This is a genomic window from Pseudidiomarina aestuarii (genome assembly GCF_003987355.1).
In the GTDB taxonomy this organism is placed as follows: domain Bacteria; phylum Pseudomonadota; class Gammaproteobacteria; order Enterobacterales; family Alteromonadaceae; genus Pseudidiomarina; species Pseudidiomarina aestuarii.
This window is the reverse complement of the sequence record NZ_PIPR01000004.1, coordinates 1-108,790: the sequence shown is the minus strand read 5'-3', so window position 1 is coordinate 108,790 and position 108,790 is coordinate 1. Positions and strand designations below refer to the sequence as shown.

Sequence of the window (108,790 nt, the reverse complement as noted above, 5' to 3'; positions counted from 1 at the left end):
GCAAGGCCATCCGCCGTGCCACCATCGCTTAAGTTAAAGCTGAAAATGTCGACCGCTTCACCAACCGTATCAACAGTTGAAGCCAGCGACGTGTTGTAGCTTGGACCGGCGGTCAGATTGCCATCCGCATCCGCAGCGCTCGTAGTAAATTCAACAAGAGTCGGTGCGCTCTGGTAGTTGCGTGGTTCGGCAAAGTCAAATGCGGCAACATATAAGTCGTAAGCAGTTCCCAAGCTGAGGCCTGAAATCGGGAACGTACTATTCAAGTTTGGGGTAACGGACTGCTGGCCATTGATTGCTACCGGCGAACCTGACGCATCCTGCAAATTAAAGACTTGTGTGGCCGTTGGCGCAGTCGCACCGTCTGGCAAGACAACAAAGTAAAAGCGACTCAGCTCATCACCAATAATGTTCAGTGTTGCTGTAGATTGCCCGATATTGGTCATGTTTGGCGTGCCGCTAATAAAACTCGGTGCCACGTCATCCACCACGGTAATGGTGAATGCTTCTTCATAAGTGAGACTACCTGTGTCAGTTGTACGCACTCGAATCGAATAGGTTCCAGCACTAAGCGCCGCTGCATTGTTTGCAACCAACGAAGTTCCACTGATAGCAAAGGACGCATTGTCGGCACTACCAGTGCCACTGACTAACGTGTATGTGTGGTTTGCATGGTCGATGTCAGTGGTACTCAACGTACCCACCACCGCATTGGCACCGCCAGACTGGTTTACCGAAGCATTGCTCAGAGCAATATCTGTTGGCGCATCATTTACCGACAGAACGGTAACTGTAAAGGTATCTTCAACGAATAGACCACCTGCATCGGTGGCGCGAATCGTAATCGTGGCAGAGCCCGATGCATTCGCAGCATAACTTAACGTCAACACATCCGTGCTATTGTCGATCGACGCACCGACCAACGCTGTGTTGTTGTTGGCCTCGACACTATAAATCAGGCTAGACGCATCAGTCTCAGCATCCGTGAATCGATTGGCGAGCGTAAACGTCGAGTTCCCTGAATCTTCACCCACGGAGAAGTTGTCAGCAATTGGATTGGAGACCGTCGGTGCCGTATTCGCTACTGGAGGACCTACAACGAAGCTATTGTAACTATGATTCGTCAACGGTTGAGATTGATAGCCGCTCGAGGTGATGGTAACAACGACGCGATCGACATTGTTAAATGTTGATGGGAGTGTAACCGTAATAGGGTCATAGTTGGCGTCAAAACCATTAAACGGGTGAGTCGCGACTTGTACTCCATCACGATAGCCAAACGCAGTATTTCCGAACGAAAATGTCTCACCCCAGTTGTAATACACGAAACTTGTAAGTGTAAACTCACTCCCATCTGCCGTTGCAATACCGAAACCATTGGTTCCTGCATCGCCAGTTCCTGGGAACGTTAATGCGCTAAAGTTAGGGTCATTTGACGCTAAAAAGCTATTATCAACCCACTCCGCACTTGTTAATCGGTTTAGATTATTATCAGCGTAATCAGCTATTTCAAACTGAACACCGGTGATATCAACCGAACCACCTGAGCCATCTGTAAAAATACCAGGTGATGAAGGGGTATTATTCGTAAATGTGAGGGTTGGGTTGGTGCTCAGCGCAACACCGGCTGTTCCGGTAGTAAAATTCAAGGTGGTTTTATCGTCGATGCCTTGATAGGTCATGCCATCTGCATCAAACAACGCGCCCGCTTCCACTTGAACGTAATAGCCTGTACTCGCGAGTAGATCAGAGGTTGGGTTGACTGTGACCGTCGCCCCTGAAGTTGACACCCGGCTACTGTTATTGGCCGCGATAGATTCCACCAAGCTGTCGTTGGATTGACGATATATATTGATGCGCTTACTACCTACTGACGAAATAGTCTCGTCAAAGGTTAATGTGATATTCGCGCTCGGCGTTAAACCTGAACTGCCATCCGCAGGAGAACTTGAACTGAGTCGAGGAGGACGGTTGTTTGTCCCTCCGACCGTGCCATCATGACGGCGGTAGGTGCTGTTAGCACCTCCAGTTGAGAGAATAACGTCGTCGTCGCCATCATTATCGAGATCAGCAAACAAATGCCCGCTAAAACTGGGTAATCCAAAATTAGCCGTACTTTGCGTAAAGCTTCCGCTACCATTATTCAAATAAACAACATCGTAAGATGTGGTTCCATAGACGAAGAAGTCGAGATCACCATCTGCATCATAGTCTTGCTGGACAAAATCTACCGCAAATCCAGAACCGCCATTAAACGCAAGCGTCGCGCCAGCCGCTGCCACTGGGTGAGTCAATGAGGTAAAGGTACCGCTACCATTATTCTGAAAGTAGCTGACCGCTCCTGTCGTTGAATTCACGAAGGTGACATCATCGGCACCATCATTATTGACGTCGCCGACACGGAGACGAGATAACGTAGTTAAGCCACTTATACCGAGCGTCGTAGCCGAGTAGGAACCATTGCCACTATTCAGATAGAGGGTACTGTAGGTGTTGTTCCCCTCGTTAAAGGTAACCCAATCAATGGCACCATCATTATTTGCATCAATAGTAAAAGTGTCGATTGCGTTATTAAATTCTAATACACCACCGGCCGCGACAACAGGATGCGTGACTTCGGTAAAAGTACCGTTACCATTATTGCGATGATAGCGAACACCTCCTGAAATAATCTCAGTGATATCATCATCGCCATCATTATCGACGTCATTAACAAAAACTCGTGAAGCAAAATTAATAACGAAAGGAATGGTTGAAGCCGTGTAGCTGCCTGAGCCGTTATTCGTGAATAAACGCGTATAGTTCGATGCTGCGGTGTTGTACGCAATAAAATCGATCGCCCCATCATTATTGTAATCAATCGGAATTGGATCGATGCTGCCGTTGTCAGCTATTTCAGCCCCAGCGGTAATGAGTGGGTTGGTCGCTGTGACGTAACTGCTGCCGGCGAAGGCAGAGGCCGAAAGTAAGCTAAAAAGAGAGACAATGGTAAAGAGAGTAGGGACACCAGAGGCAAATACACGCATCGTAAATTTCCTTATTCACTTCGTCAGCCTGATACGTGATTACTACATGGTGATGGTGTAATTTGGCTCGAAAATGAACTTGATATTGTAATTATTGCGTAAAGGATTGCCTTGATTATTCATCAATTTCGGAAAAATACAAATAAGGGGTTGGGATAATTTAAAGTTTAACTACGTTTATCAGTAGTACATGTTTTTATTTTGTTACCCTAGGGTAACGACGCGATTACGACCAGACTCTTTCGCCTGATACAGAGCTTTGTCGGCGCGTTCAAGGGTGGTGTCGAACGATTCATCGGGTTGCCAGAGGGTAGCACCAATGCTCATCGTAACGGTGAATAACTCTTTATCACTATTGAACTGAAGTTGCTCCATGCGCTTGCGAATGCGATCACAAAGTTGCTCGGCTCCTTTAATATCGGTGTTTTCAAGGAGCAAGCTGAATTCTTCGCCGCCGGTGCGAGCTGCAATATCGATCTGTCGAACTGTCGCCCGCAGGAGTTCGCCAACGGCTTCAAGTACTTCATCACCGACTCCATGGCCGTAAGTGTCATTGACCCGTTTAAAATGATCGAGATCTAAAATCACTACAGCAAGCGGTGTGTCTAGACGTTTTGACCGTTCACACATATCACTGGAAGCCGCAAAGAAGGCACGGCGATTCCCGAGTCCGGTTAATGCATCAGTAGTTGCGAGTTGCTCTAAGCGTTGATTCGATTGGGTGAGCTGTGCGGTACGCGATTGAACTTCACGCTCCAATTGCTGATTAATGTTCGCTAAAGGTCGCGATATTTTTTCCGCAGTCATCCAGCCAATCACAGCAAAGACCAATACCACAGCGCCACCAATCCATGCGGCTTGGATCCGCAGCTCTCGTATGGGCTGATAAGCGATATCTAAGGGTTGCCGCACCATAACTTGCCATTGCGGGCCACGGTAATCACGATAATCCTTAGCAACTGCATAACCCATCAGATACTCATTACCATCCGACCAAGCCATAACACCATGACCATCACTCAACATGGTTGAGGACAACTGAATAGGATTGATCTGCTCGAGCAAATTGGCAGGCCCCAAGATAATCGAGTTTTCGGAACTGACAATCAGGATCTCTGCTGCTTCGTGGAGCTGTAAACTGCGCTGCATTGAGATTTGCAGTTCGGTCGCCCAGTCCCAGTTAAGATGAGCGCCGAGTACGCCAATGAACTCACCTTCTGTTGACACGATGGGGACTGCTACATCTACAAAACGTAAGGGTTGGTCACCATTAGGGTTTAACTTCTGTTCAAGCAATAAAGCCCCATGTACGTCGCCAATAAAGTAATCTTCTTGTGCTTCTATAAACCAAGGCCGCTGGCTGACATCTGCACCCTCAAGCAAGCCTTGAGTGCTCGCCAACACCTTACCATCGGCATCAGTAAGACCGATCCAAGCGTAGGCAGGGAAGCTTTGTTGTAATGTATCGAGGAGTCGACGGAAGCGCTCGAGCCTATCTTCACCGGTGGTCACCGAGCGCATCAATTGCGCGGATACCTGCATGTCTCGATAGCGCTCGAACATGCCGCGCTCTAGTTTGTCAGCGAGTTGAAATGCTACATCCCCCAACGACGATCCAACTTGCTCTTCAATTTGTTTGGTAGCTGCCTGAGTGACAATAGAGGTGAGAATGACCGAGAGCGCTAACCCAAAAAGGGCATAGATCAGAAACCAGCGTATCTTTAAATTTACTGGCACCAACATTTAGATGAGGTCCGGGCGCGGTAGCACATAGTAAAAAATGGAGAAGAAATGCAGGATGCTACCCGCCAACACAAATAAGTGCCAAATTGCATGATGGAAGCGCAGCGACTTCCACACGTAAAAAATCACGCCAAAGCTATACGCAAGTCCACCAGCTAACAACAACCAAAGACCGCCTGATTCGACATTGTCGAGCATCGGCTTGATGGCTACTACCGCCATCCACCCCAATCCCAAGTAGAGTGATAGCGACAGCCATTTCTTTCGTTGGCGCATTGAAATTTCGAGTACCACACCAATTATTGCAATACTCCACACCACGCCCAAGAGCGTCCATCCCCAGGCGCCGCGTAAATTGATTAAGGCAAATGGGGTATAGGTGCCGGCAATCAGAAAGTAAATTGCCGCATGGTCCATTTTCTGGAAAATCGCTTTCACGCGCGGCCAAGGAAAGGAATGATAAAGAGTCGAAGCGGTGTAGAGAAGAATTAGACTTGCGCCATAAATGGATGCACTCACTACATGCCAGGCATCACCGTATTGCAAAGCCCAAGCGACCATAAACACCAGCCCAACGATACTGGCGATAGCACCTATACCATGCGTCAGTGCATGAGCGATCTCTTCGGCAATACTATACGGCTTATGCTGTGTCATTCACCACGACCTGGTTTATGGTAATCCTTGCTGATTTGTTCCAGCTTACGCATAAACAAATCAAAGTCACGCTCGGAGTTATAATCCAGACGATATTTATTGTGAAACTCGAGTGTCATTTTGACGTTATGTCCCTCAAGAAAGACCGTATACCCATCGTGATCGGTATAGCCGGTAATACCATCTAAAGTGTGCTTACCTTGCTCTGATTTACCGTGTTCATGAATCTGTTCAAACGCGTCTAAAACGAGACGCTGGTCGATGTCGTTACGCATGGTCATACCTCCATAATGAGTGGGCATACTGTTTCCATTCATTCGATACGCCCACCAGAAGAGTTTAGCCCACTTTCATGAGTTACGTTGATTTGTCGGCTGATTCTTTGGATCTGCGGTCAATCAACCGATAAAACAAGGGAGGTGTCTTTACTCTGTTGACAGGTTAAAATCACATATACATACATACATGCATGTTTGATTAAGTTGCTGTATAATTCGGCTAGTTCTGAATAAAGAGGTTTAATCGTGGTTCGTCGAACGAAAGAAGATGCACTGAGCACCCGCCATGACTTGTTGGATGCAGCCGAACGCTTGTTTAGCGAACGCGGTGTTGCAACAACGTCAATGATGCAAGTAGCCGAGGCTGCAGGCGTCACCCGTGGTGCCATCTATCATCACTTTGACAACAAACTCGACCTTATTGATTCGCTCATGGACCGTGTCAAACTGCCGGTCGATGAAATGTTTGAGGAATTGGCAAAAGCAATTCCCGATGACCCGTTGGGCCAACTCAAGCATCGTTGTCTAAACATTGTGAAGCAAGTACAGGACGATCAACATACACAGGCGTTAATCAATATTCTCTTTCACAAATGCGAATATATTGACGATGTGTTACCCATCCATCAGCGTCACCTGCACGGGCGTAATGCCTGTATTGATGAGTGCGAAAAGCTAATTGAGCATGCGATTGAGAAAGGCCAAGTGTCGCGGAACGTAAAGCCGCGTGAAACAGTGATTGGCATGTTTAGCTTAATTGATGGGTTGATGTATAACTGGCTCCTTGATCGAGATTATTTCAATCTCGAACAAGTCGCCAAAACATCACTTGACCGATATTGCGCCAGCTTAGCCGACTAACAACTAGTCACCTTGCTGTAAGAAGTTTTTCAGGAAATCATCATCCATTTTCTGAATGGTTTCGTCATTCGCGTTCGGGCAACTGGCGAACATAGGTGCTACCCAAGCTTGCAAGTTCATCACGACCGCACGTAAATGATCCATTGCACGCATAGCGCCTAACCGACCTGGGGAAGCACCCGCAAGTAACACCGTCTTACCTTTCCACGGCTGCTGGTCTACCCGTGAACTCCAATCAATCGCATTTTTTAACAAAGGTGGCACTGAGCTATTGTACTCCGGTGTAACAATGACCACTTTCGAACAGTCACGAATGGCTGTAACCAGTTTTTGGATGCTTGCAGGAACACCATGTTCAGCCTCATAGTCACCTTGATACATTGGCGCATCGAGTTCTTCGGCTGGGTAAACGTGACAGGCAACATCAAGAGCCTTGGCTCTCTCAGCAATGCGCTGCTGTAACTTCTTGTTGAGCGACTCTTTACGACTACTTCCTGCTAAAATCAATATACTCATTCGGTACGACCCTCCTGCATTGCCTCAATAAAGGCATCTGATTCATTGATGGCTTGTTCCATTTCCTCGATCAAACTGCTGATATCGCTTTGCAATGTGCGATATTCGCCCCGAATAGCGTCTATTGCTGCCGCATTCAGGTTATGCTTTAAGTAGAGTACGTTGTCTTGGAGTTTTTCGAGCACCGGTGGCATGGTATCGGCGGCACGTTCCATACTCGACAATAAGCTATTGTAGCGCCGCTGGGTCTCACGAAGTGATCGCTCACTTTCTCTACGCATCGCTTCATTGCTATATTCATCAAGCTCGTCTTGCCATTCATCAAAGAGATCTTGAGCAACATCATCAATTGCATCAATACGCTCATAAACGCGCTCCGCAGCGGCTTTGCTGCTCTCATAATCATCATTCAACGCGCTGTATGTTGCTTCTAATTCACCGCCATCGAACTGCAACAATTCATTGAGGCGCTCGAGCGCAGATTTAAATTCTTGCTGCGCATCGGCTTGGGAATCACGTGCGTCATCAACGCGGTCGACCAAAATATCACGCTTGTGGATTCCAACTTTTTCCATTGCGCCATAGTAGGCACTCGAACATGCACCCAGCGCGAGGACCATCACACTTATCGACAATGTTTGTGCCCAAGTTTTCATGCATCGCCTCCAACTTGCTTGTTGCGCTTGTGGTAGCCGTCAATCACAAAAGCCGCGTGCATAATGCAAACTAACCATAGCCACGCAAGACCGAATACCGACACCAGCGTCAGTGTGATCACAACAGCGCATAGCACTGTGCTCAAAATGGCATGGAATATACGACCCGTCGTTAAAATGGCGAGCGGTGGCAAAAATATCGCAAGTAAGTAACGCATAACGGCTCCTTCGTTTTTTCTTACCTTACGCTATTTTATCCGCCAATTCATCAGTATGGCAGTTGCTTACCATCCCAATGAAAGAGTTGCCCGCTTTGCTCCGGTTCGAGGTTTTCGATGACCTGCCAAATACGCTCAGCCGATAACTCTGGTGTGTAGAGTTTGTCCGCCGGAAGTCGCCGCTGAAAAGGCTTAGATAGCTCGGTGTCGGTCGTGCCTGGATGAATAGCTGCAATAGTTAGCTGCTTGTGAGTACGCTTCAATTCGATAGCCGCGGTCTTCAGCAGCATATTTAGAGCAGCTTTGCTCGCTCTATAACTGTACCAACCACCGAGGTAGTTATCGGTTATACTGCCCACTTTTGCACTAAGCTGAACCCACACACAGGGCGAATTGGTCGGCAACTTTGACTTGAGTGCCTGTAATAGCAGCATCGGCAACACTGCGTTGACGTAGTAAGTTTGCTCCAACGCTTCTGCACTCAAGTCTTCAATCCGCTTTTCGGGCATAAAGTTATTGGTATGCAATATTCCCAGTGCGCTAATGACACCCGTTAGCGTTTGACCTTCGATAGCCTGCAGGACGGGCTGCATGTGCTCGGGTTCATAACCTTGCACTTGGATCCATTCGCCGGTGAATGCTTCAGGCCGACCCGACCGACTTACGGCAACAACAGTATCACCACGGGCGCTAGCGTGTTGCGCCAGTGCTAAACCAAGGCCACCGCTGGCACCAAAGATTAAGTACATACCACCCCCAAAAAATTCGCTTTTAGTTATTGGTTACTTGCTTCTCGAACAACCGGCAATGCGCGTTGCCACATCCGAGTATCAACCTTCGTCAGCATTTTGCGCTTTTTCGAATAACCAATAACGAGTAACCAATAACGGTTTTTGATTACTTGTTTACGTTTGCTTCGGTGTTTGGGATTATAGATTCCGTTTATTCTTTTACTGGAGCGCTCATGACCAGCACTCGTTCTGCCCGTTGGCTCGACTACATGCGTCTTGCATGGGGGTTCTTGCGTCATTTTGGGAAGCGTTGCTCTGAGGACAAAGTTTCGGTCATTGCTGGGCATTTGACCTTTGTCAGTTTGCTGGCACTGGTGCCGCTCATGGTCGTTATGTTCTCCATTTTTGCCGCGTTCCCCATGTTTGAGGACATTCGTGTACAGCTGCAGGAATTTCTGTTTGCGAATTTGTTGCCGACATCCGGTGAAGTTATTACCGAATATCTGAATACTTTTGTAACCAATGTCTCCAACATGACGACCATCGGGATTATTTTTGTCGTGATTGTAGCGGTGAATTTGATCTCGACTATTGAAGCGACCATGAATCGTATCTGGCGTAATCATAAGCGGAGACGATTGACGGTGGCTCTCGCCGTGTATTGGATGATCCTCACGCTAGGACCGATATTGATGGGCATTGGTATGGCGGTATCGTCCTATTTGATCTCATTGACCGCTTTTGCCGAGGATTATGTCAGTGGTTTTCGCGAGATACTATTGAGCACAGTGCCCATCATTACGTCAGTGATCGCCTTTTTACTGCTGTACGTGATGATGCCAAACCGTCTCGTTAAAGTGCGTCATGCCATTTGGGGCGCACTATTCGCGGCCATCTTATTTGAACTGGCGAAGAAAGGGTTTGCTGCTTATATCACAGCATTTCCATCCTACGAGGCGATTTATGGTGCGCTGGCAGCCATTCCCATTCTGCTGCTGTGGATTTTTGTATCGTGGAATATTGTCTTGATTGGTGCAGAGTTCACGGCGTCACTCGAAGAGTATATTGATGAGTTACAAGAATCCGATAAAAAAACAGAAACTCCAGCCGAAGAGAATGCATGAAAGCTTTATTGCAACGTGTCACCCATGCCAAAGTAACCGTTGAAGACCAAACTGTTGGTGAAATTCAGCACGGACTATTAGTGTTTTTAGGTGTAGAACTCAATGACACCGAGGCTCAGGCAAAGAAATTGGCACAACGAGTACTGGGCTATCGCATGTTTGCGGATAGCGATGATAAAACGAATTTGAGTGTGAGTGACATTCAAGGAGAAATCTTGGTAGTCTCTCAGTTCACTTTAGCGGCCGATACGAACAGTGGTCGCCGCCCCAGCTTCTCAACGGCCGCGCCACCCGCTCAAGCCCAAGCTTTATACGACTTTTTTGTCGATCAATTGCGGAGTAGTTCATTGACTATTGCGACCGGACAGTTCGGGGGTGCCATGCAAGTAAGCTTAACCAATGATGGCCCGATGACCTTTTTATTAACGGTTTAATGCGCCACTCAATAACCCACGGATGACATTGATGTACTCAGTCATAACACCGACAACACCAGCAGAATTTGAACGCTACTACGATTTACGCTGGCGAGTTTTACGTAAGCCTTTTCAACGTCCGCGTGGCTCCGAGCAAGATGAATACGATCAAGTCGGTATTCATCGTATGATTGTCGATGACAGTGGTGCGGCAATAGCTATTGGCCGCTTACATTTTAATTCGCCTGACGAAGGTCAAATTCGGTTTATGGCGTCAGCACCCGAGCATCGTGGCGGCGGACATGGTGTTGCCATTGTGTATGAATTAGAGAAGGTTGCGCGTGATGAGGGCGCCACACACGTCATTATCAATTCCCGTGATAATACTCTCGGCTTTTACATCAAATGCGGTTATGAGTTAGTGGAAGAGGCCGATACGCTCAAGAACCCGAGCGCCGAACATCAGTTACGCAAAACCCTAACGGAACAGAACCGGATTACCTATCGGCCTGATTGGTGCAAGGAATTGCAGGATACTTGGCACGAGGATATTCCCATTTCAGAAACTATGGGAATTCGTATTCAGCAGTACACCGGTCGCGCATTTACCACTCAAGCCATGCTGTCACGCAACATTAATGTGCATGGAACCATGTTTGCTGGCAGTATTTATTCGCTCGCGACCTTGACGTGTTGGGGGTTGCTGCATTTACAATTGCGCGAACGACAACTGCACGGGGCTATTGTGCTCGCTGATGGAGCCATTCATTATCATAAGCCCGTCACTCGTGAACCGATTGCTGTGGCACATGTAGTGGATATGATTGGTGATTTATCAGCACTTACCGAGGGCCGCAATGCTCGAGTCACGCTAAAGACCCAGATTTTTGATGGTGATAGACCAGTTGCAGAGTTCTCGGGGCAGTTCGTTGTCATTGCCAATAAAAAAGAAGCATAAGGATGCAAGCATGAGTGAATCATTAACCGCACAGCAGTTGTTGCGCATTCGGGGCAAATTAGAAGCGATTGTTGCTGACCAACCTGGCACCAAGCATGCCGACAGCGCAACTGCAGCCCTGCAGCGTATGCGAAGCGGTGAATATGGTTATTGTATTGAATGCGGCGACGAAATTTCAGCGGCACGTCTTGCGGCCAGGCCTGATGTCGCGCTTTGCGTCGACTGCCAAGCCCTCAAAGATGAAGAGGACGAGGACGCTTAAACGCGCCCTCGTTCATACCGATTTCAAGCGAGCAGTTGGCTTAATTCGCCCGCTGCTATCAACTCAGCAGCGGCCTGAATGTCAGGCGCAAAATACCTGTCTTGATCATAAAACGCGACTTTATGACGCAAGCATGCGTGTGCGGATTCGATAGCCTCAGCCGCCTTTAATGGACGTCGGAACTCCAGACCCTGTGCAGCCTCAAGCCATTCTATTGCGATAATATCAACCACATTGCGGGCAATATCAGTCAGTCGGCGTGCCGCAAATGTCGCCATCGAGACATGGTCTTCTTGGTTTGCTGAAGTCGGGATACTGTCGACCGAAGCAGGATGAGCCAAAGACTTGTTTTCCGATGCCAATGCAGCTGCTGTGACTTGCGCCAACATAAAGCCAGAATTGACCCCACCATCGGTCACCAAAAACGGCGGTAAGTTACTCAAATGGTGGTCGATCAGGAGCGCACTACGACGTTCGGATAGAGCTCCGATTTCACTGGCCGCGATGGCAAGAATATCTGCCGCCATAGCCACTGGCTCGGCATGGAAGTTACCGCCGGAGAGAATGTCTCCAGAGTCGGCAAACACTAACGGGTTATCAGTGACACCGTTAGCCTCACGCTCGAGTATGGCGCGAGCGTGAACCAACTGATCATACACTGCTCCCATCACCTGCGGCTGGCAACGCAACGAGTAGGGGTCTTGCACTTTTTCACAGTTCTCATGTGCCTTTGCAACTTCTGAAGTAGCGCCCAGTAGTTTGCGGAATTGCTTTGCGACTTCCATTTGACCGGGTTGCCCACGTACCGCATGAATACGCTCATCAAATGGTGAGCGCGAGCCCATTGCCGCCTCGACGGACATCGCACCAACCACCAAAGCAGCGTCAAATGCGCGTTGGATCTGAAAGTAGCCATGCAATGCCAGCGCTGTAGATGCTTGTGTACCATTCAACAACGCTAAGCCTTCTTTGGGTCCCAAAGCGATGGTTTCCATACCGGCTATTTTCATACCCTCGGCACCGCTGAGGATCTTCCCTTGATAACGCACTTGGCCTTCACCCAATAATGGCAGCACTAGGTGTGCTAATGGGGCTAAATCGCCCGAAGCTCCTACCGAACCCTTACTGGGGACGCATGGGTACACTTGGTGATTTAACAGGGCTTGCAGCGCCTCAATCACGACCGGGCGCACGCCAGAAAAACCCCTGCTCAATGAATTGATTTTCAACAACAACATTAAGCGAACTACATCATCCACCATGAACTCTTGCGTACCTGCCGCATGCGATAGCACTATGCGACGCTGCAAATCAGCCAGCTTTTCTGGGGGAATTCGAGTATTCGCGAGTAACCCGAAACCCGTATTGATGCCGTATACCACTTTACCCTTCGCCAAGACCGCAGATACCGTCGCGGCGGATGCTTCAATGGCTTTATAGGCAGAGTCCGCAAGCTTCAATTGCTGTGGTTGCTGCCACCAGCTTTGGATGTCGGCCAAGCTTAATTGGCCTGGTTGCAATTCAAATACTGTAGACATGCTTATTTCTCCACCATCGGCAAATCCAATCCTTGTTCGTGCGCGCAGCGCTTGGCAATGTCGTAGCCCGCATCGGCATGACGCATAACGCCGGTACCCGGATCATTCCATAATACCCGACCCAAGCGAGCTGCAGCCGCAGGCGTACCATCGGCGACTATCACTACCCCGGAATGCTGAGAGTAACCCATCCCGACACCACCACCATGATGAAGGCTCACCCAAGTGGCACCGCCAGCAGTATTCAGTAACGCATTCAACAAGGGCCAATCAGATACTGCATCGGAACCGTCCAACATGCTCTCGGTTTCACGGTTCGGACTTGCGACAGAACCAGAGTCGAGATGGTCGCGACCAATCACAATGGGCGCCTTGAGTTCGCCGCTAGCAACCATGTCGTTGAATGCCTGAGCGATGCGAGCACGATCTTTTAAACCTATCCAGCAAATACGTGCCGGTAGCCCCTGAAAGCTGATGCGCTCCCGCGCCATATCTAACCAGTTGTGTAGATGTGGATCGTCTGGAATGAGTTCTTTAACCTTGGCATCGGTTTTATAAATATCCTCAGGGTCACCAGACAGCGCGACCCATCGGAACGGCCCGATACCTTGGCAAAACAGTGGCCGAATGTAAGCAGGAACAAAACCTGGGAAATCGAAGGCATTCTCAACGCCAACATCTTTCGCCATTTGGCGAATGTTGTTGCCATAATCCAATGTTGCTGCACCGCGCTGCTGCAGCGCTAACATGGCACGCACTTGCGTCGCCATGGATTCTTTCGCAGCTTGCACCGTTTCACCCGGATGCTCGCCTTGCTCCTGCTGATAGCGTTGCAAGGTCCAACCTTTCGGCACATAACCATGCAGTGGGTCGTGTGCTGAGGTTTGATCGGTAACGACATCGGGTGTGATATTACGCTCGACTAACTCCGCGTATACATCTGCTGCATTGCCCAGTAAACCAACCGATATGGCGCGGCCTTGGTCAATGGCTTCATGAATTAAGTCCAATGCTTCATCTAGTGAGGTGGCTTTGTGGTCGACGTAGCGAGTGCGCAAACGGAAATCAATGCGTGATTCATCGACTTCTACCGCCAGCATGCAATAGCCAGCCATAGTGGCCGCAAGCGGCTGAGCGCCACCCATACCGCCGAGACCTCCGGTAAGGATCCACCGCCCTTTTGCTTGGCCGTTAAAATGCTGCTTCGCAACCGCGACAAAAGTTTCATAGGTGCCTTGGACAATGCCTTGCGAGCCAATGTAAATCCACGATCCGGCAGTCATCTGCCCGTACATCATGAGACCCTTTTTATCGAGCTCATTGAAATGCTCCCAAGTAGCCCATTCTGGCACTAAATTGGAGTTGGCAATTAGTACGCGTGGCGCATCTTCATGCGTTTGAAACACACCTACGGGTTTGCCCGATTGAACCAGTAGGGTTTCGTTTGGCTTTAACCGCTCTAATACTGAAATAATGGTGTCATACGCTTCCCAACTGCGCGCAGCGCGGCCAATACCGCCATACACCACAAGGGCATGGGGATGTTCAGCGACCTCGGCATCGAGGTTATTCATGAGCATGCGCTTGGCGGCTTCGACCTGCCAGTTGCAAGTAGTGAGTTCGGTGCCTCGCGGAGGAGTAATAGTTCGCGAGGTATCGAGACGAGTAAATGACATTGAAACTCCTTACAAAATGGCTATTTGTTAATAGCAATTGGCTACTAGAAAACAAAGATCTGGTTCTTTCTAGTAACTAATATCTAGTAACTATTCGTTCTTCACGCTTTTAGGTTTTTAGGTTTTTAGTTTTTTTTGAATGTTAAGTGTCCACCGAGGACGAAGCGTGAGCCTGGGTGTGTCAACAGCGCGTACGTCACCACTCCCGACTCGCTCCAAGTGCGTCGCTGAATGCGCAAGCATGGCTCCGGTTTCTCAAGTTTGAGCCAATGCATCACATGCTCCACCGGTGCAATCGCTTCAATTTGATGACTTGCTTCGGTAAGCGGTGCTACTGAGCTGAGGTATTCATGTGGCGTGACTTTGGTGAAGTCTTGGCTGGTATATTTCGGCACAATTTTTGGATTCACCCAACGCTCTTCGACTTGCACGGGGTCATGATTTTCGTAGTGAGTGATCACCGAATGATACACGGGTGTATTTGCCGGCAACTGCAAAAATTCGGCGACATTGGCAGTGGCTTGCTCCTGGCGCATAGTATGTACCACCGCATGATATTTATGACCGCGTTCGCGTACTTCGTCGGCGATGTTTCGAATCGCCATAAAGCTGGTTTGCGATTTGATCGGCGCAACATATGTGCCAGAGCCCTTGCTACGGATCACGAGCCCTTCGTCAGCTAGTTCTTGTAAAGCGCGACGAGCTGTCATGCGGCTTACGCTAAACTGCTGCGAGAGCGCGTTCTCTGAACTCACGGGGTGATGCTCGGGCCACTCGCCTGAGGCAATTTTGCGATATAAATGCTGTTTTATTGCAGAAAACTTTGCCATGTTCCATCCTCATGTCAGCAGTCTGCTGATTCTTGATGCCAATCTTGCGCCACGCAGGGCTAAGCATCATCCAAAAGCTGTGCTAAAGTGTAGTGAAGCTTAATTGTATATACAAGTTGTGTGAAAGGATTTTTTTGTGAGTGCATTCCGACTTGAAAATGTGCGTCTAGCGACCTGTTTAGGTGATGGGTACGGACTCATCGACGATGGTGTGATTGACGTTGCCGATGGTGTTATTCAGTTTGTGGGAGGTCGTGCTGAGGCGCCACCAACCAGCGCTGAGATCATTGATGGCCATGGCGGTGTGGTGACACCGGGTTTGATTGACTGCCATACGCATTTGGTTTGGGCTGGCGACCGCGCCAATGAGTTTGCCCAGCGATTGCATGGTGTGGCCTATGCGGATATCGCCACAGCAGGCGGCGGCATTGCGTCAACTGTGAGAGCGACCCGAGCTGCGACACAAGAACAATTGGTACAACAGACCATTCCGCGACTCTTAGCTTTGATTCGTGAAGGTGTCACAACCATCGAAATTAAATCGGGTTATGGACTCTCGTTGGAACATGAACGCAAGCAGTTGCGTGCAGCACGTCAATTATCACAGCAGTACCCAATTGATGTGGTCACTACTTTGCTGGCTGCTCACGCAATTCCGCCGGAATTTGCGGGCGATGCTGATGGCTATATTCAGGTTGTCACCGACACCATCATTCCTAAATTAGTCGCTGAAGGCTTAGTCGATGCCGTCGATGCATTTTGTGAAAAGGTCGGCTTTACGCCAGCCCAAACCAAGCGCGTATTTGAAGCGGCCAAAGCAGCACAAAAGCCCGTAAAATTGCATGCTGAACAGCTATCCAATCAACAGGGCAGTGCTCTAGCCGCGCGGTACCAAGCCTTATCGTGCGACCATTTAGAATACTTGGATGAGGACGGTGTGCGAGCGATGGCGGCGAGTGGCACGGTTGCGGTCTTGCTCCCCGGCGCCTTTTACTTCCTGCGCGAGACCAAATTACCACCCATAGATTTGCTGCGGCAGTACCAAGTACCGATTGCGGTCGCAACTGATGCCAACCCAGGTACATCGCCCATTATGAGTTTACAATTGATGTTGCAGATGGCTGCTACGCTGTTTCGTATGACTCCGGAAGAATGTCTACGCGGGGTAACCTGCCATGCAGCTCAAGCGCTGGGTTTATCCGATCGGGGTAAATTGGCGCCGGGTCTGCGTGCCGATTTATGCCTGTGGGATGTAACGGATCCAGCCATGTTGGCCTATCAGTTTGGCACCAATCCATTACATGCCTGTTGGATTCAAGGTCAGCGTCGCTAGCTTTGCGCGGCGCGGGCATTCAAATAAGCCAGTAGGCCTTCGATGATGATTTGACCGACCATTCGGTTTCCTGCTGCCAAACCGGCTGGATGCAAACAGGGTGCTGCTTCTGTGAGATGCAGATAACGTGCTTGTGGTAATTGCGCTAACCCAGCGATGTACGAGAATACTTGATCAGCATCGATCCCAGCGTAATTCATTGCACTGGCCGGCATGCCGGTTACGGCATCTAAGTCGACCTCAATTCCAAACGGAACTTGCCAAGCTGCTGCGCATTGTTGCCAGCTGACGGTTAAGGTATCCCATGCTTTCGTACGCAATATATCTAAATGCGTATAATTAAACCCGGCATCTGATAAAGCGCTGAGACTGTCTGCGTTATTCCTTGCTGGATGCAAGCCAACCACATGGTAATGCTGCAAGAAACCTTCACTGTAGGCATAGCGAAAGCCGTTGCCACTATGGCGACCTTCACAGCTGCGAAAGTCAGAATGCGGGTCAAGATTCATCGCACCGACCGGTGATTTACAGGCGCTCGCCAGTGACTTCAAGAGTGGGTAGGCATTGTTATGGCCGCCACCAATGAGAACAACATCAAAACCGAGTGTAAATAATGGCTGCAATACGGCAATTACGCGTGTATCAAGCTCTGCAACAAGATCACGAAGCTGATTTAATTGATTGGGATTGCTCAGGTCCAAAATTTCAGATTGAGCCTGCAAATCATCGCACTCAATGGCTCCCACCACCAATAGTGATGCTGGGTCACTCGCTGCATTGACTTGGAGATTGGCGAGTGCGGGTAACCAAGCAGTTAAGCTCGTCTCAGCGCCAGCACGACCTAAGTTCGCGCGTGCACCGAGACTCTCGGGAACGGCAACGATAGCAGTGCGATGGCCATCAGCCCAAGCTTGCTCAAGCACATCATTATATGTATTTGCAGATAAAGACGAGGGCAAGCACGTCAGTACTTGCCCCCATTTGATTTCGCCTGCACGCGGCGACGTAAAATCGTCGAATGAAATCGCGCGAAGCTGCATAACTTTATTCGATATCGAGCGGTTCAGGTGACAAGATCACTCCCGTACTATCAGCATACAGATGATCTTCAGGTAAGAAGGTTACACCCGCAAAATTGACGGGGACATCAACTTCGCCGACACCTTCGCTGATGGCGCCAACAGGAATAGACGTCATAGCCATAATACCGAAATCGACTTCTTCTAATGCGTCGACATCACGCACTGCACCGTAACACAAGATGCCTTCCCACTCGTTATCAAATGCTAACTCAGCAATGGCAATGTCAATGAGTGCGCGACGCGATGAACCACCGCCATCAATCAACAACACTTTGCCAGCACCATTCTGCTGCACCACCTCTTCGATAACACCTTTATCTTCAAAACATTTGATGGTGACGAGCTGACCACCGAACGATGACCGGCCACCATAATGAATGAACATGGGTTCGACGACATCGACCATGTCTGGGTATAAATCGCAAAGTTCTGACGTGTTGTATTCCATTGCAGTTCCCCTGCTGTGAGATTCGCTTCACAGTATAACCGCAAACCGCGTTCTACGACAGCAAAGGACTACAACAGATTCGACTTATAGAATAAAGCGGCTGAGGTCTTCGTCTTGCGCCAGCTTACCTAGATGTTTATCCACATAAGCACCATCAATTTCGATGCGTTCACCTTGTAAATCACTGGCTTTGAACGACACCTCTTCCATCAGGCGCTCAAGTACCGTATGCAACCGACGCGCACCAATATTTTCTGTGGTTTCGTTAACATGGAACGCGGTTTCTGCAATGCGTTGAATGCCGTCCTTCGTAAATTCAACCGTGACACCTTCGGTTGCCATTAACGCTTTGTATTGCGTGGTCAACGAGGCATTTGGTTCGGTCAGAATGCGAACGAAGTCATTGCTTGTTAGTGCATCCAGTTCAACGCGAATCGGCAGTCGACCTTGCAACTCCGGAATCAGATCGGAAGGCTTGGACATTTGAAACGCACCGGAGGCGATAAACAAAATATGGTCAGTTTTCACCATGCCATGCTTAGTGGATACCGTTGTCCCCTCGACCAATGGCAGTAAGTCACGCTGTACACCTTCACGCGACACATCCGGACCACTGACATCACCGCGCTTGCAAATTTTATCCACCTCATCCAAGAACACGATGCCATTTTGCTCGACACTTTGCAGGGCCTTTTCTTTCACATCTTCTGGATTCAGCATTTTCGCCGCTTCTTCTTCAACCAAGTGCTTGAATGCATCCTTGATCTTCAGCTTCTTCGGCTTTGACTTACCGCTACCCATGTTTTGGAACATGCTCTGCAGTTGCGATGTCATTTCTTCCATTCCCGGTGGGGCCATAATTTCGACCCCCATCGGTGATGCGCTCAATTCAATTTCAATTTCTTTGTCGTCGAGCTGACCTTCGCGGAGCTTCTTCCGAAATACTTGGCGTGTATTGCTCTGCTCGCGGTCTTCTGGCTTCTCGTCTGCCCAACCGGCAGTTTTCTTGGCCGGTGGCAACAAAGCATCCAAAATACGCTCTTCAGCTGCTTCCTCAGCACGGAAGCGAACCTTCTGCATCATCTGCTCGCGGGTCTGCTTCATTGCAGTGTCCATCAAGTCACGGATAATCGACTCAACTTCTTTACCGACATAGCCCACTTCAGTGAACTTGGTCGCCTCAATTTTGATGAAAGGGGCATTTGCTAATTTCGCTAAACGCCGTGCGATCTCTGTTTTACCGACACCGGTTGGGCCGATCATCAGAATATTTTTCGGTGTGACTTCGTGACGCAGTTCCTCATTTAACTGCATCCGGCGCCAGCGATTTCGGAGTGCCACTGCAACAGCCTTCTTGGCATTATCTTGGCCAATAATGTGACGATTCAATTCATCAACAATTTCACGTGGGGTCATATCAGACATTTACTACCGACTCCTGTTCTTCAATTGTTTGATTGCTATTGGTAAACACACAAATATCACCCGCAATCGTTAATGCTTTTTGCACAATGTCACGAGCACTCAAGTCGGTATTTTCTAATAACGCGGTTGCTGCGGCTTGCGCGAAGGGACCGCCCGAACCGATGGCGATCAGATCGTTCTCTGGCTGCACCACATCACCGTTCCCGGTAATAATCAATGACGTGTGTTTATCGGCTACGGCAAGGAGTGCTTCTAAACGCCGCAGCATGCGGTCGGTGCGCCAGTCTTTGGCGAGCTCCACCGCAGCGCGCATCAAGTTGCCTTGATGTTTCTCGAGTTTGGTTTCGAAGCGTTCGAATAGGGTAAAGGCGTCAGCGGTACCACCGGCAAAACCGGCGAGCACTTGATCATTGTAAAGGCGACGCACCTTGCGGGCGTTGCCTTTCATAACGGTATTACCGAGAGAAACTTGGCCATCACCACCAATGACAACCTTGTCACCGCGGCGGACTGATACGATTGTAGTCACAAATACTTCCTCATGTTGCTATGCAGCAGTTATGTGGGCGTATTTGTGATTTTCAAGCGAGACCCAGAATTACTAGAGGTTCCAGTTCCAAATCTGGCAATTAAATACCTGCACGCGCTGCAGTTTGTGACGGTCACGTTCGGCATCGCGCTTGGTTTCGTAGGGACCCAAGATCACACGGTACCAACGACCATTGCTGCCGTTACTTTCGCGGACTTGTGACTCTAATCCTGCCATGGCAATGCGCGCTTTCAGAGTATTTGCGTCATCTAACTGCCGGAACGAACCACATTGCATGAGTTTTGGCGGACCAATTTCGCGCTCTGGCACATCCACTTGAACTTCATGATTCTCAAGTTCTTCGATGTACTGCCAGCGCTCATCTGGCTTGTCTGGCAACGTCGATTCCGGCTGCGCTTGCGGCTGTTCAGCCGGTACCGGTAAAGCTTGCTCGGTGGTCACTGTAGGCTGCTCTGATTTACCTGAAATAGTAGCCAAGAACCAAACAAAACCCGCCACCACAACGCAGGCAATAATCAGCATTCCCCACGGAACGGGTTTGCCACCTTTCTTACCAGCAGGTTTACGGCCTTTTGGCGCAGATTTTTTGCCTTTCTTCTGTGGCGGACGCCCGCGGTTTGCGTAATCCATTCCTACAGCAACTCCATTACATCTTCTCGAGAGTTTGAATACCGAGTAACGCCAAACCCTGGCGCAACGTCTTCGCGGTCAACGCGGCTAACTTTAAGCGACTGGCTCGCACCGCAGCATCATCATGATTCAATATTGGGCACGCTTCGTAGAAGCTCGAGAAGGCTCCGGCTAGCTCAAATAGGTAGCCACAAAGAAAATGTGGCAACGCTTTATCAGCCACGCTATGCACCACCTCATTAAAGCGGATCAGCGTGTTGGCTAACTCCACTTCCTTCTCATCATTGAGTACAAAGTCACCCTGCACCGCATTCGCTTCAATGCCTGCCTTACTGAAAATACTATTTACCCGGGTGTACGCATACAGCAGATAAGGTGCTGTGTTTCCTTCGAAACTCAGCATGGTATCCCAGTCAAAGATGTAATCACTGTTACGATTCTTTGAGAGGTCAGCATATTTGACCGAGCTGATACCTACGACGCTGGCGATGTGAGCTTGTTCTTCGGCGGTAAGATCCGATTTCTTGCTCTGCAGAAGTTCAAGTGCGCGCTTTTCGGCTTCATCTAATAAGTCAGCGAGCTTGGTCACACCGCCGTCACGACTCTTATAGGGTCGACCATCTTTGCCCATCACAGTACCAAAACCGTAGTGATCCATCTGTAAATCTTGACGAGCAAATCCGGCTTTTTTCGCGAGCGTAAAAATTTGCTGAAAATGCAGACCTTGGCGCTGATCAACAAAATAAATCAGGTGATCGCCATGGAGCTTGTTCTGGCGATAACGAACCGCGGCAAGGTCGGTCGTGGCATACAAATAGCCACCGCCAGACTTCTGCACTATGACCGGCAATGACTCACCATCTTTGTTTTTAAACTCATCTAAAAACACACACATTGCGCCTTGGTCTTCGACCAATAGGTTCTGTGCTTTTAGATCTTCGACCACTTGCGCTAAATCATCGTTATAAGCGCTTTCCGCCATCACATCGTCACGCGTTAGACTGACACCAAGGCGGTCATACACTTCCTGACAATGGCTTAAGGAGATATCAATAAACTGCTGCCAGAGCGCGCGACATTTGGCATCGCCACCTTGTAACGACACCACCAGCTCGCGAGCACGATTAGCGAATTCTGGACTCTCGTCAAAACGTTTTTTGGCGGCTTTATAAAAGGTCTCAAGGTTACTGAGTTCGAGCTCCATAGCATTGTCATCGAGCTCTTCCATGTAAGCCAACAACATGCCGAATTGGGTTCCCCAATCACCAACATGGTTTTGCCGAATCACGGTATGGCCAATGAATTCTAGCGTGCGCACAACCGCATCACCGATAATGGCAGAGCGCAGGTGACCGACATGCATTTCTTTCGCTAGGTTTGGTGACGAATAGTCGACCACACAACGTTTGGTTTGCTCAGCTGGCTGTACCCCAACCTTTGCGTCTTGATAGGCGTGTTCGAGTTGCTGTAACAGTTGATCTTGGCTGATGGTGAAATTGATGAATCCTGGCCCGGCGATATCAGCTTTCGCAATCAAGCTGTTCGCTGGCAATGCACCCAGCAAAGCCTCAGCGAGCGCACGCGGATTCATTCCGGCAGGCTTGGCCAGCAGCAGTGCTAAATTGGTCGCAAAGTCACCGTGGCTCTTGTCGCGCGGACGGTCGAGTTGGATACGAGGCTCAAGCTCACTCGGCACAACGTTCTGCTGCTTGAGTGCGGTAACGGCATCAGCCAATAAAACTTCCAACTGCTCTTTCATCAATAAAACCCTTAAATACGCTAATCGTTAATAGCTACTGGTTACTAGCTCTTGCTAATAGCTATTATCGAGTAGCCATCAGCGGGTTCTTAGTTTACTACGTAAAGTCTTGCGGATCGACGTCTAGTGACCATCGTACGCGGCGTAATTCCGGCAACTGTTCCAGTTGTGGCAACACATGGCGAAGCAACTGCGTGCGCAGAGCACGTTGATGACATTGAACAATCAGTTGGTAACGATAACGGCCAGCGCGTTTTTCCATGATGGCTGGCAAAGGTCCTAACACGGTAACGTCATCACGCTCGGGAAAATGTCGAGCAATCGCCTGCAAAGCTGCCAGTGCTGCATCGGCTTGCGTATCATCGGCGCGGAATAGCGCCATTTGTCCATACGGCGGAAGCTGCGTCAGCTCTCGTTCGGTCAGTGCTGAGGCGGCAAAATGATGGTAACCGTTATTGACTAAATCTTGAATCAGTTCATGGTCGGGATGGTGTGTTTGTAAGACCACCGCGCCTGGCTTACTGGCGCGACCAGAACGCCCCGCTACCTGGGTAAAGAGTTGTCCCAGTCGTTCTGCTGCGCGGAAATCCGCACTAAATAAGGCTCCATCTACGTCTAGTAATGCCACTAATGTAACATTCGGAAAATGATGCCCTTTCGCGAGCATTTGGGTACCGACTAACAATGGATACTTGCTGTCTCGAGCATCCTCTAAATGTTGCTGCAAACTGCCCTTACGTCGGGTCGTATCACGGTCGATACGCAAAACTGGATATTCGGGGAACAGCTCGGCCAAGGTCGACTCTAGCTGTTCAGTACCCACCCCACGTCCGACCAACTGTGTTGAGCCGCAATCATGACACTGAGTTTGTACGCGTTGCTGAGAGCCACAGTGATGGCACTGCAACAGGCGGTTATGTTGATGCAAAGTATAGGGCGCATCACAGCGCTCGCAGGTGGCCAGCCAGCCACACTCATGGCATAACAGCGCTGGCGCATAGCCGCGCCGATTCAAAAACAGCAATACTTGATTCTGTTGTTCTAACTCAGCTTGAATAAGCTTTATCAGTGGCTGCGACAACCCTGCTTTCAGCGGTAGCGATTTGATATCGAGAATCACATGTTGTGCCTTTTTCGCGTTACCCGCGCGTTTGGTAAGCCGCAGCCAGGCATAGCGCTTTTGCATGGCATTATTCAGTGACTCCAGTGACGGCGTCGCACTACCGAGCAACACTGGCACTTGTTCTTCATGACCGCGCAATACGGCAAGGTCTCGCGCATGGTAGCGAAACCCCTCTTGTTGCTTGAGCGAATTATCGTGCTCTTCATCCACAATAATCATGCCGAGGCGCTGACAGGGCGTAAAAATTGCTGAGCGTGTGCCGATCACGATTGCCGCGTGGCCCTGCTTGGCATCTAACCAGGCGTCCAATCGCTCTCTATCGGTGAGCGCGGAGTGCAGCATGACGATCGGGACGTTAAAGCGCTTTTTAAAACGGCGCAGCGTCTGCGGAGTAAGTCCTATTTCTGGCACCAACACCAATACCTGCCGTCCGCGGCGCAGAACGTCGGCCATCGCTTGCAAATAAACCTCGGTTTTGCCGCTACCGGTAACGCCATCAATCAAATAAGTTTGTGCCTGTTTTGCCGCGCCAATAGCTGCCACTGCCATGGCCTGCTCTGGATTCAAAGTCAGCGGCTCCGCATCGATGGAAAATTGCCACTGTTGTAGGTCCGGCTGGTGCTCAACGGCAGCAACCAAGTCTTTATCCTGCAGTGCTTTTAGCGCACTCAAAGAGTAATCTTCGCTGACGATGTCACGACGCAGCAGCGACTGCCGACGCAGTGCCGCAAGCAGGCGTTGCTGTTGTGGAGCCCGCTTTAAACTATCCAGTTCAACCGTGCGACCTTCATCGGTCACCTCATAGTGTACGGTGGTTTGGTAACCCGCAGCATCACCTTGGCGTAACAAAGCTGGCAATGCGTGCTGCAAGACTTCGCCTGGCGGATGTTGATAATAATCTGCCGCCCACACCAGCAAACGCCACAGAGGCTCGGTCCAACAATTCGACTCATCCAGCACAGCGCTAATGGGCTTGCGCTTGATAGTTGGATCAGGACTTTCGTCCTTTCCCATACAAATGCCAATGAGCTGACGATTTCCGAACGGCACCCGCACGCGAGCCCCGACAGCTGGCAGGCTATCGCAGTCATAACTGTAGAGCCGAAACAGCGGTACCGGCAGGGCAACGCGAATGGCTACGGTGGAGGCGTTCAATTGAGTAGGCATAGGCCGTATTGTGCGGTGCGCGCTGACCTTACGCAAGTATGCTGACACCTTGTTGATCCGCTTGATCCTTGGCCGGAGTTGGCGTACAATCCGCGCCCTAATTGTTGGTATCTGCTCACTGAATGAGCGGAGCCGTTTAACTAAACCACGCATGGTGTTCGACTTCGGGTCGGATGGCGATGCGGCCTAACTTGAGGTCTCCCAGATGAAAGATGGTATTCACCCTAAGTATGTAGAGCTTAACGTTAGCTGCTCATGCGGTAACACGTTTGTAACGAATTCTACCAAAGGCGGCGACTTGCACTTGGACGTATGTTCAGAGTGTCACCCGTTCTACACTGGTAAGCAGCGTATTATGGATACTGGTGGTCGTATCGACAAATTCCAGAAACGCTTCAGCGTATTGGGCGGTAAGAAATCATCTTAAAATAGATGGTTATGTCCGAATATTTAAGAAAGGCGCCAAAAGGCGCCTTTTTTTATTGCCTAATTGCAGCAATGCCAGTGAACATGGGATTTTCTACTGAGCAATATTCGAGCATCAGGTAAGATTTGTTATTCACTCAATACCCTCTACAATGGCAGTCATACATTTTATTCTCGCTATCAGGATTGCAAAGAATGACTGACTTTCGGCAACAAGCCCTCGACTACCACGCCCTTCCAACGCCCGGTAAAATCAGTATCGAACTGACCAAGCCAGCCGAAACCAGTAAAGATTTGGCCTTGGCCTATAGCCCAGGCGTAGCCGAGCCGGTGCGAGCGATTGCTGAAAACCCTGAGGATGTCTACAAATACACCGCTAAGGGCAATATGGTCGCGGTCATTTCAAATGGTACCGCTATTCTTGGACTCGGCAATCTCGGACCGATGGCGGCGAAACCGGTCATGGAAGGTAAGGCGTTACTGTTTAAACGCTTTGCTGGCCTGGATTCGATTGATATTGAAGTCACCCACCGCACTACCCAAGACTTTATCAATACGGTTGCCAACATCGCCGATAGTTTTGGCGGTGTAAATCTCGAGGATATCAAGGCGCCGGAGTGTTTCGAGATTGAACAGGCGCTGATTGAGCGTTGTGATGTTCCGATTTTTCATGATGACCAACATGGCACCGCGATTGTCACCGCCGCGGGGTTATTAAATGCCCTAGAGATTCAAGGCAAAGAACTCAAGAAGGCTCAAATTGTCTGTTTGGGAGCCGGGGCCGCAGCAATTGCTTGTATGGAACTGCTGATTAAATGTGGCGCGCAACGTGAGCACATCTATATGTTGGACTCAAAAGGCGTTATCCATACCCGTCGTGAAGACTTAAATGAATATAAGGCATTGTTTGCCAACAATACGGACAAACGTACGTTAGAAGAAGTGATTACTGAAGCCGATGTCTTTATTGGTGTATCCGGACCTAATTTACTGAGCGTCGAAGCACTGCAGCTCATGGCTCCAAATCCGATTGTCTTTGCATGCTCGAACCCAGATCCAGAAATTAAGCCTGAACTCGCGATGAAGGCGCGTGATGATTTAATTATTGCGACCGGTCGCTCTGATTATCCGAATCAGGTGAATAACGTGCTTTGTTTCCCATTCATCTTCCGCGGTGCACTGGATGTTCGTGCGCGCATGATTAATGACGAAATGAAGATAGCCGCAGTAACCGCCATTCGCGAATTAGCCAAAGAGCCAGTTCCTGAGTCCGTTCGTAAAGCGGCTGGAATCGATCAGCTAGAATTTGGAAAAGATTACATTATTCCGAAGCCTATCGACCCACGTCTAAAAACTCGCGTATCTCGCGCTGTGGCGGAAGCTGCGGTAGCGTCTGGCGCTTCGCGTATCGACTTACCCAAGAATTACATGGCTGAGTAACCCAGCAAGCATGCACAAAAAAGGCGCCTCAAAGGCGCCTTTTCATTTTGCTCGAATACTTAGAATCGATAGCTCAGCGTCGCGTGTAAATCGTTAATAGACTCGTCTAATTGATAACTACGGTAACCCACACCAAGCGTCCAATGTTTGTTCAGTTTGAGTCCAGCCGCAAGACCAAAATACAGATCCGAACCGTCTTCTGAGCTCCGGAAAACTTGTGTGGCCGACTGACTTTCTAAATCGGACTCCCAAACAAACAAGCCACCATTCACACTCAGAATCCACTTTTCAGTGTCAATAAGTGCATAGCTCGCTCCGAGCGTGACCCCACTCGCAAGGATCGGCTGCAAGCCAACCAACTGCTGATAGACTTGTTCAGGATTAGTTGTAGTTGCTTGATAGGTTGCATAAGCTTCACCAAGATCAACATAGCCTAACTCAGCTGCAAATCGTTCTGTAAACGAGTAACCGATAGCAATCCCCATGGAGGTGTCACTATAATCACTATCCACCAGCGTCGCGTTGGCTGGTAATTGACTGATAAAGTCACCGTCACTGCCACCTGCTTCTGCTTGGCCAAACTGTACTCGAACCTGCCATGGATTTTGCTCATGGTGATTTGCTTGCTGATGATCACCATGTTGATGCGCCATTGCCGGTAAACTCAACAAAGCTGCAAAGCCAATTAAACTCAACTGCCGCGCTCTCACTAAACCGGTACGGACAGCTCCAAATAGAACCATTACCGCGATAATCCAAGCACTCATAGAACCGCCTTTCGAACTTGTATTGGTCACCACAATTGTCTCCACTACCTTGATTGTTATTCTCACTTCCGCTGTGGCGGTGCCACCGCGACCATCGTTTATGGTATAGCTCAGTATATCTTCACCAGCAAACTTCAATCGTGGTGTATAAGTAATTGTTTGATCTTCATTAATCTCAACCGAACCATAGTTTGCTGTAATGCTTTCTAAGGTTAGAGCATCTCCATCTGGATCGCTATCGTTACGCAAAATATTCACTTTAATAGCGGTGCGGTCATCGGTCGATGCACTGTCATCAACGGCTATAGGAGCTTGGTTCGCAACAATCTTCACAACAACCACTGCGCTTGCTACACCGCCGTTTCCATCTGAAATGCTGTAATCGATTTCAACTTCACCTGCATAGTTTTCTGGCGCAGTGTATTCAAGTTCCGAATCCGTAAGGATCGATACTTCGCCAACCGGTGCTGATGCTGAAGTGATTCGTAATGTATCCCCGTCGTCATCGCTATCATTACTGAGCGGCTCGATTTGAATCGAGCTATTCCAAGGCATCTCTACCGAATCGTTCTGAGCAATTGGCGGGTTATTCTGGGTCTTCTCGACAGCTACACCACCGACTAACAACGCAACTCGATTCGCCAACAAATCAGCATCTTCGGCGCTACCATCAGCCATTTGAACTTGTACACAATGGTGTCCTTCAGTCAGCCCTGGTTGCCACAACTCACTACCTGGAGGAGGACAGAAACCTGGCTCGCCGGCAGTACTAAACAGCGCATTAGTCTCAGTGACACTGAATGTTTGCCAACCGTTTACGGGCGATAACCAACGATAAACTGCACCGGCTGGAATTGGTTGCCGCTGTGGAATAGCAAGGCGCAATGTCTGCCCTGGCGTTTGTAATTCGGTAATCATCGCATCGAAGATACCGCCGACATTATCGTAGAACTCGTCTTCAGGGACTAATCCGTCAGCTAATTCGCGAACCATTGCCATGGCAGCGACGACATTCTCACCATCAGTGTCGTCCATAAAGACCTGCAACGCGCCCATCGCTACTTCCATCGCAATTGGACCCTTGCGAATACACAAGCTCGGCTCAGCCTCTATTGCGTACAATTCACCTTCGTTCAAACGCTCAGGAATGACATCACAAACACCGAATGGATCCAGATAATTCGGAATACCATTGTTATTGTCATCACCCCAACCATCTACGGAATCCGGCAGTAAGTTGCCGTTGGCATCACCGTCACCAAGCAGTGGTAGAGAATCACGAACATCTATGTAGATAAATTCACGACTGGAGAGTGAAGGGTCACCGTCGTCCGTGACAGTAACCGCAACCGTATAAATTCCTACCTCAATTGCTTCAGCATCGAACGTAAAGCTGTCATTGGTCACTGCAAATTCAGCTTCAAATGGAACTTCCCAATCGAGGCTCAGTCGGTCTTGCTTATTCTGATCACTCGGGAATGCAGTGACGGTTACTTGTCCTTCGTCGCGAGCAAGAACTGGACGCCGTTCACCACTTTGCACCACTGCTAGGTCAACTTCTGGCGCTATATTCCGGTCGGTAATCAGAATCGTTGAGCTACCATTTGGACCTAAGTTCATCGTCTCATCCAACTGGATGTTGAGCGTGAGGTCTTCTGTCAGTGGCTCACCTCTGTAAACTTCAAAGGTAATACTCGCCTGACGACCAGACTCAATAACAAACTCACCTTCACGTAAGCTGTGATGCCACTCTTCCGCAGTTCCGCTTAATGTGAATGGAATGACAACTGGATAGTCATGATGATCACCATTTAGATAGGCAGTAATCGTTACTTCGTCACCCGGTATGACCAACTGATCTTTACTGATTGAAATCAGTGGATTAACCCGTACACCTTGACTTGCATAACTGACATTACCGTCATAATCCTCTGCACGCCAGTACGCTAAATTGCTGCCAGGCGGGAACATGGACTCGCCATCGACCAGTGACACTGGTACCGGCCGACCGAGTCTATCGGTGGCAGATGCATTACCCAAGTTTACTCGAGTAAAAAGTGCCGTCGCATCAATGGTTTTATCTTCAGGAACCACGATAACCGGTAAGTCGTCATCTGGATTACCTTCGATAGTCAAACGAACTTGCGCGGTATCACCTTGATCACGGTCATTCTTGATGCCGTAGCCTAGATCAATAGTGCCTACGTAACCCTCAACTGCTTGGAAACGGAGATAATCATTGTTGTAGGTTGCATAACCAATGACCTGACCATTTTGAATAATTCCTTGTTCGCCCTCGCCATTTTCTATGGTGACCGTACCCAATGAGGCTGTCGCATGAGAAATAATAAGCGGACTACCGCTCGGATCTGAGTCATTCTCCATGACGTCAAATTCATAGACATCGTTAGGAGTTCGAGTGACCGTGTATTCATCATCTTCTGCAATAGGTCCAGCATCGACTGGTATCACTTCAATTTGAACCGTGTAGACGCGCGAGGTTAATTCGCTATCTGTCACGGTGTAGGTGAAACTATCCGGACCAACATAATCGAGATTTGGCTGATAATTGAAAGTCAATCCATCAACGGTGACTCGACCATTGGATGTTGCCGAAATCACTTCCAGTGATAATTCATAACCATCTTCGCCCATTACGCTCGGAACGATGTCGAGGGCAATATCTTGGTCCGTTTGAACAACTAGGTCTTGACCCACCGGAATAAAGCGATAGGTCGCGGTGACGGTCAAGTCTTCGGTGACATTATTAAATTCGACATTCCAGCCAGTATGCTTCCAGCCTTCAGGCGCTTCAACGTCCGGCGCAATTGCTGCATTGCCGTAAGCAACCGATTGAACCAATTCACCACCACCACTGCGCTCGCCACCATTTAACTCGAAGGTTACTGTGAGATTAACGGTCTCGCACTGAGCAACCACCTCAATGTCTTCGGTAATCACATCGAAGGTAGTATCCCATCCGGTAAAGGTGTGACTTGCGTGAGCGCCGTAGTCAGGTTCTGTGGCAGAACCACCATATTCAACCTGCTCTGTTGCAACCACGTCACCCTCATGACTAACGAACGTCACGGTATAGGAATTGATCTCATATTGGGCAATCACATCCATATCTTCGGTGATGTTACTAAAGTCTGTTGGTGACCATCCGGTGAAGGTGTAGCCTTCGCGCTCTGGTTCAGACGGTGCTGTTGCCGCTGCTCCATAAGTGACGGTCTCAGTTTTCAATACGGTTTCGTCATGGTCAAGGAAGCGCACCGTCAACTGAATATCATCGTATTGCGCGTCAACAGTGATATCTGCAGTGACATTAGTGAAATCCAGACTCCATTCAGTGAATACTTTACCCTCAGGAGAATCGAATTCTGGCGCAACAGCATCCGCACTATATTCAACCGTCTGAACCAGCTCGCCACCACCGGTACGCTCGCCACCATTCAAGTTGAACGTGACGGTATAGGTGTTGATCTCGTATTGAGCAACAATCGTGATATCAGCGGTTATCTCTGAATATTCAACTGACCAGCCAGTAAAGGTATACCCTTCACGAGTTGGTTCTTCTGGGGCTGACGCACCACTGCCATGTTCAACCGTTTCGACCTTGAGTTCAGTACCATCGTGATCTTCGAACGTGACGGTATAACTGTTAATACTGTACTGAGCACTGACATCGGTATCCGTGGTGATATTACTAAAATCAGCGGGTGACCAGCCAGTGAATGCATAACCGTTTCGTTCCGGGCTTGCTGGAGCTGTTGCTGCCGTCCCGTACAGAACTGTCTCTGTCTTCAATACCGCTTCGTCGTGATCGAGGAACCGAACGGTTAATCTGATATCGTCATACTGTGCCTCAATCGTCACATCGCCTGTGATGTTTGAGAATTCAATGCTCCATCCAGAGAATGTTTTACCTTCCGGAACTTCGAACTCTGGAGCTGTTGCACCTGAGCCATGCTCGATAGTCTGTGTCAGCTCGCCACCACCGGTGCGCGTGCCACCATTCAGGTTAAACGTCACGGTGTATTCGTTGATATCGTATTCAGCTGTGACTGTGAGGTCCGCAGTCACACTAGTGAATGTCGCATCCCAACCAGTGAAGGTATAACCGGTACGCGTCGGATCTGCTGGTGCTGTCGCGTCACTACCATGCGCAACCGTTTCGACTTTGAGCTCAGTTGCGTCGTGGTCGACAAACGTCACCGTATAGTCATTGATTTCATACTGCGCTGTAACATCGGTCGCAGTTGTGATGTTGCTAAAGTCTGCTGGTGACCAACCGGTGAAGGTGTAACCCGTGCGAGTTGGATCTGCTGGAGCGGTTGCGCCGGTTCCGTAAATCACCGTCTCGGTCTTCAGGACGTTTCCATCATGGTCCAAGAAGCGCACTGTATTCGTGATGTCGTCATAGAGGGCATCGACTATGAGATTGGATGTCACATTATCAAACGTGGTGCTCCAACCTGTGAAGGTCTCGCCCGCAGGCTCATCAAAGACCGGTACGGTAGCAGCAGCGCCATGGTTGACAGTCTGCGTCAGCTCGCCACCACCGGTGCGCGTGCCACCGTTCAAGTTAAACGTCACGGTGTATTCGTTGATGTCGTATTCAGCTGTGACTGTGAGATCCGCAGTCACATTGGTGAATGTGGTATCCCAGCCGATAAAGGTGTAACCGGTGCGAGTTGGATCCGTTGGCGCTGTTGCATCACTGCTATGCTCGACCGTTTCGACTTTCAGTTCAGTCGCATCATGGTCGACAAAGGTCACCGTATATTCGTTGATTTCATACTGCGCGGTGACATCCGTATCGCTAGTGATATTCGAGTAATCCGCAGGTGACCAACCAGTGAATGTGTAGCCCGTGCGCGTTGGATCCGTTGGAGCTGTCGCGCCACTACCGAACGTCACCGTCTCTGTCTTCAGCACGTCACCGTCGTGGTCGAGGAAGCGAACGGTATTCGTTACTTCGTCATAAAGCGCATTCACCGTTAAGTCTGAGGTCACGTTATCAAACGCGACCGACCAGGCCGTAAACGTCTCACCCGCAGGCTCATCGAATGTTGGTGCTATTGCCGCTGAACCATGATTGACGGTTTGCGTGAGATCACCACCACCAGTGCGCGTGCCACCATTTAGGTTGAACGTGACCTTGTAGGTATTGATCTCATATTCGGCGGTGACGGTGATATCTGATGTGACTGCCGTAAAGGTGACATCCCAACCGGTGAAGGTGTAGCCGGTACGTGTTGGATCTGCCGGAGCTGTCGCCGCCGTGTTGTAATCCACAGTATCAGTAGCTAATTCGCCACCATCGTAATCTTCGAAGGTCACCGTGTACTGGTTAATATCGTACTGCGCAGTGACATCCGTATCGGTGGTGATGTTGCTGTAATCCGCTGGCGTCCAGCCAGTGAACGTGTAGCCTGTGCGAGTCGGATCGGCGGGAGCTGTGGCACCACTGCCGAACGTCACCGTCTCTGTTTTCAGGACGCCGCCATCATAGTCGAGGAAGCGGACCGTATTGGTCACGTCGTCATAAAGGGCGTTGACGGTTAAATCTGAGGTCACGTTATCGAACGTGGTACTCCAACCAGTAAACGTCTCGCCCGCTGGCTCATCGAATGTCGGTGCTGTTGCCGCTGAGCCATGATTCACGGTCTGCGCGAGATCACCACCACCCGTGCGCGTGCCACCATTTAAGTTAAACGTCACGGTATAAGTGTTGATCTCATACTCAGCCGTCACGGTGATGTCGCCAGTTACATTCGTGAACGACGTATCCCAGCCAGTGAATGTGTAACCGGTACGCGTTGGATCCGCTGGCGCTGTTGCATCACTGCTATGCTCGACCGTTTCGACTTTCAGTTCAGTCGCATCATGGTCGACAAAGGTCACTGTATATTCGTTGATTTCATACTGCGCTGTAACATCAGTCGCGGTGGTGATGTTGCTGAAGTCCGCAGGTGACCAGCCGGTGAAGGTGTAACCTGTGCGTGATGGATCAGCAGGAGCTGTAGCGCCGCTGCCGTAAGTCACCGACTCGGTCTTCAATACCTCAGCATCATGGTCGAGAAAGCGAACGGTCAGCGTTACATCATCATAAAGCGCATTGACGGTCAGATCGGAAGTGACGTTATCAAATGTTGTGTTCCAACCGGTAAATGTCTCGCCCGCTGGCTCATCGAAAGTAGGCGCAGTCGCAGCAGAGCCATGATTGACGGTCTGTGTGAGATCACCACCACCTGTGCGCGTGCCTCCATTTAAGTTGAACGTCACGGTATAAGTGTTGATATCGTATTCAGCGGTGACCGTGATATCCGCAGTTACATTGGTGAACGACGTATCCCAACCCGTGAAAGTGTAACCGGTACGTGTCGGATCTGCAGGCGCCGTCGCCGCGGTATTGTAATCGACGGTATCGGTGCCCAGTTCGCTGCTATCGAAATCTTCGAAAGTGACCGTATATTGGTTAATTGAGTACTGTGCCGTCACGTCCGTATCGGTGGTGATATTCGAATAATCTGCCGGCGACCAGCCTGTGAAGGTATAGCCAGTGCGCGTCGGATCGGCTGGAGCTGTTGCGCCCGAACCATAAGTAACCGATTCAGTCTTCAGAACTTCTGCATCGTGATCCAGGAAGCGAACTGTCAGCGTTACATCGTCATAAAGTGCATTCACCGTAAGGTCGGAAGTCACGTTATCGAACGTGGTGCTCCAACTAGTAAACGTCTCGCCCGCTGGCTCATCAAAGACCGGTGCAGTCGCCGCCGAGCCATGATTCACGGTTTGAGTGAGCTCACCACCACCGGTTCGCGTGCCACCGTTTAAGTTGAACGTAACCGTATAGGTATTGATCTCGTACTCAGCCGTGACTGTGATATCGGCCGTCACATTCGTGAATGAGATATCCCAGCCCGTGAAGGTATAACCGGTCCGTGTTGGATCTGCCGGAGCCGTGGCTGCGGTATTGTAATCCACGGTATCGGTACCTAGCTCAGTACCATCGTAATCTTCGAAGGTGACCGTGTATTGATTGATTGAATACTGCGCAGTGACATCGGTATCCGTTGTGATGTTGCTGTAATCTGCCGGCGACCAATCGGTGAAGGTATAACCGGTCCGAATTGGATCGGCCGGAGCGGTTGCGCCGCTGCCGTAAGTCACCGTTTCTGTTTTCAAGACGTCGCCATCGTAGTCCAAGAAGCGAATGGTTAACGTCACATCATCGTAAAGCGCATTGACGGTTAAATCTGACGTCACGTTATTAAACGTCGTGCTCCAACCAGTAAAAGTCTCGCCCGCAGGCTCATCAAAGACTGGTGAGGTTGCCGCCGAGCCATGATTCACAGTCTGCGTGAGATCACCACCACCAGTGCGTGTGCCACCATTCAAGTTAAACGTCACGGTATAGGTGTTGATTTCATACTCAGCGGTGACGGTGATGTCGCCAGTTACATTTGTGAACGACGTATCCCAGCCCGTAAAGGTGTAGCCAGTACGTGTTGGATCTGCCGGTGCTGTCGCCGCGGTATTGTAATCGACGGTATCCGTACCGAGTTCGCTGCCATCAAAGTCTTCAAACGTGACGGTGTACTGATTGATATCGTACTGAGCGGTGACGTCCGTATCGGTCGTGATATTGCTGTAGTCTGATGGCGACCAGCCTGTGAAGGTATAGCCAGTGCGCGTCGGATCGGCTGGAGCGGTTGCGCCCGAACCATAAGTAACCGATTCAGTCTTCAGAACTTCAGCATCGTGACCCAGGAAACGGACAGTCAGCATGACATCATCATATTGGGCATTGACGGTTAAGTCTGACGTGACGTTATCAAACGTCGTGCTCCAACCGGTAAAGGTCTCGCCCGCAGGCCCATCAAAGACTGGTGCGGTTGCCGCCGAGCCATGATTCACCGTTTGTATCAGCTCACCACCCCCGGTACGCGTGCCACCGTTCAGATTGAACGTCACGGTATATGTGTTGATCTCGTACTCGGCAGTCACTGTGATATCAGCAGTCACATTGGTGAATGCGGTATCCCAGCCCGTAAAGGTATAACCGGTACGTGTGGGATCGGCCGGTGCTATCGCCGCAGTATTGTAATCAACCGTATCCGTTCCTAACTCCGAGCCATCAAAGTCTTCAAACGTGACCGTATACTGATTGATCGAATACTGCGCTGTGACATCGGTATCCGTGGTGATATTCGAATAATCTCCAGGCGACCAACCCGTGAACGTGTAACCTGTGCGAGTTGGATCGGCTGGAGCTGTCGCGCCCGTACCGTAAGTCACCGTCTCTGTTTTCAGAACATCGCCGTCGTGGTCGAGGAAGCGAACCGTCAGCGTCACATCGTCATATTGAGCATTGACGGTTAAGTCAGATGTCACGTTATCGAACGTGGTACTCCAACCCGTGAAGGTCTCGCCGGCTGGCTCATCAAAGACCGGTGCCGTAGCAGCAGCGCCATGATTGACGGTCTGCGTCAGCTCACCGCCACCGGTGCGCGTGCCGCCATTTAAGTTAAACGTCACGGTATAAGTGTTGATCTCATACTCAGCCGTGACGGTGATATTTGATGTGACTGCAGTGAAGGTGACGTCCCAACCGGTAAAGGTGTATCCCGTCCGTGTTGGATCAGCAGGCGCCGTCGCCGCAGTATTGTAATCGACGGTATCCGTGCCCAGTTCGCTGCCATCAAAGTCTTCAAACGTGACGGTGTACTGATTGATATCGTACTGTGCGGTGACATCCGTATCGGTGGTGATATTCGAATAATCTGACGGCGACCAACCCGTGAAGGTGTAGCCAGTGCGCGTCGGATCCGCCGGAGCGGTTACGCCCGAACCATAGGTGACCGACTCAGTCTTCAGAACTTCAGCATCGTGATCCAGGAAACGGACAGTCAGCGTGACATCGTCGTAAAGTGCGTTCACCGTAAGGTCGGACGTCACGTTATCGAACGTGGTACTCCAACCCGTGAAGGTTTCGCCCGCTGGCTCATCAAAATCTGGAGCCGTAGCAGCAGCGCCATGATTCACAGTTTGCGTGAGATCACCACCACCAGTGCGCGTGCCACCATTTAAGTTAAATGTCACAGAATAAGTGTTGATTTCATACTCAGCGGTGACGGTGATGTCGCCAGTTACATTTGTGAACGACGTATCCCAGCCCGTGAAGGTGTAACCGGTACGCGTTGGATCTGCTGGTGCTGTCGCCGCAGTATTGTAATCAACCGTATCCGTTCCTAACTCAGAGCCATCAAAGTCTTCGAAGGTAACTGTATACTGATTGATATCGTATTCGGCTGTGACCGTGATATCTGATGTGACTGCTGTAAAGGTGACATCCCAACCCGTAAAGGTATAACCGGTCCGTGTTGGATCCGCAGGAGCCGTAGCTGCGGTATTGTAATCGACGGTATCGGTGCCTAGCTCAGTACCGTCGTAATCTTCGAAAGTAACCGTGTATTGATTAATATCGTACTGCGCGGTGATATCCGTATCGGTGGTGATATTCGAGTAATCTGCAGGCGACCAACCGGTGAAGGTGTATCCAGTACGCGTCGGATCGGCTGGAGCGGTTGCACCCGAACCATAAGTAACCGATTCAGTCTTCAGAACTTCAGCATCATGATCTAGGAAGCGAACGGTCAGCGTCACATCGTCGTAAAGTGCGTTCACCGTCAGATCTGAAGTAACGTTCGTGAACGTCGCACTCCAACCGGTAAAGGTCTCGCCCGCAGGCTCATCAAAGACTGGTGCCGTAGCAGCAGCGCCATGATTCACCGTCTGCGTCAGCTCACCGCCACCGGTGCGCGTGCCACCGTTTAAGTTGAACGTAACCGTATAGGTATTGATCTCGTACTCAGCCGTGACTGTGATATCCCCAGTTACATTGGTAAACGAGGTATCCCAACCAGTGAAGGTGTAACCGGTCCGTGTTGGATCGGCCGGCGCCGTCGCCGCGGTATTGTAATCAACCGTATCGGTTCCTAACTCAGTACCATTGTAATCTTCGAAGGTGACCGTGTATTGATTGATATCGTACTGCGCGGTGACATCGGTATCGCTCGTGATATTCGAGTAATCCGCAGGTGACCAACCGGTGAAGGTGTATCCAGTACGCGTCGGATCGGCTGGAGCGGTTGCACCCGAACCATAAGTAACCGATTCAGTCTTCAGAACTTCAGCATCATGATCTAGGAAGCGAACGGTCAGCGTCACATCGTCGTAAAGTGCGTTCACCGTCAGATCTGAAGTAACGTTCGTGAACGTCGCACTCCAACCGGTAAAGGTCTCGCCCGCAGGCTCATCAAAGACTGGTGCCGTAGCAGCAGCGCCATGATTGACGGTCTGAGTCAGCTCACCACCACCGGTGCGTGTTCCACCATTGAGGTTAAACGTCACGGTGTATTCGTTAACATCATATTCGGCTGTGACCGTGATATCAGCAGTCACATTGGTGAATGCGGTATCCCAACCCGTGAAGGTGTAACCGGTTCGTGTTGGATCTGCAGGTGCTGTCGCATCACTACCATGCTCAACCGTCTCGACTTTGAGCTCAGTTGCGTCGTGATCGACGAAGGTCACTGTGTATTCATTGATCGAATACTGCGCGGTGATATCCGTATCGGTGGTGATATTCGAATAATCTGAAGGCGACCAACCCGCGAAGGTATAGCCAGTGCGCGTCGGATCGGCTGGAGCGGTTGCGCCCGAACCATAAGTAACCGATTCAGTCTTCAGAACTTCAGCATCGTGATCCAGGAAGCGAACGGTCAGCGTCACATCGTCGTAAAGTGCGTTCACCGTCAGATCTGAAGTCACGTTCGTGAACGTCGTGCTCCAACCAGTAAAGGTCTCGCCTGAAGGCTCATCAAAGACCGGTGCAGTCGCCGCCGAGCCATGATTGACAGTCTGCGTCAGCTCACCGCCACCCGTGCGTGTACCACCGTTCAGGTTGAACGTCACGGTATATTGTTTAATCGAGTACTCAGCCGTGACGGTAATGTCGGCCGTCACATTGGTGAATGTGACATCCCAACCGGTAAAGGTATAACCGATGCGCGTTGGATCAGCTGGAGCCGTTGCCGCGGAGTCGTAATCCACGGTATCAGTACCCAGTTCGCTACCATCGAAGTCTTCGAAAGTGACCGTGTATTGGTTAATTGAATACTGTGCGGTGACGTCCGTATCGGTGGTGATATTGCTGTAATCTGCAGGCGACCAGCCGCTGAATGTGTAGCCAGTTCGTGATGGATCAGTCGGAGCTGTGGCTCCGCTTCCATAAACGACCGATTCAGTCTTCAGAACTTCAGCATCGTGATCCAGGAAGCGAACGGTCAGCGTCACATCGTCGTAAAGTGCGTTCACCGTCAGATCTGAAGTCACGTTCGTGAACGTCGTGCTCCAACCAGTAAAGGTCTCGCCCGCAGGCTCATCAAAGACCGGTGCAGTCGCCGCCGAGCCATGATTGACAGTCTGCGTCAGCTCACCGCCACCGGTGCGTGTACCACCGTTCAGGTTGAACGTCACGGTATATTGTTTAATCGAGTACTCAGCCGTGACGGTGATATTAGACGTCACGTTGGTAAACGAGGTATCCCAGCCCGTGAAGGTGTAACCGGTACGTGATGGAGCCGAAGGAGCGGTGGCTGCGGTATTGTAATCAACGGTATCTGTACCTAGCGCTGAGCCATCAAAGTCTTCGAAAGCGACCGTGTATTGATTAATTGAATACTGCGCGGTGATATCTGTATTTTCAGTAATTGAGGAATAATCGGAGGGGTTCCATCCAGTAAAAGCGTAACCGGTGCGCGACGGAGAACCTGGCGCAGTTGCAGCGCCACCCCAATTCACGGTTTCTGATTTAAGTACCGTACCATCCCAATCAAGGAATCGAACCGTGTACTGAATTACCGCATACTGAGCCGTCACAGTAAGGTCAGAAGTCACATTGGTAAACCCAACGTCCCATCCTGAAAAAGTAGAGCCTGCTGGAGCGTTCACCGTGGGTGCCGTAGCATCTGAGCCGTGGTCAATCGTTTGAACTAACGCACCGCCACCCGTTCGCTCACCCGCACCAACATCGAATGTAACCGTATAAGTATTGAGCGTGTACGTCGCAGTTACGGTCAGATCACTAGTTACCGCAGAGAAATCGGTGTCCCAACCCGCAAAGGTATATCCCACTCGCGCCGGTGGAGTTGGTGCTGTCGCAGCGTCTCCATGATTCACTGTATCGTCAGCAATAAACTGATTCAGATGATCATTAAAGGTAACGGTGTAAGTGATAACTTCTTCGTCGTATCCCTTGGTATCGGTATAACTTCCGCCAGCGGCAACAGAAATCGGCTGGTCATTCGTACCGAAGACTAGGTTCCACGAATTATTTAAGTCACCCGTTCCTGGCACCGCTCGGACAAACCATTCACCTGTTGGAACGGTTATCTGATACTCGCCGTTATCGTCGGTGTAGGTGATTCGACAGTCGGTCGCATACACATTCGAACAGTCTGCACCGTCCTGATAAATTTCCATTTTTACGCTGGATAACAACGTATCCGTTTCTGCATCAAACGATGATGCCGTGCCGTTACGTTTATAAACAAATCCGCTAATTGAACCCTGATCAGCTCCTACTACGCTGACATCTTCAGTGGTTTTTGTGAGTCCATCGAAGTCTGTTAAACCGACACTTGACGGCACAGTTGTTTGAATTAAGTTCTGATAAGTTCCAGCACCGACATCACTCGATACCTCAACTGTAAATGCAATGACCAAGCTATCCGCAGCTGGAACCGTTAGCCCAGACCAGGAAGGGACATTGAAACTGGTATCGCTGCCATCGAAAGAAGGCTCACTAGCAACGCCATCAATTGTTGCCGAGCCTGCTTTATAGGAAAATCCTGATGCTAAAGTATCAACTACCGCGACAGATCCAACGGCGCTACCTAAACTGTTTGATAGAGTAATTTGGTAAGCAATTTCATCCCCAGCAAAAATTGGACTACCTGTTGAAGTTTTTTCTACTGTGATACCACCAAACGCTATAGTTGCTTGATCGGTCGCATCAGTAGCGGCCACTTCACTTAAGGTTACGTCTACGGTTTGTGCTCCAGAGGCGCCAGATGAGAAGAGAATTAGCTGAGCGGTTCCGCCTTCATCTGCCTCTAAAGTACCCAATGCCCAAGTAATTGAACCGGTATTATTTACTCCAGGATCAGAGGTTGCCGCAGGCGAGGCAGAATAGAAGGTTAACCCTACGGGTAAATCAACAACCAGCTCTGCACTCGTAGCTAATGTATTTCCCGTATTGCGATAATTCACATCCGCCGTAACAGCACCATAAATCTCTTCATCGGCTGTAACCGTCACCGAGCTATTTAAGGTGATTGAATTACTATTGAGCGCAACAATTCGACGAATTTCTCCTGAACCGGTGAACTTCACGTATTGGCCAATTAAGAAATGAACGGTGCGGTCAACGTTGATAACAGTTCCTGTGGTTGTCGACTTTACAATCGCCGCTGGCACTGCGGAAGATCCATCGAGCGCAATATCGACACCCAAAATGGGTGCTGCACTTGCGGTCACACTGTTAGTAGCTGTTTGCTGACCGGCATTCGCGGCACTAATTTTTGTATTGCTGGTAATCGTGGTCGTTCCAGCCGGAATCTCGCCGATGGTGGCTGAATAGCTCAAATTAATTGTTGCAGCAGGTTCCAAAGAGCTTGCGGTAACTATGATTCGATTATTGGCATAGTCGATCAAAGCGGTACCGCCTGATACGGTCAAATCGCTCGCCAATGACAGGTAATTTGCTAATGGAATCGTAGCTCGCACATCGGTAGCGGTCGCATTTCCGTCATTCTCAATAACCAGCGAATAGTTGACTGTGTCGCCGGGCTCTAGACCAGTGCTCGGGGTAGCAGTGAAGTCTGCTACCAAAGATGGATTGCCGCTAACGCTAAGTTGAATCGTGTTCGCCGCCGCTGTGATACTGCCATCGGCAGTAGCGTCTGCGGTATGGCTCAATAATGAAATGCCCGCCGGCAAATTAGTACCATTCAGCTCAGCGCTAAAGGTCAGATCTTGATCGGTACCCGCTGCTATTAAAGCGATAGTCCAAGACAGCTCATTCCCGCTAACGGAACAGCCTGTACAACTGACATAATCAAAATAATCTGCGACTGGTAATGTAGAGGTCACCACCACATTTTCTAATGTAGTATTCCCTGTATTCACAGCTTTAATCGTGTAATTGACAGTCTCTACTGGAACAATAAATGTCGAGCTAGCTGCAATGCTGAGTGATAGCTCTGGATTCGGTGTTTCCCCGCCGCCACCGCCAGCTGCAATCACTGAAGTTTGAGCAGTTGTTCCAATCGAAGGCGTGTCATCACTCACAATTGAGGCGGTGAAATCGAGCGTATCATTCTCCGCTGACCCTGATGGTGCAGAACCTCTCAGGTATAGGGTTCCGCTTGCACCCGAGCCTACCGTTGCAATCGTCGCAAATTGGTGTGAGGTTGCGCCTGAACATGCAGACCAAGTGGTTCCATCAGTTGACGCTTCGCAAGCCGTCATGCCGACCGGCAAACTAGCCGAGACAATGGCATTGGCAGCGGGATCATTACCGGTATTCGCATAATCGATCGAATAAGTCAGTGTTTCTGTTGAACCGGCCTCGATTTCATCGGGCTCGACGGCTGCGGAAATAATAAGTGAAGCTGGATTTTGTGTACAGATGACCGCATTCGAGTTGGTTGGTACACTCGCTACTAGACCGCCAAACTGCAGCGTTACATCGCGCGTTTGATTAGCATTACTAGAACGAGCCAAATAGACAAATTCGATGCGTGCATCTTTGGGTATCGTGAAAGCACCGCTAGCAAATGTTAGCGGTACGGTTACATCTGAAGAGTCACTTCCTTGGCGAGTCACTGTTCCGCTCGCCAACTCAGCACCGCGCGATGTCGTGTATAAATAGGCTTTCACAGTAACGATAACACCACCGCCACTCGGTCGCTGAATAGACATATTTGAATCAATAGTCCCGTTAATCTCTAACGAAGTAACTGCGGCGGGATCTTGCACATATGATGCGATTTCAGTATCCGTGCCACCAACTGTTATCGGAATCTCTGTAACGGTCCCATTTGGGGCAGCGGCAAGTGCTTCAGCAATATAAACATTGCCCGGATTCGCGTTAAATTTAGTGCCGGTATAGTGATAGGTATTACAGGTATTCCCTGTAACGCCGACAAAACTTGAATTAGAGCTAACTGGAGCCGCCGCGTTCGTCCAATCTATTGACGCGCTATTGACGAATGGGTTTGCGCCAACATAAGGATCAGGAGCGCTCACAGTAAGTGTCACAAACCCCGTTGCTCCAGCATTGACCGTACCAATGGACCACGTCACATCTCCACTACTAAATACCCCACTGGAAGAGGAACTTACGTAAGTCACACCAATTGGCAACGTGTCCGTGATGACGACGTTTTCAGCTGCAGCCGTCCCAACGTTCTCATACGCCAACGTGTAGGTCACTGTGCTACCCGGAGTCACGGTGACCGCGTTGGCGGTCTTAGTGACCCGCATATCCGGCTCACCCGCAATCTGGTAGCCCGATACCGACACTTTTCGTGAAGCTGACTTCGTAACCTCTGACGTATCCGGCGCAATAGCCGCGAGTTCCGCTGTTACATTTAGTGATGAGCTTGTCCACAACTCAGGAACGGTAATCACGACAATGACTGAACCCGAGTCATAACTACCCAAGTCTGGTAAACCGAACGTAACTGTATTGGAACTTTCCGAGCAGGCATCACCGCCTGAACAACTTACATAGGTGACACCTGCAGGCAATACAAATTCAAGCGTCGGATCTTGCAAAACCAATGAAGAGTCATTGCTGTACTGAATGGTGTAGGTCAGCTGTGACGAGCCATTCGCCACAATAGAGTACGAACTCGGCAATATGTCTAATGAGAGGCGCACACCATCCACATTCAGTGCGACAGGCTCACTTTCCAGCAGTCCAAAGCTGGACACGGTTGATACGCTCGAGTTGTACTGTCCAGCCGTTGATGTCGCTGAAGCACTGAAGTCAAGGGTAGCCGTTGTGCCAGCAGCCAACGACGAAGTATTTGCCCAAGTGAGTTGATTACCGACAACAGTCGGCTCAGTAGATGGTAGACCGCCGGTTCCGACTGATGATGCTGCGGTATAGGTGAAGCCTGGCGGTAATTCGACCACAATATCATCAAGGTCGACCGAGATATTGGTCGGGGGATTGGTAATTGTGACGGTGAAATCTGTACTTTCGCCTGCAGCGAGTTCACTTTTCGAGGTGCTATACTCTATTGCGGGTGACACACCACAAGCGTTGATAGCTGTACTTATTAAGAAAATTTGTTGTTCACTGACGGCGGGGTTGGCATACCAATTCTCAGATGCACTTGGCGTAATACCAGGCGAATGGTGAGGAAAAACGGCTTGTTGTCCAGTGACCCACGAACCATCAATATAGATTTTGTTTGCAGCATCACCCGTTAGATACGAAAAAGTTCGGTTATCGACACCGGACGGAGTCATGCCTGTATCGACGACGCTATTGTCATCGACCGCTTGCGCGCCAATTAAGTACCGACCTTTCGGGAGCGATGTTGAATCCCAACTCGCCTCCCATAAGTTCTGACTGCCTTCAGCTAGCGCTGCTGACTGTGGAACCTTTACCCACTCACCATCAGGTTCATCGGCTTCACCGTTCGAATTTTGATCATACCAATAATAAAAATCTACACCTTTAACCGATGGTACGACTTCGCCGTTCTGCAGTGCTAATGCGTCTTGAACAATAGCTTCAAGCTCGAAGCTTCCGGGACAGGTGAGCGGTGCATCTGCATTGAGACTTTTTATAATCGGTTGAGAGTAAGATTCTTCTTGGTTAAACGAGATATAGTCACCGAAAGGTGCTGGTTTCGCGCTATTTGCAGTCCAGTTATTGCTAATTGCGCAATCCTTTTGGAATGGGTTATTCAGACTATTTGCAGTACAAAACAGCATCGCGATTGGGGTTTCGCGAGTGATTTTTGGACCACCTTCAGCCGATGCATCTAACATTGATACCGGAATTTGGTAATCCACAAAGTACTCATTACACGAACTGGTACTAACTAACTTGGCGCGAGTAGAACCGTAGTCCCATTCGGTCTCGCCTGAGCCATTTGGCCAAGACTCGCTCGGAGTATTGTTTCCGTTAAAGTTCATGACCTTGCCGGTTGGCCCTACAAAGGCTGTAGGGTTGTGGGCGAGTTCGATGACGCTTGGGTCATTCACATAATCTAGGCTGTGGTTGTTGTTCTTACTCCAGATACCAACCAACTTGTCGATGGACGTGCTTGGAGAGCCAGACGAGCCATCTAAATGTGCAGCTAGTGAGGTGTAGCCGGTTCCATCTACATCAAACAGGACGCTCCAAAGCGCAGATGACCAAGGATCGCTCGATCCGTAACTTCCAGTATTGGGTCCTGTTGCATAAGTATTCGGTGCAGACTCGACACGCCAACGAAACATAACGACGTCTTGTTCAGGAGTCGGACCTTGGTGAAGGTAGTAATAAATACTCGGTAAATCACCATCTGAACAGGACGACGAGACGTTAACATAAGACTGCGGAGACGTGCCGCCATTGGAAGGATCCTTGTTTCGTAGATCGTTCATGCTGTTTTGGAAACGAGTATAAGGTTTCCAATCACCACAATTATCACCGCAACTTTGTGGATTGGCTGGCTCATCCGGCCATGCCACAGGACTGAAATGCACAGCAGCGCCCGAGCCATTATCCCAGTTCGGTGGGAATGGATCGGCGCTTACGTGAACGGTGGAACCAACAAGTGCGAGAGCAGCTGTTGTTTTTATTATTGTTTTCAGCACATTTCAGGATCTTTTTTGCTATACATTGTAAATACCGAGTAAAGATATCGGTGAGAAATTGACCCGTCAACGTTATACCTAAAGTTATGCTGTATATGACAATATATATTAATTGTTAATAGAAGTGTTGCTGCATATGCCAATTATCATTAATGATGCGCTAAAATACAATATTTATGCTTGTTTATTGAATTTATATTCATTAAAATCCACTCATATTGATTGATAAGGTGACGTGGTGACCAGTAGCAACCCACAGACAATTCCATGCGCAGTGTTCGGAGCCAGTGGCTATACCGGCATTGAATTGGTGTGGCTACTCCAACAGCATCCGCACTTTCACCTTGTTCACGCTTTTACATCCAGCGCGCGCACAGCAGAGTCAGCCGCAACTCTATATCCACAGTTACAGGGTCGGTTAGATTTAGTTCTGCAACCTTGGCACTCGGATCTGTTGGTTACCCTTGGTCAGCAGGTTCGAGTGGCTTTTTTAGCGCTCCCGCATGAGGCCAGCGCAGAAATTGCCCCGCAGTTGATTGAGCAAGGTATTACCGTGTTTGATTTATCAGGCGCGTTTAGGCTGCGCGATGAAACTCTGCACCAAGCAACTTATGGGTTCACGCGAGAACTTGCGGATACTCACTCCGTTCCATACGGCATAGCCGAATTTACTCAGCTAAAAGGTACCGAACCTCTGGTCGCAGTAGCCGGTTGTTATCCAACCGCAGCTGGACTTGGTTTGAAGCCGATCACGAAACTGTTACGAAAAGACTGCACACCATTTATTAGTGCAGTAAGTGGCGTTTCTGGAGCTGGACGGAAGGCTAATCTGACCACGCAATTTGCTGAGGTTAGTTTGCAAGCCTATGGCGTCACTACGCATCGTCATCAACCAGAAATTAGCCAATTTGTGGAACGTGATGTCGTGTTTGTTCCCCATCTGGGTAATTTCAAACGCGGTATTGTCGCGACTATCTATGCACAACTTGCCGACGATGCTTCGATTCAAGACGTCGAGTCAGCGTTTCTAGCAGCTTACGACTCACAGCCGCTTATCCGCATAGCGAAGCAGCCCCCAGCGCAGGCTCACATCGATCGCACGCCATTTGCCGATGTGTATTGGCAAGTACAGAACCATCACATTGTTATCTGTGTTGCCATTGATAATCTGCTCAAAGGCGCGGCATCTCAAGCGGTTCAACTTGCTAATCAATATTTTGGGCTCTGCACCGAAACTGGACTGATGCAGTCTTCGGGGGTGGTATGACAACGCCTCTGGTTATCAAACTTGGTGGACGTGCATTGCAAGATGCGACAGCGCTTGAGCATGTGCTCACCATATTGGTTCGTCTAGCGGCGATTCGCACGCTCGTCGTGGTTCATGGTGGCGGCGATCAGGTTCAAAAGCAGCTCGAACAGCTGGGTTTTCAGAGTGCCAAAGTAGCTGGTCAGCGCGTTACTTTGGAAAGCCACATGCCGATAGTGGCAGGTGTGCTTGCGGGCGATGTGAACTCTGCTTTGTGCGCGGTAGGGCAGAAGCTTGGATTAAATACCGTCGGCCTCACGCTATTTGCTGGTCACTCCATTCGTTGTTCGATCAATAGCGAGCTTGGTGCTGTTGGCAACCCCGAGCCGAACGATGCCACCCTATTGCAATTATTGCTCGACCAGAACTTCGTTCCGGTCATCAGTTCCATCGGTGTCAGCGTCGAAGGTCAACGCCTCAATGTAAACGCTGATCTAGCAGCCGCAGCCGTCGCACAATTGCTGCATGCCGATCTGATTTTACTGACCGACGTCCCCGGAATTCTTGACCAACAAGGACAACTCATCGACACCATTCGCGCCGATCAAGCCGAAGCCTTATTGGCCGATGGCACCATTCGTGACGGTATGGTGGTCAAACTCAATGCGGCGCTAGCCGCAGCTAAAGCCTCGCGACGAAGCATCGCGGTGGCCGGCTGGCAAGATGCCACAGCGCTAACCCGATTGGCAAAGGGTGAAGCAGCCGGAACCCGCATTCGCATCGACTAATGCCACTCATTAACTCTTGAATAAACCAATAGAAGTGAATCGAATACATGCATGATTTATTGCAACTGCGCGATTTAACCGCGCAACAAGCTGACGCATTACTGCAACTCAGCCATACCATCAAACAACGTCCAGCAGCGTGGAGCCAAGTTCTGCACGGCAAAAGTATTGCGCTCTTGTTTGAAAAGCCCTCATTACGCACGCGCGCCAGCTTTGCCGCTGGTATTAATCGCCTTGGCGGCCATAGTATTTATCTTGAAGCTGCGGGCCTTATGGGTGAACGCGAGCCGGCCAGCGATGTTGGCGCGAATTTGGCGCTGTGGCATGACGCTATTGTTGCGCGGGTCTATCAACAAACGACCTTGTCCGAGTTGGCCAAGGCTTCGCCTAAACCAGTGATTAATGCATTAAGCGACGAATGCCATCCCTGCCAAGCTCTCGCGGACTTACTCACATTGCAAGAACAGTGCGGTGATTTGAAGCAAACGCACCTGACTTGGATGGGCGATGGCAACAACGTTTGTCATGCCTTAATTGCTGGCGCTGCATTAACCGGGTTGTCACTGCAAATTGTGACTCCGGAAGGCTATGCGCCTGATGCGCAACGCATTACAGAGGCACAAAAGCTCGGTGCCAGCACCGGTGCGACGATTACAGTGACGCATGATTTAACGCAATTGAAAGAAACCGATGCTATTTATACAGATACATGGTTTTCGATGGGACAAAACCGAGATAACAACCAAGTCATGCACGACTTTGCACCTTATCAGGTCAACTCGGATTTAATGAAACGTTTGCGCGCAAAATTCTTTATGCATTGCTTGCCTGCGTACCGGGGTCGTGAAGTGACTGCCGAGGTGATCGATAGCGAGCAATCACTGGTTCTGCAGCAAGCCGAGAACCGTTTACATGCACAAAACGCCATATTAGTGACTTTATTTGAAGGATCTGCCACATGAATTCTAGTGTTAACAAAGTTGTTTTAGCCTACTCGGGCGGCTTGGATACCTCCGCTATTGTGCCTTGGCTGAAAGAAAATTATGACTGCGAAGTGGTCGCTTTTGTGGCGGATGTTGGCCAAGGTGATGAGGAACTAGAAGGCGTGGAGGCCAAAGCTATCGCGTCCGGAGCGAGTAGCTGTCATGTAGTGGATTTGAAAGAAAAGTTTGCTCGCGAGGTCATCTATCCAACGCTCAAAACTGGCGCCATCTATGAAGGTCAGTACTTGCTCGGTACAGCTTTAGCACGACCTATTATTGCCGAAGCTCAGGTCGCTATTGCTAAACAAGTGGGCGCTGATGCGCTGTGCCACGGCTGCACTGGTAAAGGCAACGACCAAGTTCGCTTCGAGTCGGCCTTTGCCGCCTTAGCACCTGAACTCAAAGTCATTGCACCGTGGCGTGAGTGGTCGATGCGCTCTCGTCCACAGTTGCTGGCATATTTAGCGGAACGGAATATCCCATGTAGTGCGTCGGCGACCAAAATCTATAGTCGTGACGCCAACCTCTGGCACATCTCAACCGAAGGTGGCGAGCTCGAAGATCCGTGGTGTGAGCCGAGCGAGCAAGTCTGGACCTGGACCGCTGCGCCGGAACAAGCACCCGACAAACCGCAATATATACAGTTGTCTTTCAACCAGGGCGAACTCTCACATATTGACGGTCAGGCATATAGTGCCGTTGACGCTATTCTGCACTTAAATAGTGTTGCTGGAGCGCACGGTGTAGGTCGTCTCGATATGGTCGAAAACCGTTTAGTGGGTATGAAGTCACGTGGCTGTTATGAAACTCCTGCAGGAGCTGTTCTGCGTGCCGCGTTGCTCGGATTGGAGTCGCTAGTTCTTGACCGCAGCGTGCTCGATTACCGTATTCGTTTGGGCAATGAATTCGCTCAACTCATGTATGACGGCCGCTGGTTTACTCCACTGCGCCACGCACTATTAGCCGCTGCCGAAACTATCGCCGAGCCATTAACTGGCGACGTTGTCGTGAAGCTCTACAAAGGCAACGTGACCGTGACTCAACGGCAGAGTCCAAATAGCCTGTATTCCAATGCGTTTGCTACCTTTGATGAAGACGAAGTCTATAATCAAAAGCATGCCGAAGGCTTTATTCGTCTCTATAGCCTGGCATCGCGTATACGGGCGCTACATGGCCAAGCCGAAGATGGGGATCAATCATCATGAGTTTGTGGGGTGGACGTTTCAGTGAGCCGAGTGCCGCTGAGTTCAAACAATTTAATGACTCACTAGCCTTTGACTATGTGCTAGCACCCTTTGATTTGCAGGCTTCACAGGCCTGGGCGCAAGCACTCCATGCTGCAGAATTGTTGACTGCCGATGAAAATGAGCAGTTACAAACGGCACTGCAAGACCTCGTCAAAGCGGTGACAAAAGACCCGCAGTTGCCTTTACAAACCGATGCCGAAGATATTCACAGCTGGGTGGAAGCCGAGCTTATTAATCGTATCGGTAGTACTGCGAAAAAGCTGCACACGGGTCGGAGTCGCAATGATTTAGTTGCAACCGACTTGCGATTGTTCTGCAAGCAGTTTGCGCAACAGCTCGTGAGTACCAACTTAGTCCTCATTCAAGCATTGCTGAACTTTGCGGAGCAATACAGCGATGCACTGTTGCCGGGCTATACGCATCTGCAACGAGCACAGCCTATTGTGGCTGGTCACTGGGCCATGGCTTACGTGCAAATGTTGCAGCGCGATGTTTCACGCCTTAAAGATGGCCTCAAACGCATGGACTTTTGTCCGCTGGGTAGTGGAGCACTTGCCGGCACCACAGCCCCTATTGATCGTAGTTTACTCGCGCAGGAGCTTGGTTTCCGTCAGGCTAATGAAAATAGTCTCGATGGTGTATCCGACCGTGACTTTGCACTGGATCTCTTGAACACTGCCAGTATCGGCATGATACACCTCTCACGCTTGGCTGAGGATGCCATCTTCTATTGCTCGGGTGAGTCAGGCTGCTTCAGCATGAGCGACAAAATTAGCAGTGGCTCCTCATTGATGCCACAGAAGAAAAACCCCGATTTGTTCGAGCTACTGCGTGGCAAAGCAGGTCGTGTTATCGGCCATCAAGTTGCGTTACAAACCACATTAAAAGGCTTGCCGCTCGCGTATAACAAAGACATGCAAGAGGACAAAGAAGGCCTATTTGCAGCGCTGCATACTTACTTGCAATGCCTACAAATGTGCACCTTTGCTATTCCGCATGTGCGCGTTAACGTTGAGCATGCTGAGCTTCAAGCAGCTCTCGGTTACAGCAACGCCACCGAGCTTGCCGATTATCTAGTGAGCAAAGGCGTACCCTTTCGAGATGCCCACCATTTGACCGGAAGCGCCGTGCAACTCGCACAGCAACACGGGGTCGCACTCGAGCAATTATCAGTTGAGCAGTTTAAGACCATTAGCGACTTAATCGAGGATGATGTCTACCCAATCCTCGACATTCGCTACGGATTGAATCAGCGCCGCGCCCTCGGTGGTACCGCGCCCAGTGCCGTCCGCCTAGCCATCAAACACGCCAGCGATTGGCTCCATGCCGCCGAAGCTGCGAGCAAACACGTGCGTCAAGCCCGCCTGAGCGATGTCGATAAAATCTGCGAACTGATCGCTTACTGGGCCGAACAGGGTGAGAACTTGCCACGTAGCAAAGCCGACATCATGCAAGCCATCCAGACTTTCGCTATTGCCGAGCTCAACGACGAAATTGTTGGCTGCGCTGCACTTTATGTGTACAGCACTGGCCTTGCCGAAATCCGCTCGCTAGGCCTCTTTCCCGTCGCTCAAGGTAAAGGACTTGGCGCCGAGCTCGTCGCCTTCCTGCTTTGGAAAGCTCGTGAACTGGGCATCACTCGCACCATCGTTCTCACGCGCGTTCCAGAGTTCTTCGGCAAGCTCAACTTCAAGCTGACCGTCAAAGAAAAGCTGCCGGAGAAAGTCATGAAGGATTGCGAGATCTGTCCGAAGAAACACGCCTGCGATGAAATCGCATTGGAGTACTTACTCTAGTAACGCTATTAGCTAGTAACTCTCGATTATCTATTCACAGTTCACTATTAACTGTAGGTTAGGTGTGTCGCGCATGGATGCGCGACGCAAGCCCCCATGGATGGGTTCGCGGCGTCCCTTGGTAAGCGAACACGATTTAAGCCGGAGCGGAGCAACAACCGGCCTCGCGCCCGGAGCGGGGCTAGTCTTCGTCGGGGATGGGGAGGCCGCGGCGCTCCAGTTCGGAGCGCACTTCAGCTGGAATTTTGTTGGGATTGTCTTTGCGAAGATCGTCGTCAGTAGGTAGCGGTTGGCCCGTAAAAGCATGTAAAAAGGCTTCGCACAGTAGTTCGCTGTTGGTGGCGTGGCGGAGGTTTTTGATTTGACGACGAGTTCGTTCGTCCGTCAGAACTTTCAGGACTCGCGTTGGAATCGATACCGTTATTTTTTTGACGTGTTCACTTTTATGACCGTGTTCCACGTATGGATAAATGTATTCGCCGTCCCACTTCATGCTCACCTCGTCGCATAACCCCAAGCTTTGTATTGAATTGTACTGCCCTCACCGCTACAGTCAACTTTTAGCTATCTATACGTCTTTTTGAGTAAAAACCAAGCAAGTCGCTTTATAGACTGGCATACCTTATCTATAATCAATGCTTTGCGCGCATGCATACAGGAGAACGCACACGCATCATGGTGGTTGGAACCAAGATTACAGAAGAACAGATACAAACCGTTGCAGACCAGGTACAAGTACACAAATTCGGTGGCAGCAGCCTTGCCGATGCCTATTGTTACCGCCGCGTCGCCCGCATCGTGACTGAGTACGCTGGAGCGAGCGACCTAGTGGTCGTCTCAGCCGCTGGCGATACGACCAACCGCATACTGGCCATTATTGATGCCAAGGAAGAGGCAGCGCATGACGAAGATAGCCTCGGCATCGCGCAAGTTCTACTGAACCAATTAAAAAAATATCAGCAAGGACTGATCAACGATCTTCTGTCCGGCAAGCATCAAGAACGCATTTTAGAGTTGTCTGAGCAAGATTTTGACCGTTGGCAGGGATGGCTCGATGGCGAAGAAGAAATCACTCGTCGCCCAGAACTGTTGTCCTACGGCGAGCTTTGGTCAGCGCGACTATTGTCTGCACTGCTGATTCAACAAGGCATTACTGCCGACTACATTGATGCGCGCACTTTTTTGGTTGCCGATGACGCACCTGAGCCATTTATTCGCGTTGAGCCTTCTCGTGAAGCACTCCTAGAGCGCATTGCTCCGCATCACGGCACTCGCTTTATCGTCACTGGCTTCATTTGCCGTGACCCTGAGGGCAATTCCCTTATTTTGGGTCGCAACGGCAGCGACTACTCCGCGACTTTGGTTGGTAGCCTTATTGATGCCAAACAAGTCACGATTTGGAAAGATGTCGCCGGTGTCTACTCAGCTGACCCCCGCAAGGTCGAGCGGGTTGTTAGCCTACCCATTTTAGATTGGCAAGAAGCCGAAGAGTTAGCGCGTTTGGGCAGTCCTGTATTGCATCCGCGCACCTTTCAACCCGTCAATCGTGAACGTATGGTCATTGCCGTTCGCTCCAGCTTAAAGGTTGAAAACCAGCAAACTCGTATCGGCCAATATGATGATACAGAGCCTCGCGGCAAAGTACTGACTGCACTGTCCGAAGTGGTTTTGTTCCGGGTTGATTTGAGTGATGCCAAGCTCGTACAACAGTTCGAAGATCTAGACCTGACACCGCTGATCAGCTGGAACGAAGTCAAACAACAACACGCTTATTATGCGTATCACCAGAACCATTTGGATTTCATGACGCATTGGCTTGAACAAGTTGATGTACACGACCACGTCACCCAAATGTCTGGCTACTCTATGATTGCGATGGTCGGTAATCGGATCCAGGAAACCGAAGAGTATCAAGTATTCAAGCGCGAATTGAGCGAGCAGAATTTACGCCGGTTGAGCTTTTCGCCAGACGCGAATGCCGTTATCGCCATTCTCGAGCAAAAACTCGACAACCGCTTGCTGAACCGAGTGCACAGTCAAATCTTTAACTATCGTCGCAGCCTTGGCGTACTGGTTGTCGGCCGTGGCAACATCGGTAGTGCTTGGTTGTCGCTGTATCGACGTTTACGCGAGCGTATTAATGAGCAAATGGATGTGCGGATTATCGGTATCGTCAACTCGACCCGTCTGTGGCTGGACTACAATGGCGTCGAGTTAACCGACTGGGAAGACAGCTTCGAGCAACTGGCGAAGCCTTATGAAATGAGTCAGTTGATCACAGAGCTACCCAATGCCCCGTATGATGAACTGGTGATGCTTGACCTCACTGACTCTATTGAAGTGGCGCAACAGTACCCCAGCTTCTTTGCGAACGGATTACACATTATTAGTGCCAACAAGCGCGCCGGCGCCTCTGGTGAGGCCCAGTATAATGAAATTCGTACGATTCAGCGCGAGTACAAACGTGAGTGGTACTACAACACCACCGTGGGGGCTGGCCTGCCACTGAATTATGCGCTCAATGATCTGCGCAATCAGGGCGATGAAATTCGGAGTATTTCTGGTATTTTCTCGGGCACTATGTCGTGGCTATTCGAAAACTTCAATGCTGATGTGAAGTTCAGTGACTTAGTTCGAGAGGCGAAGGTTCGCGGTCTAAGTGAACCCGATCCTCGAGAAGATTTAACTTGCCAAGATATTGTTCGAAAACTCCTGATTTTGGCTCGCGAAATCGGATTGAAACTCGACTGGCAAGATATTGATATCGATAGTTTGCTGCCAGAGCATCTCGAAGATATTTCGCTCGAAGAGTTTATGCAACGGTTGCCTGAGCTCGACGACTCCATGCAAGATCTTTACGCTGACGCTCAGAAAACCGGTAAAGTGCCACGCTTACTCGCAAGCTTTGCCCGTCAAGACGATGACTATGTGCGAGCGCGAGTCGGTATTGAGTACATTCCCGAGGGCGATATGCTTGCCAATTTAATACCGGGTGAGAATATCTTCGTTATTTACACCGATTGGTATTCAGAAATGCCGTTGGTTATCAGCGGACCCGGCGCCGGCAAAGAGGTCACTGCCGGCGGCGTGCAGTCTGATTTGAATCAGTTACTGAGTCGCCTCAGTAACCGAGCTGACGACTAACTTTCTCAGAAAATAGAGTCTTCATCGTCGAAAATATTCGACGATGAAGAACCTTCTTCCGCATATTCGGTGGGTGCAGTGCCCGGCAAAAAGTATTCAAACCCAGTGGTATAGTCGCTATTACGACTCAGTTTTCCGGTCGCCAAATCAATCCGTGCTGACACGAGGCCAGGTGGCACATCAAATGGCTCGGTTGAAACGTCCTGAACCGCTGTTTCCATAAACTCAATCCACATCGGCAAAGCGGTTTTCGCACCTGCCTCAACACCACTAATTTCTTGCTCAGAACTATCTAAATTTTCATTCATAGTGCTTGAGCCCAACGCGCGCTCAAGATTGTCGAAACCCACCCAGGCGGTCGTTACTAAACCACTGACATAGCCCGAGAACCAGGTGTCTTTAACGTCGTTGGTTGTACCCGTTTTACCCACAATATTGCGATCGGCTTTACGAACAATAGGTTGCGAGCGTTGAATGCGCCAAGCGGTACCATTCCAACCGGTTTTGTGCTGCCAACTTCCACCACCCCAAACTGCCGAGTTCATGGCTTGTGTAATCAAGAATGCGTTCTGCTCCGTGATCACTTGCGGAGCCTGAATTACTTCTCGCTCCGTTTCACACAACACACAAGCCACTGCAGGGCGAGCTTGGAAAATGGTTGTGTCACTGGCATCGGCAATTCGTTCAATAAAGTAAGGCGTGACCAAGAAGCCGCCATTCGCAAACACAGCGTAACCACGCGCAATCTCAAGCGGAGTCATCGACGCAGAGCCCAAACTCAACGATTCGTTGCGCGGTAACTCGTCAAAAGCAAAACCAAACCGCGTCAAATATTCAACCGTTGTATTTACACCCATGGAGCGCAGTAATCGAACCGACACCACGTTCTTTGATTTCGCTAAGGCTTCGCGAACTCGGATCGGTCCTTCGTATACATCCGGCGAGTTACGTGGGCGCCAGGCGATACCGCTACCTGGATTCCATTGGTTAATAGGTGCGTCGTTGACCAATGTTGCTAACGTAAATCCATTCTCTAATGCAGCCGAATAGATAAACGGCTTGATGTTAGACCCCGCTTGTCGCTCTGCTTGAGTCGCCCGATTGTATTGACTGATGCGGAAACTATAACCACCCACTGCGGCGGCAATGCCACCATCTTGAGGGCGCAAAGCAACAATAGCAGCGCCAGGCTCAGGCAACTGTGCCAAGCGCCAACCATTTTCAGTTAAACGGATCCGAATGAGATGTCCAGCTTTTAAGATTTCCGCTGCATTTTGTGGTGCAGCTCCCTGGCGTTCAGCATTCATGTAGGGACGTGCCCACTTCAGTCCATCCCACCTCAGGGTAACGGGCTCGCCACTGCCGCGCAGCACCATTGCTTGTTGGTCTTGTACACCCAGCACTACTGCAGGATAGGTCAAACCCAGTGCGTCAACGTCACGCAAATATTCGCGAATTTGCGTAGGCTGCCAAGCGTCCTCCTCCGCTTCCCACAATATCGCCTCAGGGCCACGATAACCGTGACGCTCGTCATAAGCGTGTAAATTGTTTTGCACCGCTAATTGTGCCGCGCGCTGCTGCTTTGCACTGGCCGTGGTGTAGACCTTAAAGCCACTGTTATACGCTAAATCCTCACCGTATCGCGTGACCATTTCGGCTCTCACCATTTCCGCGAGATAAGGCGCGCTCATCGTCACTTCTGGCCCGTGGAAACGGGTTTCAACCGGCTCTTTCACCGCGTTTTCATATTGATCACGAGTAATAACCTGTTCATCCAGCATCCGCCCCAACACCACTGCCCGACGCTCCCGGGCTCGTTCTGGGTTCGAAATGGGATTCATGGTTGAAGGGGCTTTTGGCAAACCTGCAATCATCGCCATTTGAGCAATCGTCAAGTCACCCACTTCTTTACCGTAGTAAACCTGCGCTGCGGCGCCGACACCATGTGCACGATGCCCAAACGTGATTTTATTTAAGTACAACTCCAGAATTTCATCCTTGCTGAGCTGACTCTCCATATGCAGGGAAATAAAGGCTTCTTTTATTTTTCGCGTCCATGTTTGTTCAAAGCTTAAATAGAAGTTACGCGCGAGCTGCTGCGTGATGGTACTCCCACCCCCCTGAATTTCACCGGTGACCATCAACTGGAAGAAGGCTCGAGCAACGCCAATCGGGTCAATACCAAAGTGATCGTAGAAGCGCGTATCTTCGGTCGCTAAAAAAGCTTCCTGCAAGGTTGCTGGAATTTCGTCCAAACGCAGAGGAATTCGCCGAATTTCACCGAATTGAGCGATGAGTTCGCCGTCAGAGGAATACACTTGCATAGGGGTTTGCAGACGTACTTCACGCAGCTCAGCGACACTTGGGAGGTCATCTTTCATGTACCAGTAGAGACCGCCGGTCATCAATGCGCCCAGCACGGTCAAGGCCGCAAATGTGATCAGAAACCACTTTAAAATCTTCAAAACTGCCCCTTACTGCTCTATTTTACTGCGAATTTTTTTGGCGAATTGAGCGTTGCCAATAGACTTAGACTATTATAGAAAGATTAAAAAATAACTATAAGTGTTATTTTTACCGTGCAAAGACCTTTGCACTATGCTTACCTTTAAGCGTAATATGATGTTCGGCATAGTACAATTTTAATAGAATGCCGAATTGAGAGTTTGGGAGAGCGCTATGGGGCTGTTTGGTCTGGGGAAGAAACCAGGTCTTGGCATCGACATCGCAACTGATGCAGTTAAGGCTGTGGAGTTGTTACCGCACGAAGATACCTATCAGGTCATCGGCGTCGCTGAGCATGCCTTGCCGAAAAGTGTGATCACCGAAGACGAAATTGTCGATATCGAGAAACTTGCCAAAATTGTGGTGCAAGCTCGGAAGAAGCTTTCGGGCAAGACCAAAGACGTCGTCTCAGCCGTGTCTGGTAACTTAGCGATATCGAAACAAATTGCCGTCAGCGCTGATTTAGACGATGAAGCTATTGCCGAAAAAATAGAGGCCGAGGCTGAAGCACTCATACCCTTCCCGCTGAACGAAGTGCGTTATGACTTCGAAAGTCTCGGTGATCATCCTACTATATTGGGCCAACAACGCGTGTTAGTCACCGCAACGCGAATGGTCTCTGTTGACACTCGAGTACAAGTTTTTGAAGACGCCGGTTTGAACGTCACTATTATGGACGTTGATAATCAGGCTATTCTGCGCGCCTGCAACTATTTACTGCCTCATCTACAACCAGAAGTGGCCAGTAGCAAGTTACCTATTTTGGTTCTTGATATCGGCATGCACACGACACAAACTATCGTGCTTAACCAGGGTGAAGTTTCGTTTAACCGTTTCCAAAGTGGCGGTATTGTAAGCATGTTAAGCTCACTCGACCAAAATGGTGCGGTCGAGCACGGTGAATTGCTCGCGAAATTACGGGCTAATGAACTCGAAGACTTATCCGATTTATTTATTCAAGATTACCTCGGGAATTTATGGTCGCAGACCAATCGCGGGGTACAGATGTACCAAAGCGGCGCCAGCGATAAGACCTTCGCAGCCTTAGTAGTCGTGAACATTGGCGCCATGATCCCGGTAGTGCTGGAATCGCTAAATCAGCAGGTCAGTTACCCCGTCATTGCGCTCAACCCGTTTGACCATTTCCCTCTGCCAGAAAAATTGCAGCATCTGCACGACCATGGCCCACGCTTTGTTGAAGCAGTGGGTCTCGCACTACGGAGCTTTACACCATGGCACACGTAAACCTCCTACCGTGGCGTGAAATTGCACGCCAGCGAGCCAAGAAAGAGTTTGGTATCCATGCAGGTATTGCGATTGTGGTTGCCAGTGTTGTAGTCGGTATCGCATTTCTTGTCATCGCCGACATGCAACAACGGCAACAGAGCAGAAATACCTTTCTCTTCGGCCAGATCCAAATTTTGGATGCGCAAATTGCGGAAATCCAAGATATCAATAAACAGAAAGATCAGATCATGAACCGCGTTCAGCTGATTAAATCGCTGCACGAAGACCGCAATACCGCCATCATGATTTTGAATGAGTTTTCAGAGCGCACGCCTGACGGTGTTTTCCTTACTGGAATAGAAAAGCGCGGACGCTCCTTAACCATCAGTGGGAATACAGTTTCCAATAATCGAGTGTCTGAGTTCTTACGCAACTTAAAAGAATCGCCTATTTTCGTAGACCCAGAAATTCGTCAGGTTGTCACTGACCGCACTGGCACTGTATCGGGCTCTGATTTTGCGGCCTTTAATTTGATCGTTCGAATTCGCTCCAATGACGCCAAAACTGAGGGAGCGCAGTTATGAATCAAAAAATGCCAAACCTCAAAGAATTAGATATCAATGACCTGCCTTATTGGCCCTGGCCATTCCGCTTGGCTGTGCTGGTGATTATTGGTATCGGCGTTATTGTCGGTGGCTATTATTTTGTCATCGCTGACAAATGGGCTGCGTATCAGAAAGACGAAGCTCGCGAAGTACAATTAAAAGAAGATTACCGTACTAAGTATCAAACCGCGGTGAATCTGCCTAAATATCAAGAGCAACTGCAAACTATGAATGCAGACCTCGAAACCTTATTGGCAATGCTACCGAATACAGATGAAACGCCTAAGTTATTGGACGATATCACCTTAGTAGGCACCAAGAGCGGACTGAGTTTTGACCGTATTGAGTGGTTGGCGCCCGTTGAGCGCGAGTTTTATACCGCGCTACCGATGCGTATTGAGCTCCGTGGTGAGTATCATCAAATTGGTGATTTCGTCGGCCAAGTTGCCGGCTTACACCGTATTATCAGCGTTAAAGATTTTACCTTGCGCCAGGATGATATTACCGATGCCTTGGTGCTGAATATCAATGCTGAAACCTATCAACAACAAACGTTGAGGGCCAAGCAATGAGACTAAAAACACTGCTTATTTTTTCAAGTTTGAGTGTTTTGACTGCTTGCAGTGGCGGCAGCCACAGTGACTTGGAAGCCTTTACCGAAGAAGTGCAGCGAATGCCAGCACCGCCTATCAAGCCAGCACCGGAACTACCGGAGTTAGCACGAGTGGCCTACACCGGCCGTGATGTTCGTGACCCCTTTGTTTCGGCGCCTGTGCAAGCTCGTGCGATAGACAATGTAGGTGGTGATTGTCCGCAACCCGATCTGAATCGTCGTCAAAGTGAGCTTGAGGGCGTGGCGCTCGATCAATTGACCTTATCAGGTACCCTCAAATCATCGAATAATTTATACAGTGCTTTACTTATTTCAAATACCGGTCGCCTCTATCGCGTTGAGCTGGGTGATTACGTTGGACTAAATCGCGGTGAAGTGATGCAAATTACGCCGCAACAAGTATTACTACGCGAGTGGATTTCGACAGGCGATGGCTGCTGGCAACGCCGTGATACCACTCTGCAATTGCTGAATTCGCAAGGGAGTTCCGACTCATGAAGCACCTCATCAAAATAATTGTTCTACTCGCTCTGTTGCCGTTGAGTGCAGGTGCCAATGAATTGCTTCGCGTGGAACAAATTCCACTCGGTTCCGAACGTTTTAATCTTGAGGCATTCTTTAGTGATCGCGTTGATTCGCCGATGGTACAGCGCAGTAAAGACCCGCTGACGCATGAATTCCTGCTCCTCGGCACCTCGACCGATTTACAACCAGGTCGTTTGAGTGTCGCCTCACACCCACTTCTCGAGAGTGTCGAGGTGGTTCAACAACGCAACGATTTATTACTGCGAGTCAATACCAAACAGCCGCTCGAGCATTTGATGAGTCGCTCGAAAGACGTCATGGTTTTAGTCTTTGTGGCTGCCAAAGATATTCCTGATAACAATGCCGCGCCAATGCGGCAAACTGCCATCGCTGAACCGGCTCGCGTCTCTGAACCTGCAGCACAAGCCGAAGTCCGCACTAGTGGTGCAGCGCGCTCCAATCAGCGTTCGGTCACCGATATTTACTTCACCCGTAAACATGGTGATGCGGGCGAACTTCATATTCTAGTGAACGAAGAGGTTGAGCACGAAGCTCGTGCATTCGGCAATAACCTAGATTTAGTTTTATTTGATACAGCACTTCCAGAAGAGTTGCTGTATGTGCTTGATGTCGGTCAATTTGCGACACCTGTAGCCGCCATTGAAACATTCCGGGACGGTCGTAACACCAGAATCTCAATTCGCGGTAAACAAGAATTCCGGCACCAGCTTGAGCAGATTGATGGTCGTCTGACCCTGACTTTGAACGCCGTTGGACAAGAGCTTGCCGAAGACTCGAGCTTCATTCAGAGCAGCCAGCCGATATCTTTGAACTTCCAAGATGTGCCTGTGCGTCAATTGTTGCAGATACTCGCTGAAGAGAATGATCTCAACTTAGTCGCGTCAGAATCAGTTAGCGGTAATATCACCCTGCGTCTTGAAAACGTTCCTTGGGAACGTGCGCTGGAGACCATTTTACGCGTCAACGGGCTTGATAAGCGCATCGACGGTAATATTCTGATAGTAGCACCTGCGGCAGAGTTGGCGCAGCGTGAACAACAGCAATTACAAGCAGCACAGGCACTTGCTGAGCTTGCGCCTTTGACCAGCGCATATATCCAGATCAATTACGCAAAAGCGAGCGAAATTGCTGCAATTTTACGGACTGAGAGTTCTGATTTACTCACCAATCGCGGTGCTGTGACTGTTGATGACCGCACGAATACGCTATTGGTTCGCGATACGCAGCCGCAAATTGATGCGGTTCGCAGCATGGTGAAGATTCTCGATATTCCTGTAAAGCAGGTCATTATTGAAGCTCGAATGGTTACCGTTCGTGACAATATTAGTGATGACTTGGGAATTCAGTGGGGCTTCAGTGAGCCTGAAGTGGATACCAGTCAAGCGCTACCATGGGGCACAGGAACGGATGTCACCAATAGTCTGAATGTAAACTTGCCGGTTTCAAACCCAGCAGCGACCTTCGGTTTCCAAGTCGCCAAACTAGCTGACGGTCGTATCTTAGACCTTGAGTTGTCAGCGTTAGAGCGCGAAAACAAGGGTGAGATTATCGCCAGCCCTCGTATTACAACGGCGAACCAAAAAACTGCAAATATCGAACAGGGTACAGAAATACCTTACGTCGAAAGTGCCTCGTCCGGTGCAACCTCGGTAAGCTTCAAAAAGGCCGTGCTTGGGCTTCAAGTTACGCCGCAGATTACCCCGGACAATCGAGTGATTCTAGACTTAACGATTACTCAAAATACACGTGGCGACACAGTCACGACTCCAACAGGTCCAGCAGTATCTATTGATACTCAGGCCATCACGACACAAGTGTTGGTCGAGAATGGCGAGACCATTGTCCTAGGCGGTATTTATCAACAACAGATTCTGAACGACATTACCAAGGTGCCACTGTTAGGTGACATTCCATACGTTGGTGTGTTGTTCCGTAACGAAAGTCAGATCAATGAGAAGCGTGAGCTACTGATTTTCGTAACGCCGAGAATTGTTAACGATATGCCGTAAGCCTTGCTTAAATGGTTGTGACTTGCGATAATCCGCCCTCTTTTTCGATTGGGTTAAGGATGGTCTTGAGACACTCCGGATTCCGTGAGTCACAGCTAGTAAAAAAGTGATGTAAAGCAACGATATGGCTGAAAAACGTAACATCTTTTTGGTTGGCCCCATGGGGGCAGGTAAAAGTACCATTGGTAGGCAATTAGCCCGCGAACTCCACCTCGAATTTTTCGACTCAGATGCAGAAATCGAACGTCGTACCGGCGCCGATATTGCGTGGGTCTTTGAATTAGAAGGTGAAGAAGGGTTTCGCCTGCGCGAAGAAAAAGTCATCGAAGAGCTGACCGAAAATACCGGCATCGTACTGGCAACGGGTGGTGGCTCCATTTTGAGCAAGGAGAGCCGTAACCGTCTCTCTGCTCGTGGCATCGTTGTCTACCTGCAAACCACTATTGAAAAGCAATTAGCTCGCACGCAGCGTGACAAACGCCGGCCACTTATTGCTGAAGCCGATAACCCACGCGAAGTTCTGGAAACTTTGGCTGATTCGCGCAACGCGTTGTACGAAGAAATTGCAGACGTTGTGGTTCGCACCGATGACCAAAGTGCCAAGTACGTAGTAGATCAAATTATCGCGAAGGTTGGTTTATAATCACGTTTTAACGCCAGTCTAGGAGGCGCTCATGAGTCTGCAAAAGCACCACGTTCGCGTCGGTTTGCCCCAGCAACATGAGCGCAGCTACTCCATCCATATCGGTGCCGGATTGCTCACGGCATTCACCGATCTCATCGCTCCGCGAACACTCCCAAAACAAGTTCTTATTCTCACAGATGCCAATGTGGGTCCGCTGTATGCGAACACCGTTCAACAGCAACTGGCTGACCGTACAGTGCTCGTGCACACCATCAATGTCGGTGAGCAAGCAAAGAGCTTAGCCAGTTTCACCGAAGTGATGACCACGCTTATTGAGCATAACTTTAACCGTGATTCCGCCATTATTGCGTTAGGCGGCGGAGTTGTCGGCGATCTTGCTGGCTTTGTCGCAGCAACATTCCAGCGCGGCGTCGATTTCTATCAAGTTCCGACTACGCTGCTGGCACAAGTTGATAGCTCTGTTGGCGGTAAAACAGCGGTCAATCACCCCGGCGGCAAGAACTTAATCGGTGCATTCTATCAACCGCAAGCCGTCATTATCGATACCAACTGCTTAGAAACCCTCACACCTCGAGATTTTGCCTGCGGATTAGCCGAAGTTGTTAAGTACGGAATCATCTACGACGCAGACTTTTTCAGCTGGCTTGAAGTCAATGCCCAAGCACTGCTGCAACGTGATGCCGAAACGCTCACCTATGCCATCGCTCGCAGTTGTGAAATCAAAGCCGAGATTGTTGCCGAAGACGAACAAGAACATGGTATTCGAGCACTACTCAATCTGGGTCATACGTTCGGACATGCCATTGAGGCAGCGGCGCATGCAAGCGGCGATTACAAGGCTTGGTTTCACGGTGAAGCAGTTGCGGCTGGCACCTTGATTGCCGCGCAATATATGCAGCAGCAAGGCGAATTTACTCATGCTGATGTCGCGCGTATCGAACGCCTTTTTAAGCAGTTTGAATTACCTATATATGCGCCCGAAATGCCACTAAGCCAGTGGCAGGGATATATGCAACGTGATAAAAAGGTGAAGGCAGGGAAGTTACGTTTAATACTCCCTACAGCTATCGGTCGCGCTGAAGTGCGAACGGTCACTGACTGGGATGCGGTGAGCCAAGCTATTTTGGCACGCAGCGCTCCTCAATAAGGCTTCATCATGAAAAAGAATCGCGCCTTCCTCAAATGGGCAGGCGGAAAATACAGCCTCATTGAACCGATCCGAGCATTGCTGCCCGACGGAAACAAGCTCATTGAGCCTTTTGTTGGTGCAGGATCTGTATTTCTGAATACCGATTATCCAGCTTACGTACTCAACGACGTCAACCCAGATTTGATAGAACTCTTTAAGATTGTCAAACGTCGTCCGCAGACTTTTATTACCGACGCGATGGAGTACTTTTCCGCGCGGAATAATAGCGCCAGTGCCTATTATGCGATGCGCACACAGTTCAATCGCACCTCTGATCCCTACGAGCGGTCATTGTTGTTTCTCTACCTGAACCGACATGGCTACAATGGTTTGTGCCGATACAACAGCTCTGGCTTATTTAACGTGCCTTTCGGACAATACAAACGGCCATACTTTCCGCATGAAGAAATTGAAGTATTTGCAGAGAAGGCTCAGCGCGCTACGTTTACCTGTATGAGTTTCGATAAGGTATTTCGACGCGCACGACGTGGCGATGTCATCTATTGTGATCCACCTTATGCACCGCTCACCGCAACCTCAAATTTTACCAGCTATGCTACCGGCGGCTTTAGTCTCGACCAGCAAAGCGACCTCGCGCGGCGCGCGGCAGATGCTGCGAACAAGCGCGGCATTCCAGTATTGATTAGTAACCATGATACTGAGCTGACGCAGTTGCTATATCATCGTGCGCAAATACAAACCCTGCAAGTGGCTCGATTTATTAGCCCCAAAGGCGATGGACGGCAACGTGTGGGTGAGCTATTAGCCCTGTATCAGCCGGCGCAGGATGCAGTTTCGAACGTAATTGATATGACTCCCAAATTGAAGAAGATGGCACCCTAATGTGGACTTGCAAAACATTTTCTGAGCTTTCTCTTGCCGAACTTTATGAGCTACTCAAGCTTCGTCAAGAAGTGTTCGTGGTTGAGCAAACGTGCCCCTACCTAGATGCCGACGGCAAAGATATGGATGCTTTGCACCTATGGAGTTCGGACGAACAAGGTATGACCGCTTACGCTCGCATTTTTCTGCCGAGCACAACAGAACCGTATGCGCGTATTGGGCGCGTTATTACTGCGGCAAGAGCACGCGGTCTCGGGCTTGGCCAAGAACTTATGCGTGCTGCTATTGGTCTCTGTAATGGGCGCGCTCCTGATGCTCCAATTCGTTTGGGTGCACAAGTTTATCTGAAGCGCTTTTATCGCAGCTTTGGTTTCGTTGAAATCGGTGAAGAATATCTCGAAGACGATATTCCCCATATCGATATGGAGCGTCCAGCGATTACAGACTTGGGCTCTCATGAGCGCTGATTTCAAACTAGAACCCACTCCGCAAGGGCTCGCACTTCGTTGGCTTACCGAGCCCAAAATGCTGCCATTGCGTATCGACTTTTGCGCTGGCGAACATGCTGCCCGCGCAGCTCGTGCAAGCATCAAGCAAGAAGCGATAGCGCGAGCGTGCGGTATGCACAAGCGCAAACAACTCCATATTCTCGATGGCACAGCAGGTTTGGGACGTGACGCACTCGTGCTGGCTGCCTTAGGTGCAACCGTCGGCCTGAATGAGCGCCAGCCCGAAGTAGCCGCGCTCTTGCAAGATGCTCTAGAACGTCTAACTCATTGTGATCCAGACCTTGCTCAACGCCTGTATTTTGCCGGCAGCGATTGTTTTTCTGCGACATATAAACCACGCGACCCCTTTGATGTGGTCTACTTAGACCCCATGTATCCGAAAGGCGACAAAGCCCAGCGCGCAGCCGTAAAGAAAGACATGCAAATGTTCCAGCAGTTGGTCGGCATCGACCAAGATGCCGATGACTTACTGGCGCCTGCGCTGGTCATTGCAACACAGCGCGTGGTGGTGAAACGACCGCAACATGCAAACTTTCTGGGTGGACGCAAACCCACCCATCAAATTATCAGTAAGAAACATCGTTTCGATGTTTACCTGACCACAACAACACCAGCCATGTAATTGGCGACAAGGAGTTTGAGAACATGATTAAGCAACAAGAACGTTTACCAGCAGGCACATTGACCGCATTGGGTGAGCTCGGACTCCAGCAGTTCAATCCTGCTGAAATTTTCGGTCAAGGTACGCACATTTTGTTCGCTGTGCCCGGCGCATTCACTCCAACTTGCTCTGAAAAACATCTGCCAGGTTATGTAGAGCATGCGAGTGCACTGAGAGATGCAGGTGTGCAGAGTATTGCCTGTGTTTCTGTGAATGATGCCTTTGTGATGAAGGCTTGGGGCAAACAGCTCAATGTTGGTGATAGCGTTATGTTATTAGCCGATGGCGATGGTGAGTATCACAAAGCATTAGGCTTGACCAAGAATACGGGCAGCTTCGGTGGCTTGCGTGCAGAGCGTTACGCCATGATTATTCATGATGGAGTTGTTACGGAACTCTTCGTTGAAGACGATGGTACTTTTGGCGTGAGCGGTGCAGAACACGTATTGGAAGCATTGAAAAAATAATGTCGACTGCGGTTGATGTGTTGATTATCGGTGCCGGCGCAGCAGGTTTACACTGCGCCGCAACTGCTGCTGCACGTGGTCATTCGGTAGTCGTGATCGATCATGCCAAGCAGGCCGGTAAGAAGATTCTTATCTCTGGCGGTGGCCGCTGTAATTTCACCAACATGTACACCAGCCCTGAGAATTTTCTCTCACAGAATCCGCACTTTTGTAAGTCTGCACTGAGCCGCTACACGCAATGGGATTTTATCGCACTGGTGCAAAAGCACGGTATTGCCTATCACGAGAAAACGCTCGGTCAGCTCTTTTGTGATGAGTCGGCAAAAGACATCGTACGGATGTTGATGGATGAGTGTGATGCTGCAGGCGCTCGCGTGCAGCTGCGCACTGAAGTGTTGGACGTCGCATATAGCGACGGTCGTTATCAGGTGAAAACATCCTCAGGATTAGTGAGCGCTCACAAACTTGTCGTAGCTTGTGGCGGTTTGTCTATGCCAAAGCTGGGCGCAACGCCACTTGGCTATCAGCTCGCAGAGCAGTTCGGCCACAGTATCATTCCCGTCCGCGCCGGTTTAGTGCCGTTCACCTTGCATGACACAGACAAAGAGCACTATGCCGAGCTATCCGGCTTAGCAGTCGATGTGGTTGCCGAGAATGATCGCGCTAGCTTCAAAGAAGCCATGTTGTTCACACACCGAGGGCTATCAGGCCCAGCCATGCTGCAAATCTCGTCCTACTGGTTGCCAGGCGAGCCGCTGAGCGTGAATTTACGTCCTGCCGCTGATACCTATGCTGATCTTACCGAATTACGCCAGCAGCGCCCGCGTGTGGGCTTAAGAACCGTGATTCAAGAGTGGTTCCCGAAGCGTTTAGCACTCGCTTTATGCGAACAACAAGGCTGGCCGGATAAAAAGCTCGCTGACTGCAACAATACACTCTTATCTGAAGTGGCTGAAACGCTGCAGCAATGGCGCATCAAACCTAACGGCACTGAGGGCTATCGCACCGCCGAAGTCACCCTCGGCGGTGTCAACACCGACGAAGTCAGCTCCAAAACCATGGAAAGCAAACTTCAACCCGGCTTATTTTTCATCGGCGAAGTACTGGATGTCACCGGCTGGCTCGGTGGCTACAACTTCCAATGGGCGTGGAGCAGCGGCTACGCCTGTGGCCAAAGCGTTTAAGTTTCTTTATTCTTACGCTTGATCCCAACACCTGTCACAACAAAGTAGAGGCCAATCAATAGAATCATCACGGTGCCATTCGCTGGGTGACTGCCAATTTGCCAACTGATTGCAAGCATAGTGATAGCAAATGCTATGGCTGTAGTAACTTGTGGATTGCAGCGCAGAGAGGTTTTAATAGCTTTGAACATGATCTTAATCCTTGTTGGTCTATGACGGCTCGTCGACGTCGTCTTGAAAGATGTCTTCGATACGTAAATTGAAAAGTCGAGCTGCTTTAAATGCTAGCGGTAAACTCGGGTCAAACTTGCCTTTCTCAATCGCATTAATGGTCTGGCGAGAGACGCTCAATCGATCCGCGAGATCAGCCTGCGTCCAATCGCGTTCGGCGCGTAATACTTTGAGTCGATTCTTCATTGGTACTGCCTTACGCTCGCAATCAGCGCCACGATGTAAGTGAAGCCCATCAGCATCACCAAATGCGCAATTTCAGCGTCGCCTGAAATTAAATTCGTGGTATCTAAGTTGGCGTAAGCCAGACCACCAACCAACCCAATACCGAGCGTAATTCCCATCGCTTGCAACTGAATGCGCTGCTGTAGTTCGTCGGTGCTCATCAAATACACTTTGTTCGCCCATATCATGACCAATCCAAAGAGCAGATTGACCACTACCGCGACCCAAGTCAGCGTGACATTTTCCCCCCAAAGAAGGGTTGGACCAAAATTGACCAGTGCCATTGAAATCAGCCACGCAAAAGTCCACAGAGCCAAGCGCATGGTGTTCCGCTTGGTATTCTCACAGTAATCAGAGCCAGAATGTGTAGTCATTTTTCACCTCATTGATGTCAAGCTTGCTTTACTTTTAGCTGACACATTAATCAATGTCAAGCCAACTTGTCATAATGTCTGATTATATTTACCTAGATTATGATTGGGTCTGGTCACCTTTGAGGGTGTTGAGGCATAATTCATGGGAAATAAATAACTAGAAATTACACGAGCCGAAGAGCAGGAATAATGAAATTAACTATAGATATCAGCAAGTACCCTCTGGCGGATGACTACATTGAGCCCATCAAGGGGTTTATCGAAAAGCTGAACGAGCACTTGAGTGTGCATAAAGACGTAAAAGTCATCACTAATACACTCAGCACCCAAGTATTTGGTGACTATGACGCTGTGATGCAAGCATTAAATGATTGTATCAAGTGGTCTTTTGAACACTACGGTAAAGTCGTCTTTGTCGTGAAGTTCTTGCATGGCGATTTACGCCCGTAAGGTTCAGTTGAGTCAACTACGAGCGCGACGGGAGAGTTTGCGCTCGCCAGCAATTAACAGGTCTTTGTAACTACTGCCAACGTTTTTCGTGCAGCTGGCACCGCATGAAATACGACAATACTTCTCACCATCTACCGTTGAGATTAAGAGCTTATTTACCTCAGACTGCAGGCGATGTTCGACAAGCTCACAGTTTTCTTCGGGACTCATGATAAATACACCCATTTCATCGAGTCCCAAATAGCCAATCATATCGCTCTTGCGCAACGTTTGTGAAAGCTTGTTACCAATTTTACCAACCAGTTCCATGCGCTCGGATACCGATGATTCCCGTGTAAGCTCATCATAGTTGATGATTTTGATTAGAATAAAACAGCTATGAATGCCGAAAGGATAAAAGAAATCCAAATGTCGCTGAATTCGCTCCTCGAACCCACGCGCATTGAAGATATCCTGATGCTTACCCAGCATGCTCTCTTTTTCAATTTTGAGCTCGGCTTCCAATAACTTGACGATGCCATCATGTAATCGTTCATTGACGGTACTTGCCGGTCTTGGCTTTCGATCAAATACACAAAATGCACCAAACCGGTGCCCGCTTGGTCCATGAACCACTTGTCCGGCATAAAAACGGAGAAATGGCTCGCCAACCACCAACGGATTATCGCTAAATCGACGGTCGGTTCGTGCATCTTCTACAACCAAACGAGTTGTTGCCGCCATCACATGGGCACAAAATGACATCGACCGATCGACTCTTTTCGTTTGCAAACCGACTTTCGCTTTAAAATGCTGAGTATCCGCATCAATCAATGAAAAAACCGCCATTGGCATGGCAAACAGGCGCGCGGCCAGTTGCACAATTTGATCAAAACGACGTTCTGGTTGACTGCCATAAGCACTCGATTGGCTCACCAGTGCTAATCGCTCGGACTCGTAATGTTGATAGTAGTCTCGCAACCACGGCAACACCTCTGCCGGCGGCATTGGGCGACCAAAATGAAAGCCTTGATATTCATCGCAGCCGCAACGTCCTAAAAATTCTACTGCGCTTTCGTCCTCGACACCTTCAGCGACCGCTACCATCTCTAGGCTGTGTGCTAAATCAATGATTGAACGCACCACTTCTCGCGATTCCGACATGTCACCCACAGACATCACGAATGATTTATCGATCTTAATTTCGGTAAATGGCAGACGAACGAGCTGAAGCATTGAAGAGTAACCCGTTCCAAAGTCGTCAATGGACAGGTGAAATCCATAAAGCCGCAAACGTGTAATAACCTCTAAACCGACACTGCGTTCGGTCATTGCCGATGTTTCAGTGATCTCCAGAATTATCGACGCCGGCTTAACACTATAACGTTCGCACAGCTGTTGCATGTATTCTGGAAACTCAGCATCATCCAAGAGCAACGCAGACAAGTTCATTGATAACTGCAAATCGTTCAAGTCAACGAGCCCCGGTATCAACTTATTCGAGTCTTTTCGGAATTCGACGAACCAAGCTAATGCTTGCTCAAATATGTACTGCGTCAATTGACCGATGTAGCCATGCTCTTCTGCCAGTTGAATAAAATAGTCAGGGGCTATTTTGCCAAGAACCGGATGTTCCCAGCGCGCTAACACCTCGAATCCAGTCACGACCTTGCTTGAGGCGCTAATACGTGGCTGCAACGCGAAGGTAAGTTCATGCTCCTGCATGGCGCGGAGTATTTCAGAGCTTTCTGGTAAGCGCATCGCCGAATCAAACGTCGGTGCTTCTATTTTGCTACGTATAGGATCAGCGTGAATGAGTTCTAGCAATTGCGCCATTCTGAAGGGTTTAGTCAATGCGCCGAGGACTTGAATGCCGCGTTCCTGTGCAGCACTTGCCGCAGTCGCCAGTACTCGGTCACTCGCTCCGCTGACCAAAATCAAGCGACAATTTGGCGCATCTTCATGCAATTGTGCCAACACGGTTACCCCGTCGGCTCCCGGTAGCATCAAATCAAGAACCAATAAATCCGGTTTAAAGCTGTCGAGAGTTGCGGAAAAATCTACCGTAGATGCGAGCGTTTGTACTTGGTAATCGTGCGACTCCAAGAGGCTCTGCAGACTCTCACTAATTGCTTTATCATCATCAACTATGAGGATTCTCGTGATCATTCGTCATCTCTCTCTAACTGCGGTTGTGCAATTGCGGTAAGCGCATCGATGATGCTCTGCAATTGAACCGGTTTTAAGACGATGTGATCGACACCATCGGCAAGTAATTGAGTCCGTTCCCGTTCTTCTAAATAACCCGTCATTAAAATAACTTTCAGTTGCGGATTTAGACGCTTCGCAGCAAGCGTCAATTCACGACCTGATTGACCTTTCATAACAAGATCAGTGATCAAATAATGCACACTTTTGGCATTCTGCTCAAGATAAGAATACGCACTATCTGCAGAACTAAACGCCGATGCTGACCAGCCTCGAGAATTGAGAAGTTGGGTCAAAGCACGCATTAATATTGAATCATCATCAACTACGACAATATCTCCACGGGGAATCGTAAGGTCCAGCGCAACCGTCGTCATGCTATCGTCTGGACGGGGAGTTGTTAACGGTAGTCGAACAATAAATTCCGTACCTGATTCGTGCGTGCTCGATGCAAATGAATCAAAATCGACTTCACCGTCATGTAATTCGACTATTCGCTTTACAATCGCTAGTCCGAGCCCAATACCTCGCGTGTCAGTCGCGACAAATGGCTCGAATACCCGACCTCGCAGCGAACTCGCAATACCATCACCATAATCACGCACTCGAATGACTGCGCACGGTTGATCTGGCTGGTGTCTGAAATGACCTTTTTCAATCCGCACTTCAATTGGGAGAGCGCTCTGACTTCTCTGATTCGCTTTAAATGCATTACTCAGTAGGTTCATAATCAGTTGCTGCAATTGCGAGCGATTGCCTAATACCCAAACCTCTGGATCTGCCTCCACTAATCGGACCTTGTCCGGTGCTTGTCCCACTGCAACCAATACCATGGAATCTTGCACCACACGCGCGATATCAACCGCAACCGCATCATCGTTCTCTTCTCGCGAGAACAGCAATATTTGTTTTACAAGTTGTCCAGCATGCGTTGCCGCCTCTTCAATTTGTTGCAGGGTAACGGTCAATTGCTGACGCTGCTGTAGGTTCTCGATTCGTTTTACCCGAGTTTCTAATAACTCAGCATTCAAAATAATGCCGCTCAGCAAGTTATTAAAATCATGAACAACACCACTGGTTAAGATTCCTAAGGAACGCAGGCGTTGCGTTTGCTGGAGTTGTCGATACAAGTCTTCAATTTCAGTCCTATCGAGAATCATCGCAATGCGATAGGCAATTTCTCCAGCGTCATTTAAGACCGCACTCACGGTCACGATAACGGGAACATCATGACCCGCGCTGTGCAGCATATTGCCAGAATAATTCACAGTCTCACCGCGACCGACACGCGCAACGACATCAACTAACTTCGCCTGAGTCGTCGCATCAAGATAATCGCGAACCTTAGTGCCAATTAATTCTTCGGGAGTTCGTCCAAGTAGATTCGCAAAATATGGATTGGAGCGAATAATTGTCGGATCGGTCTGTCCCGACATTGCGATACCGATTTTTGCTTTGTCGAAAATTTCCTTCCAAATTTGGAGCTCCGTATTCATGGCTTGTTGTTCGTCAAAAGCTGTATTGATAGCGCCCACAAATCGTTGAAAAGCACGAGATAGCTTCCTAATTTCCAGCGGAGTCATATGACCCGTTGGCAATACTGGTGCATCAATATGCCGAAGTTCAGCCTGCTGACTGGCGGCATCCATTTCCGCGGCCATTTTTGACAGTGGACGAACCACCAATCGGGCGATGAAGTAAAACGCCAGCACACCGAGTGCGGCGATTGATGCACTGAGTAACGCATTGGTGCGCAGCGCTTGCCGCATCGGCTCTAAGGTTTGTGCAGTATCGATAAGAGCAACAAAGTACCAGTTTGTTGATTCATCTAATGGGATCGCCGTTACTGTCAATTGATAGTTTTTTTCTGCTACTTGGATTTCATTTTGACTGGCGTCGTCAAATGCCTCACAGGGTTGCTCTGGTTGCTGACAAAATAATGTCAGTTGTCTATTCGAAGCGGTAACAAGTTGTTGATTTTGATCGAGCAGAATGCCTTCACCTGGGAACGCGACCACGAGTCGCGCCAGCTCTTGCTGCAACTGAGTATTGTAGAGGTTGAGCGAGATCACCACCTTCTGATCAAACCAATTGTCGGGTAGGCGCACATTCAATGGCAGCGCGATGACGTTATAAGCGTAGTAAGGGAACGGCTCGTTCCAATACATTTTTAACGGCTGTTCGGTTTGCTCAAACCATGGTCGTGTCGCAACCCGAAAACCATCGCGGCTGGTACGCACGCGGACCGGCAATCCATCGCTATCAAGCTCCCAAAAATTGATAGTTTGGCGCTCATCGCTACTGTTGACCTCCATCAAGTCAAACCGCTGATTGTCAAGGCGCACGTAGCCAAGCAAAGCATTGTCTTCGGTTCCCAAAAATATTCCATTGAGGCGCGGATTTGAGCGGATCACATCATAAAAATAGTTGGCATAACGGGATTTCCAATCACCGTCTCTTGGTATTTCCTCTAATTCAAGCAACGTGAGTGTCAACATGCTTTCATAAGCTGCGGTGAGATCAGCAATACGATCGGAGACTTGACGCGTTTGGAGGTCAGTTAATGTCGAGGAGTAAGCCTGCAGAGCCTTATCATTTTCTTTGAGGCCATAGGTATACTGAATCCAAATTTCTACCGCCAATAGGAAAACGACGGCGACTATGAGCAATCGCGGTAAACTGATTCGCATTGATTCAGTAGATTGCAGTATGGGCAACGTGAGGCCTTCACTGAACGGACAGTATCTCAAGTATAATTCGATTCTGTCTAAATAATAGTCAAGCCGGTAAAAATATTTCCCTGCAGAATCTGTTAGGATAGAGACAGCTTTCAAATGGAGTCGGTCTATGTTGTACCAACAACCGCAACAGCTAAAAACGACGCAAGGAAAAACTCGTCTCGTTGGGTTTGAATTAGAATTTGCTGGATTAGATCTACAGCAGACCATAGACGTTTTAAAGCAATCCTTTCAGTTGGATGAAAGTTCATCACACGCGGCAATGGCTGAGCTTCACCACAGTGATCTTGGGACTTTTCGCGTTGAGATCGATTGGAGTTATCTGCAGCGCCACGCCGCTGAAGCTAAAGATACCGATATGGAGGCGTTATGGAACTCCATAAGCAATGCGGCAACCACGGTTGTCCCTATCGAAATTGTCTGCCCACCCATCGCCATTGATACTCTTGATATCTTAGACGGCCTCGTGAATAACTTACGTGAAGCAGGCGCAAAAGGTACTCGTGAATCGATGCTCGCTGCCTATGGAACCCATATCAATGTGGAGTATCCGTCGACCGATTCGGTGCATGCTTACTTACAGGCGTTTGGCCTATTGCAGTGGTGGCTGGTTGAAGCCCATCATGTGAATAATACGCGCAAGCTAAGTCCCTACATTGATTTATATCCCGAAGACTATGTACGGCGCATCCTCAAACAGAGTGAACCTGACATTAATCAAGTGATTGATGACTATTTGGCGGCGAATCCGAGTCGCAATCGGGCGCTCGATATGCTGCCCGCATTCATGGATTTGGATGAGCAACGGGTGCGCGCAGCAATTGATGATGAAAAGGTGAATGCACGTCCCACTTTCCATTATCGATTGCCCGATTGTCGTATTGCCGATGCGAAGTGGTCATTAGCAAAAGAGTGGAACTTGTGGTGTGTGGTTGAGCGCTTAGCAAACGATGCAGAAAGTCTCGATGAACTCGCCGAGCAGTTCCTCGATGCCCACCGACCACTATTGGGTGTGAATCGAACGGATTGGGTGAAGGTAATTCAGGCATGGCACGACCGTTTATAGGCGTAACTGGGGCCGGCAAACGCTGGTCGCCAAGTTGGTGGTGTTGTCGGCTTGCTATTTGGTTAGTAGGAGGGCGTGCAGTTCGAATTAGTGTGCGGCACCAACCACCCGAGTCAGTTAAATTTGCGGCCATGGTGATTAGTGGTGGTAGTGACATTTCACCGGAGCACTATGGCGGTGAAATTACCGCGCCAGTGAAACATGATCCGGACCGTGACGAGCTCGAGATGCGTTGGATCCGACACGCCATGCGAGACCAGACACCACTATTAGGGATCTGTCGCGGCGCACAGTTGATCAATGTGGTGCGCGGCGGCAACCTCCATCAAGATATTCGTGCCATTCGATCGCGCACCTACAACAGACCTGGGCTCCTGCCGACTAAACAAGTTTTTGTGGAGCCACACTCGCAATTGGCCTCAATTGTGGGGAAAACGAAGTTACGAGTGAATAGTCTGCACCACCAAGCAGTGCGCGATACTGGCAGAAATTTGACTGTCGTGGCAAAAGATTTAGACGACATTCCACAAGCCATCGAATGCCCACACAGCGAGGCAATGATTGGAGTGCAATGGCATCCGGAATATCTATTCTACGTACCCGCACAGTTGCGAATTTTTGGTTGGTTATTGCGCTGCGCTCGGCGTGAATTGTAGCTTGGGGGATTGCAGTATGGCACTCGCTGCTGCAGCAGCCCAGAGGGTACAAGCTTCTCCCGACGGATGATAGCCATCACTCGCCAGATAGCGTGGGTGAAAAGGGATATCAAATTTCAATATCTCGCAAGTCTCAAAATCCTGACAATGCTGCTCCAAAACTCTATTTAAGTTATGCGCTTGTTCACCAACGAACCAGCGTAACGGCTGGGGTAATGCGGTGAAGCGATGCATTGGCGGAACTGCAGAGAAGAGTACTAATTTTGCTTGATGCCGTTTGACCAACTCGTTGGTCAACACCTCAAGATCCCAGCGCCATTGTGCGATAGGCGTTCGCCGTGTGACATCATTGACACCCACAGACACCAGTACAACATCGAATGGTTCGTCCGCATGCTGCAGTAAGAGCTCATGAACACCGGCACAAGTAAGACTGCTTTGTGCAATCAAGCGCCAGCGCACGGTGCCACGAGATTGTAATTGATGTACCAGCTGACCGGTTATTGCGTCAGATTGTGTCGCGCAACCTACGCCGGCGGCAGCAGAATCACCAAGAATCAGCACACTAAGATCACTCGCCTCAACCGTATTGAAACGCTCACCTTTGGCCTCGGGCAATCTAACCGTATCGCGTCGAGCACGATTGCCTTGTCTAATCAGCCAAGGTGCCAGCGGAATCATGGCGATTTTCGCGAGCCAACTCATAGAGTGTTTGCTTCCGCTGTAAATAATAGGTGCTGTAATTCGGCCAACGTTGAAACTTCGAAATGTGGGTCAATACCTCGAGGCCTAGGCGCGCCATGATGATTCAACCAACAGGTATGAATGCCAGCATTAATTCCACCCTGAATATCAGAGTGTGGGTTATCCCCGACCATTAACACACGGTCGCGCGGTGGTTGCTCCATTTCGGCGAAAGCATGCTCAAAGATATCGATATGTGGCTTGGCAATGCCTACCTCTTCTGAAATCACCAATACATCAACCCAGGCGTCGAAGCCAGTGCGACGCAACCGCACATGCTGAAGCTCCGTAAAACCATTAGTGATAATACCGATATTGACATGAGGTTTAATGGCATGCACAAGCTCGCGCGCGCCAGGTAAAGGTTCACAGATATCAGCCATGGCTTGCAGAAACTGGCTATTGAGCTGCTCAGAACTCACCTGCAGACGATCAGCCCACGCGTCGAACCTGCGCGTCTGTAATGTATATGCATCAATCTCGGCGGCTTGATAAGCATCCCACAACGGCTTATTCAGTTGTTGATAAGTATCATAATCGGCACGAGTGAACACAACTGAGTAACGTTGAAACATCTTTTGCAGGCCTGCAAAGGCGTCAAAGTGAAACAGCGTGTCGTCAGCGTCGAAAAGGAGCCAGTCGTAGTTTGCAATCATTGCTTTGCCATTTAATTTAGATTCAGCTAGCTTATGAACTTGTTCGCCACTCTACAAGGACTAGTTTATGAAACATCTACTGATCGTTTTGGTGGGTTTACTGAGCATCAACACTGCGGTCGCTGAACCTGGTCAACTCTTTACTCTGGACGTGAAGTTGTCGCACCAGAATGAGCTTTTTGCCGAGCCCTCTATCATGCTGGAGGCAGGGAAAACCGGTGAGATTGCGATTAATGGTACCCGCGCCTTTACGCTCAAGCTAACAGTTGACGAGCAAGCGGATAACACCGTCAAGATCACCTCAACGTTGGATAGTGTTTATGGCGAAATGGCCCCAGTCGTGGTTGCGAAACTCAACGAAACAGCAACGGTCTCGATTGGCGATTTAGCCATTGCTCTAAACGTTAGAAAAGCTAATCTTTAATGCATATCTGGGTCGATGCGGATGCGTGTCCGACGGTCATCAAAGACATTTTGTATCGCGCCGCAGAACGCAAGCAGCTGCAGCTCACTTTGGTCGCTAACCAGCCACTTCGAGTTCCGCCTTCGCCCTATATTAATACCCTCACGGTAACCAGCGGCTTTGATGTTGCTGACAACGAAATCGTTGAACGTTGCCAAGCAGGTGACCTGGTGATTACCAGTGATATCCCCTTAGCTGCCGACGTATTGAAAAAGGGCGCGCACGCGCTCAGCCCGCGCGGTGAGCGCTATACCAAAGACACCATTGGTGCTCGACTTAACGTCCGCGATTTCATGGATACGATGCGGGCAAGCGGTGTGCAAAGCGGAGGTCCACCGCCACTCAATCAGCGTGATAGGATGCAATTCGCCAACCATCTAGACTCGCTCCTTGCCAACGTAAAGAAAGCGTAAGTGCTTGACATATTTGATTTATTTGGATTTATGGTCTTTACTTAGGACACACTTTCGACACGGAGAAAGATTATGTTACGTTGGGCACTTATCTTTTTAGTCGTAGCGCTCATTGCGGGCGTACTCGGGTTTGGCGGGATTGCCGGCACGGCGGCCGGCATCGCTAAAATCATCTTTTACATCTTCATTATTCTATTGCTCATTTCGCTCATCTCTGGAGCGTTAAAAGGTCGAGGACCTCGAGCCTAGTCGTTACATATTTACTCGCTGACGGAGCGATTTGAGCTCCTCAGCGAGATTCTCATCTTCACCTGCATCAATCACTTGAACCAACTGCTGCGCATCACTCTTGCGGTCAGCCAACAAATAGAGAGCCGCCAAACGAGCTTGCGCCCACTCTTTTCCCGGCACGTTGTCGGTCAATTCTCGTTGTTGGTAGTCTTCAAGTGCACGAATACCATCTGCAACTCGCTGTTCACTGAACAATGCTGTGCGCCCTATTTGGTACAAACAATTTAGTTCAACACTCGTTGCTGCTTCAGTTTCAATATCGGTTGTTAAACAGGTATCGAAATGTGCGTAGGCTTGATCAAAGCTCTTCCGTTCCTGCGCAATTAAGCCAGCCCGAAAATGAAAGTCTGGGTGCTCAGCAAATTCCTCTAGGCCGCGCTGCAAAGTAGCTTGGAACTTCGCGTCATCTTCCTCAACTTGCCAGTAGGTCAATTCCATTTGCAGCGCCGCTTTGCTATCAAATTCGCGCATCGCCTCAATGTGTTGCCATGCTAATTCCATATCACCACCGGCAATGCCAGGCGCGGCCATGTAGAAACTAATCAAGCCTTGGCGATATTGTACCGAAGCGGGTTCCAGTTCCACCGCACGTTGAAAACTACTGAGTGATTTTTTGGCATAACCAAGAGCAGAAAATATGCTGTCGGAAGCTTGCATTCCCATAATCGCGCCTCGCATAAAATGCGCTTCGGCATGATCGGGATGTTCCTTCACGAAATCTTCGATAAATTCTTCGGCATCATCGAGACCACCGGCCATGACTTCATTCAGTGGTGGCAATACCGGTGAAGTACTAGCAACTGCGGGCAGAGCCAGTATAGTGGCTAACAACAAGGCAACTAAACGCATAACGACTTTCCATATCTGATCTTGATTGAGAATACAGACCAGCTTAGTTTGTAATTAGTTCGGCAACGAGTGACAAAAGTCACTATTTTGTTAATTATTATGTCGAGTAACCTAAATGACTGTGCAACTCGTTCTTACAACACCATGACTGAGTTCTTGCGTATTATGCTTTGGCGCAGCATCGCTGTTATGGCGGTCGTGCTCGGTTTGATTGGCGCAGTACTGCCGATTATGCCAACGGTGCCCTTTTTGTTGGTCGCTGCATGGGCTGGAGGTAAAGGCTGGCCTGTCATTGAACAAAAACTATTGGCTCACCCCAAATATGGCCCACAAATTCTCGAGTGGCGCCGCTATGGTGTGGTGCGCCGCAAACCGAAAGTCATTGCTATTGTGATGATGAGTGGTAGCGCCATTATGTTGAGCTTCAGCATCGCTCCGCTGTGGGTTAAATTCACAGTAATAGGCATTATGGCCACGGTTGCTGTGTGGTTAATGACCCGACCCGAACATGCTCCTGGCAAGTCTGAGTGACACTCAATTGAAGTGGTCATACCGCGATTCTTTTTTAATCTATTTAACTTGTGTCCCTTTTTCAGTAACCTGATTCGACTGATTTATATTCCTTCGAATAAACCTGAGGTTGACGTATGGCTCGTCCACATTTTGATTGGCAAGACCCGTTTCAGTTCAGCGCGATGCTGACCGAAGAAGAACGTATGATTCGCGACACCGCTCACCAGTACTGCCAAGAGCGACTATTGCCGCGGGTACTGACGGCGAATCGGGAAGAACGTTTTGACCGCGAAATAATGAACGAGCTGGGCGAACTCGGTTTACTTGGCGCTACCTTGCCGGAGAAGTATGGCTGCTCTGAAGTCAACTACGTCTGTTATGGCCTCGTTGCGCGTGAAGTCGAACGTGTTGACAGCGGCTATCGCAGCGCGATGAGTGTTCAATCCTCACTGGTAATGCACCCTATTCACGAATACGGCACCGAAGAACAACGACAAAAATATTTACCCAAACTGGCCAGCGGTGAATGGGTTGGTTGCTTCGGATTAACCGAGCCGGATGCGGGCTCAGATCCTGCCGGCATGCGCACTACGGCCAAAAAAGTAGACGGTGGTTATGTGCTCAAAGGCAGCAAAATGTGGATCACCAATTCGCCAATTGCCGATGTATTCGTGGTGTGGGCGAAGCTGGATGGTGAGATCCGCGGTTTTGTGTTGGAAAAAGGCATGAAAGGATTAAGCGCGCCTAAAATTGAAGGCAAATTTTCACTACGCGCGTCTATTACTGGTGAAATCGTGATGGATAACGTCGAGGTCCCAGAGACAGCATTGTTACCGAACGTCTCAGGCTTAAAAGGTCCATTCGGTTGCTTAAACAAAGCGCGCTATGGCATTGCTTGGGGAGCCCTTGGCGCCGCTGAATTTTGTTGGCATGCGGCACGTCAATACACGTTAGACCGGCATCAATTTAATCGCCCGCTGGCTGCTACACAACTGGTTCAGAAGAAGCTCGCTGACATGCAGACTGATATTTCGATTGGCTTGCTCTCCTGTTTACAGGCTGGCCGTTTGATGGATGCTGGGCAATTACCCCCAGAAACGATTTCACTTATTAAACGTAATTCGTGTGGCAAAGCACTCGACATTGCTCGCATCGCCCGCGATATGCATGGCGGTAACGGTATTGCCGATGAATACCATGTCATTCGTCACGTGATGAACTTAGAAGCAGTGAATACCTACGAAGGAACACATGATGTGCACGCTCTGATTTTAGGTCGTGCTCAAACCGGTATCCAAGCTTTTAGCTAAGCTCAAAACCAGTTGCCAAGCCAACAAGGAGGCTGATATGGCTGCAGCAATGCACCCATGGCTGGTGGAGTTTATCCAGCGCATAGAACAACAACAACTACCCCATGCGCAAGCGGCTGGAGCCGTGTTGACCGATGCGGAGCTCGTCGATTTATTTGATACGCAACTGTCGAGTCGTCTGCTGGACTTGCAGTCGCGTATTATGCAAGCGGCTGGCCAGAGTTTTTATACTATCGGCAGTGCGGGTCATGAGGGCAATGCGGCGGTCGCAAAAGCACTACGCGTGACTGACCCGGCGTTCCTGCACTATCGCAGTGGCGCTTTTTTCATTCAACGGGCAAAGCAGCGTCCAGGAACAACCCCCTTATACGACATGCTTCTGAGCTTTGCCGCGTCCAGTGATGAGCCCATTGCTGGGGGTCGTCACAAAGTACTCGGCAGTCTGGCACTCAATGTGCCACCGCAAACCAGTACTATTGCTTCTCATGTTCCCAAGGCGATGGGCACCGCCTTCGCAATTGGCTTGTCGAAACGCCTGCAGCATCAAGGCACATGGCCCCACGATGCCATCGCCTATGTGAGTTTCGGGGATGCCTCAGCGAATCATTCCACTGCTCTCGGCGCCATTAATTCAGCCAGTTGGGCTGCCTATCAGCAAATTCCAATGCCGCTATTGATGGTCTGTGAAGACAATGGTTTGGGCATTTCGACCCACACGCCGCAAGGCTGGATCCAGCAACAACTCAGTCAACGTCCGGCATTGAAATATTTCAGTGCCGATGGCAGCAACCTCGCTGAAACCTACCTGGTTGCTCGCGAGGCTGCGGCGTATGTTCGGGAAAAGCGTAAGCCAGCCATTCTGCATTTGCGTACAGTACGCTTGTTTGGTCATGCCGGTGCGGATGCAGAAGTGGCGTATCGGAGTAAGCAAGAGATCGCGCGTGATAGCGAACGTGATCCTCTACTCCATTCGGCCGCCGCATTGATCAGCCGCGGACTCTTCAGCGCCGCCGAATTAGTCACTCATGTGCAACAGCAACAACAACGTATTGCACGAATTGCTGCGGTTGCCGCACAACAACCAAAGTTGGAAACAGCTGAAGCGGTTATGGCATCCATTGTGCCTCCAGTACGTCAACAAGCACTTCCTGAGCTCCCTACTGAAGAGCGTCGAAAATCACTATTTCAGTGGGACAAACACAATGTTGGCAAGCCACAGCACTTAGCCAAAATGATCAACTGGGCTTTGCATGACTTGATGGCGCAGTATTCAAATATCGTCATGTGTGGTGAAGACATCGCCAAGAAAGGGGGTGTTTATCACGTCACGCAACACCTCATGGAGGCCTTTGGTCCAAACCGAGTTTTAAATACGGTATTGGATGAGCAGAGCATCTTGGGCTTAGCTATTGGTATGGCACAACAAGGCTTTATCGCCATGCCAGAAATACAGTTTCTGGCTTATGTGCACAACGCCGAAGACCAGATCCGTGGTGAAGCCGCAACCTTGTCATTCTTTTCTAACGGTCAGTACACCAATCCAATGGTGATTCGTATTGCTGGACTTGCCTATCAGCGTGGCTTTGGTGGACATTTTCACAACGACAATTCATTTGCTGTATTTCGTGATATTCCCGGAATCATCTTGCTCTGCCCGTCCAATGCGCGCGAGGGAGCTCTGCTTATGCGCCAAGCCGTGGCATTGGCTGCACGCGAACAGCGAATTGTCATTATGTTAGAGCCGATTGCACTCTATATGACCCGTGATTTACACCAAGAGGGCGATGGGGGTTGGTTATGCACCTACCCAGATCCAAGTGAAACTGTGCCTGAACTGGGTGAGCCCAGCGTGCATGGGAGCGGCAGTGATGTTGCCATAATTAGCTATGGCAATGGCTACTATTTGAGTCGCCAAGCCGCAGCGAAACTTGAGACCAACGGAATCAGCACGCGAGTACTGGATATTCGCTGTTTAGTTCCCTTACACGTTGACAAAATAGTGGCACAGCTTAAGGGTGTGAAGAAGATTGTTATCGTTGACGAGTGTCGCCGCCGTGGCTCGCTGAGCGAGGAATTAGTGACCGTATTACATGAACAACATCCGGGTCGCTTTAGCATCGCACGAGTGAATGCGGAGGATAGTTTTATTCCGCTTGGAAAGGCCGCCTATACGGTACTGCCATCGGTCGACCAGATCATGACAGCGGTGAAATCCCTACATCAACAAAAAGGAGCCGCATCATGAAGAAAACAGCACTCGTTGTTTGCCCTGGCCGCGGCACCTATAACAAGCCGGAGTTAGGCTCAATTTCGGCGAATATTGGCGAAAATAACCCGAAAATATCAAATTTTATCGACCAAGTTGATTCGGTTCGTCGTGAACTTGGACGCCCTACTGTGAGTGAATTGGATGGCATGGATCTTTACAAAAGCCGTGTCCATCAAGCGCCAGCAAACGCCGCCAGTCTAATTTATGCAGCGGGCTATGCCGACTATTTAGCGATTAATCGCGACCACTATGACGTTGTTGCTATTACCGGCAATTCTATGGGTTGGTATACCGCGATGGCCTGTGCTGACTGCTGGACTGCCGATACGAGCATGCGCTTGGTCAACAGCATGGCTGATTTGACCGCAGGTGGCGCTGGCGCGCAGTTTATCTATCCGTTGGTCAATCACGAATGGCAACTCGATCCAACATTAATGGCGCGGATCAACGAGCAGCTTCAACGCTTTGCGGGTGATCTCGCCATGTCCATTCGCTACGGTGGTTATGCCGTGCTGGCAGGCACTACAGCAGCATGCGAAGCGGCGATGCAAGCACTGCCAAGCATTGATGACCGCTTCCCGCTACTACTGCCAGGACATGCCGCATTTCATACCACCATGATGAATGAAGCTTCGCAAACAGCTTTGGCGACATGGCCAGCAGCTCTGTTCCGAGCACCGAGCGTGCCGATGATTGACGGCCGTGGTCATATCTGGCAGCAGCGTGTGACGAATCCCAGTGCCCTGCAGCAGTACACGTTAGGGCATCAAGTCACACAAACATATGACTTTAGTAAAGCGATTGAGGTGGGTGTGAAGGAGTTTGCGCCGGACCACATCATCTTGCTGGGTCCGGGCAGCGGGTTAGGCGGTGCCGTCGCACAATCGTTGATTGGCATTGGCTGGCGCGGATTACGGAGTAAAGCTGAGTTTGTTGCGCAGCAAGAATCCGAGCATCCTTTCGTGTTGGCTATGGGACTCCCAGAACAGCGTGCTCTGGTGACAAACTAGCTAGTTTGAAACCTGCTTCACGTACCGCATTTTTCCCTCGTGCAGTTAAGTCAGTCGTGAACTGAAATTGCTGCCGTGGGTCAATAGGATAACTTTTCAATTTATAGTGCGTTCCCCAAGGTTTCTCGCTGACCACGACGCTGATTGGTTTGGCTAACTGCACATAGGGGCTAGTCAGCGCAACATCCTCAAGTAAGTGCTTCACCGCATGAATATCGTGCTCTGGTGCGAGATAAAAATCGACCACACACATTAAGCTCGGACCGCCGTTATTCGCGTTATATATCAAACCGGTCCAGAGTTTTTGGTGAGGGATAAAGACGACTGTGTCGTCTGGAGTGACGATTTCAACAGCGCGCATACCCACATGCTTTACCTCACCGTATGCACCGTCTACTTCTATCCAATCACCGGGCCTATACGGTAACTCATAGACGGCATTAATGCCGGCCAGCAAACTGCTCACGTAGTCCTTCATTGCAAAACCGATGGCAATACCGACCGCGCTTAAAATCGCGATCATGTTTTGTACGTTTGGCTCAATCACCAACGGCACAATCCAGACTAACGCGAATACAAACACGACAACGCGGATGGTTGGAATAAATGCGAGGACCAACAAACGACGCTTCCCGAATAGATTGTCCGCCAGCCACGGCAATATACGCTGACTCAACCAGACGATTGCCGTCGCTACAGCAATGACCAATGCAATTTCAATGATCACATCGCTGGTCACCTGTTTAAATACATCCATGAATTTATCTTTGTCCATTACTTAACTCCCGCTGCGAGTCCTAAAACTGATCCAGCCAAAAACCACGACCGGCAAGCATGTCCCGAACCAACGGATATGCGGTTACAGCAACACGCCATTGATTATTTTTTGGTTCGATAATGTGGTGTGCAGCCAAATTGGCGAGTTGCACATTGCGTTGTGCAGCCGGAATGAGAGGCAAGACGCTTATCAATTGCTGCTCACTGAGGCCATGATGCAATAACAAGGAATGCAGAATAAAAGCAGTAAAATCGTTACAGTCTCGCGGCAATTCAGGTCGAGTTGGATTTTCTTGCTGTTGCAGCGCCCAAATTGCCATCGTAACACCTAGGTTTCCACGCGTTTCAGCGAGCAACTCCCGAGCTTGCTTAGTTCGTGCTTCAATACCAACTTGTTGGAGTAATTCTGGCGTTGCTGCGGCAAAACAGTATGAATGGGGGATCTCAAAGGTCCATGCGCGCTGGATAAACGCGAACGTCCAACTGTCACACACCACCAGACCTTTCCCGAAATCTCCACGCATGAGTGCAGCGAGTAGAGTCCGCAGGAATGTCATTCTTTGCGTGTCACGTAGCCAGTATGCAGAAAGCGTTGTTAGTACCCAGGGCTGGCCTTTTTTCGGGCCTTGCCATGCCGCTAGGCTATCCTGGCTTAAATTCTCGGCAGGTGGCGGTTCAGGTAACGTCCATTGCCGTTGTTTAGCCCAGTCACGCGCACATTGTCCCGCTCCGGAATATGGCGGGCTAATCAACCACCGTACCGAAGTCGCATTGTCGTCGTCGGCCCAATCACCGAAGGAGCTTTCTAAAGCAGCGACCGCTGGCGCACGGTCAAACTCGCGATAATGTGGAGCATCGTCCTGTTGACTGTCGTTTTGCTCACTTTTGGTGATACCAACAATTCGTTTAAACTTATCAAGCCCCTTTTGCATAATCGTGCGAGCAGGAGCGGACGGCAACTCAAACTCGTCGAAGGGGACCACTTGCCAATGATTTTCTGTGGCCATCTGCAATTTCCTTGCGCTGACACTTAAGCATTTCTTAAGTCTTCATGGATATCGTACACTGTAGTGACTATCGCACAAGTTAACCCTATTCATAAGGACTCAGCATGAAACCTAGTCAAAAAGGCTTACTTCGGGTTGTTCGCGCAACGGCAAACTCCATGCGTGGACTCAAAGCCGCTTGGCAGTCGGAAGCCGCCGTGCGTCAAGACTTCATGCTCTGTGCAGTGTTATTGGTTGTGGCGATCGTTTCGCCGGCGCGAGGCACCGAGCTTGCTTTATTGATCGGTAGTTTGTTGATACTCATCATTGTCGAATTGCTAAATTCGGCAGTTGAAGCAGCGATTGATCGCATTGGGCCTGAGCTGCATGAACTCAGCGGCAAAGCCAAAGATATCGCCTCAGCCGCTGTCATGTTCGCACTGATCAATATTCTAATCACATGGTTAGTGATTCTTGGTCCATGGTTATGGAGCCTGGTTACTTGACACTGCCTCACCATGATTTATTTTTGCGCGACCGACGGTATTAGCATCGGTACCAAACCAGAGGCTTTGACTCGCTTTATCAAACACCATATGGCGAATGGTGCCGCCGCCACTTTCCACCTCAAAAGGCTGCGTAAATTCTAGCGTTTTGGTGTTAAAGCCTACCAACCGGTTTGGTTGCACGCCGGTTTCTGCAAACCAGACATAATCATGGTCATCGACTGCCATGGCGTAAGGCATAGAGCGTGCCTCGGCGGGCGCTCGCCATTCATCTATCATTTCGGTTTCAGGGTTATAACGACCCACAAAACCGCCTACATAATCGACGTACCACAAATTCCCATCACTGGTGATGCCAATGCGACGTGGACGATTATTATCGCGCGGTAATTGGATTTCTTTAAGTTCGCCATTTGCGGTAATGGTCGCAAGTTTATTCGTGCCGAACAGCGTCAACCACGGCAAATCATTGTGGACAATCAATCCATAGGGGCGGGCACGATTGGTGGGAACGTCCCAGAGCTTGATCGTTTCGGTTTGAGCATCAAAATGACCGACCTGATTGGCGCCTTGTGCGGTAAACCAGATATCACCGTCACTGGTAAACTCCATGGTGTGGACATCGCGTCGGCCGTCACCGGGTAACATGTGCTTGGTAATGCTGTAGTCGTCTGGATCGATAAAGCCAATGTGCGCGGCCTTGTTACCCGCATACCAAGCGCCGCGATCATCCACAATGATGTTGTGCGGGCCAGCATTGTCTGGCAAATCGATACGCTTCATGTCACCCGTAGATGGCGTCAAAATAGCTGCGTAATGTGCTTGTTGCCCGACAAACCAAACCTCATCAGGTCCGGCGACATAGGGGTCACGCGGACGCGATTGTTCCCAAGGCACCTGCCACTCGGTAATTTCGACGGTAGCGGGTGCCTCAGCGGCAAGTAATAAAGCAAATGTCATTCCAAGCATAAATCCTCCTCGACACTAGCTAGTGGCTATTAGCTACTGGATATTCGCAAAATGCATATGTTCTGGCTACGCTGCTGCCATTAAAGTAGTTCAAAACCACGATATTTTCGCTACTATCTATTCACTGTTCACTGTTCACGAGTCGTGTTGTCGCCCTATGGATATCTTCATCGCTGTTTTGTTCTTTGCCTTTTCGACCACGGTCACACCCGGGCCGAATAACATTATGATCATGTCCTCCGGTGTAAACTACGGGGTTCGCGCCAGCCTGCCACATTTTCTCGGTATTTGTCTGGGCTTCCCGTTTATGGTGCTGCTGGTTGGTCTAGGTTTTGGTGTGATATTCGACCGCTTCCCCAATTTGCATCAACTAATCAAAGTAGTGGGCGTCGTTTATTTGTTCTGGTTAGCGTGGCATATCGCTAGTGCTGAACCCAAGGCTATCGAGCGCGGCGAGAAGAAACCTTTCAGTTTTTGGCAGGCAGTTCTTTTTCAATGGGTCAATGGTAAAGCGTGGATGATGGCGTCTGGCGCCGTTGCAACTTATACCACCGTGACAGGTAATCAGTACTTCGAGGTACTCGCTATTACACTGGCGTTCTTGCTCATGGCATTTCCATGTGTGGGCGTGTGGCTGGTGTTTGGCAGTTTACTGCGAAAAGTGCTGTCCAAACCTTTGCTGCAGCGCATTTTCAATATCACTATGGGGCTGATACTGGTCGCATCTATCGTGCCAGTACTGCAAGAGCTTTGGTATTTCTACACAGCTCGCTCATGGTAATGCTTTAAAATGTGACCAGCGGTTCATCATCGGCATCGAGATATGCCGTGATAGCCGAAAGAAACTCTTGTCCATAGCGCTCGAGCTTCTTTTGGCCAACACCGGTAATGGCCAGTAACGAGGTTTCGTCTGTCGGGAATTGAATGGCCATCTCCACCAAGGTGGTGTCGTTAAATACAACGAAAGGTGGTACTTCCTCATGATCAGCAATGGCTTTGCGTAAGGCTCGCAAGCGACGGAATAACACTTTGTCATAGTCGGCTCGGTCGGCGACACGTGGTTTGGTCACCACGAGATTGATTCGAGGTTGAGCGAGTTGCAAAGCGATCTCACCGCGCAGAACTGGGCGCGCAGCTTCAGTTAAATGCAATACGCCGTATTGCGCGACGTTTTGCACCAGCAGGCCACGATGAATTAACTGCCGAATCACGCCCAGCCAGTATTCATGCGATTGATCGGCACCAATTCCATAGGTAGAAAGCTTGTCGTGCCCAACATCGGTGAGCTTTTGGGACTTGCTCCCGCGCAAAATATCAATGATATGATTCGTTCCATAGCGCTGTGATACTCGGTAAACACAGGACAGCACTTTTTGTGCATCGACAGTACCATCGTATTGCTGAGGTGGATCAAGACAGATATCGCAATTGCCACACGACTGCTCTCTGTATTCATTAAAATAATTGAGCAATACAAGTCGACGACAGGTTTGCGCTTCACCAAGTGCCTGCATCGCAGCGAACTTTTGCTGCTCCACACGGCGACGTTCTTCATCAGGGTGGTCATTCATAATACTGCGGATCCACGCTGCATCAGCGGGGTCATACAACAACACAGCTTCGGCCGGAAGCCCGTCACGCCCAGCTCGGCCGGTCTCTTGGTAATAGGCTTCAATGCTACGCGGCACATCAAAATGAATGACAAAACGTACGTTCGGTTTGTTGATACCCATGCCAAATGCAACGGTCGCAACCACCACATCGATGTCATCTCGAACGAAACCCCGTAACACAAATTCTCGCTCGCTATGCTCCATGCCTGCATGGTAACCAGCTGCTCGCAAGCCGTCTTTGCGCAATCGTTCAGCGAGCTCTTCAACCCGTTTCCGTGAACCACAATAAACGATACCTGACGCACCACGTTGCCGAGCAATGTAGTCACGTAATTGCTTCTGGGGCTTATACTTTTCTTCCACCACATAGCGAATGTTCGGGCGGTCAAAGGAGCCTTTGTAGACCACTGGGTCATGCAAGTGCAGACGCACGCCAATGTCTTTCTCGGTGGCAGCATCAGCGGTTGCCGTTAGTGCCATAAAGGGAACTTGAGGTAGGGCTTCGCGTAATTGTCCGAGCTGACCATATTCTGGGCGGAAATCATGACCCCACTGTGAAATACAGTGCGCTTCGTCAATCGCAATCAGATCAACCTGCCAATTCTGTAAATTCTGAACGAAATAGGGCAATAGCACTCGTTCTGGACTGACGTACAGTAACCGTATTTCGTTACTGTTGAGTTGTTGCATGATGCTTTGTGTTTGCTCGCTACTCATCCCATTGTGCAATGCAGCAGCGGCAACGCCCATGGCTTGTAGCGCTTCAACCTGATCTTGCATTAAAGAAATGAGCGGCGAGATAACGACGGTCAACCCAGCACCTTGGATAGCCGGCAATTGATAACACAGCGACTTACCGCCACCTGTCGGCATCAAAACCAGTGCGTCACGACCTGCCTGAACTGCTTCGATCACTTGCTGTTGGCCCACCCGAAAGGTGGTGTAGCCGAATACTTTGGCAAGGATAGATTGCAGATTAGACTCAGACAAAAGTAGAACTCCAATTGACGCATTGTGGGATTGCTTCTATTGTATGCATCCCATTGCGCAAGTACCACCGGCAAAAGGTAAAAGACGGAATCGTCTGGCGATAACTGCGCACATTTCATACGTTCTGATACGAGTATACATCTGTGATGACCGATACTGCTGCTCGCAGTCGCCAAGGCGTAATTTTCGCGATTTCTGCTTACACGATGTGGGGCGTTGCTCCCATCTATTTTAAGCTGCTTGAAAACGTGCCTGCGATGGAGATCTTAAGCCACCGTATTATCTGGTCATTTCTATTGGTATTGCTGTTGATTATCGGACTTAAGCGCATGGATCGGATCCAGCCTGTGCTGGCGAATCGCAAACAGATGCTGCGCCTAACCATTGCCACATTTCTACTAGGTGGAAACTGGTATTTGTTCATCTGGGCCATTAACAATGACCTGATCTTAGATGCGAGCCTGGGCTACTACATAAACCCACTACTAAACGTAGCCATTGGCATGGTGTTCTTTGGTGAACGCATGCGCACCATGCAATTGGTTGCGATTGCGTTGGCAGTGATCGGCGTGCTGATTCAAGTGGTGACCTATGGTTCGGTGCCGTGGATAGCGTTAATCCTAGCCTCCAGCTTTGCCACTTATGGCGCTATTCGCAAGCGTTTGCCCGTAGATTCCATTACTGGGCTGTGGCTCGAAACCATGATTTTATTGCCATTAATGTTGTTCTATCTATTTGGTCTCGCCGAATCAGCGAGTTCCAACCTATTCGACAACACTTGGACGCTGAACTTGCTCTTGGTTGCAGCGGGCGTGGTGACTACCGCACCTCTGTTGTGCTTTACAGCCGCCGCTCAACGCATCCGTTACTCCACGCTCGGATTATTCCAATACATCGGCCCTACACTGATGTTTATTCTTGCAGTCTGGCTTTATGGCGAACCGCTTGAACAAAGTAAGCTAATGACCTTCGCCATTATCTGGGTAGCGTTGGCCATCTACAGTTTGGATACGTTGATTTTTCAACAGCGATCGAGACGCGCGTAGGCAACGACTAACCACTTACTGCCCGCATCGTCGAAGTTAATTTGGATTCGACTTTGTGGGCCGGTGCCCTCGTAATTCAACACAGTGCCCTCACCAAACTTGCTGTGCCGAACCCGCTGCCCCAGCTGAAAGCCCGTTTGTTCAAAAGCTTCATGACTCGCACCGCTGTGAAAACGGCCCATCGCTGGTGCAGACGGACTGCTATACGCAGGCACTTTCATACGCACATGATGCAGCGCATCAGAGGGCATTTCACCGATAAATCGGCTAACTCGGTGAAGCATGTCGGTACCGTAAATTCGGCGTTGTTCCGCATAGGTGATCACCAGCTTTTGCATAGCACGGGTCATCCCCACATAGCAGAGGCGCCGTTCCTCTTCGAGCCGGCCAGCCTCGTCCATCGATTGTTGCGATGGAAATAAGCCTTCTTCTACACCTGTCATAAATACCAACGGAAATTCAAGGCCCTTTGCACTATGTAACGTCATGAGCTGCACTGCATCTTGGTGCTCATCGGCCTGTTCGTCGCCAGACTCCAATGCTGCATGCGCGAGGAACGAGTTAAGAGGCGTCATATTCTCGTCAGCTTCTTCTGGCTCGGCAAAATGGTCGCAAGCGTTGACGAGCTCTTTTAAGTTCTCTACACGCGTTTCAGCTTTCTCGCCCTTTTCGGCCTCATACATGGCCATTAATCCACTGCGTTTAATGACCACATCGACCTGACGCCCCAAGGCGAAATCACCGGTCTCATCCTCCAGAGTGTCTATTAACGCTAAAAACGCACCGACCGCATTCGCGGCCCGGCCGGTTAAGGTCTTCTCGGTCACCAACTGCCGCGCGGCATCCCAAAGCGTGATACCGCGATCACGCGCTGCCTCACGGATGATGCCGACTGTCCGGTCACCAATGCCTCGCGTTGGCGTATTGATGACACGTTCCAATGCGGCGTCATCATTACGACCCGCAATCAGGCGCAAATATGCCAGAGCATCCTTTACCTCTTGGCGATCAAAGAAGCGCAACCCACCATAAATTCGATACGGAATTCGGGCGTGGAGCATGGCCTCTTCCAACACTCGTGACTGCGCGTTGCTGCGATACAGCAGTGCGACATCGGTCAGCGCATTGCCATGCTCTCGCCACTGCTCAATGCGCCCGGCAATATAACGCGCCTCATCCATCTCATTAAATGCTGCATAGACATCAATCGGCTCGCCAGCGGACCCATCAGTCCACAGCTCTTTACCGAGCCGGCCTTGGTTATTGCCGATAACATTATTAGCAGCCCGCAATATAGTGCTGGTTGAGCGATAATTTTGCTCAAGTCGAATGGTCAATACATCAGGATAATCCCGCATGAATTGCTGGATATTCTCTACCTTAGCGCCGCGCCAGCCGTAAATCGATTGGTCATCATCACCCACAATAGTGACGAAACCTGTAGCGCCCTGACTCTCACCGACACCGGAAAAGAGCTTGATCCAAGCGTATTGGATGGAGTTGGTATCTTGAAACTCGTCTACCAAAATATGCCGAAAGCGGCGTTGATAATGTTCTCGAACAATGGCGTTATCGCGCAACAATTCATGAGCTCGCAACAACAATTCGGCAAAGTCGACTAAACCCGCCCGGTCACAGGCAACTTGATAGGCGTCATAAATTTCTTTGAGCGTACGCTCGTTAAAATCATAACCATCTAAATGATGTGGGCGCAGACCCTCGTCCTTTTTCGCGTTAATGAACCACTGCGCTTGTTTCGGTGGCCAACGCTTTTCATCGAGATTCAAACTGCGAATGGTTCGTTTCACTAATCGCTGTTGATCGTCGCTGTCGAGAATTTGAAAGTTCTGCGGTAGACCGACATCCATGTAGTGTGCACGCAGCAACCGATGCGCGAGACCGTGAAAGGTACCAATCCACATGGCGCGGGTTGATGAGCCGATTAAACTCTCAATACGTCCCCGCATTTCTGCAGCGGCTTTATTGGTAAAGGTCACAGCTAGAATGCTATACGGTGAAACTTGCTGCTCTTGCATTAGGTAGGCAATACGGTGCACTAAAACTCGCGTTTTACCACTGCCAGCGCCAGCAAGCACCAGCATGTGTCGCTCATGTGCGGCAACGGCTTCGCATTGTTTATCATTGAGTTCGGCAAGAAGTGGATGCTGCATGCTCACAATCATTTCGTCTCGTGTTGGAATACTTGGCAGTGTACTGACGCGATACTGTATATGCAACCAGTTATCGGCGTGCTGTGGGAGTGAGCAGAAACTCAGTCAATTGTTTGAGATCTGCAAAACTCAGAGTCGGTAGAACCAGCAGTTGCTCCGGACGATACAAACCCTGTTCGTACCATGCGCTTTGCCAGCCGGCGCGTTTGGCTCCCAGTACATCGGCAGAGGGGCTATCGCCAATATGCAACCATTGCTCTGGCGCTAACTTCGACTCTTGCTGTTGCGCTTCATGAAACATATCCAGGTGTGGCTTTCCACGTCGGCCTCGTTGTGGCTGAAAGGTCGCGGTGAAGTAATCACGTAGGCCTATCGCTTCAATATCGACGTTGCCGTTGCTGAGCGCGTACAAAGGGTAGTGCTCACTCAACTGCGCCAATGCTTGATGAACCTCAGGCGCGATGGAGACATTATTACGATGCCGCAAAAATTCTGCCATAGCAGCCTCTGCTGCTTGCTGTGGCTGGGCAATACCGCACTCGGTAAAGCCCTCCGCCAATACAGCAATGCGAAGTGCGGTCATGTCTGCCGCCAACTGGCTATCGCGGCACATCATAGCAATACGACGTTGCTGCCAATCAGCAGCACTCCATTCGCTGGTTTCAGGATGCTGGGTAACCAAATAGTTGTGTAGCGCACGCTCAGCATTTTGAATCACGGGAACATTGTCGTAGAGCGTGTCATCCAGGTCAAAACTCAATGCTTTAACTGGACGCCAGCGACGAAAAAACTGCATGACTACTTCCTATTCGGGTTGCTATTCAGACTTTTTTCGCGCCCGCGGATGGGCGCCATCGTAAACTTTTGCGAGATGTTGAAAATCGAGGTGCGTATAAACCTGCGTGGTGCTCAAGTTAGCATGCCCCAGCAACTCTTGGACCGCCCGCAAATCACCGCTCGATTCTAACATATGTGAAGCAAACGAGTGGCGCAGCTTGTGCGGATGCAAATGGCTCGATAACCCTTGTTGCTCACCCCAGAAGTTGAGACGCTGCTGCACTGTGCGCGGACTAATTCGCTGTTGGCGTTGACTAATAAATAGAGCCGTTTCGGTTAAATTTCCGTTCAACCAATGCAACCGAACGGGCAACCACCGTTGCACCGCATCATGAGCGTGCTGACCGTATGGAACAATACGCGTTTTGCTGCCCTTACCGATCACCCGCAACTCTCGATGTCGTGGATTAATCGAGTCAATATCCAGAGCAACCAACTCGGCAAGTCGCAGTCCGCTGGAATACAACAGCTCCATCATTGCAGCATCACGAATCGCTAGCGGCTCATCAGTCGGCAATTGCAGCAGCTGGCTAATGCTATCAACATCAAGGTTCTTCGGTAGACGCTTGGCTTTGCGTGGTGCTTTGAGCTGCTTAGCTGGATTATCACTCAGCAAGCCTTCCCGCAGCATAAAATCGCAGAAGGTGCGCCACGCCGCTAGACGCAACGCCAGCGATGCATCGCCCAAACCACTGCGACGCCATTGAATAAACAGGCGCTCGGCAGCGGTAAACGTAAATTGCTGGGGTTTCTCAATGCCATCTGCCGATAACTGTTCAATGTCGGCAGCTAAAACTCGATGATAGTTATTCAGGGTATGTTCGGCGAGCCCACGCTCGCCGGTGAGGTGTTTGAGGAATCGATTCAGCGCCTCAGCTAATATCATGATGCGCCAACAGCGGAGGTAACAACATACTGAGTAATGCTTGGAGCTGTTTCACCAATAATGTGTCCATGGCAGGCTCAAAATGGCTGGCATCATGATTCCCGATAGCCAACATACCTAACTCACCTTGATCACCGAGTAGCAGCAATGCTACTGAGGCGATGGTTTCTTGCGGAAATAGCAAGCGCTGCTCATCCGCGGTGAGGCGACCTAAATAAATGGAGTCACCAGCAAAGCGTTTACTCAATAGTTGCTTGTGAGTATCGGCTGCAAAGGTAAACTGTTCCGCTAATTCGAGCGGGCTATCAAAAAACTTTAACGACAATGCTGGCATGTTCAGTTGCTTCGCGAAGGTGTCCTCTAAACAGTCCATTACCTCGCTTAATGAATGACATTTCAGCAGGTTTACATACAATTCACTGTAGTAGGTAAACAGCTCTTCGTTACGACGCGCGGTAGTCATCAACTCTGTAATTTCGTCTTCCATTTGTGCAATGCGCTGGCGTAGCACCGTTTGTTGGCGTTCAACCAGTGAGACTGCACCGCGCTCTTGATGACGTAACCGCATCACTTGTAGCAACTCCGGATGACGCTCGAAGAAATCAGGGTTTTCTTGCAAGTAGTCTGCAATCAGACTGTCGTCGACGACACGTTGTTCAGCTTTTACGTTCTTTGCTTCTTGGCTCATAGCTTTAGATGTCCATCATATACATGCTCAGCGGGTCCAGTCATTCGCACCGGTTGTCCCGGTTGCCAACGAATACTGAGGATTCCCCCTGGCAATTCAACTTCCACTTGTTCATTCAGTTTGCCTTGGCGCATTCCCAGTACCGCAGCAGCACATGCGCCACTGCCACACGCTTGAGTTTCGCCGACACCGCGCTCAAAGACCCGCAATTTAATATGATCACGATCCACAAGCTGCACAAAACCTACATTCACACCCTCTGGGAAACGCTCGTGCGTAGTCAGTAATGCGCCCCATTCAGCGACTGGCGCCGTGGTGACATCATCTACGTCAATAACACAGTGTGGATTACCTAAGCTCATTGCGCCAAAAAAGAACGTCTGATCGTTCTCACGCAGTAAGTAGGTTTGTTCTTCCTTATTCGCTTTAAATGGGATGGCTTGCGGTTCAAATTGGGGCATGCCCATCTCGACGGTAATGCGGCCATCACGTTCGAAATGCAATACCATTTTACCCGCTTTGGTACTGACTTTAAGGTGGTTTTTGTTGCTTAAACCTTTGTTGCGAACAAACAGTGCAAAGCACCGTGCGCCGTTCCCACACTGTGCAACTTCCGATCCGTCGGCATTAAAAATTCGGTAATGAAAATCAAGCTCAGGATCGTATGGCGGCTCAACTACGAGCAATTGATCGAAACCAATACCGCGATGACGATCGGCCCATTGCCTGATTTGGTCGGGGTTCACATAAAAATTCTGAGTGACATTATCGACCACCATGAAGTCATTACCGAGGCCGTGCATTTTCGAAAAATTCACTGCTTCGCTCCCATGATGCTCTCACCCTTCCACAAGTCTGCTAACCGTTCACGTTGCCGCACAAGATGAATCTGATCGCCGTCGACGATGACTTCAGCTGCGCGCGGTCGCGTATTGTAATTAGAACTCATGGTAAAACCATAAGCGCCCGCATTTAAAATGGCAATGATGTCGTCTTGATTGGCTGACAAATGTCGCGCATGTCCAAAAAAGTCACCTGTTTCACAAACCGGCCCCACCACATCCACGAGGCGATCAGAAGGTGAGCTTTCGGGCACTTCGTTGACCGCAACAATTTGATGGTAGGCTTGATATAAAGCCGGACGCAAGAGATCGTTCATGCCTGCATCAACCAATAGAAAATTCTTTTCCTCACCCGGCTTGTAGTATTCCACTTTGGAGAGCAGTACGCCGGCATTCCCAACAATGGCTCGGCCTGGCTCTAACATCAAAGTGAGGTTATCGAACTGGGCTGCCTTCGCAAGTAGCGCTTGTAAGTACTCACTTACTGCTGGTGATTTTTCTTGTTGATATGGAATTCCGACGCCACCGCCCATATCCAAATGCGTGATCTCAATACCTTCTGCACGCACATCTGCAATGAGTTGTAGCATTCGATCGGCGGCATCCAGAAACGGTTGCGTTGTCAAAATTTGCGAACCGATGTGGCAGTCAACCCCTTTCACATGGATATGACTCATTTCCGCTCCGCGCCGAATCACCGTTTTGGCGTGCTGCATGGCGATACCAAACTTATTGGCTTTAAGCCCGGTGGCTATGTAAGGGTGCGTTTGGGCATCCACATCTGGATTCACACGAAACGATACTGGTGCCATAACACCTTTTGCAGCGGCAATTTCATTGATTCGCTCAAGCTCAGCTGCAGACTCGACATTAAAACAACCAATGCCTTGCTCCAACGCGTAAGCTATTTCTTCCTTACTTTTTCCGACTCCAGAAAACACCGTGGCGCTCGCTTTCCCACCGGCAGCAATGACTCTCGCGAGTTCGCCGCCAGAAACGATGTCAAATCCAGCCCCCAGTTGCGCTAGTAAGTGCAAGACACCAAGATTACTATTCGCTTTCACCGCATAGCAAAGTTGATGAGGCTGTGGCCAATGATCGGCAAATTGCTTCCAATTCGCACGGATCTGTTGCGCCGAGTACACGTATAAAGGCGTACCGTAGTCGTGAGCCAACTGATTGAGGTCGACTGCATCGGCATGCAACGAACCATTCCGATACTCAAATGCCATGGTTTGACTGCTCTGCCGGCTGGTTTTCTGCAGGTGGCTCAAGTGGACGGTCGAGTGGAGCTTTTTGTCCACACCCAACTAGGGTCAGCATTGCTGCTAAAATCATCAGATACATTACTTTCTGGCGAAACATCGTTAAACTGTACTCTATCTGCAAAAGCGTCGTTGAATGCGCTTATCATCGCATCGCGGCGCGCAAATGTCATTATTAGGAGTAGACATGCAAGAACATGAATATCACGAACTCGCTGAAGCAACTATTGTAGCCATTGAGGAAGCAGTAGAAGCCTGCGGCGTCGACATCGATACCGAGTCTGGCGGCGATATCTTGGAATTGACGTTTCCCAATGGCACGAAAATGGTCATCAATAAGCAACCACCTCTGATGCAATTGTGGGTTGCAACTAAATTTAACGGTCATCACTTCGAATGGCGTGGTACTGAATGGATTGATAATCGTACTGGTGCCGAACTGTGGGCACTGTTGAGTGAGGCCGCAAGTAAACAGGCAGACACTGAGATCACGCTGAAACCAGGTGCGGCATGAATCGAGTGCTACGTATAGCAACCCGCAAAAGCTTGCTAGCTATGTGGCAAGCTCAACATATTCAAGCACGACTCGAGGCATTGCATCCGGATGTCTCCGTAGAGTTACTCCCCATGTCGACACGTGGCGATGTCATTCTCGATACACCACTGGCGAAAATCGGTGGTAAAGGACTATTTGTTAAGGAACTTGAAGTGGCCATGCTCGAAGGGCGTGCCGATCTAGCCGTTCACTCCATGAAAGATCTACCGGTTGAATTTCCTCCAGGGCTGGAGTTATTCGGTATTTGCGAGCGCGAGGATCCACGTGATGCGTTTGTCTCAAACCATTACGCACAACTGGATGATTTGCCGAAAGGGGCGATTGTTGGTACTTGTAGCCTGCGACGTAAATGCCAACTATTGGCACATTACCCTCACTTAGTGGTTCATGACCTTCGCGGTAACGTGCAAACGCGACTCAACAAACTTGATGAAGGGCAGTTTGATGCCATTATTCTGGCGGCGTCGGGCCTGATTCGACTCGATTTAAGTGCACGTATTAAACAGCGGATCCCGGTTGATATTTGTCTACCGGCCAATGGTCAGGGCGTCCTTGGCATTGAGTGCCGCAGTGATGATGCTGATACCAAAGCGTTGTTAGCACCGTTGACTTGTGCTGATACTCGCAGTTGTGTTCTAGCCGAACGCGCCATGAACCGGCGCTTACAAGGCGGTTGCCAGGTGCCGATTGGTGCTTTTGCCGAACTTGAGGGGGATGACATTGTACTGCGAGGTCTGGTCGGGCGTCCGGATGGCAGTGAAATTATTGAGGGAGATATCCGTGGGCATCGTGATGACGCTGAGGCCCTCGGCACTGAGTTAGCGGAATTTCTGTTATCTCGTGGTGCAGGCAAAATTTTACAAGAAGTGTACGCAGCTAACGAGCTGCAATCCTAATTTCATTGCCACTTATTTATTGCGACAATTTTCATAGCAAGCGGCGGGTCTGATGACGACAAAGCACGGCGTATTAATTTTAAGACCTCATGATCAAGCGAAAGCGCTCGAACAGGAATTTCTTCAGCAAACCGAGCAACCTATTGAAACGCATATTTGTAGTATGGTTGATGTCGTCGCCTTTGATGACCCGCGCGTCCGCACCTCTGACGTGTTAGCGAAACGCTACTCCGGTGCGTTGATGGTGAGTGTGAATGCCGCACGATTTCTATCAGAGCAAATGCAACGTGAGAACCTGACTGCTCCGGTAGCGCGTTGGTTTGCGGTAGGTCCTACTAGTGCACGGGCAATTGCACGTGTCGTCGCACGACCGGTGACTTGTCCACAACGGGTGCATAACAGTGAAGCATTGCTGGCGTTACCCGAATTGAACCAGATCGCTGGGCAGCGCTGGCTGATTGTGCGTGGTAAAGGTGGCCGTGAATTACTTGCCGATACCCTGACAGCGCGCGGTGCTACTGTCGATTATCTCGAAGTCTATGAGCGCAAACCACACCCGATAAGCGCGGCTGAATTGACGCAATGGCACCAGCACGTCCGTGGTATTGTAGTGAGTAGCGCCGAGCAACTCGGCTATTTTCTTGCAGCAATACCACGTGAGCAGCTAAGCTGGTTAGCAGACTGTTACTGGGTTGTTGCCAGTGACCGGCTCGCCGCATTATTACCAGGACCATTGCGCCAACGCGCGGTGGTCGCGCAAAGCGCAGCAACGTTTGCCATGTTTGAAGCCTGGCAACAAGCAACTCAGATGTATCAAGGGAACACAAAATTATGAGCACAAGCGAACCCGGTGAAAAAGACGCGAAGTTGACCACGGAAGCTGACGCTAAGCCGAAACCTAAGCCCAAACCAACCAAGCCCAAAGAGCAGCCGGCAACCACCCGCTCTAGTTCAAATTCCGGTTGGGGTGCTGTCGTAATTTTATTACTCATCATTGGTGCGATTAGCTGGGCTGCATACTATTATTTATGGCCACAATGGCAGGCACAAAGCCAAACACTCTCGCGCCAAGCGTCTGATTTAGAGAATCTTAAAGATTCTGTTGATGAGCGATTGACCTCCGCACAACGATCACAACAGCAGCAAATACAAAGTCAATTGGACGCATTTTCCGCGACCACAGAGCGCCAACTCAACCAGCAAGCTGCGAATCTTGACCAGTTACAACGTGCCGTGCAGAGCGTGCAGGCAGAAGTTGCGAACCTTGATTTAAGTCAAGCGTCAACATGGCGACTGTTCGAGGCTAGAAACTTAGTACAACGCGCAGCAACTCGACTATGGATCGAGCACGATTTAGGCGCCGCACTACAACTGCTCGTGTTGGCGCAATCTCATTTGGAAGCTCTGAACAATCCTGCACACATGGCAGCTCGTCAAGCGCTCGCCAATGACATCATGGCGCTGCGTGGATTACCGAGTGATCAGCGCGAATCTGCAGCCATGATTCTCACGAGTGTTCGCACGCAGCTTGCCGATGCCGATTGGTATCAGCGTCGGGTCAGTGCATTTGCTGACTCTATCGAACGTCCTGAAGTGGAAGGTTGGTGGGCAAGTTTACAGCGCTCAGGCCAAACCTTGATGGACCAGTTTATTCGCGTGCAACGGCAAGAGCAACCGATCACACCACTGTTGAGTGATAGCTTTGTCGCACTGTCGCAACAGCGTTTGTTGCTGCAACTTCAACTCGCACAGCAAGCAGCCCTAGCAGGCAGTCAAGCGGTCTTCGAGGCCTCTATTCAAGAAGCATTACGCTTACTGGAAACTCTGGGAAGTGCCCCTGACCAACGCCTCCAAACAGCCCGCGAGACATTGTTAAGTCTGCAACAAATACAATTGCGTCCAGACTATCCTGCTGATCTCGAGTCTCTGGACTTGATTGAGCGTCTCGCCCGTAACGCAGGGGCGGAGGCAAGCTCATGAGAAAAGGCATCGCTCTTGTTATTGTTCTCATAGCGGGGCTCATTCTCGGTCCACTGTGGGCCGGGAATACCGGTTATGTGCTCATTTCAGCGCTGGGTTGGACTATTGAGTTAAGCCTTGTTGCGGCAATTGTTTTACTATTGCTAGCCATCATTATTCTGCGCGCAGTGTGGCGCTTTGTGGCTCGTATCGTCAGAGGAACTCAATGGGGTATGCGTTGGTTCGGACAACGTCGGGAAGCCAAAGCGGCAAATGCCTACCAAGAAGGTCTCAATCACTTGCTGAGTGGCGATTATCGAGCTGCTTCAGCAGCATTCAACCGCACCTGGCAATTACGCAAGCAAAGCAGTGATGCCTTGCTTGCCTGTTATGCCGCACAACAACATGGTGACTTGAAGCAAGCACAAGATTGGCTGGCCAAAGTGGACCGGGCCGATGAGCTCGAACTCGCTCGAACCATTTTATCGTTGCGCAGTGCCCCTGAACTCTCAGGTCAACACCTCACGATACTGAATGAATTAGTGGTGAAGCACCCACAACATCCAGAACTATTGCGACTGGCCTTGAAAGCACTGCAGCGGCATCATCGGTGGACTCAAGTGATTGAGCTATTGCCGAATGCTCAACGTTTAGAAGCGCTATCGGCGACTGACTTGGATGGTCTCACTGAACAAGCTTACTACGAAGTGTTCGTTGAGCACGGCCGTAGCAGTAGTAGTGCATTACAACAGTTTTGGCAGAATCTCACTCGGGATACTCGGCGACAGCCTGCAGTTCGACGCGCTTACGTGACCGCATTACACCTCTTTAACGAATACGAAGCGGCGGGCAAAGTGGTCGCACGAGGTTTGAAGCGAAATGAACTGAAATTGCCAAACTTAATCGAGGCAAACCTGCTGAAACCCAGTACTGAACTGCGTGATTACTTGCAGGACGCACTGAAAAAAGATGGCGATAATCCATTCCTGCTGCACGCATTGGGTCAGTTGGCATTTCAAACCGGTGACTATGCGTTGGCGCAGCGGGCGTTACGAAAAGCTGCTGAGCTTGCCCCTTCCTCTCGCGTTCAGCTTGATTTAGCTCGCACCTATGAAGCACAAGGTGATACTGCTGGTGCGGTAAATGCCTATCGGCAAGCATGGAAGAAAGCGTAGAAAAGACGCGCCCTCAGACAGAACTGAGGGCGGTTTTTAATGCGGAATTATTGACGCACACCTTCAATAGAAAGGTAAAGGTCAACTGTCTTCGCTGCGGGTCCTAAATTGTAGTCTATGCCAAAATCAGCAAGTGTTAACGTTACTGAACCCTCGAAACCACGGCGGAAGCCGCCCCAAGGATCAGGTCCAGCGCCAATCTCATTAACCATGATTTCAATTGGCTTGGTGACACCACGCAAAGTGAGATCACCAGCTAATATCGCACTACCATCTTCGTTCGGTGTATAACTCGTAGAAGTAAATGTGGCTTCTGGATATTGCTCAACGGCTAAGAAATCGTCGCTCCGCAAATGCTCATCACGTTCTTTATGATTGCTATCAATACTTGCGGTATCAATAGTCACATTCACGCTTGCCGCTGCTGGGTTCGCTTCGTCGTAGCTAAATGTACCTTCAAAGTCGTTAAACTCACCTAACAACCAACTGTAACCTAAGTGGCTGATCTTGAATTGAACGAAAGCATGTTGACCTTCAATATCAATTACATAATCTTCAGCTTTTACCGCTGTCGTTGACAATGCAGCCGCCATTGCTGCGACTAGAACTAATTTCTTCATAACACCCTCCTCATTCTGATAAACGTAGACTGTATGAATAACGTAGAGGTCTCTATTTTAGTTCAATTAAATACAAGTAAAAGCTATTAAAATGATAGTTATTATTCGAATATTTAGAACCTTTAGTCGGTATATCGGTCGTTAACGATAGACACAGCTCAAGCGTATACAGATTAGCCCTGCTTTCCAGTTCGGCTTGCCACAAGCGTCTATCCAAAAATTAGTCGAGCACCTGTAGCAGCGCTCACCGGTACCGTATAGGCGTTAAGAAAACAGCCGCGATTGCATCTATTTGCGACATTAGGCATACACAATAGTCTAAACAAGCTATTATGTTTAGTAAGGTTTCACCTAAACTAAGAAGTAGCACTTGAATGAGACGAGTGAGCGGGATGCTCCAGAGAATAAACTTCCTTTCACGGAACAAAATTACTTGCTCCGCGCGATACCTGACGATGTTAAATCACGACTAACCCCCCACTTCGAGCTGGTTGAATTAACGCTCGGTGACTGTATCTACGAGTCTGGTGACGAACTAAAATTTGTCTATTTCCCGACTGATTCGATTATTTCTTTAGTTTACATTATGGAAAATGGTGACTCCGCTGAAATATCCGTAGTCGGCAATGATGGCATGCTCGGGGTCCCCCTTTTCATGGGTGGTGGTAGCACTCGCAACCGCGCGGTAGTGCAGAGCGAAGGGCATGCCTATCGGTTACCAGCTCAGTTGTTGAAGACAGAATTTAATCGCCATAGCGAGCTACACCATTTGCTGTTGCGTTATACCCAATCATTGATGACACAAATGGCTCAAACGGCTGTTTGTAATCGTCATCATTCCGTTGATCAACAATTATGCCGCTGGCTGCTGCTATCACTCGATCGCATTCCAACAAATGTGCTGACTATGACGCAGGAACTTATCGCCGATATGCTCGGAGTTCGCCGCGAAGGGGTTTCTGTTGCTGCAGGAAAACTGCAAAAAATGGGGGTAATTGAGTATCATCGCGGCCGCATGACCGTTATCGATCGACCCAAACTCGAGACACTTTCGTGTGAATGTTACGACGTGGTCAAGTTGGAGTGTGAGCGCATACTAAATTATCTTCCAGAGCGTTGAATGACTCATAAAAAAACGTGTGCCGAACTGATTCAGTCCGACACACGTTCAAACACAACAAACACGATATTACTTTTTCGGATAACCGATAATAATATTTACTCGGCGATTATCCTGACGTCCTGACGCTGTTGCGTTGTAGGAATCGCGACGCGTTGTGCCAAAACCTTCAACATAAAGTCTTGAACGATCAACCTTGAATTGCTTCACTAAGTAGTCAGCAACTGCTTGCGCGCGTGCGCGCGAAATTGATTGAGCTTTCTCTGGAGAAGTATTGTCCGCATGACCTTCCATCGTCGCCGTCACTTCAGGGTTGGTTTGCAGATACTTTGCGACCGTTCCGAGTTGATCGTGATACTTTGACTGAATCGTTGAATCATCTGTAGCAAATTCCAACTCCATGGCCAACGTAATGCGCGCAGGTAGCGGCTCGAGTCCCTCGATATCCGTTGCACAACCGATCACAGCATTGATGCGACGATTAGCTTGCTTGCCCTGATTGGTCGCATTATCTGCGATGGGTCGCGTTTCACCGTAACCTACCGCTGTAAGTCGATTACGATTGATGTTGTTTTCACGCACGAGATAATCAACAACACTTTGCGCGCGCTCTTGTGACAATTTCAGATTGTCAGAGTCGTTACCAACACTATCCGTATGGCCTTCAATTTTGGCTTTTGTTTCTGGATATTTGTTTAAGAACGTCGCTAAGACCAACATATGCTCACGATTAACCCGCTCAATATCGTTGTTTGCGATTTCAAACTTAATCTCAAGATCGCTACAGTATTGCGTATTTACAGGTTGTACCGGCGCTACAACAGTTGCTGGTGCCGGAGCAGGTGCTGGTTGTGAAATAGGTGCAGCTGCAACATGACGTGAACCGCCGAAACGATAAATCACGTTCATCGAGTAGAAGTCGATGTCGCCACGGTTGCCGACCGCGTCGTCCATGCGATAGCGCTCAGCTTCAAAACGAATCGCCATGTGCTCACTCGCTTGATATTGATAGCCGACGCCAAATTTATAATCGGTACTGCGTTTGCGGTATTGCGGCGTCAGAACATTTACAGCACCCGTGCCGACAAAATCAACTGTCGATTTACTATTATGTGCACCAATACGAGCAAACAACGAAGACTGTTCTGTGATGGGCAGTATTCCCATAAAATCGAGGTTCCAACCGCGAAAATCCAGCTCTCCCGTCTTAACGCCTAACGAAATCGTTTCCGCATCGTAATTGAACTTGCCTAAGTCAAAATACCCGCCTTCCATGGCAAAGTATTGGTTGAACTGATATCCAGCAAAGATCTTGTATCCAAAGTCGCGGTCATCGAAGCGAAAACGAGTAACCTCATAACCAGAAGCTTCTAAATCTGCTCTAATTTCCTGTTCCGCGATAGTAGCCCGTGACGCACCACCACCGGCACCGATGTACCAACCATCCTGATCTGCCGCGACTGCTGGTAATGTCATACCAGCTAAGACCAGTGCGCTAATTGCTTGGGTAATTTTATTCGTTTTCATGTTGCTCTCCACTGAAACCTTGTTGGTGTTGTCCATTACTCTGCAGGTACGTTGATAACGGTATTTACTACTGTCACTGCTGCACCAAGAGACAATGCTCGACCATCTAACGTCACAATATTGACGTTGCCAGCGGTAGAGATGCTTACACCTTCCTGTGCGATGATGGTGCCCTTCATAGTGCCTCCACCTGCGGCGTTAATTGTGGCTGCACTGCCAACTTGCCAAAAAATATTCTTGGCTTGAGCGCCGTTGATCAAAATAACGCTTTGCGGGAAATCAGCACCCGGTCCACCGACCGTTAGTGTGGTCGCCATTTGGAAGACGAACACGGCATTCTGATTACCTAATCCATCAAGCGTTAAATCGCTTCCTTGAATCAGGAAGGCACCACTTTGGGCACGGTATATACCTGGCTCTAAAGTGAGGCCACCTAAGTTTTCGTTACCTGGATTCTGCCCGCCTGGAAGATTGGCAGGTGTGAGTTCTAGGTAAGCTGCTTGTGCATCAAGGCGTGCTTGCGAGGCTATCGCAGCAGTTACCGCAGTACCGTCCTGAGGACACGCAACTGTTGGTGGTGGAGGTGAAGTGAAAATATTACCATTCACTTGACCTTCATTTAGTGGCGTTATGGTGTATTCGCAACCTGGACCAGAAACAAACCCAGTCACTGCAGTCGACACAGCCGTAGTACCTAGGTCACCGTTAATAACGGTCAGTAAGCCTTGGTTAGTTGCACCGGCTGTACCACCAAAAGTACCAAATGGAGCTGCTGATTGCAGATCGATAGGCTGCAAGCAACTCTCGGTTGCTGGCACAGTAGTGAACGTCCATAAGTAGTCTTCGAGCATTTCATTGCCCGGTACCATGAGGTCTTTCACACCATCAACGCCACCGACAATGGTCGCTCGATAGGTGACATCTTCGTCTAATTGTTGCTGTGGAATGAAGGTAATGATGGTGCCGGTATCGACATCAATCTGGATAGATTCAGCGGTCACGGTATTTAACGGATCAGCTTCTTCTGTGATGAGAAACGTCATGTCATTGACTGTGGTCGGATTCAGACGCGTACCTGACGGAATTTCGAAAGTCGCATTGATACTGGCGTTAGGACAAACAGCAAGCATTCCAGCATTTAACGGATCTGTATCCATGATGGAGATGGTGTTCACTGGCATTGGCGCAACTGTCGTGAACATCCAGACATAGTCACTGGCAGAATTAACCGAACCTTGATTACCAGCAAGTTGGTTGCCTGCAACGTCAGTAATGGTGCTCGCTAGTGTAGCGGTATAGGTCGCCGATTCTTCCAGATTTTGGTCTGGATTGAATACTGCACTCCGCGAACCCACTACATAGCTCACTTCGCCGACTGGTGATACACAAGGGGTTTCGCAGGTGACTGTAAAACTAGCATCCGTCACGCCAGCGGGAAGCATATCCTCACTGAATATTGCAGTAATCGCAGTGTTCACTGGAACATTTGGTGTCGGACCAGGAGTCGTCGTTAATGGTTCTGTTAACGTCACACGTGGACGAGTTATATCTGGCGTTAAGCCTGTCGTAAATTGCCACACATAGTTACTAGATTCAGCTACTGCACCTTGATTGCCAGCTAACTCATTGCCGGCAAGGTCCGTCACTGAGCTGTTCATAGTTGCAGTATAGGTGGTTTCCCACTCTAGATTTGCGTCTGGTGTAAAGACTGCGGTTGCTGCTGCGCTCTCATAGGACACATCACCCGTTGGATTAACGCAGGGAGTCTCACAGGTTACAGTGAAGTTTGCATCCGTGATGGTAGACGCCATCATGGCTTCGCTGAATACTGCTGAAACCAGTGTATTAACAGGTGTCCCCGGTGTCGGACCCGGAATGGTCGTTAACGGCACTGTTGCGGTGATACGCGGCATAATTGTGTCTGGTGCAACACCGGTCATAAACTGCCACTCATAATCACTTGCAGTGGTAGCAGAACCTTGGTTGCCAGCAAGTTGATTGCCAGCTAGGTCCGTAACCGAGCTTTTCATCGTCGCGGTATAGGTTGTTTCGTACGCGAGATCCTGCTCTGTAGTGAAGATCGCTGAGCGACTGCTGACGTCATAAGTCACTGCACCCGCTGGTGCTGCGCATGGCGCTGCGCAGGTGACAGTAAAACTACCACTATTAATTGTTGTGGCGAGCATGTTCTCACTGAACACTGCTGCGATAGCCGTATCGACTGGAACATTCGCGGTAGGTCCTGGCGACGTTATATCCGGATCAGTCGCGGTAATCCGTGGCATGGTTGTATCCGGTATTAAACCGGTGGTAAATGACCATGTGTAAGGATTAGCTAAGGCTAAGCCATTTACACTGCTTGTCGCACTTTGAATAGTGGCGGTATAGACAGTGGACTCACTTAGCACAGCTGGATTGGTTATATTGAAGGTCGCGATGTTGCTTGCGCCATTCATGGTAATGGTACCAGTAGGACTAGTACATGAGCCTGCACAAGTCAGTGTAAACGTACTGGTTGTCAATGGATTGACGGCTTGACTGAACTGCGCAGTAACTTGCGTGCCCGTTACCGTAACGTTCGTCGCGTTGTTTACCGGAGTAACCGCGGTCACAGTGGGTGACAAAGCAACATTGCCCGCATTGCCGAGAATAGGATCGCGTCCATCATCTCCGCAGGCAGCCAAAAAAGTACTGATCAAAACCAGCATCAGCCATTTATTGATGCCATAGAAGCTAGATAGTTTGGAACACATAAGATAAATCCTCTCGGTATAGTTGAACTGCATTGCCGACCACTTCTGTGTGATTCAGAGTTCGGTTCGACGACAACTATCTGCTTATCCGGGAGGACTGTCTGTGCGGTTGCGCACATAGAAAAAACGAAGAGCGAAAAGCGTTACTAGTTACTAGCTATTAGCTACTGGTTTGGCTTTGCGAGTAGCTAATAGCTAGTAGCCAGTAGCGTGTGCGCGCAGCGCACATAAAAAAACCCCAGCCCATTGGGCTGAGGTTTGTTTATTTGAAGCCTGGCGGTGTCCTACTCTCACATGGGGAGACCCCACACTACCATCGGCGCTGAAGCGTTTCACGTCTGAGTTCGGAATGGAGTC

General features: G+C 49.7%; 88 protein-coding genes and 1 rRNA gene. 45 read left to right on the top strand and 44 right to left on the bottom strand.

The window, feature by feature from the left end; all coding sequences use genetic code 11:
* The 4 genes from CWE22_RS11415 to CWE22_RS11400 form a co-directional block, all read right to left on the bottom strand.
* Positions 1–3,026 (bottom strand): beta strand repeat-containing protein (locus CWE22_RS11415; RefSeq protein ID WP_169931618.1); only part of this gene is annotated, 3,026 nt, incomplete at its 3' end.
* Positions 3,027–3,230: 204 nt separating this feature from the next.
* Positions 3,231–4,769, bottom strand: a complete 1,539-nt coding sequence (locus CWE22_RS11410; protein WP_169931617.1) for a sensor domain-containing diguanylate cyclase — start codon at positions 4,767–4,769, stop codon at positions 3,231–3,233.
* The gene (trhA, locus tag CWE22_RS11405) at positions 4,770–5,426 is read right to left on the bottom strand and encodes a PAQR family membrane homeostasis protein TrhA (RefSeq protein ID WP_169931616.1); all 657 of its coding nucleotides are present in this window, start codon (positions 5,424–5,426) and stop codon (positions 4,770–4,772) included.
* Entirely contained in the window at positions 5,423–5,728 is a 306-nt protein-coding gene (locus CWE22_RS11400; protein ID WP_244596069.1) for a DUF3081 family protein, read from the bottom strand. Before CWE22_RS11400 ends, trhA begins: the two co-directional genes overlap by 4 nt.
* Positions 5,729–5,950: 222 nt before the next feature.
* On the opposite strand from CWE22_RS11400, the gene CWE22_RS11395 reads away from it, so the two are divergent.
* Entirely contained in the window at positions 5,951–6,565 is a 615-nt protein-coding gene (locus CWE22_RS11395) for a TetR family transcriptional regulator (protein WP_169931615.1), read from the top strand.
* Between the two features lie 3 nt (positions 6,566–6,568).
* Here CWE22_RS11395 and CWE22_RS11390 read toward each other — a convergent pair whose 3' ends face one another.
* The 4 genes from CWE22_RS11390 to CWE22_RS11375 are packed head-to-tail and all read right to left on the bottom strand — an operon-like array spanning position 6,569 to position 8,704.
* Positions 6,569–7,081 (bottom strand): NADPH-dependent FMN reductase, encoded by a 513-nt coding sequence (locus CWE22_RS11390; protein WP_169931614.1) that lies wholly within the window; start codon positions 7,079–7,081, stop codon positions 6,569–6,571.
* Positions 7,078–7,737: a DUF2959 domain-containing protein gene (locus CWE22_RS11385; protein WP_169931613.1), complete on the bottom strand. Its 660-nt coding sequence runs from the start codon at positions 7,735–7,737 to the stop codon at positions 7,078–7,080. The genes CWE22_RS11390 and CWE22_RS11385 overlap by 4 nt, the downstream gene beginning before the upstream one ends.
* Positions 7,734–7,955 (bottom strand): YqaE/Pmp3 family membrane protein, encoded by a 222-nt coding sequence (locus tag CWE22_RS11380; protein WP_169931612.1) that lies wholly within the window; start codon positions 7,953–7,955, stop codon positions 7,734–7,736. The genes CWE22_RS11385 and CWE22_RS11380 overlap by 4 nt, the downstream gene beginning before the upstream one ends.
* Before the next feature lie 50 nt (positions 7,956–8,005).
* A complete protein-coding gene (locus CWE22_RS11375) occupies positions 8,006–8,704 on the bottom strand; it encodes an SDR family NAD(P)-dependent oxidoreductase (RefSeq protein WP_169931611.1) in 699 nt (232 codons plus the stop codon).
* A gap of 215 nt (positions 8,705–8,919) precedes the next feature.
* On the opposite strand from CWE22_RS11375, the gene CWE22_RS11370 reads away from it, so the two are divergent.
* Genes CWE22_RS11370 through CWE22_RS11355 form a run of 4 tightly spaced genes read left to right on the top strand, consistent with a single transcriptional unit; the run spans position 8,920 to position 11,446 of the window.
* Positions 8,920–9,810 carry a virulence factor BrkB family protein gene (locus tag CWE22_RS11370; protein ID WP_169931610.1) on the top strand — a complete coding sequence of 297 codons (891 nt, stop codon included), beginning with the start codon at positions 8,920–8,922 and terminating at the stop codon, positions 9,808–9,810.
* Positions 9,807–10,244 (top strand): D-aminoacyl-tRNA deacylase, encoded by a 438-nt coding sequence (gene dtd, locus CWE22_RS11365; protein ID WP_169931609.1) that lies wholly within the window; start codon positions 9,807–9,809, stop codon positions 10,242–10,244. The genes CWE22_RS11370 and dtd overlap by 4 nt, the downstream gene beginning before the upstream one ends.
* Positions 10,245–10,275: 31 nt before the next feature.
* Positions 10,276–11,184 (top strand): bifunctional GNAT family N-acetyltransferase/hotdog fold thioesterase, encoded by a 909-nt coding sequence (locus CWE22_RS11360; protein ID WP_169931608.1) that lies wholly within the window; start codon positions 10,276–10,278, stop codon positions 11,182–11,184.
* 10 nt (positions 11,185–11,194) lie between these two features.
* Complete coding sequence (locus CWE22_RS11355; protein ID WP_211618710.1) at positions 11,195–11,446, top strand: TraR/DksA family transcriptional regulator; 252 nt, start codon at positions 11,195–11,197, stop codon at positions 11,444–11,446.
* 23 nt (positions 11,447–11,469) lie between these two features.
* Here the strand turns inward: CWE22_RS11355 and hutH are convergent, their stop codons facing one another.
* The 3 genes from hutH to hutC form a co-directional block, all read right to left on the bottom strand.
* Positions 11,470–12,984 carry a histidine ammonia-lyase gene (gene hutH / locus CWE22_RS11350; protein WP_169931606.1) on the bottom strand — a complete coding sequence of 505 codons (1,515 nt, stop codon included), beginning with the start codon at positions 12,982–12,984 and terminating at the stop codon, positions 11,470–11,472.
* 2 nt (positions 12,985–12,986) lie between these two features.
* Positions 12,987–14,660 (bottom strand): urocanate hydratase, encoded by a 1,674-nt coding sequence (hutU, locus tag CWE22_RS11345; RefSeq protein WP_169931605.1) that lies wholly within the window; start codon positions 14,658–14,660, stop codon positions 12,987–12,989.
* A gap of 125 nt (positions 14,661–14,785) precedes the next feature.
* Entirely contained in the window at positions 14,786–15,490 is a 705-nt protein-coding gene (gene hutC, locus CWE22_RS11340; RefSeq protein WP_169931604.1) for a histidine utilization repressor, read from the bottom strand.
* A 136-nt stretch (positions 15,491–15,626) separates the two neighbouring features.
* Between hutC and hutI the strand changes: the two genes are divergently transcribed.
* Positions 15,627–16,823 carry an imidazolonepropionase gene (hutI, locus tag CWE22_RS11335; RefSeq protein WP_169931603.1) on the top strand — a complete coding sequence of 399 codons (1,197 nt, stop codon included), beginning with the start codon at positions 15,627–15,629 and terminating at the stop codon, positions 16,821–16,823.
* Here hutI and CWE22_RS11330 read toward each other — a convergent pair.
* From CWE22_RS11330 to priA, 7 genes are all read right to left on the bottom strand, one after another.
* Positions 16,820–17,863 carry an arginase family protein gene (locus CWE22_RS11330; RefSeq protein ID WP_169931602.1) on the bottom strand — a complete coding sequence of 348 codons (1,044 nt, stop codon included), beginning with the start codon at positions 17,861–17,863 and terminating at the stop codon, positions 16,820–16,822. The two genes, hutI and CWE22_RS11330, sit on opposite strands and share 4 nt — an antisense overlap.
* Before the next feature lie 4 nt (positions 17,864–17,867).
* On the bottom strand, positions 17,868–18,353 hold the full coding sequence (rraA, locus tag CWE22_RS11325; protein ID WP_169931601.1) for a ribonuclease E activity regulator RraA: 486 nt from the start codon (positions 18,351–18,353) through the stop codon (positions 17,868–17,870).
* A gap of 84 nt (positions 18,354–18,437) precedes the next feature.
* Positions 18,438–19,778, bottom strand: coding sequence for an HslU--HslV peptidase ATPase subunit (hslU, locus tag CWE22_RS11320; protein WP_169931600.1), 1,341 nt, complete (start codon positions 19,776–19,778; stop codon positions 18,438–18,440).
* Entirely contained in the window at positions 19,771–20,307 is a 537-nt protein-coding gene (gene hslV / locus CWE22_RS11315; RefSeq protein WP_169931599.1) for an ATP-dependent protease subunit HslV, read from the bottom strand. The genes hslU and hslV overlap by 8 nt, the downstream gene beginning before the upstream one ends.
* Before the next feature lie 72 nt (positions 20,308–20,379).
* Entirely contained in the window at positions 20,380–20,958 is a 579-nt protein-coding gene (locus CWE22_RS11310; RefSeq protein ID WP_169931598.1) for an SPOR domain-containing protein, read from the bottom strand.
* 16 nt (positions 20,959–20,974) lie between these two features.
* Positions 20,975–22,717, bottom strand: coding sequence for an arginine--tRNA ligase (gene argS, locus CWE22_RS11305; RefSeq protein ID WP_169931597.1), 1,743 nt, complete (start codon positions 22,715–22,717; stop codon positions 20,975–20,977).
* A 97-nt stretch (positions 22,718–22,814) separates the two neighbouring features.
* A complete protein-coding gene (priA, locus tag CWE22_RS11300) occupies positions 22,815–25,007 on the bottom strand; it encodes a primosomal protein N' (protein WP_169931625.1) in 2,193 nt (730 codons plus the stop codon).
* A gap of 205 nt (positions 25,008–25,212) precedes the next feature.
* Here priA and rpmE point away from each other — a divergent pair, with 205 nt between their 5' ends.
* Positions 25,213–25,434 (top strand): 50S ribosomal protein L31, encoded by a 222-nt coding sequence (gene rpmE / locus CWE22_RS11295; protein WP_169931596.1) that lies wholly within the window; start codon positions 25,213–25,215, stop codon positions 25,432–25,434.
* A 194-nt stretch (positions 25,435–25,628) separates the two neighbouring features.
* Positions 25,629–26,873 carry a malic enzyme-like NAD(P)-binding protein gene (locus CWE22_RS11290; protein WP_169931595.1) on the top strand — a complete coding sequence of 415 codons (1,245 nt, stop codon included), beginning with the start codon at positions 25,629–25,631 and terminating at the stop codon, positions 26,871–26,873.
* A 59-nt stretch (positions 26,874–26,932) separates the two neighbouring features.
* Here CWE22_RS11290 and CWE22_RS11285 read toward each other — a convergent pair whose 3' ends face one another.
* Positions 26,933–45,598 (bottom strand): InlB B-repeat-containing protein, encoded by an 18,666-nt coding sequence (locus CWE22_RS11285; protein WP_169931594.1) that lies wholly within the window; start codon positions 45,596–45,598, stop codon positions 26,933–26,935.
* Between the two features lie 238 nt (positions 45,599–45,836).
* On the opposite strand from CWE22_RS11285, the gene argC reads away from it, so the two are divergent.
* Genes argC through argH form a run of 5 tightly spaced genes read left to right on the top strand, consistent with a single transcriptional unit; the run spans position 45,837 to position 51,658 of the window.
* Positions 45,837–46,865 (top strand): N-acetyl-gamma-glutamyl-phosphate reductase, encoded by a 1,029-nt coding sequence (gene argC, locus CWE22_RS11280; protein WP_244596068.1) that lies wholly within the window; start codon positions 45,837–45,839, stop codon positions 46,863–46,865.
* Positions 46,862–47,632 (top strand): acetylglutamate kinase, encoded by a 771-nt coding sequence (argB, locus tag CWE22_RS11275; RefSeq protein WP_169931592.1) that lies wholly within the window; start codon positions 46,862–46,864, stop codon positions 47,630–47,632. The genes argC and argB overlap by 4 nt, the downstream gene beginning before the upstream one ends.
* Before the next feature lie 47 nt (positions 47,633–47,679).
* Positions 47,680–48,594 (top strand): ornithine carbamoyltransferase, encoded by a 915-nt coding sequence (gene argF / locus CWE22_RS11270; RefSeq protein WP_169931591.1) that lies wholly within the window; start codon positions 47,680–47,682, stop codon positions 48,592–48,594.
* Positions 48,591–49,820, top strand: coding sequence for an argininosuccinate synthase (locus tag CWE22_RS11265; RefSeq protein WP_169931590.1), 1,230 nt, complete (start codon positions 48,591–48,593; stop codon positions 49,818–49,820). Before argF ends, CWE22_RS11265 begins: the two co-directional genes overlap by 4 nt.
* On the top strand, positions 49,817–51,658 hold the full coding sequence (gene argH, locus CWE22_RS11260; protein WP_169931589.1) for an argininosuccinate lyase: 1,842 nt from the start codon (positions 49,817–49,819) through the stop codon (positions 51,656–51,658). Before CWE22_RS11265 ends, argH begins: the two co-directional genes overlap by 4 nt.
* A gap of 181 nt (positions 51,659–51,839) precedes the next feature.
* On the opposite strand, the gene metJ is transcribed toward argH, so the two are convergent.
* The gene (gene metJ / locus CWE22_RS11255) at positions 51,840–52,151 is read right to left on the bottom strand and encodes a met regulon transcriptional regulator MetJ (protein WP_169931588.1); all 312 of its coding nucleotides are present in this window, start codon (positions 52,149–52,151) and stop codon (positions 51,840–51,842) included.
* Between the two features lie 155 nt (positions 52,152–52,306).
* On the opposite strand from metJ, the gene metL reads away from it, so the two are divergent.
* Positions 52,307–54,802 (top strand): bifunctional aspartate kinase/homoserine dehydrogenase II, encoded by a 2,496-nt coding sequence (gene metL, locus CWE22_RS11250; protein WP_244596067.1) that lies wholly within the window; start codon positions 52,307–52,309, stop codon positions 54,800–54,802.
* A gap of 5 nt (positions 54,803–54,807) precedes the next feature.
* Here metL and CWE22_RS11245 read toward each other — a convergent pair whose 3' ends face one another.
* Positions 54,808–57,267: a penicillin-binding protein 1A gene (locus tag CWE22_RS11245; RefSeq protein ID WP_420821060.1), complete on the bottom strand. Its 2,460-nt coding sequence runs from the start codon at positions 57,265–57,267 to the stop codon at positions 54,808–54,810.
* Between the two features lie 214 nt (positions 57,268–57,481).
* Between CWE22_RS11245 and pilM the strand changes: the two genes are divergently transcribed.
* The 12 genes from pilM to CWE22_RS11185 all read left to right on the top strand — a co-directional run bounded on the left by pilM (position 57,482) and on the right by CWE22_RS11185 (position 67,806).
* Positions 57,482–58,552, top strand: coding sequence for a type IV pilus biogenesis protein PilM (gene pilM, locus CWE22_RS11240; protein ID WP_169931587.1), 1,071 nt, complete (start codon positions 57,482–57,484; stop codon positions 58,550–58,552).
* Complete coding sequence (locus CWE22_RS11235) at positions 58,540–59,118, top strand: PilN domain-containing protein (protein WP_169931586.1); 579 nt, start codon at positions 58,540–58,542, stop codon at positions 59,116–59,118. The genes pilM and CWE22_RS11235 overlap by 13 nt, the downstream gene beginning before the upstream one ends.
* Positions 59,115–59,711 carry a type IV pilus inner membrane component PilO gene (locus CWE22_RS11230; protein ID WP_169931585.1) on the top strand — a complete coding sequence of 199 codons (597 nt, stop codon included), beginning with the start codon at positions 59,115–59,117 and terminating at the stop codon, positions 59,709–59,711. Before CWE22_RS11235 ends, CWE22_RS11230 begins: the two co-directional genes overlap by 4 nt.
* Positions 59,708–60,250, top strand: coding sequence for a pilus assembly protein PilP (locus tag CWE22_RS11225; RefSeq protein ID WP_169931584.1), 543 nt, complete (start codon positions 59,708–59,710; stop codon positions 60,248–60,250). The genes CWE22_RS11230 and CWE22_RS11225 overlap by 4 nt, the downstream gene beginning before the upstream one ends.
* Positions 60,247–62,307 carry a type IV pilus secretin PilQ gene (locus CWE22_RS11220; protein ID WP_169931583.1) on the top strand — a complete coding sequence of 687 codons (2,061 nt, stop codon included), beginning with the start codon at positions 60,247–60,249 and terminating at the stop codon, positions 62,305–62,307. The genes CWE22_RS11225 and CWE22_RS11220 overlap by 4 nt, the downstream gene beginning before the upstream one ends.
* Positions 62,308–62,431: 124 nt before the next feature.
* Positions 62,432–62,950: a shikimate kinase AroK gene (gene aroK / locus CWE22_RS11215; protein WP_169931582.1), complete on the top strand. Its 519-nt coding sequence runs from the start codon at positions 62,432–62,434 to the stop codon at positions 62,948–62,950.
* Between the two features lie 31 nt (positions 62,951–62,981).
* Positions 62,982–64,100, top strand: coding sequence for a 3-dehydroquinate synthase (gene aroB, locus CWE22_RS11210; RefSeq protein WP_169931581.1), 1,119 nt, complete (start codon positions 62,982–62,984; stop codon positions 64,098–64,100).
* A gap of 9 nt (positions 64,101–64,109) precedes the next feature.
* Positions 64,110–64,985: a Dam family site-specific DNA-(adenine-N6)-methyltransferase gene (locus CWE22_RS11205; RefSeq protein WP_169931580.1), complete on the top strand. Its 876-nt coding sequence runs from the start codon at positions 64,110–64,112 to the stop codon at positions 64,983–64,985.
* Positions 64,985–65,452, top strand: a complete 468-nt coding sequence (locus CWE22_RS11200) for a GNAT family N-acetyltransferase (protein ID WP_169931579.1) — start codon at positions 64,985–64,987, stop codon at positions 65,450–65,452. Before CWE22_RS11205 ends, CWE22_RS11200 begins: the two co-directional genes overlap by 1 nt.
* Positions 65,442–66,116 (top strand): class I SAM-dependent methyltransferase, encoded by a 675-nt coding sequence (locus CWE22_RS11195; RefSeq protein ID WP_169931578.1) that lies wholly within the window; start codon positions 65,442–65,444, stop codon positions 66,114–66,116. Before CWE22_RS11200 ends, CWE22_RS11195 begins: the two co-directional genes overlap by 11 nt.
* A gap of 23 nt (positions 66,117–66,139) precedes the next feature.
* Complete coding sequence (locus tag CWE22_RS11190) at positions 66,140–66,622, top strand: peroxiredoxin (RefSeq protein WP_169931577.1); 483 nt, start codon at positions 66,140–66,142, stop codon at positions 66,620–66,622.
* On the top strand, positions 66,622–67,806 hold the full coding sequence (locus CWE22_RS11185; RefSeq protein ID WP_169931576.1) for a BaiN/RdsA family NAD(P)/FAD-dependent oxidoreductase: 1,185 nt from the start codon (positions 66,622–66,624) through the stop codon (positions 67,804–67,806). The genes CWE22_RS11190 and CWE22_RS11185 overlap by 1 nt, the downstream gene beginning before the upstream one ends.
* Here CWE22_RS11185 and CWE22_RS11180 read toward each other — a convergent pair.
* Genes CWE22_RS11180 through CWE22_RS11170 form a run of 3 tightly spaced genes read right to left on the bottom strand, consistent with a single transcriptional unit; the run spans position 67,803 to position 68,636 of the window.
* Positions 67,803–67,997 (bottom strand): hypothetical protein, encoded by a 195-nt coding sequence (locus tag CWE22_RS11180; RefSeq protein ID WP_169931575.1) that lies wholly within the window; start codon positions 67,995–67,997, stop codon positions 67,803–67,805. The genes CWE22_RS11185 and CWE22_RS11180 overlap by 4 nt on opposite strands.
* 19 nt (positions 67,998–68,016) lie before the next feature.
* Positions 68,017–68,223, bottom strand: a complete 207-nt coding sequence (locus CWE22_RS11175) for a helix-turn-helix transcriptional regulator (protein ID WP_169931574.1) — start codon at positions 68,221–68,223, stop codon at positions 68,017–68,019.
* Positions 68,220–68,636: a hypothetical protein gene (locus tag CWE22_RS11170; RefSeq protein ID WP_169931573.1), complete on the bottom strand. Its 417-nt coding sequence runs from the start codon at positions 68,634–68,636 to the stop codon at positions 68,220–68,222. Before CWE22_RS11170 ends, CWE22_RS11175 begins: the two co-directional genes overlap by 4 nt.
* A gap of 189 nt (positions 68,637–68,825) precedes the next feature.
* Between CWE22_RS11170 and CWE22_RS11165 the strand changes: the two genes are divergently transcribed.
* Positions 68,826–69,086: a hypothetical protein gene (locus tag CWE22_RS11165; protein WP_169931572.1), complete on the top strand. Its 261-nt coding sequence runs from the start codon at positions 68,826–68,828 to the stop codon at positions 69,084–69,086.
* Between the two features lie 12 nt (positions 69,087–69,098).
* Here the strand turns inward: CWE22_RS11165 and CWE22_RS11160 are convergent, their stop codons facing one another.
* Both CWE22_RS11160 and CWE22_RS11155 read right to left on the bottom strand, forming a co-directional pair.
* A complete protein-coding gene (locus CWE22_RS11160; protein WP_169931571.1) occupies positions 69,099–71,234 on the bottom strand; it encodes an EAL domain-containing protein in 2,136 nt (711 codons plus the stop codon).
* Positions 71,231–73,963 (bottom strand): ATP-binding protein, encoded by a 2,733-nt coding sequence (locus CWE22_RS11155; RefSeq protein WP_169931570.1) that lies wholly within the window; start codon positions 73,961–73,963, stop codon positions 71,231–71,233. The genes CWE22_RS11160 and CWE22_RS11155 overlap by 4 nt, the downstream gene beginning before the upstream one ends.
* Before the next feature lie 157 nt (positions 73,964–74,120).
* Between CWE22_RS11155 and CWE22_RS11150 the strand changes: the two genes are divergently transcribed.
* A complete protein-coding gene (locus CWE22_RS11150; protein ID WP_169931569.1) occupies positions 74,121–75,077 on the top strand; it encodes an amidoligase family protein in 957 nt (318 codons plus the stop codon).
* On the top strand, positions 75,059–75,733 hold the full coding sequence (locus tag CWE22_RS11145) for a gamma-glutamyl-gamma-aminobutyrate hydrolase family protein (protein WP_169931568.1): 675 nt from the start codon (positions 75,059–75,061) through the stop codon (positions 75,731–75,733). The genes CWE22_RS11150 and CWE22_RS11145 overlap by 19 nt, the downstream gene beginning before the upstream one ends.
* On the opposite strand, the gene CWE22_RS11140 is transcribed toward CWE22_RS11145, so the two are convergent.
* Both CWE22_RS11140 and yjjG read right to left on the bottom strand, forming a co-directional pair.
* On the bottom strand, positions 75,704–76,438 hold the full coding sequence (locus CWE22_RS11140; protein ID WP_169931567.1) for an SGNH/GDSL hydrolase family protein: 735 nt from the start codon (positions 76,436–76,438) through the stop codon (positions 75,704–75,706). The genes CWE22_RS11145 and CWE22_RS11140 overlap by 30 nt on opposite strands.
* A complete protein-coding gene (yjjG, locus tag CWE22_RS11135; protein ID WP_169931566.1) occupies positions 76,435–77,133 on the bottom strand; it encodes a pyrimidine 5'-nucleotidase in 699 nt (232 codons plus the stop codon). Before yjjG ends, CWE22_RS11140 begins: the two co-directional genes overlap by 4 nt.
* Positions 77,134–77,200: 67 nt before the next feature.
* On the opposite strand from yjjG, the gene CWE22_RS11130 reads away from it, so the two are divergent.
* The 3 genes from CWE22_RS11130 (at position 77,201) to CWE22_RS11120 (ending at position 78,258) form a co-directional block, all read left to right on the top strand.
* Positions 77,201–77,557 carry a hypothetical protein gene (locus tag CWE22_RS11130; protein ID WP_169931565.1) on the top strand — a complete coding sequence of 119 codons (357 nt, stop codon included), beginning with the start codon at positions 77,201–77,203 and terminating at the stop codon, positions 77,555–77,557.
* Positions 77,557–78,009 (top strand): YaiI/YqxD family protein, encoded by a 453-nt coding sequence (locus CWE22_RS11125; protein ID WP_169931564.1) that lies wholly within the window; start codon positions 77,557–77,559, stop codon positions 78,007–78,009. Before CWE22_RS11130 ends, CWE22_RS11125 begins: the two co-directional genes overlap by 1 nt.
* 72 nt (positions 78,010–78,081) lie before the next feature.
* On the top strand, positions 78,082–78,258 hold the full coding sequence (locus CWE22_RS11120; RefSeq protein WP_169931563.1) for a DUF1328 domain-containing protein: 177 nt from the start codon (positions 78,082–78,084) through the stop codon (positions 78,256–78,258).
* Between the two features lie 3 nt (positions 78,259–78,261).
* On the opposite strand, the gene CWE22_RS11115 is transcribed toward CWE22_RS11120, so the two are convergent.
* Positions 78,262–79,149, bottom strand: a complete 888-nt coding sequence (locus CWE22_RS11115; RefSeq protein WP_169931562.1) for a tetratricopeptide repeat protein — start codon at positions 79,147–79,149, stop codon at positions 78,262–78,264.
* A gap of 99 nt (positions 79,150–79,248) precedes the next feature.
* On the opposite strand from CWE22_RS11115, the gene CWE22_RS11110 reads away from it, so the two are divergent.
* The 4 genes from CWE22_RS11110 to CWE22_RS11095 all read left to right on the top strand — a co-directional run bounded on the left by CWE22_RS11110 (position 79,249) and on the right by CWE22_RS11095 (position 84,251).
* Positions 79,249–79,680, top strand: coding sequence for a YbaN family protein (locus CWE22_RS11110; RefSeq protein WP_244596066.1), 432 nt, complete (start codon positions 79,249–79,251; stop codon positions 79,678–79,680).
* 116 nt (positions 79,681–79,796) lie between these two features.
* A complete protein-coding gene (locus CWE22_RS11105; protein ID WP_169931561.1) occupies positions 79,797–80,972 on the top strand; it encodes an acyl-CoA dehydrogenase in 1,176 nt (391 codons plus the stop codon).
* A 37-nt stretch (positions 80,973–81,009) separates the two neighbouring features.
* Positions 81,010–83,217 (top strand): thiamine pyrophosphate-dependent enzyme, encoded by a 2,208-nt coding sequence (locus CWE22_RS11100; protein WP_169931560.1) that lies wholly within the window; start codon positions 81,010–81,012, stop codon positions 83,215–83,217.
* On the top strand, positions 83,214–84,251 hold the full coding sequence (locus CWE22_RS11095) for a malonyl CoA-ACP transacylase (RefSeq protein ID WP_169931559.1): 1,038 nt from the start codon (positions 83,214–83,216) through the stop codon (positions 84,249–84,251). Before CWE22_RS11100 ends, CWE22_RS11095 begins: the two co-directional genes overlap by 4 nt.
* Here the strand turns inward: CWE22_RS11095 and CWE22_RS11090 are convergent.
* Together CWE22_RS11090 and CWE22_RS11085 are read right to left on the bottom strand one after the other, a co-directional pair.
* Positions 84,211–85,026, bottom strand: coding sequence for a mechanosensitive ion channel family protein (locus CWE22_RS11090; RefSeq protein ID WP_169931558.1), 816 nt, complete (start codon positions 85,024–85,026; stop codon positions 84,211–84,213). The two genes, CWE22_RS11095 and CWE22_RS11090, sit on opposite strands and share 41 nt — an antisense overlap.
* A 22-nt stretch (positions 85,027–85,048) precedes the next feature.
* On the bottom strand, positions 85,049–86,035 hold the full coding sequence (locus CWE22_RS11085; RefSeq protein WP_169931557.1) for a hypothetical protein: 987 nt from the start codon (positions 86,033–86,035) through the stop codon (positions 85,049–85,051).
* A gap of 104 nt (positions 86,036–86,139) precedes the next feature.
* On the opposite strand from CWE22_RS11085, the gene CWE22_RS11080 reads away from it, so the two are divergent.
* Positions 86,140–86,520 (top strand): diacylglycerol kinase, encoded by a 381-nt coding sequence (locus CWE22_RS11080; protein ID WP_169931556.1) that lies wholly within the window; start codon positions 86,140–86,142, stop codon positions 86,518–86,520.
* On the opposite strand, the gene CWE22_RS11075 is transcribed toward CWE22_RS11080, so the two are convergent.
* Entirely contained in the window at positions 86,500–87,489 is a 990-nt protein-coding gene (locus CWE22_RS11075; protein WP_169931555.1) for a Vgb family protein, read from the bottom strand. The genes CWE22_RS11080 and CWE22_RS11075 overlap by 21 nt on opposite strands.
* Before the next feature lie 157 nt (positions 87,490–87,646).
* Here CWE22_RS11075 and CWE22_RS11070 point away from each other — a divergent pair, with 157 nt between their 5' ends.
* Positions 87,647–88,270 carry a LysE family translocator gene (locus CWE22_RS11070; RefSeq protein ID WP_169931554.1) on the top strand — a complete coding sequence of 208 codons (624 nt, stop codon included), beginning with the start codon at positions 87,647–87,649 and terminating at the stop codon, positions 88,268–88,270.
* Between the two features lie 4 nt (positions 88,271–88,274).
* On the opposite strand, the gene recQ is transcribed toward CWE22_RS11070, so the two are convergent.
* The gene (gene recQ, locus CWE22_RS11065) at positions 88,275–90,092 is read right to left on the bottom strand and encodes a DNA helicase RecQ (RefSeq protein ID WP_244596065.1); all 1,818 of its coding nucleotides are present in this window, start codon (positions 90,090–90,092) and stop codon (positions 88,275–88,277) included.
* A gap of 146 nt (positions 90,093–90,238) precedes the next feature.
* On the opposite strand from recQ, the gene rarD reads away from it, so the two are divergent.
* Positions 90,239–91,138 (top strand): EamA family transporter RarD, encoded by a 900-nt coding sequence (gene rarD, locus CWE22_RS11060; RefSeq protein ID WP_169931620.1) that lies wholly within the window; start codon positions 90,239–90,241, stop codon positions 91,136–91,138.
* Here the strand turns inward: rarD and uvrD are convergent.
* The 7 genes from uvrD to lptM form a co-directional block, all read right to left on the bottom strand.
* Entirely contained in the window at positions 91,114–93,309 is a 2,196-nt protein-coding gene (uvrD, locus tag CWE22_RS11055) for a DNA helicase II (RefSeq protein WP_169931553.1), read from the bottom strand. The genes rarD and uvrD overlap by 25 nt on opposite strands.
* 70 nt (positions 93,310–93,379) lie before the next feature.
* On the bottom strand, positions 93,380–94,105 hold the full coding sequence (locus tag CWE22_RS11050; RefSeq protein ID WP_169931552.1) for an HAD-IA family hydrolase: 726 nt from the start codon (positions 94,103–94,105) through the stop codon (positions 93,380–93,382).
* A gap of 21 nt (positions 94,106–94,126) precedes the next feature.
* On the bottom strand, positions 94,127–95,032 hold the full coding sequence (gene xerC / locus CWE22_RS11045; protein WP_169931551.1) for a tyrosine recombinase XerC: 906 nt from the start codon (positions 95,030–95,032) through the stop codon (positions 94,127–94,129).
* Positions 95,019–95,720, bottom strand: coding sequence for a DUF484 family protein (locus CWE22_RS11040; protein ID WP_169931550.1), 702 nt, complete (start codon positions 95,718–95,720; stop codon positions 95,019–95,021). The genes xerC and CWE22_RS11040 overlap by 14 nt, the downstream gene beginning before the upstream one ends.
* On the bottom strand, positions 95,717–96,523 hold the full coding sequence (gene dapF, locus CWE22_RS11035; protein ID WP_169931619.1) for a diaminopimelate epimerase: 807 nt from the start codon (positions 96,521–96,523) through the stop codon (positions 95,717–95,719). The genes CWE22_RS11040 and dapF overlap by 4 nt, the downstream gene beginning before the upstream one ends.
* A gap of 11 nt (positions 96,524–96,534) precedes the next feature.
* Positions 96,535–97,794 carry a diaminopimelate decarboxylase gene (lysA, locus tag CWE22_RS11030; protein WP_169931549.1) on the bottom strand — a complete coding sequence of 420 codons (1,260 nt, stop codon included), beginning with the start codon at positions 97,792–97,794 and terminating at the stop codon, positions 96,535–96,537.
* A complete protein-coding gene (gene lptM / locus CWE22_RS12205; protein ID WP_420821061.1) occupies positions 97,784–97,909 on the bottom strand; it encodes an LPS translocon maturation chaperone LptM in 126 nt (41 codons plus the stop codon). Before lptM ends, lysA begins: the two co-directional genes overlap by 11 nt.
* Positions 97,910–98,014: 105 nt before the next feature.
* Between lptM and cyaY the strand changes: the two genes are divergently transcribed.
* From cyaY to CWE22_RS11000, 5 genes are read left to right on the top strand one after another with little or no spacing between them, the layout of a single operon-like run.
* The gene (gene cyaY, locus CWE22_RS11020) at positions 98,015–98,341 is read left to right on the top strand and encodes an iron donor protein CyaY (RefSeq protein ID WP_169931547.1); all 327 of its coding nucleotides are present in this window, start codon (positions 98,015–98,017) and stop codon (positions 98,339–98,341) included.
* The gene (gene hemC / locus CWE22_RS11015) at positions 98,338–99,279 is read left to right on the top strand and encodes a hydroxymethylbilane synthase (RefSeq protein WP_169931546.1); all 942 of its coding nucleotides are present in this window, start codon (positions 98,338–98,340) and stop codon (positions 99,277–99,279) included. Before cyaY ends, hemC begins: the two co-directional genes overlap by 4 nt.
* A 52-nt stretch (positions 99,280–99,331) precedes the next feature.
* Positions 99,332–100,114 (top strand): uroporphyrinogen-III synthase, encoded by a 783-nt coding sequence (locus tag CWE22_RS11010; protein WP_169931545.1) that lies wholly within the window; start codon positions 99,332–99,334, stop codon positions 100,112–100,114.
* The gene (locus tag CWE22_RS11005; protein WP_169931544.1) at positions 100,111–101,259 is read left to right on the top strand and encodes a uroporphyrinogen-III C-methyltransferase; all 1,149 of its coding nucleotides are present in this window, start codon (positions 100,111–100,113) and stop codon (positions 101,257–101,259) included. Before CWE22_RS11010 ends, CWE22_RS11005 begins: the two co-directional genes overlap by 4 nt.
* On the top strand, positions 101,256–102,413 hold the full coding sequence (locus CWE22_RS11000; protein ID WP_169931543.1) for a heme biosynthesis HemY N-terminal domain-containing protein: 1,158 nt from the start codon (positions 101,256–101,258) through the stop codon (positions 102,411–102,413). Before CWE22_RS11005 ends, CWE22_RS11000 begins: the two co-directional genes overlap by 4 nt.
* Positions 102,414–102,460: 47 nt before the next feature.
* Here the strand turns inward: CWE22_RS11000 and CWE22_RS10995 are convergent, their stop codons facing one another.
* Positions 102,461–103,033 (bottom strand): YceI family protein, encoded by a 573-nt coding sequence (locus tag CWE22_RS10995; RefSeq protein WP_169931542.1) that lies wholly within the window; start codon positions 103,031–103,033, stop codon positions 102,461–102,463.
* A gap of 370 nt (positions 103,034–103,403) precedes the next feature.
* Between CWE22_RS10995 and CWE22_RS10990 the strand changes: the two genes are divergently transcribed.
* Complete coding sequence (locus tag CWE22_RS10990; RefSeq protein WP_169931541.1) at positions 103,404–104,153, top strand: Crp/Fnr family transcriptional regulator; 750 nt, start codon at positions 103,404–103,406, stop codon at positions 104,151–104,153.
* Between the two features lie 69 nt (positions 104,154–104,222).
* Here CWE22_RS10990 and CWE22_RS10985 read toward each other — a convergent pair whose 3' ends face one another.
* The 3 genes from CWE22_RS10985 to rrf all read right to left on the bottom strand — a co-directional run.
* Positions 104,223–105,680: an OmpA family protein gene (locus CWE22_RS10985; RefSeq protein WP_169931540.1), complete on the bottom strand. Its 1,458-nt coding sequence runs from the start codon at positions 105,678–105,680 to the stop codon at positions 104,223–104,225.
* Between the two features lie 35 nt (positions 105,681–105,715).
* Complete coding sequence (locus CWE22_RS10980; RefSeq protein WP_169931539.1) at positions 105,716–108,433, bottom strand: Ig-like domain-containing protein; 2,718 nt, start codon at positions 108,431–108,433, stop codon at positions 105,716–105,718.
* A gap of 271 nt (positions 108,434–108,704) precedes the next feature.
* Positions 108,705–108,790, bottom strand: a 5S ribosomal RNA gene (gene rrf, locus CWE22_RS12215); the annotation flags it as partial.

What these genes read in the sequence shown, in the direction of transcription:
- CWE22_RS11070 (WP_169931554.1), top strand. Translation starts at nt 87,647, where the DNA reads ATGGATATCTTCATCGCTGTTTTGTTCTTTGCCTTTTCGACCACGGTC.
- CWE22_RS11290 (WP_169931595.1), top strand. Translation starts at nt 25,629, where the DNA reads ATGACTGACTTTCGGCAACAAGCCCTCGACTACCACGCCCTTCCAACG.
- CWE22_RS11000 (WP_169931543.1), top strand. Translation starts at nt 101,256, where the DNA reads ATGAGAAAAGGCATCGCTCTTGTTATTGTTCTCATAGCGGGGCTCATT.
- CWE22_RS10995 (WP_169931542.1), bottom strand. Translation starts at nt 103,033, where the DNA reads ATGAAGAAATTAGTTCTAGTCGCAGCAATGGCGGCTGCATTGTCAACG.
- CWE22_RS11195 (WP_169931578.1), top strand. Translation starts at nt 65,442, where the DNA reads ATGAGCGCTGATTTCAAACTAGAACCCACTCCGCAAGGGCTCGCACTT.
- CWE22_RS11375 (WP_169931611.1), bottom strand. Translation starts at nt 8,704, where the DNA reads ATGTACTTAATCTTTGGTGCCAGCGGTGGCCTTGGTTTAGCACTGGCG.
- lysA (WP_169931549.1), bottom strand. Translation starts at nt 97,794, where the DNA reads ATGGCATTTGAGTATCGGAATGGTTCGTTGCATGCCGATGCAGTCGAC.
- CWE22_RS11180 (WP_169931575.1), bottom strand. Translation starts at nt 67,997, where the DNA reads ATGTTCAAAGCTATTAAAACCTCTCTGCGCTGCAATCCACAAGTTACT.
- hutU (WP_169931605.1), bottom strand. Translation starts at nt 14,660, where the DNA reads ATGTCATTTACTCGTCTCGATACCTCGCGAACTATTACTCCTCCGCGA.
- CWE22_RS11155 (WP_169931570.1), bottom strand. Translation starts at nt 73,963, where the DNA reads ATGCGAATCAGTTTACCGCGATTGCTCATAGTCGCCGTCGTTTTCCTA.
- CWE22_RS11190 (WP_169931577.1), top strand. Translation starts at nt 66,140, where the DNA reads ATGATTAAGCAACAAGAACGTTTACCAGCAGGCACATTGACCGCATTG.
- dapF (WP_169931619.1), bottom strand. Translation starts at nt 96,523, where the DNA reads ATGCACGGCCTCGGTAATGACTTCATGGTGGTCGATAATGTCACTCAG.
- aroK (WP_169931582.1), top strand. Translation starts at nt 62,432, where the DNA reads ATGGCTGAAAAACGTAACATCTTTTTGGTTGGCCCCATGGGGGCAGGT.
- CWE22_RS11050 (WP_169931552.1), bottom strand. Translation starts at nt 94,105, where the DNA reads ATGCAGTTTTTTCGTCGCTGGCGTCCAGTTAAAGCATTGAGTTTTGAC.
- trhA (WP_169931616.1), bottom strand. Translation starts at nt 5,426, where the DNA reads ATGACACAGCATAAGCCGTATAGTATTGCCGAAGAGATCGCTCATGCA.
- CWE22_RS11075 (WP_169931555.1), bottom strand. Translation starts at nt 87,489, where the DNA reads ATGCTTGGAATGACATTTGCTTTATTACTTGCCGCTGAGGCACCCGCT.
- cyaY (WP_169931547.1), top strand. Translation starts at nt 98,015, where the DNA reads ATGCAAGAACATGAATATCACGAACTCGCTGAAGCAACTATTGTAGCC.
- CWE22_RS11185 (WP_169931576.1), top strand. Translation starts at nt 66,622, where the DNA reads ATGTCGACTGCGGTTGATGTGTTGATTATCGGTGCCGGCGCAGCAGGT.
- CWE22_RS11125 (WP_169931564.1), top strand. Translation starts at nt 77,557, where the DNA reads ATGCATATCTGGGTCGATGCGGATGCGTGTCCGACGGTCATCAAAGAC.
- hemC (WP_169931546.1), top strand. Translation starts at nt 98,338, where the DNA reads ATGAATCGAGTGCTACGTATAGCAACCCGCAAAAGCTTGCTAGCTATG.
- aroB (WP_169931581.1), top strand. Translation starts at nt 62,982, where the DNA reads ATGAGTCTGCAAAAGCACCACGTTCGCGTCGGTTTGCCCCAGCAACAT.
- yjjG (WP_169931566.1), bottom strand. Translation starts at nt 77,133, where the DNA reads ATGATTGCAAACTACGACTGGCTCCTTTTCGACGCTGACGACACGCTG.
- CWE22_RS11310 (WP_169931598.1), bottom strand. Translation starts at nt 20,958, where the DNA reads ATGGATTACGCAAACCGCGGGCGTCCGCCACAGAAGAAAGGCAAAAAA.
- xerC (WP_169931551.1), bottom strand. Translation starts at nt 95,032, where the DNA reads ATGATATTAGCTGAGGCGCTGAATCGATTCCTCAAACACCTCACCGGC.
- metJ (WP_169931588.1), bottom strand. Translation starts at nt 52,151, where the DNA reads ATGAAGTGGGACGGCGAATACATTTATCCATACGTGGAACACGGTCAT.
- rpmE (WP_169931596.1), top strand. Translation starts at nt 25,213, where the DNA reads ATGAAAGATGGTATTCACCCTAAGTATGTAGAGCTTAACGTTAGCTGC.
- hslU (WP_169931600.1), bottom strand. Translation starts at nt 19,778, where the DNA reads ATGTCTGATATGACCCCACGTGAAATTGTTGATGAATTGAATCGTCAC.
- hutC (WP_169931604.1), bottom strand. Translation starts at nt 15,490, where the DNA reads ATGGCAAAGTTTTCTGCAATAAAACAGCATTTATATCGCAAAATTGCC.
- CWE22_RS11100 (WP_169931560.1), top strand. Translation starts at nt 81,010, where the DNA reads ATGGCTGCAGCAATGCACCCATGGCTGGTGGAGTTTATCCAGCGCATA.
- CWE22_RS11080 (WP_169931556.1), top strand. Translation starts at nt 86,140, where the DNA reads ATGAAACCTAGTCAAAAAGGCTTACTTCGGGTTGTTCGCGCAACGGCA.
- priA (WP_169931625.1), bottom strand. Translation starts at nt 25,007, where the DNA reads ATGCCTACTCAATTGAACGCCTCCACCGTAGCCATTCGCGTTGCCCTG.
- CWE22_RS11385 (WP_169931613.1), bottom strand. Translation starts at nt 7,737, where the DNA reads ATGAAAACTTGGGCACAAACATTGTCGATAAGTGTGATGGTCCTCGCG.
- argF (WP_169931591.1), top strand. Translation starts at nt 47,680, where the DNA reads ATGCATGATTTATTGCAACTGCGCGATTTAACCGCGCAACAAGCTGAC.
- CWE22_RS11370 (WP_169931610.1), top strand. Translation starts at nt 8,920, where the DNA reads ATGACCAGCACTCGTTCTGCCCGTTGGCTCGACTACATGCGTCTTGCA.
- metL (WP_244596067.1), top strand. Translation starts at nt 52,307, where the DNA reads ATGCATACAGGAGAACGCACACGCATCATGGTGGTTGGAACCAAGATT.
- CWE22_RS11330 (WP_169931602.1), bottom strand. Translation starts at nt 17,863, where the DNA reads ATGCAGCTTCGCGCGATTTCATTCGACGATTTTACGTCGCCGCGTGCA.
- CWE22_RS11165 (WP_169931572.1), top strand. Translation starts at nt 68,826, where the DNA reads ATGAAATTAACTATAGATATCAGCAAGTACCCTCTGGCGGATGACTAC.
- CWE22_RS11265 (WP_169931590.1), top strand. Translation starts at nt 48,591, where the DNA reads ATGAATTCTAGTGTTAACAAAGTTGTTTTAGCCTACTCGGGCGGCTTG.
- CWE22_RS10985 (WP_169931540.1), bottom strand. Translation starts at nt 105,680, where the DNA reads ATGAAAACGAATAAAATTACCCAAGCAATTAGCGCACTGGTCTTAGCT.
- uvrD (WP_169931553.1), bottom strand. Translation starts at nt 93,309, where the DNA reads ATGCAGCATCCACTTCTTGCCGAACTCAATGATAAACAATGCGAAGCC.
- CWE22_RS11360 (WP_169931608.1), top strand. Translation starts at nt 10,276, where the DNA reads ATGTACTCAGTCATAACACCGACAACACCAGCAGAATTTGAACGCTAC.
- argS (WP_169931597.1), bottom strand. Translation starts at nt 22,717, where the DNA reads ATGAAAGAGCAGTTGGAAGTTTTATTGGCTGATGCCGTTACCGCACTC.
- dtd (WP_169931609.1), top strand. Translation starts at nt 9,807, where the DNA reads ATGAAAGCTTTATTGCAACGTGTCACCCATGCCAAAGTAACCGTTGAA.
- CWE22_RS11410 (WP_169931617.1), bottom strand. Translation starts at nt 4,769, where the DNA reads ATGTTGGTGCCAGTAAATTTAAAGATACGCTGGTTTCTGATCTATGCC.
- CWE22_RS11095 (WP_169931559.1), top strand. Translation starts at nt 83,214, where the DNA reads ATGAAGAAAACAGCACTCGTTGTTTGCCCTGGCCGCGGCACCTATAAC.
- CWE22_RS11150 (WP_169931569.1), top strand. Translation starts at nt 74,121, where the DNA reads ATGTTGTACCAACAACCGCAACAGCTAAAAACGACGCAAGGAAAAACT.
- CWE22_RS11130 (WP_169931565.1), top strand. Translation starts at nt 77,201, where the DNA reads ATGAAACATCTACTGATCGTTTTGGTGGGTTTACTGAGCATCAACACT.
- CWE22_RS11205 (WP_169931580.1), top strand. Translation starts at nt 64,110, where the DNA reads ATGAAAAAGAATCGCGCCTTCCTCAAATGGGCAGGCGGAAAATACAGC.
- CWE22_RS11380 (WP_169931612.1), bottom strand. Translation starts at nt 7,955, where the DNA reads ATGCGTTACTTACTTGCGATATTTTTGCCACCGCTCGCCATTTTAACG.
- CWE22_RS11200 (WP_169931579.1), top strand. Translation starts at nt 64,985, where the DNA reads ATGTGGACTTGCAAAACATTTTCTGAGCTTTCTCTTGCCGAACTTTAT.
- lptM (WP_420821061.1), bottom strand. Translation starts at nt 97,909, where the DNA reads ATGTATCTGATGATTTTAGCAGCAATGCTGACCCTAGTTGGGTGTGGA.
- CWE22_RS11355 (WP_211618710.1), top strand. Translation starts at nt 11,195, where the DNA reads ATGAGTGAATCATTAACCGCACAGCAGTTGTTGCGCATTCGGGGCAAA.
- CWE22_RS11120 (WP_169931563.1), top strand. Translation starts at nt 78,082, where the DNA reads ATGTTACGTTGGGCACTTATCTTTTTAGTCGTAGCGCTCATTGCGGGC.
- CWE22_RS11175 (WP_169931574.1), bottom strand. Translation starts at nt 68,223, where the DNA reads ATGAAGAATCGACTCAAAGTATTACGCGCCGAACGCGATTGGACGCAG.
- CWE22_RS11220 (WP_169931583.1), top strand. Translation starts at nt 60,247, where the DNA reads ATGAAGCACCTCATCAAAATAATTGTTCTACTCGCTCTGTTGCCGTTG.
- CWE22_RS11110 (WP_244596066.1), top strand. Translation starts at nt 79,249, where the DNA reads ATGTCGAGTAACCTAAATGACTGTGCAACTCGTTCTTACAACACCATG.
- CWE22_RS11085 (WP_169931557.1), bottom strand. Translation starts at nt 86,035, where the DNA reads ATGGCCACAGAAAATCATTGGCAAGTGGTCCCCTTCGACGAGTTTGAG.
- CWE22_RS11145 (WP_169931568.1), top strand. Translation starts at nt 75,059, where the DNA reads ATGGCACGACCGTTTATAGGCGTAACTGGGGCCGGCAAACGCTGGTCG.
- CWE22_RS11140 (WP_169931567.1), bottom strand. Translation starts at nt 76,438, where the DNA reads ATGAGTTGGCTCGCGAAAATCGCCATGATTCCGCTGGCACCTTGGCTG.
- argH (WP_169931589.1), top strand. Translation starts at nt 49,817, where the DNA reads ATGAGTTTGTGGGGTGGACGTTTCAGTGAGCCGAGTGCCGCTGAGTTC.
- argB (WP_169931592.1), top strand. Translation starts at nt 46,862, where the DNA reads ATGACAACGCCTCTGGTTATCAAACTTGGTGGACGTGCATTGCAAGAT.
- rarD (WP_169931620.1), top strand. Translation starts at nt 90,239, where the DNA reads ATGACCGATACTGCTGCTCGCAGTCGCCAAGGCGTAATTTTCGCGATT.
- CWE22_RS11400 (WP_244596069.1), bottom strand. Translation starts at nt 5,728, where the DNA reads ATGCCCACTCATTATGGAGGTATGACCATGCGTAACGACATCGACCAG.
- CWE22_RS11235 (WP_169931586.1), top strand. Translation starts at nt 58,540, where the DNA reads ATGGCACACGTAAACCTCCTACCGTGGCGTGAAATTGCACGCCAGCGA.
- CWE22_RS11005 (WP_169931544.1), top strand. Translation starts at nt 100,111, where the DNA reads ATGAGCACAAGCGAACCCGGTGAAAAAGACGCGAAGTTGACCACGGAA.
- pilM (WP_169931587.1), top strand. Translation starts at nt 57,482, where the DNA reads ATGGGGCTGTTTGGTCTGGGGAAGAAACCAGGTCTTGGCATCGACATC.
- CWE22_RS11225 (WP_169931584.1), top strand. Translation starts at nt 59,708, where the DNA reads ATGAGACTAAAAACACTGCTTATTTTTTCAAGTTTGAGTGTTTTGACT.
- CWE22_RS11170 (WP_169931573.1), bottom strand. Translation starts at nt 68,636, where the DNA reads ATGACTACACATTCTGGCTCTGATTACTGTGAGAATACCAAGCGGAAC.
- CWE22_RS11040 (WP_169931550.1), bottom strand. Translation starts at nt 95,720, where the DNA reads ATGAGCCAAGAAGCAAAGAACGTAAAAGCTGAACAACGTGTCGTCGAC.
- CWE22_RS11230 (WP_169931585.1), top strand. Translation starts at nt 59,115, where the DNA reads ATGAATCAAAAAATGCCAAACCTCAAAGAATTAGATATCAATGACCTG.
- CWE22_RS10980 (WP_169931539.1), bottom strand. Translation starts at nt 108,433, where the DNA reads ATGTGTTCCAAACTATCTAGCTTCTATGGCATCAATAAATGGCTGATG.
- CWE22_RS11390 (WP_169931614.1), bottom strand. Translation starts at nt 7,081, where the DNA reads ATGAGTATATTGATTTTAGCAGGAAGTAGTCGTAAAGAGTCGCTCAAC.
- CWE22_RS11090 (WP_169931558.1), bottom strand. Translation starts at nt 85,026, where the DNA reads ATGGACAAAGATAAATTCATGGATGTATTTAAACAGGTGACCAGCGAT.
- rraA (WP_169931601.1), bottom strand. Translation starts at nt 18,353, where the DNA reads ATGGAATACAACACGTCAGAACTTTGCGATTTATACCCAGACATGGTC.
- CWE22_RS11105 (WP_169931561.1), top strand. Translation starts at nt 79,797, where the DNA reads ATGGCTCGTCCACATTTTGATTGGCAAGACCCGTTTCAGTTCAGCGCG.
- CWE22_RS11010 (WP_169931545.1), top strand. Translation starts at nt 99,332, where the DNA reads ATGACGACAAAGCACGGCGTATTAATTTTAAGACCTCATGATCAAGCG.
- CWE22_RS11115 (WP_169931562.1), bottom strand. Translation starts at nt 79,149, where the DNA reads ATGCGTTTAGTTGCCTTGTTGTTAGCCACTATACTGGCTCTGCCCGCA.
- hutH (WP_169931606.1), bottom strand. Translation starts at nt 12,984, where the DNA reads ATGTCTACAGTATTTGAATTGCAACCAGGCCAATTAAGCTTGGCCGAC.
- CWE22_RS11160 (WP_169931571.1), bottom strand. Translation starts at nt 71,234, where the DNA reads ATGATCACGAGAATCCTCATAGTTGATGATGATAAAGCAATTAGTGAG.